This window comes from Demequina mangrovi, assembly GCF_000759715.1.
Taxonomy (GTDB): domain Bacteria; phylum Actinomycetota; class Actinomycetes; order Actinomycetales; family Demequinaceae; genus Demequina; species Demequina mangrovi.
Genome location: NZ_BBLU01000001.1, coordinates 57,014 through 171,385, shown reverse-complemented (window position 1 = coordinate 171,385; position 114,372 = coordinate 57,014). Strand labels below are relative to the sequence as shown.

Here is a 114,372-nt window from a genome sequence, read left to right as displayed (position 1 = left end):
TAGTCGAACTCGATGCCCTGGCCGATGCGGTTGGGGCCCGAGCCGAGGATGATGACGGCCTCGCGGTCGCGGGGCTGGACCTCGTTCTCGGCATCGTACGAGCTGTAGTGGTACGGCGTGCGGGCCTCGAACTCGGCGGCGCACGTGTCGACCGTCTTGAAGACCGGGAGCACGCCCATCGCCTTGCGGATCTGGAAGACCTCGTTGACCTTGAGACCGCGCAGGTCCGCGATCTGCTGGTCCGCGAGGCCGTGGCCCTTGGCCTCACGCAGGAGGTCGGCGTCGAGGCTCGGGGCGTTCCTGACCGTGGTGGCGACCTCGTTCATGAGGAGCATCTGGTCGAGGAACCACGGGTCGATCTTGCACGCGTCGAACACGCGCTCGAGCGTGATGGTGCCTGCCTCGACGGCGCGGAGGCACTGCTGGACCTGGATGAAGCGCTTCTCGGTGGGGACCTCGATCTGCTTGAGCAGATCCTCGAGCTCCTCCCCCGCCGGCACCGGGCCGTCCCAGTGGAAGTTCGCGCCCTTCTTGTCGATCGAGCGCAGCGCCTTGCCGAGCGCCTCGGTGAAGCTGCGGCCCAGGCTCATCGCCTCGCCCACCGACTTCATGGTGGTCGTGAGGACCGGATCCGCCGCCGGGAACTTCTCGAACGCGAAGCGGGGCACCTTCACCACGATGTAGTCGAGCGTGGGCTCGAAGCTCGCCGGGGTGGAGCCCGTGATGTCGTTGGGGATCTCGTCGAGCGAGTAGCCGATGGCGAGGCGGGCCGCGATCTTGGCGATCGGGAAGCCCGTGGCCTTCGACGCCAGCGCCGACGAGCGCGACACACGCGGGTTCATCTCGATGACGATGATGCGGCCCGTGTCGGGGTGGATGGCGAACTGGACGTTGCAGCCGCCGGTGTCGACGCCGACCTCGCGGATGATCGCGATGCCGATGTCGCGCATGCGCTGGTACTCGCGGTCGGTCAGCGTGAGCGCGGGGGCCACGGTGACGGAGTCGCCGGTGTGGACGCCCACGGGGTCGACGTTCTCGATCGAGCACACGACCACGACGTTGTCGTGCTTGTCGCGCATGAGTTCGAGCTCGAACTCCTTCCAGCCGAGGATCGACTCCTCGAGGAGCACCTCGGTGGTCGGCGAGTAGTGAAGCCCGGCACCGGCGATGCGGCGCAGGTCGGCCTCGTCGTACGCGAAGCCCGAGCCGAGTCCGCCCATGGTGAAGGACGGGCGCACCACGACCGGGTAGTTGAGCTGCTCCGCGGCCGCAAGGCACTCGTCCATGGTGTGGCAGATCACCGAGGCGGCGGAGTCCGCGCCGCAGCGCTCGACGACGCCCTTGAAGAGCTCACGGTTCTCGCCCAGGTGGATGGCCTCGAGGTTGGCGCCGATGAGCTCGACGTCGTACTTGTCGAGGATGCCTGCCTCGGCCGCGTCGATCGCGGCGTTCAGCGCGGTCTGGCCACCGAGGGTGGGCAGCAGGGCGTCGGGACGCTCCTTGGCGATGACGCGCTCGATCACCTCGGTGGTGATGGGCTCGACGTAGGTCGCGTCGGCGAACTCCGGGTCGGTCATGATCGTGGCCGGGTTGGAGTTGATGAGGATGACGCGGATGCCCTCGGACTCGAGGACGCGGCACGCCTGGGTGCCGGAGTAGTCGAACTCGCAGGCCTGGCCGATGACGATCGGGCCGGAGCCGATGACGAGGACGCTCTTGATGTCGTCGCGCTTAGGCATGCTGGCCCTTCATGAGGTCGAGGAAGCGGTCGAAGAGGTACGAGGCGTCGTGCGGACCGGCCGCGGCCTCGGGGTGGTACTGGACCGAGAACGCCGGGATGTCGACGCACTCGAGGCCCTCGACCACGTCGTCGTTGAGGCACACGTGGCTGACCTTGACGCGGCCGTAGCCCGCGGGGCTGTCGCTCTCGCCGTCGAGCGGCGCGTCCACGGCGAAACCGTGGTTGTGCGCGGTGACCTCGACCTTGCCGGTGGTGCGGTCCATCACGGGCTGGTTGATGCCGCGGTGGCCGAAGGCGAGCTTGTAGGTCCCGTAGCCGAGCGCGCGGCCGAGGATCTGGTTGCCGAAGCAGATGCCGAAGAACGGCACCTTCGCGTCGAGGACCTCGCGCAGCGTGGCGACGGTCGCATCGGCGGCGCCGGGATCACCGGGTCCGTTCGAGAAGAACACGCCGTCGGGGCTCATCCCGAGGATCTCCGCGGCGGGCATGCGCGAGGGCACCACCGTGACGCGGATGCCGCGCTGCGCCATCTGCTGCGGGGTCATGGACTTGATGCCGAGGTCGACCGCGACCACGTGGGCGACCTCGTCGCCGATCGCGGGGACCTCGTAGGGCTCGGTGACCGAGACCTCGTCGGCGAGGTGCGCGCCCTTCATCTGGGCGGACTCGCGCACCCGGGCCAGCAGCGCATCGTCCGACGCGAGGGCGTCGCCCGAGAAGATGCCGGCGCGCATCACGCCCGCGGTGCGGAGGATGCGGGTGAGCTGGCGGGTGTCGATGCCGGAGATGCCGACGACGCCCTGGGCGATCAGGTCCTCGTCGAGGCTGCGCTGCGCGCGCCAGTTGCTCGGCCGACGTGCGGGGTCGCGGACCACGTAGCCGGCGACCCAGTACCGCCGCGACTCGTCGTCCTCGTCGTTGACGCCGGTGTTGCCGATGTGCGGCGCCGTCATCACGACGATCTGCTTGTGATAGCTCGGGTCGGTGAGCGTCTCCTGGTAGCCGGTCATGCCGGTGTTGAAGACGATCTCGCCGAGCGTCTCGCCGGTCGCGCCGTAAGCGCGGCCCTCGAACGTCTGGCCGTCCTCGAGCACGAGGACGGCGCGGGTCGCATCGGTCACGCGAACGCTCCTTCGAAACGGGGGCTGAGGTGGGTGGGGACGCCGCGCAGCAGGGTGGCCACGGCGCGGCCCGGCAGCTCCATGCCACCGTACGGGGTGTTGGAGGCGCGCGAGGCCAGCTGGGCTCCGTCGACCGTCCAGGCGTGCTGCGGGTCGACGAGCGTGATGTTGGCGGGCTCGCCCTCGGCGAGGGGACGCCCGTGACGGTCGTCGACCTTGCCGATGCGGGCGGGGGTCTCGGACATGAGACGGGCCACGTCGCGCCAGGTCAGGGCGCCGGTGTCGACGAGCGCCTTCTGGACCACGCCGAGCGCGGTCTCGAGGCCGAGCATGCCGAACGAGGCCGCGGCCCACTCGCAGTCCTTGTCCTCGGCCGGGTGCGGCGCGTGGTCGGTCGCGATCACGTCGATGGTGCCGTCGGCGACCGCGGCGCGGAGCGCGTCGACGTCGGACTGCGTGCGCAGCGGCGGGTTGACCTTGAACAGCGGGTCGTAGGTGCGCGCCGACTCGTCGGTGAGCAGCAGGTGGTGCGGGGTCGCCTCGGCCGTGACGTTGATGCCGCGCGCCTTGGCCCAGCGGATGATCTCCACCGAGCCGGCGGTGCTGAGGTGCTGGACGTGCACGCGCGAGCCGACGTGCTCGGCGAGCAGCGCGTCGCGGGCGACGATCGACTCCTCGGCGACGGCCGGCCAGCCGGCGAGGCCGAGCTCCGCGGAGACCTCGCCCTCGTGCATCTGCGAGCCCTCGGTGAGGCGCAGGTCCTGCGCGTGCTGGACCACGGCGCCGTCGAAGGTCTTCACGTACTCGAGGGCGCGGCGCATGATGACCGGGTCGTAGACGCACACGCCGTCGTCGGAGAAGAGCCGCACCTGGGCCTTCGAGTGGGCCATCGCGCCCATCTCGGACAGGTGCTCGCCCTTGAGGCCGACGGTGACGGCGCCGACCGGGAACACGTCCGCCAGGCCGATCTCGCGGCCGCGGCTCCACACCTGCTCGACCACGCCGGCGGTGTCCGCGACGGGGTTGGTGTTGGCCATCGCGAAGACGGCGGTCCAGCCGCCGCGCGCAGCGGCGCGGGAGCCGGTCTCGATGGTCTCGGCGTCCTCGCGGCCGGGCTCGCGGAGGTGCGTGTGGAGGTCCACGAGGCCGGGGAGGGCGACGAGGCCCTCCGCGTCGATGACGGTCGCACCCTCGGGCGCCTCGATCGCGTCGGCGACCTTCGTGATGACGCCGTCCTCGATGAGGAGGCTGGCGGTGGTGTCGCCGTACAGCGACGCGTTCTCGATGACGATGGGGCGGCTCACTGGGCGCCCTCCTCTCCGGCAAGCAGCAGGTACAGGGCGGCCATGCGGACGGCGACTCCGTTCGCGACCTGCTCCACGATGACGGAGCGGTCCGAGTCGGCGGCCTCGGCCGAGATCTCGAGGCCCCGGTTCATGGGGCCGGGGTGCATGACGATGGCGTGGTCGGGCAAGCGGCGCATGCGGTCGCCGTCCAGTCCGAACAGGCGTGTGTACTCGGCGGGGCTCGGGAAGAACGCCGAGCCGCCTCCGGTCATGCGCTCGCGCTGGACGCGCAGCATCATGAGGGCATCGATGTCGTAGGCCTCGATGGCCTCGTCGAGCGTGTGCACCACGTCGCAGGGCCACGGCTCGATGCCCACCGGCACCAGCGTCGCGGGCGCCACGAGGACCACCTTCGCGCCGAGCGTGTGGAGCAGGTGCACGTTCGAGCGGGCGACGCGGCTGTGGAGCACGTCGCCGACGATCGCGACGGTGAGCCCCGCGAGGTCCGCGCCCGTCGGGTCGGAGACCAGGTGGCGGCGCATCGTGAACGCGTCGAGGAGCGACTGCGTGGGGTGCTGGTGCGTGCCGTCGCCCGCGTTGAGGACGCTGCCGTGCAGCCAGCCGCCGTGCGCGAGCTGGTAGGCGGCGCCGGAGGCCCAGTGGCGGACCACCACGGCGTCGGCGCCCATCGCCTGGAGCGTGAGGGCGGTGTCCTTGAGGGACTCGCCCTTGGACACCGAGCTGCCCTTGGCGGAGAAGTTGATGACGTCCGCGCTCAGGCGCTTGGCCGCGGCTTCGAACGAGATGCGCGTGCGGGTCGAGTCCTCGAAGAAGAGGTTGACCACCGTCTTGCCGCGCAGCGTCGGGAGCTTGCGCACCTCGCGCTCCTGCGTGGCGGCCATCTGGGCGGCGGTGTCGAGGATGAGGATCGCGTCGTCCCGCGAGAGGTCCTTGGTCGAGAGGAGGTGGCGCATCGTCACTCCCCCTTCCGCAGGATCACGGCGTCCTCGCCGTCGAGCTCCTCGACGTGGACGTCGACGCGCTCGGAGCGGGCGGTGGGGATGTTCTTGCCCACGAAGTCGGCACGGATGGGCAGCTCGCGGTGGCCGCGATCCACAAGGGTCGCGAGCTGGACGGCCCGCGGGCGGCCGAGGTCGCGGATCGCGTCGAGCGCGGCGCGGATGGTGCGGCCCGTGTGGAAGACGTCGTCCACCAGGACCACCACGGCATCGTCGATGCCGGCGTCCGGAACGGTCGTGGTGCCGATGGCCCGCGTCGGGTTCTTGAAGAGGTCGTCGCGGTACATCGTGATGTCGAGCGCGCCGGTGGCGACGTCGGCGTCGAAGCCGGGCTCGATCTCAGCGATGCGCTGCGCGAGACGATGCGCGAGCGGGAGGCCCCGGGACGGGATCCCGAGGAGCACCACGTCGAGGGCGCCGTCGTTGCGCTCCACGATCTCGTGGGCGATGCGTGTCAGGGCGCGCGAGATGTCCGCCGCCCCCATGATGGTGCCAGTCACCTGGCGACCCCCTTCCCCGCCTCACAGGACGGTCATTAAAGGATGTCTGGGTTGCGCGGATCAGCCTACCCGACCCGGGCGGCGCCCGAGGCCCGACCCGCGCATCGTCCCCGGACGCGCGAAGGGCCCGCACCGTGCGGTGCGGGCCCTTCGGGACGTGAGGCTGCTGCTCAGTCCTCGCGGTGCGTGAGCGCGGGGGCGTCGCGGCCGATCGCGCCCAGCACGCCGTTGACGAAGGACGGCGAGTCGTCGGTCGAGAGGTCGCCGGCCAGCGAGACGGCCTCGTCGATCGCGACGGCGAGGTCCACCTCGTCGTTGCACAGGATCTCCCACGCGCCGATCCGCAGCAGCGCGCGGTCGACCGCGGGCATGCGGGTGAGCTGCCACTCGGGCGACGCGTCCTGGATGATCGAGTTGAGCTCGACCCACCACTGGACCACGCCGCGCACGATCTGCTCGGCGTAGGGCGGCAGCGGCATCTCACGACCGGAGTCCTTGAGGCGCGCGTCGAGCACGTCGAGGACGTTCGACCCCTTCTGGTCGGCCTCGAACAGGATGTCCAGCGCGCGCTTGCGCGCCTTGGTGCGGGCGGCCACTAGTCGTTGACGCGGGACTGGTACTCGCCGGTCGAGGTGTTGACCTTGACCTTGGTGCCGGCCTCGAGGAAGAGCGGGACCTGGATCTCGCGGCCGGTCTCGAGCGTCGCGGGCTTGGTGCCGCCCGACGAGCGGTCGCCCTGTAGGCCGGGCTCGGTGTAGGTGACCTCGAGGACCACGGAGCCGGGGAGCTCGAGGAAGATCGGGTTGCCGTTGTGCGAGCCGATGACGGCCGACTCGTTCTCGAGCAGGAAGTCGGTGGCGTCGCCCATGACGGCCTCCGAGACGGGGATCTGGTCGAACGAGCTCGGGTCCATGAAGATGTAGGACGTGCCGTCGAAGTAGAGGTACTGCATGTCGCGGCGGTCGACGGTCTCGAACTCGACCTTGGCGCCGGCGTTGAAGGTCTTGTCGACCACCTTGCCGGTGAGCACGTTCTTCAGCTTGGTGCGGACGAAGGCGCCGCCCTTGCCGGGCTTCACGTGCTGGAACTCGATGACGGACCAGAGGTTGCCGTCGAGGTTGAGCACGGAGCCGTTCTTGATGTCGTTCGAAGTCGCCACAGGGGTGTCCTTACGCAGATGTCTGGGATGAAGTCCGCAGACGATTCTAGCCGACGCGCCGTGCCACGGCCTCGAGAGCCAGGCGGTACGAGTCGACGCCGAAGCCGGCGATGGTCCCGGAGGCCACCCCGCTGATGACGCTGGTGTGCCGGAACTCCTCGCGCGCGTGGGGGTTGGTGAGGTGCACCTCGACGAGGGTGAGACCCGCGGTGGACACGAGCGCGCATGCGTCGCGCAGCGCGTAGCTGTAGTGGGTGAAGGCCGCGGGGTTGAGCACCACGTGCGTCTGGGCGTCGACGCACTCGTGCATCCAGTGGACCAGGTCCGCCTCGTCGTCGGACTGGCGCACCTCGACCTCGAGCTGCAGGTCCGCGCCCCACTGGGTGACGAGCACCGCGAGCTCGTCGTGCGTGGTGCTGCCGTACTTCTCGGGCTCGCGCGTGCCGAGCCTGCGGAGGTTGGGACCGTTGACCACCAGGACGTTCATGGCGTCAGCGTAGCCGCGGACGTCGGACCGCACGCGTATCTGCCCTCGGCCAACCGCCACGCCGGTGTGTGTGCGGGGTGGTGAGACGCGGGATCCGTACCATCGGGCCATGCTCACGGCCCCCGTCATACGCCCGACCACCCGACACGCCGCGAGAGTCCCCACGTTGGCCGGGCTCGGTGCGGTGCTGTCCGTGGGTTCCCTCGCCGGCGCTCCTCCCGTGCTCGCGACCGTCGCCGTCGCCGCTGCCTGGTGGTTCACCTTGGCGCGGCGCTGGGGCGCTGCCCTCGCCTCCGGGGGCGTTCTGCTCCTCTGGGTGTCGGCGGCGTTCATGGTGGTGTCGTTCGGGCGCATCGTGCCCGGACCCCTAGGTCTTTCGGTGATCGGCGCGCATCTTCTCGCGGCGATCGGCGCGGCATGGGCCGACGCGAGGACTCCCGCGATTGCTCCCGCGCACGTGGGCCGACTGACGCTCTTCGCCGCGACGGCAGGACCCGTGGCATGGGTGCTCGGCACGACGCTCGCAACGTTCCTTCCACGCGGATCCGGCCTGTCGTGGGCTGCCCACATCGACTCGTCGCTCGATGTCTGGGAGATGCGCGCGAACACCCTGCGGGGCGGCACGGCTCTCGCTTCCTCGGGCAACCCCCGGCCGCTCGAGCACACGCTCGGGACCACGTTGCTGCCTCCGTTCCACACCGTCGACGGCTCAGGTCACGCGCTCGCGGAGGAGCTCTCGGCCCACGGAGCGTCCTGGAGCATCCTCGTCTGCGCCACTGCGTTCCTTGCGGGGTTGACCGCGGCGGCGTTCGTCGGGCGAGACAGCCGCTCGAATCGCGTGCCGGCCGTCGCTGCGGCCGTGACGTCGCTCGCGATGGTGAGTGTTGCTGTCACGGGTGCCGCGCTGCTGTTGGGTCAGATCAACGCGCACCTGGTCATCGCAGTGATTCTCGCGTCCCTGCTCGTCACGCTGCACAGGGCAGAGTCCCCAGCTGCGGCATGCGGACTGCTGCTGCTCGCGACGACCGCGCTGCTCGTGAGCTGGACCCCCTTCGCCGCGGTGCCGGGGACGATGCTGCTGCTCACCGCCGTGCGCTCGCGTGGTTCGCTCCGTGACGCCCCCCTCCGCGCAGTGGCGTGGCTCGGCGTCTCGGGTGTCGTCACCGCCTGGGCTGTCAGCAACTTCGCCGGCGAAGAGCTTGTGCGGGCCATGGCACGCACGGAGCAGCAGAACGAAGGCGTGGTTGCCGTCGTGGCCTACTCCGGCGCACTGAACCCGGTCTTCCTGCCTTTCAGCGTCGCGGTGATGGTCAGCCTCATCGGTCTTGGCGTGTGGTTCCTAGGGTCGCGCGCAGGTAGCGAGACCCGCTGGGAGGGCCAGACTGCGCTCGCCGCAGCTGCGGGCACGTTCATCGGGCTCGCCCCCATCGTCGCGACGGGCATCGATCTCACCGGCGAGCTCGGCTACTACCCGGCGAAGTACCTCTCGCTCGCCACCGTCGCGCTTGCGGTACCCGCCGCCGGTCTCGCTTCACGCGCCGCGCTCGTCCGCACCTCGCTCGCGCCGCGCATCGCGGGGTGGCTGGCGATCACCGCCATGGTCACGACCGCCGTCGTCTCCCCCGCCGCACGCGATTCCGGCTGGGTTCCGGTCACGGTGCCGCTCGCCACGGGAGCAGGTTTCGGAACGGCGCACCAGCTCGCCGACCGCGCGGTGGACTTCACCAGGGAAGACACGTTGGTCATCCCGTGGATGCTCGACGACGATTTCGACTTCGACGTCCAGTGGCTCATGTCCGTTGCGCTCCCGCCGGGCGCCGGTTTCTGGAACGACGCCGTGAGAGCCGCGCTGCGCTTGCACAAGGACGATTTCTCGGCTGAGGCCGCGTGCCGGATCGCGGAGGTCGAAGCGCGGTCGGTGGTGCTGGTGACGTCGGCGCCCGACCTGCGATCGGGTATCGCGTCCACGTGTCCGCTCGAGAACGTGACCGTCGATTATGCCGGCGAGTGATCGCTGATGGCCGCATAGGCGGCCTGGACGAGCGCAGGGTCAGGACCCTCGAGGCGAACCGGGTTCCCGATGCCGGCCAGGATCACGAACCGCAGCAGGTCGCCGCGAGTCTTCTTGTCACGCCTCATCGCCGTGAGCAGGGCATCCCAGCGATGGCCCGGGTAGCTCACCGGGAGCCCGAGCCCCGACAGGATCGCCCGGTGCCGCTCGACCTCGTCCTCCGAGAGCCTGCCCGCGAGGTGCGCGAGCTCGGCCGCAAAGACCATGCCCACCGACACGGCCGCGCCGTGGCGCCACTGGTAGCGCTCGGTGTACTCGATCGCGTGCCCGAAGGTGTGGCCGTAGTTGAGGATCTCCCGGAGGAACGACTCCTTGAGGTCGGCGGCCACCACGTCGGCCTTGACCTGGACCGCGCGCCCGATGAGCTCGGTGAGCACCGTGCGCGCCTCCTCGTCCAGGCCTGCGGTACTCCCGTGTCCGTCCGCGCGAGAACCGGTCTGCGCATCGTCCGCGCGCAGGAGCGCGAGGTTGTCCTCGACGATCCGCAGGATCTCCTCGTCCTTGATGAAACCGCACTTCACCACCTCGGCGAGACCCGCGACGATGTCATGGCGAGGAAGCGCGTCGAGGACGCGCGTGTCACACCACACCGAGAGCGGTTCGTGGAAGGCGCCCACGAGGTTCTTGCCCTCCGTGGTGTTGATGCCGGTCTTGCCACCCACGGCGGCGTCGACCATCGCGAGCAGCGTGGTGGGCACCTGGATCACGCCGACGCCGCGCAGCCAGGTCGCGGCGACGAAGCCGGCGAGGTCGGTGACGGCGCCGCCTCCCAGGCCGATGACGATGTCGCTGCGGGTGAAGTCCGACTTTCCGAGCACCTGCCAACAGAAGGCGAGGACCTCCGCAGTCTTGCCGGCCTCGGCGTCGGGCACCTCGGCGACGACGACGGTGAGCCCGCGCTCCTCGAGGAGCCGATGCAGCGCGTCGACCTGGGACCGCAACGGCGCCGCGGAGACGACGAGGACGCGCGCCGCGCTCTCCGGCACCGACGCCGCGACGTCCGGCAGCAGGTCCTGGCCCACGGTCACGGTGTACGGCGACGAGGTCGCGACGGGGATCTCGCGGGACACGGTCATGCCTGCTCCTTCACTGCTGCGGCGATGTGCGCGGCCACCTGCGCGGGCGTCACCTTGTCGGTCGAGACCGTCAGCGTGGCGAGCCGCTCGTAGACGGGACGGCGCTCGTCCATCAGCGCGACCCAGCGGGCGCGCGGGTTGCCCACGAGCAGCGGGCGGGAGGCGTTGAGCCCGACGCGCGGCGCCGCTGCGGCGAGGGAGACGTCGAGGAACACCACCGCTCCCCCGTCGCGCGTGTAGGACTCCAGCAGCTCCTGCGTCTCTGGCGCGAGCACCGCGCCGCCGCCGAGCGCGAGCACGCCGTCATGGTGCGCCACGGCCTCGGCGACCGCCTCACGTTCGAGGGCCCGGAACGCGGGCTCGCCGTCCTCAACGAAGATGTCCGCGATCGCCTTGCCTGCCCGTGACTCGATGTCGTCGTCGGTGTCGCGACGCTCGACGTGCCAGAGCGTCGCGAGCCTCGACGCGATGGTCGACTTGCCCGAACCGGGCGGGCCGATGAGGACCGCGCGAGGCGCCATCAGCGCAGGTGCTCCGGGATCGCCGCGACGTAGGACTCGATGTTGCGACGCACCTCCGCCACGGAGTCGCCGCCGAACTTCTCGAGCAGCGAATCCGCGAGGGTCAGCGCGACCATGGCCTGCGCGACGACCGCGGCCGGGGCGACGGCGCACACGTCGGACCGCTGGTGGATCGCCTTCGCCGCCTCGCCGGTGGCGGTGTCGATGGTATCGAGGGCACGGGGCACGGTGCTGATGGGCTTCATACCGGCGCGCACGCGCAGGGGCTCGCCGTTGGTCATCCCACCCTCGACCCCGCCGGCGCGGTTGGTGCGACGGGTGACGCCGCCATCGCGGTACTCGATCTCGTCGTGGGCCAGGGAGCCGCGCCGCGCCGCGGTGCGGAAGCCGTCACCCACCTCGACGCCCTTGATCGCCTGGATGCCCATGAGCGCGGCCGCGAGCCGCGCGTCGAGCCGGCGGTCCCAGTGGACGTGGCTGCCGAGCCCGACCGGCACGCCGTAGGCGACCACCTCGACCACGCCGCCGAGCGTGTCGCCCGCCTTCTGACAGTCGTCGATCTCCGCGAGCATCGCCGCGGAGGTCTCCGGGTGGAAGCAGCGGATCGGGTCCGCGTCGAGTTCCGGCGTGGAGCCCGAGGGCGGAAGCGGTGCGTCCTCCGGTACCGCCACGGGCCCCACCTGAACGGTGTGGGACACCAGCGTGATGCCGGCGGCCTGCTCGAGGAAGCTCTCCGCCACCTGGCCGAGCGCGACGCGAGCGGCGGTCTCGCGGGCGCTAGCACGCTCGAGCACCGGACGCGCATCGTCGAAGCCGTACTTGGTCATGCCCACGAGGTCGGCGTGACCGGGACGCGGCCGCGTGAGCGCCGCCGCGCGGGCGCCCGTGAGCTCCTCGGCGTCGACGGGGTCCGCCGACATCACCGTCTCCCACTTCGGCCACTCGGTGTTGCCCACCATGATCGCGACCGGTCCGCCCTGGGTGCGACCGTGGCGCACGCCGCCCAGGAACGTCACCTGGTCCTGCTCGAACTGCATACGCGCACCGCGACCCGCGCCAAGGCGTCGCCGCGCGAGCGCGGCCTGGATCTCGCTGCTCGTGATCTGGACATCCGCCGGCAGCCCCTCAAGGGTGCCGACCAGCGCGGGTCCGTGGGATTCTCCTGCGGTGAGCCATCGAAGCATGAGCGTCATTCTTCCATGAGCGGACGGTCGGTCCGGATCATGAGACGCGCGGAGGGGCCGCCCTGACGGACGGCCCCTCCATGTCCCGTGCCGCCCGTACCGAGCGGCGTTCAGATCAGCCTGCGAGCGGCTCCAGAGCGTTGGGAGCGCGGTCACCCGCGGCATAGGTCGGCGCCTCGCCGTCCTCGTCCGTCGGGTAGGACAGTTCCTCATCCACCAGCGAGAACACCAGGCCCGTCACGCTGACCGTCCACTGGTCGACCGCCAGGGCCGGACGACCCGGCTGCTCGTCGGTCTCCGACGCACGCTGGACGGTGAGACCGGTGACCGTGAAGAAGCGATCCTTCTGGTCGTACAGGCTGCGGAGGGCGTCAAGGATCGCACCGTGGTCGCCCTCGGTGGAGAATGCGACCGTCATGCCTTCCAGTCCGGTGAACGGCAGCTCCACCGTTCCCGCGGCGCCCGCAGCCGCCGTCTCAGAGCCTTCGCCCTCGCCGGCAGCGCCTTCCTCCGCCGGCGTCGACTCCGCATCTGCGGCTGACGCCTCCGAGTCGCCCTCGGCTGCGGTGTCGGACTCGTCCGCGAGCGTGGGGAGCGTCACCTCGGACAGGGCGAGAGGGTTGACTGTCGCCGCCTTCGCGACGGAGAGCTGCACCACCGGCAGACCCGCAGCCTCGAGATGCGACGTGACGAGGCGGATGACCTCCTCCGCCTCAGGGGTCGGAGGCATGTCCATCGCCACCTTCGCGATCTGGTCGCGCCAGTCGGGGACGTCCTTCTCCAGGGCCTGCATCTGCTGGATCTGAAGCTCGAGGAGGTCGTTCGCATCACGTGCGGCCTCTGCGGCGGCGGAGGCGTCCGACGCCTTGTCGATCTCGGGTGAGATCAGGAGGAACCATGCCAACGCTGCGATGACCACGGCGACGACCAGGCCGCCGAGGACCCACACCCCTGTGCTCTGCTTGGGCTTCATCACTCTCCCTCCCCGGTGATCGCCGCGAGAACCTCGGGGTCGACCTCGGTCTGCTCGGTCTGCGTGCGACCGGACAGCGCGTTGTAGGTGATCCGGACGCTTCCGGAGTAGTCGTAGACCGGCGCATCGGACTCCGCGTCGACGCCCAGCGCCTCCGAGTCGACCCACGCCCCGTGGAAGCCAGGGAGCGCATCGAGCGCCACGATGAGGTCGGCCGCCAGGTCTGACTCGGTCGCCTGTCCGGAGAAGGTCAGTTGCCCGAGGTCCTCCTGGGCGAACACCGTTCCGTCGCCTCCGACGCCTCCATAGGGCGATGCGGGGGTGATCTGCACCGACGACAGGCTGAGGTCGCCCGGGATGGTCGCCATGACCATCGCGACCTGGGACGCCCAATCGACGTCGGTCGCGCCCGCCCACGCACGCGCCATGATGGAGTTCTCGTAGTCGCTGGCGACGCCGTGCACGTAGTCGAAAGCGGCGAGCTCCGCCGTGAGCTCGGGACGCCGAGCCTCGGCGTCCGCCAGATCCTTCTCGGAGTCGACCCGGGCGGTGTACGCATAGAACCACGCGCCGCCGAGCGCGATGACGAACGCGATCAGCGCGAAGAGGATGAGCCCCTTGGCCCGCCCTTGGCTGCGCCGCTGCTCGATCTCGGGGGGCAGAAGGTTGACCTGTGGTGCGCTCGGCACCTTGACGGTCTCAGGAACTGGATTCACGACACCTCCCCGAAGGCGAGACCGACCGCGGTCGGCACCATGGATTCGAGTCCCGCAAGCGAGTCGCGCGACACCTTCTTGCCCGCCGACACGCGAGCGAATGCGTTGCCGTAGGTGACGCGCAACCGGCTCGCGCTGGCGAGCGCCTGGCCCAGACCGTGGGTGAGCGCCCCTCCTCCGGTGATCACCACCTGGTCGATCGCCGCGCCGGGGTTGCTGCTCGCGTAGTAGACGAAGGTGTTCCGGATCCCCTCGACGAGCGTGCGCAGCGCCGCTTCGACGCCGTCGCGCACATCCGGCGGCGCGCTGCCCAGCTGCTGCTTGAGCTGCTCCGCGTGAGCCACCTCGACCTTCGCGGCCGAGGTGATCGCGGTGGTGACGCTCTGTCCGCCGTCGGCGAGCATGCGCACCAGGCGCGGCGACCCGTTCGCGGCCACCACCACCGTCGTCGTGCGTGCGCCGATGTCGACGAACGCGACGACCTGGCCGGCCAGCGCATCGGTCATCTGCGCCCGCAGGAGAGCGAACGCGCCGAGGTCGACCTGCACGGGCCGCAGACCTGCGTTCTCCACCGCCAGCACGTTCTGCGCGACCAGTCCCTTCGGCGCCGCGACGAGGATCCCGCGGAGCAGCGATGCGTTGTCCGTGTCACGCTGACCGGTCGGATAGAAGTCGAGAAGCGCCTCGTCCGCGGACATCGGGAGCATCTCCTGGACCTGGAAGGGCAACGACGAGCGGAGCTGGCTCAGCGGCATCTCGGGAAGCTCGATCTCGCGTACCACCACCGCAGGGGTGCAGACGCCGACCACGACCTCCTTGGTGCTGAAGCCGCCGGAGTGGAAAGCCTTCTTGATGGCGGCGCCGACTGCCGAGACATCGACCACCTCCGCCTGCTGGACCGACCCGCTCGGCAGCGGTACGCGCGCGAACGCCGTCAGCGTTCCCTTGGCGCCCGCTGAGGGTCCCTTGCCGGCGAACTCGACCTCGGCCAGACGCACCTCGGTGCTGCCGATGTCGAGACCTATCCTCTTCACTGCCACGGCGCTACCTCTTCTCCAGCCATGTTTCCCTCCATATCGGCCATTACCCCCGCACTCTCAAGCACCCAGGGTCAGATCTATGTACGCGTCCCACAGCTGCGGGCCCGCAAGGATGCCGATCCACGCACCCCCGATGAGCCAGGGGCCGTACGCGAGCCTCACGTCGCTCACCTTGCGATGCCTCACGATCGCCGCGATTCCTGCCGCCCCCCCGAGCATCGGACCGAGAAACGCCCCCACTGCCAGGGCGTCCCAACCGATCGCGCCGAGGGCTAAGCCGAGCAGCACCGCCGTCTTGACGTCCCCGAAGCCCAGGCCCTTGGGATAGGCGAACCACATCGCGAAGTAGAAACCCCCGAGGGCGAGCGCGGCCAGTCCGGCCCGCGCCAGGATCCACCAGTCGCCCTGGCTCCCCGCCTCCGCCGCAACGGCGACCGCGACCACGGGGATCGCCGGAAGCACCAGCGAGTTCGGCAGGCGCTGCACATCGAGATCGATCACGACGAGGGCGACCGAGATGAGCGCCAGATAGAGCAGGCCGACGGTCGACCACGTCGCGCCGTGTACGAGCACCGTGACCGCGAATAGCGCCGACGTCACCAGCTCCACCGCCGGGTACCGCGCGGAGATGGGCTCGGCGCAGTACCCGCAACGTCGCCGCAGCCAGAGCCATGACAGCACGGGGATGTTGTCGTGCCACGCCAGCTGGTGACCACAACGCGGGCAACGGCTCCGATCGTGCGCCCAGCGCTCGCCGGCGGGGACGCGCGCGATGAGCACATTCGCGAAGGAACCGCACAGGAGCCCCAGCGCTGCGCCGGCGAGAACGAGCCACGTCACCGCCTACGATTCCTCGCGCTTGTTCACGATCTCGACGACGAAGCCCTCGTCGAGCGTCGCGGCTGAGACGAGCTCCACGCCGGGCACGCCGACATTCGTGTACTCGAATCCGGCGGCGGCGTGCACGTCCACGTCTCCCCCGTACACCTGACCGCGGAACTGCGACGAGTTGTGGAGGAACAGGTCTCCCGGTGTGTACCAGAAGGACTCGACGGGCGCGACGATGGACACCGGCGAGTGGGTGCGGATGGTGCCGGTGCCGTTCGAGTGGGGCACGATGGCCCAGAACTTGTGCGCGCCCCCGTCACCCGACTTGATCACGATGTTGTTGGTCGACGTGTACGACTTGAGGAAGATCACGGTATCGGCGTAGAGCTCGATCGTGATGTTGTTCTGGAGCTTGACGTCGCACGTGCGCAGGTCGTAGAGCGTCTTGGTGGCGGGCAGCACGATGGCAGGGTTCCCGCCGTTGTTGGAGAACTCGCAGTCGTCGGCCTTGTTGAGCTCGCCGTTCTTCGCGTCCGGCCACGAGGCCTTGACCGCGTTGATGAAGTCGGTCTTCGAAGCGACGGTGAATCCCTCGGAGATCCAGTCAGCCGGCACGTACTCGATCTCCGGCAGGCCCACAGGTGCCACGTCGCGGATGTTCGCCGCGCCGACGTTGTACTCGATGGTGCCGCCAGCGGTGACAGCCTGGGCCGTGCCGTGCGAGCCACCCACGAGGATGTCCTGACCGATCGAGAACGGCCGGTAGTTGTACAGGCTCCCAGAACGCACCGTGAGGTCGCCTCCGGCGGCCTCACCATCCGCCGGCGGCTGGTGGATCTTGAAGTCGTTCTGAACCCAGATGTCGCCCTCGACACGACAATTCGCGTTGCTGAAGGTGATCGAGCCCTGGGGCGAGATGAGCGAGCCGTTGAGCTGGGAGCCGTTCTGACACGTCCAGTCGCCGTCATCGATCCACACGTCCGCGGAGGATGCGAGCAGCGCGGGAGAGAGCGAGAACCCGGTACCGGTGTAGAGATCGCTCGCGGTGAAGATCGCGGCGTCCTCGGACAACGAGATGTGCGGCTCGAGATTGACCTCGGCCACCACCTTGCGCTCGGGGTCGACGCCGGGCACCGGGTTGACAGGGGTGGCGACCGCGGTGACCACCGCGTGGCTCGGAAGCCCGTCGATCACGTCGTCGGTGCATGCGGTGAGCGGTCCTGAGTCGTCGGAGTAGGCGATCGTCACGACCACCTCGGTCGCCGAGGCGCCATCACCGTAGGTGATCGGGCTGAAGCTCGGAGCCGAGCACGGAGAGGCGACCTCGAGCTCCGCGAGGGTCGCGTCGAGCGCCGCCTCCGCGGAGTGGACCTCGGCCGTCCGGGTACGGTCCCTACCGGAGTCGTTGACGGCGTAGATGGTCTGAGTGATGACGATGGTCGCCACCATCATGCCGATGAGCGCGATGCCCATGGCGGCCACGAGCGCGACGCCATCGTCCCTTCGCGTGTGCGCATACAGGATTCCGTGCATGACATGTCCTCTCATGGTGCCGGCACCGTGGAGCAGCTGGCGGCGGAGTAGCCGAAGACCGTGTTGCGTCCCGTGACGACCGTCGAGACCGCGACGGGCTTCGCATCGTCGCGGGCGCCCGGATCGAGCAGGCGAAGCGAGATGCGGATGTTCTGCGCCTCGGTGCCCGTGGGCAGGGAGCTGTCCACCCAGAACGGTGGCCAGGTCTCCGGGTCGTCGGGATCGGCGGCGGAGGCCGTGGGACCGATCACATTGTTCGCGACGGCGTGCCAGATGCTGACGTCAGGCACCAGCGGGTACGACGGATCCCAGGTCCGGTACTCGAGCGCCGCGTACCCGTCGCCGTCGTGATCGATCACGCGCCATTGCGCGCACTTGTAGTCGCCGTTCTCCTGCGTGTAGATGCGGAGCGAGTAGTTCGGTGCGACTCCCGATTCGTCGACGCCGTCGAGCGCCGGGTCCAAGATGAGGTTGCCCGACCGGACCTGTCGGTCGATCTGCGAGATGCCGAGGCGCGCCTGCTGCACCGCTTCGGTCTGGGCGATGTTGTCCTTCGCCTGGTACGTCAGGGTGATGAACAGCGACGTCACCATCGCCATGAGCATCGCGAAGACGACCATGCTGATGAGCAGCTCGACCAGCGTCATGCCCGCGTCGCCGCGTGCAGCGTCTGCCCTACGCATTCGCGGCCTCCTTGTATGAGGCCGTGCCCTGGCTTCCGTTGATCGTGGTGGACGTGCTGAGGATGTACGGGTCCGTGGCGCCGACGAGAGGCGTGATGAGGTAGTCGATCGCCACGATGACGACTCCGTTGGTGGCGTTCACCTCGCAGGCCTCGGTCTTGCAGGTCGCATCCGCCGCTCCCGCGATCGTCGTCGTCGCAGGCGTGACCGTGACGCTGCCGCGTGCGGTCACCTCGAACAGCGAGTTCGCGAAGGTGACCTCAGGAATCGACACGGAACCGCTGAAGTCCTCGTCGATGTCGGAAATGGTCGAGTACCCCGAGCCGTCCCAGTACTGAATCGACCCGCTGCGCTCGAGCACCGCAGCCGCAGCGGCTTGATTGGTGCCCCGCTCGACGCGAACCTCGTCGGAGTAGGACTCCACGATGACGAGGCCGGACGAGGCCGCCCCGGACCAGTCCCCGCCGTCGACCGCCCCGAGGACGATGTCGCCGAGCGAGCGCGTCGCCCCCGCAGAGATGCAGCCGGAACCTGTGAGCGGGGTGCAGCCCGTGCCCGCGCTGCCCGCGATGGCGCCTGAGAAGCGGCCGGACCACGCATCGGCCTTCGACGAGCCCGAGTCGTGCCTGATCCGCGAGATCGTGATCGCATCGCCTCCGGCGGACAGCGACATGTAGCCCGATGCTGACGAGGCCGCACCGAGGTGCGATGCCGCGCATGGCAGCCCGGCCGACAGGCTCACGCCTGTGACGCCGGTGGCGCAGGAGTCGGATACCGAGGCCTCGAGCGTGCCGGCCCGCGGCCAGTCGGATGCGCCGGTGAGCTTGAGGAAGCCCAGCGCCGAGGACTCGGTCCGCACCGTCGACGAGGACGTCGTCGTCACGTCGCTCGGGTTCGCCGGCGGAGCGTCGGTCGAGCTCAGGTCGTCGGACGCCTCGGTCTCGAATCCGCCGTAGCCGTCGACCCAGCCCTCGGCGTCCGGCTGAGTAGCGTCGTCATCGTCGTCGCGCCTCACTCCGCCGTACCGCATGAAGGCCTCGACCGTCGACACCTGCTGGCTCGACGATCGCGCGGTCGCGGAGGCGTTGCCGACCTCGAGCGTGTAGTAGTCGTTGCCCGGAAGGATCGGGCTGCGGTCGAGCGCGTCTGCCGTCGTCGCCGAAGCGGACATCACGACGTTCCCCGACGTCGCTCCGGCGGAGTACACCGCCTGGCATGCCGCGAGGAACGGCGCGTTGTTGAGGTCGCCGCAGCCGCCTGACGGCGCGTAGGCGGCGCTGTAGAGCACCGTGCGCTCGTCCGGATCCATGATGTCCTTGCCCCAGTCGACCACCACCACCAGTCCGACGGCGTCGTCAGTCCCCGCCGAGTCCTCGGTCACGTACGCCTTCACCCGGTAGACGGTGCCGTTCCCTGCGGTGTCCGCGTGGTCGGTGATGTGAGAGCCGGTGGAGTCGAAGAGCGGCGGCCACGGGCTCGTCGTGTCCTGATCGTTGAGGGCGTCAGCGACGATGAGCGGATGGGTGGTGCCCTCGACGGACAGGACCCCGGATGCGACGTCGGCGTCTCCGCCGTAGGCGCCGGCAGCGGCCATGTAGTTCGAGGCCATCCCTCGCTTGAGCACGTTCCACGGGATGGCCCGGAGCTGCTCGATGGCCTCGTTGCCGTACGCAGTCGCCTGCTCCCGGCGGCCGGCCTCGCTCGTGGAGACGAGCGCGCTGGTCTGAAGAGCGAGCAGGGAGAGGATCACGATCGCGATGACGAACATGGCGACGACCAGCTCGATCAGCGTGAAGCCTTCGTCACGCGGGTCCAGCAGGCGACGTCGCAGGCGCGTCAGCATGGAGCATCTCCCTCAGCAGCGGTGAATATGGGTGTACCGCTGGTGGCGGGGAGAGCCCCGCCACCAGCGGTGAGTCCTAGATCAGGAAGCCGGCGGGGTGCCACCGGCGGCGCAGCCACCCTCCTGGAGGCCGTCGGCGGCCGAGTAGGAGTAACCCTTCGACGCAGCGACGTCACCCTCGGGGTTGTAGACGGAGATGCACCAGTCGGTCGAGGTCGCGGTGCCCGAGACCGTCTCCCAGATCTTGACGTGGTTCGACGCGTTGCCGATCTTCTCGGCAGAAGCCGCGGCGGCACCGAGCTTGTACTCCTGGTTCGCGGCGTCGAGCGTCACGTACGGCGCGGCGGTTCCGTCGACGTACCACGTCGCGATCTCCTTGCCGAGCGTCGACACGTCGGCCTTGGCCGCCGAGTCCTCCGCCTTCGCGCGCTGCGAGAGGAAGATCGGGATGGCGACAGCCGCGAGGATGCCGATGATGATCATCACGACCAGGAGCTCGATGAGCGTGAAGCCCTCCGACTCCTTGGCCTTCTGAATGCGAGCGATCATGTCGCTTGCCTCACTTTCGTTTTCTCTTTGATGTGTCAAGAGCACCGGATGATGCCCCTCCTGCCCCGGTGAGCGCCTCAGACGCCCGCCGGGGAGAAGCCTGTTATTGGACGAGCTCGAAGACGGAGAAGATGGGCATGTACAGACCGATCACCATAAAGCCGATGAGGCCGCCGAGCACCGCGATCATGAGCGGCTCGATGAGAGACGTCAGCGCCTCCGTGGTCGCCTCGACCTCCTGGTCGTAGAAGTCCGCCACCTTGTCGAGCATGGTGTCGAGCGCTCCCGTGTCCTCACCGACCGCCATCATCTGAACGACCATCGGCGGGAAGACCTCGTGCTGCGCCAGAGGCTTGGCGAGAGAGTTGCCGGTGCGCACCGACTCGCGCACGTCCTTGGCCGCACGCTCGATCACGATGTTGCCGCTCGCCTGTCCCACGATGTCGAGGGCCTGCAGGATCGGCACACCGGAACGGATCATGGCGCCCAGGTTGCGCGTGAAGCGCGCGAGCGCGATCTTCTGCACGAGCATCCCGAACACCGGTGCCTTGAGGTAGAGCGGCTCGACCTTCTCGCGGAACTCGACCTTGTGCTTGTTCCGGTTCCAGAACGAGACGATCAGCGCGAGCACGATGATGAACGGGATGATCCCCACCTTCATCACATCCGACATGATGACGAGGATCTGGGTGAGGAACGGGAGCTCGCCTCCGAGGTTCGCGAACATCTCCGCGAAGACGGGGACGATGAAGAGCAGCATGCCGATCACCGCGAGGATCGCGATGATGAACACCACGACCGGGTAGGTCATCGCCGACTTCACCTTGCCGCGCAGCTTGACCTCGGACTCGAAGTTCGCGGCCACGGACTCGAGCACGTCGTCGAGGAAGCCGCCGACCTCGCCGGCACGGACCATGTTGATCATGAGCGGCGGAAAGGCCTTCTCGTGCTTCGACAGCGATGCGGAGAAGGAGGAGCCCGACTCGACGTCGTTGCGGACCTCCTGAAGCACCCGCGCCAGCGCGGGGTTCTCGGTCTGCTCAGCGAGGATGCTGAGCGCGCGTAGCAGCGACAGGCCCGAGGCGATCATCGTCGCGAGCTGGCGCGACATGATCGCGACGTCCTTGAGCTTGATGCGATCGGTGATGCCCGGGATCTTGATCTCGGCCTGGAGCCCGCCCGTCTTCACCTCGGTGATGGCGACCGGCGCGAGGCCCATCTCCTTGAGACGATGCGCGACGGCGCCCTCGGAGGGCGCCTCGATGGTGCCCTTCTGGATCTTGCCCTGGCCGTCGCGGACGGCGTAGTCGAACTTCTTGACGTCGGTGGCCGCCATCAGTGCTGCTCCCCGTTCGCGCCGGTACGCCCGCACAGCCGGTTGAAGTCCTCGTAGTGGTGGCACAGCTCGAGGCCGCCCTCGTACGAGATACGGCCGCTGCGCACCAGCTCGGCGAGGTGCTGATCCATCGTGTGCATGCCCTGGCGCGAGCCCGACTGCATCATCGAGTAGATCTGGTGGGTCTTGCCCTCGCGGATGAGGTTGCGGATCGCCGGCGTGGCGATCATCACCTCGGTCGCGACCGCGCGGCCGGGGCCGTCCGCGCGCTTGGCGAGCGCCTGGCAGACCACTCCCTGGATCGCGGTCGCGAGCTGCGTGCGCACCTGGCCCTGCTGCTCCGACGGGAAGACGTCGATGATGCGGTCGATGGTCTGGGCGGCGTCCTGCGTGTGGAGCGTCGCGAACACGAGGTGGCCGGTCTCGGCGGCGGTCAGCGCCACGGAGATGGTCTCGAGGTCGCGCATCTCGCCGACGAGGATGACGTCCGGGTCCTGACGCAGCACGTGCTTGAGCGCGTTCTGGAACGAGTGCGTGTCCGCACCCACCTCGCGCTGGTTGACGAGCGACTTCTTGTGCTTGTGCAGAAACTCGATCGGGTCCTCGACGGTCATGATGTGCGCCGCACGGTTGCGGTTGACCAGGTCGATGAGCGACGCCAGCGTGGTCGACTTGCCCGAGCCGGTCGGGCCCGTGACCAGCACCAGGCCACGGTGCTTGCCGGCGAGGTTCCCCACAGACGGCGGGACGCCGAGGGCCTCGAGCGCCTTGATCTCGTAGGGGATCACGCGGAAGGCCGCGCCCAGCGAGTCGCGCTGCTGGTAGAGGTTGACGCGGAAGCGGCCCTCCCCCACGAGCGCGTACGAGAAGTCGAGCTCGAGGTGCTCCTCGAAGGTCTCGCGCTGCTTCTGCGTGAGGATCGAGTAGAGCGAGCGCTGAATGCTGTCCGAGGTCTGGCGCTCCATGCCCGGGATGGGGGTCAGGCCGCCGTCGAGGCGGACCATCGGCGGAGCGCCGGTGGTGATGTGAAGGTCGGAGGCGCCCAGACGCATCATCTCGCGCAGCGCGACCTGGAGGTCGAGGTCCGAGTCCTCGCGCTGGCTCGACATGCCGATGCGGTTGCCGCCGGCGGGCGTCGCCTGACGCACCACGGTGGCCGCGGGCTGCGCGGCCGCGGCAGGAGCCGGCGCGGCGGCCGGGGGCGCCGGCGCGAAGGACTGCTGGCCATAGGCGGTTGGCGCGGCCGATGCGGGGCCGCCCGGAGCGAAGCCCTGGGCCGGAGCCTGCGGGGCGGTCGGCTGCGGAGCCGGCGCCTGCGGCTGGAAGGACGTCGGCGCGGCGCCCGGGACCGGCTGACCGGTGGGCGGTGCGGGCTGCGAGCCGTCGAGGCCGGTACCGCGCCGCTCAGAGAGGAACGGGGCGCGGGCCGGCTGCTGCGCACCGCCGTGCAGCGCGACCGGAGCCTGCGGCTGCTGCGCCGCCTGCTGCGGCGCGGGCCAGCTCGGGCGGTCCTGAGTCGATCCGTCCATGGGTCCCTCCCCCTCGATGGCTCCGGAGACTACCGGCGCCATGTGTCATATCGGAATATTTCACCTGGTGCTTTAACTGGAGTTCAGAAGGTTCCCCGCACGGCCTGTGAGTTATTTCACAACGCGGAGAAGCTCCTCGACCGAGGTAGAACCGTCCATGACCTTGGCCCAGCCGTCCTCGATGAGCGTCTGCATCCCCGCCGCGCGGGCCTCCAGAGCGATCTCCGCCGAGGACGCGCGGGCCACCGCGAGGCGCTCGATCTCCTCGTTGACCGGCATGATCTCGTGCAGCGCGAGGCGCCCGCGGTAACCGGTCTGCGAGCAGCTCGAGCAGCCCACCGGACGCATGAGCGTCGGCACGCTCGAGCCCTCCCACGAGAAGCGCTCGAGCTCGGCGTCGCCGGGCGTGTACTCCTCCTTGCACTTCGGGCACAGCCGGCGCGCGAGTCGCTGGGCGACCACGCAGTCGACGGCCGAGCCCACGAGGAACGGCTCGATGTCCATCTCCGTGAGTCGCGTGATGGCGGAGGGGGCGTCGTTGGTGTGGAGCGTCGACAGCACGAGGTGACCGGTGAGCGCCGCCTCGATCGCGATCTGCGCGGTCTCGCCGTCACGGATCTCACCGAGGAGCACCACGTCGGGGTCGGCTCGGAGGATCGAGCGCAGCGCGCCCGCGAACGTGAGGCCCGCCTTGGGGTTCACCTGCACCTGGTTGATGCCGGGGATGCGGTACTCGACCGGGTCCTCGACCGTGATGACGTTGATCTCGGGACGCGAGACCTGGTTGAGGGTCGCGTACAGCGTGGTCGACTTGCCCGATCCGGTGGGGCCCGTGACGAGGATCATGCCGTACGGCTTGGTGTACGACTCCCGGTAGAGCTCCTGGTTGGCCTCGCGCAGACCCAGGTCCTCGAGGGCCATGGTGGCGGTCGAGTTGTCGAGGATTCGCATGACGATCTTCTCGCCCCACACGGTGGGCAGGCACGCGACGCGGAGGTCGACCTTGCGGCCCTGGTGGGTGACGGACAGACGGCCGTCCTGAGGCTTGCGGCGCTCGGCGATGTCCATGTCCGCCATGATCTTGATGCGCGAGATCATGCCGTTCTGCGTCGACTTGGGCGCACGCTGCATCTCGTGCAGCACGCCGTCGATGCGGTAGCGCACGCGCACATCCGCCTCGGCGGGCTCGATGTGGATGTCGGAGGCGCGGTCCTGGATGGCCTGCGTGATGAGCAGGTTGACGAAGCGCACGATGGGCGCGTCGTCCTCGATGACCGAGCCCATCTCGGAGAGGTCGACCGCGTCGGACTCGTCGCCGATCTCGCCCTGGAGGTTCTGCAGCTCGGCGTCGGAGCGGCAGTACCGGTCGATCGCGGCCTGCAGATCATCGTGCGCCGCGACCACGGGCACCACGCGCCTGCGCGTGATGGTGCCGATGTCGTCGACGGCGACCACGTTGCCGGGGTTCGACATCGCGACCTTGATCATGCCGTCGGCGACCGCGAGCGGCAGCGCGTGGTGACGACGGCACACGGCCTCGGGCACCATCGCGACCGCCGAGCGGTCGACCGGGAAGTCGGCGAGCTCCACGAACTCCATGCCGACCTGGAGTGCGAGAGCGCGCACCAGCTGGCCCTCGGTGATGTAGCCCATCTCGACGAGCGTGCGGCCGAGCGACTGGCCCCGCTGCTGCTGTGCGTCGATCGCCTCGACCAGCTGATCCTCGGTCAGGATCCCATCTTCGAGCAGGATGCTCCCCAGCTGCTTCATCCGAGCTCCCTCCGCGCGCGAACAGTCGTGCGAACCTACCATCGACATCCGACGCGGAAAGTTAAGTGTTACGAATGCAACACCGTGTCGAGCGCGGCCGCCATGGCCTCGACCGGAGCGGGCCGTCCCGTCATGAGGCGCACCTGCTCCCCCGCCTGGTGCAGCAGCATCCGCTCGCCGCCGATGCGGGCCCCACCGCGCGCGGACCACGCCGCGCCGAGTGGGGTCACCAGCGGGTCGTACACCGCGTCCAGCAGCGCGGCGCCCTCCCGCACCTCGGTCAGCGTCGGCGCGAGCGTGGCGCCCGCGTCGGCCGGCACCGTCGACACGACCGCGTCGACGTCGCGCGCCACCGCGGCGACGTCCTCGAGCGCGATGAAGCGCGGTCGGACGCCCATCTTGGTGGCGGCGCGCAGCAGACCGCCTGCGCGACCGCGGTTGCGCACAGCGACGTAGGGCGCCTCGACGCCCATGCCGCCCAGCGCCGCCATCGCCGATGTCGCGGTCGCTCCCCCGCCGACGATCAGCCCCGACGCGGCGCGCGAGACCCCGGCCTCGCGGAACGCGGCCTGGATCCCCCACACGTCGGTGTTGGCGCCGGTGAGCTGGCGCACGCCGCCCAGGTCCTGGATCAGCACCGTGTTGATCGCGCCGACCAGCTTCGCCATGGACTCGACGAAGTCCATGAGCGGCAGCGCCTCGACCTTCAGCGGCATGGTGAGCGACAGCCCGACCCACGCACCGTCGAGCCCGTCGAGGAACCCCCCGAGCCCGCCGGAGCCGACATCGTGGGCGTCGTACTCCCAGTCGAGACCGAGCTCCCGGTACGCGGCCCGGTGCAGCACCGGCGACAGCGAGTGCGCGATCGGGTGTCCGAGGACTCCCGCGCGGCGCGGCCCGCTCACCTCAGGAGTCGTCGGAGTCGGAGTTCGCCGCCACCCAGTCGAGCAGCTCCTGCTTGTAGCCCAGGAACTCGGTGTAGTCGGCCGCGTACTTGGTCTCGCCCGTCTCGAGGTTGACCGTCACGAAGTAGAGGTAGTCCGTCTCGGCCGGGCTCACCGCCGCCGCGATCGACGCCTCACCCGGGCCGGCGATCGGCGTCGGCGGCAGGCCGGTGTTGTCGTACGTGTTGTACGGCGAGTCGACGGCGAGCTCGTCGGAGCTCGCGAACGCGCCCTCCGACTTGGTCACGTACTTGACGGTCGAGTCGAGCTGCAGCGGCATGTCGATGTCGAGACGGTTGTAGATCACCGACGCGATGAGCGGCCTGTCCTCGTCGAGCTTCGCCTCGCGCTCGATCATCGACGCGACGGTGAGCACCGTCTGGCGGTCCTCCGCGGCGACGTCGTACTTGTCGAGCACCGTGATGGTCTGCTCGATCATCCGCGAGAGGACCTCCTGCGGCGTCACGCCCGGGTCGAACTGGTACGTCGACGGGAACAGCCAGCCCTCGAGGTTGCCGTCGGCCTCCTCGGGCAGGCCGAGCGCATCGGTGTTCTCCATCGCGGCCGCGACCTCGTCCTGCGTGGCGCCGGTCAGGTTCGCGATCTGCTGCGTGTAGTAGTCGAGCGTCTTGCCCTCGATGATGGTGATGGAGCGCACGTCGCGGTTCGCCGGGTCGAGAAGCGCCTCGAGCGCGTACTCGGCCTTCATCTCCTTGTGCATGAAGTAGTAGCCGGGCTTGACGGACGAGGCGTCGGGGTTGTCTCCCCACGCCACGAGGAACGCCTGGGTCGAGGCCACCACGCCGGCGTCGTAGAGCGTCGACGCGATGTCCGAGCCGGTCGCGCCGTCCTCGACGATGACCTGGATGTTGCCCTGGCCGGCGCCCTCGTAGTCGAGCACCTCGGTCGACGTCGTCTCGAGGCTCTGCACGAAGTTGAGCGCGACGGAGCCGCCGAGCGCGAACACCACGAGCGCGACTGCGGTCGCGATCAGCGTGAAACGCCGGCGCGCGGCACGGCGCTTGCTGCGCTGAAGGCGGCGCAGGTCCAGCGAGGTCGTCGTCGTCGCCTCGGCCTCGAAAAGGTCAGTCATCATTCCCCTTGCGCGGAACCTCGATCGTCACCGATCCGAGGTTACCGTTCCTGTCAACATCCAAGGCGTTCTCGAGGATCACCACGGCAGCCGCCTGGTCGATGACCTGGCGCTGCTTCTTGGCGTTCCGGCCCGCGCTGCGCATCGCCTGCGAGGCGGTGGCGGTCGAGAAGCGCTCGTCGATCAAACGAACGCTCGCGGAGGTCAGTTCCGCGAGCCGCGCCGCGAACGCTCGTGCGTCCTCGGCGCTGGTGCCCTCCTGGCCGGAGAGCTTGCGCGGCAGGCCGACGAAGATCGTGACCGCACCGCGCTCCACAGCAATTCTCGCGACGGCCTCGACGTCCCCGTCGCCCCGCTGCACGGTGTCGACGGGGAACGCCATGAGGCCGTCGGGGTCGGACGCCGCCACGCCGATGCGGACGGTGCCGACGTCGACCCCGAGGCGCGCGCCCTTAAGCACGCGCCGCCACGGTCGCGGTGACGGCCTCGAGGGCCGCCGGGATCTGCGTCGCATCCTGGCCGCCACCCTGCGCGAGGTCCGGCTTGCCGCCGCCTCCGCCACCCAGGATGGACGATGCGGCCTTGACGAGGTCGCCCGCGCGCAGGCCGGCGTCGCGCGCCGGCGCGTTGGTGGCGATCACGATCTGCGGGCGGCCGTTGATCTCCGCCGCGATGGCGACGACGGCCGGAGCCGACTCGCCGAGGCGCGCGCGCACATCGGTGACGACGCTGCGGAGGTCGTCCGCATCGGCGGCGTTCTCCGACACGTGCGTGACCACGCGGATGCCCGACACGTCGACCGCCTTGTCCACCAGCCCCGCAGCCACCTGCTGCATCGCCTGCTGGCGGTAGCCCGCGAGCTGCTTCTCCGCCTCGGCGAGGCGCTCGAGCACCTTCTCGACGCGGCCCTTGAGCTCGCCCGGCTGCACCTTGAGGGTCGAGGTGAGCTCGGACACGAGCGCACGCTCGGCGGCGAGCTTCTGGAAGGCCTCGATGCCCACGAAGGCCTCGATGCGGCGGGAGCCCGAGCCCACGGAGGACTCGGTCGATAGCGCGACGAGCCCGACCTGGCTCGAGTGCTCGACGTGCGTGCCGCCGCAGAGCTCGCGCGACCAGGGGCCGCCGATCTCGATGACGCGGACCGTCTCGTCGTACGTCTCGCCGAAGAGCGCGACGGCGCCCCACTCCTTGGCCTCGGGCAGCGTCATGTGCTGAGCCGTGACGCCGAGGTCCGCGCGGATCGCCCGGTTGGTGACCTCCTCGATCTCGGAGCGGGTCTCGACGGACAGCGCCGAGGGCCACGAGAAGTCGAGGCGCAGGTAGCCGGGCTTGTTGTACGAGCCGGACTGGAGGGCGTCGGGACCGAGCACCTCGCGCAGCGCGGCGTGCAGCAGGTGCGTGCCGGAGTGCGCCTGGCGGGCGCCGATGCGCCACTCGGGGTCGACCTCGGCCGAGACCTGGTCGCCCTGAGCGACCTCGCCCTCGACCACGGTGCAGGTGTGCACGATGAGGCCCTTGACCGGACGCTGGACGTCGATGACCTCGAGCGTGCCGTGCGCCGAGCGGATCACACCCGAGTCGGCCTCCTGGCCACCGGACTCCGCGTAGAACGGGGTCTGCGGGAGGACCACCTCGACGGTCTCGCCCTGCTGCGCGACCGGCACGGACACGCCGTCCTTGATGAGCGCGGTGATCTCGGTGGCGGTGGTGAGCTCCTGGTAGGCACGGAACTCGGTGAGTCCCTCGGCCTCCTTGATCCCGTTGTAGACGCCCACGTCCGCGTGGCCGCCCTTCTTGGCCTTCGCGTCGGCGCGGGCGCGCTCCTTCTGCTCCTTCATGAGCTCGCGGAACTTCGCCTCGTCGACCTGGATGCCCTGCTCGGCGGCCATCTCGAGGGTGATGTCGATCGGGAAGCCGTAGGTGTCGTGGAGCGTGAACGCGTCCGTGCCGGACAGCGCCTTGTCGCCCGCCTTCTTCACCTGAGCGACGGCCGTGTCGAAGATCGTGGTGCCGGCGACGAGGGTGCGACGGAACGCGTCCTCCTCGTTGTACGCGATCGCCTCGATCTTGGCGCGGTTCGCCGCGAGCTCGGGGTAGGTGGCGCTCATCGCGTCGATGGACGCGGGCAGCAGCTCGGGCATGGTGCGCTCGTCGACACCGAGGAGCTTCATCGCACGCACGGAGCGGCGCAGCAGGCGGCGCAGCACGAAGCCGCGGCCCTCGTTGCCGGGGGTGACGCCGTCGCCGATGAGCATGAGCGCGGAGCGGACGTGGTCGCCGACCACGCGCATGCGAACGTCGTCGTCGCCGCCGGCACCGTAGGTCTTGCCGGAGAGCTCCTGGGCCTTCGCGATGACCGGGAAGACCTCGTCGGTCTCGTACATGTTCGCGACGCCCTGCTTGAGGTACGCGATGCGCTCGAGCCCGGCGCCGGTGTCGATCGCCTTCTGGTCGAGCTCCCGGATGAGCGGGTAGTCCTTGCCGGCGCCCTCGCCGCGCAGGTACTGGTCGAACACGAGGTTCCAGATCTCGAGGTAACGGTCGCCGCCCGGGTCGACGGTGCCGCCCACGGCCTCGGGGCCGAACTCGGGGCCGCGGTCGTAGTGCCACTCGGCGCACGGTCCCGCGGGACCCGGCTGGCCGGTGTCCCAGAAGTTCTCCTCACGGGTGAGGCGGACGATGCGCGACTCGTCGACGCCGACGTTCTTGAGGTGCGAGATCGCCTCCGCGTCCTCGTTCCACACCGTCACCCAGAAGCGCTCGGGGTCGAAGCCCAGGTTGCCCTCCGCCTCGGGTCCCGTGAGGAACTCGTAGGCGTAGTTGATGGCGCCTTCCTTGAAGTAGTCGCCGAACGAGAAGTTGCCCAGCATCTGGAAGAAGGTGCCGTGGCGGGTGGTCTTGCCGACCTCCTCGATGTCCTTGGTGCGGATGCACTTCTGGACCGAGGCGATGCGAGGGTGCGGGGAGGTGTCGGTCCCGATGATGTACGGGATGAACGGCACCATGCCGGCGACGGTGAACAGCAGCGAGGGATCGGGCGACACGAGCGAGGCGCTCGGTGCGATGTGGTGGTCGTTCTTCGCGAAGTAGTCGACCCACCGCTTGGCGATCTCAGAGGTCTGCATGCTTGGTTCTCAGTCCTTCTCGTGTCCGGGACGCGGGGCGCGATGCGCGCCTGGTCCACCCTGCATCGTGCAGAAAAGCCGCGGTGCACCACCCCGGAGGGCGGCGCACCGCGGCCACTGCTGGTGGGCCCGCGAGGGCCTCACCGGTGCGCTTTAGCGAGCGTAGTACTCGACGACCAGCTGCACGTCGCAGGTCACGGGGACCTCGGCGCGCTTCGGGCGGCGGACCAGCGTGGCGGTGAGCTTCTCAAGCGTGACGTTGAGGTACTCGGGCACCTGGGGCAGCACGTCGCGGTGAGCACCGGCGGCGGCGGCCATGTAGGGCTCCATGGTGACGGCCTTGGGCTTGACCTGGATGGTCTGGCCCGGCTTCACGCGGAACGAGGGGCGGTCGACGATCTTGCCGTCCACGAGGATGTGGCGGTGCAGAACCGACTGACGGGCCTGGAGGATCGTGCGGGCGAAGCCGGCACGGAGCACCAGGGCGTCGAGACGCATCTCGAGAAGCTCGACGAAGTTCTCACCGGTCAGACCGGTCTCCTTCTTGGCCTCGGCGTAGGTCGAGGTCATCTGCTTCTCGCGAAGGCCGTACTGCGCGCGAAGACGCTGCTTCTCGCGCAGACGCACGGCGTAGTCGCTCTCCTTGCGGCGGGCGGTGCGGCCGTGCTCGCCCGGGGGGTACGGGCGCTTCTCGAAGTGCTTGACGGCCTTCGGGGTCAGGGCGATCCCGAGGCTGCGCGACAGGCGGACCTGGCGACGTGCCTTCTGAACAGAGGTCATGATTTCCTTCACAGCTCCCGGCGCGCGCGGATGCGCACCGGAAAATGATCGTATGTGCTGAGTTCGCGGCGACAGCAGCCAACCGTCCGCGAGGGCTCATCAACTATACCAGGCCGTCGCCTTCCGCCGAAGAGGCGATCCGCGGTCGAGCTCGGCGTGTCGCGGCGTCGCGGTGGTAGACCTGTGTCGATCGGCCCCGACGATCACGACAGGAGCATCTCATGTCCTTCCAGGCGTACCTCGACGCGGTCGAGACGAAGACCGGCCTCACCCCGGGGCAGCTGCTCGACATCGCGACAGCCAAGGGCTACGGCCCCGGCACCAAGGCCGCGCCGATCCTCGCGTGGCTCAAGGACGACTACGGCCTGGGCCGCGGCCACGGCATGGCGATGGTCCACGTCATCACCAAGGGCGACCGGATCGCCGCGACCCATGTCGACTCCGGAGGCACGCACTCCGATCCCAAGGATCGTCTCTGGCTCGACGGCAAGGACTCGAAGCCAGAGGGCTACTGACCGCGGCCGAGCATCCCCCGGATGGTCCGCAGCCGCTCGGTGAGGGTGCGCTCGTAGCCGTGCTCGGTCGGCTCGTAATAACGCGAGCCGCGCAGCGTCTCGGGGAGGTACTCCTGGGCGGCGACGCCGTGCGGCGCATCGTGCGCGTACAGGTACGTGGTCCCGTGCCCCAGGCGTTCCGCTCCCGCGTAGTGCGCATCGCGCAGGTGCTCCGGCACCACGCCGGCCTTGCCGGCGCGCACGTCGGCGATGGCCGCGTCGATGGCCCGGTACGCGCGGTTGGACTTGGGCGCGCTCGCCAGGTAGGTGGTGGCCTCCGCGAGGACGATGCGCCCCTCGGGCATCCCGATGAAGCTCACCGCCTCGGCGGCGGCCTGGGCGATCACGAGGCCCTGGGGGTCCGCCATGCCGATGTCCTCGGCCGCGAGGATCACGAGCCTGCGCGCGATGAAGCGGGGGTCCTCCCCCGCGACCACCATGCGTGCGAGGTAGTGCAGCGCCGCGTCGACGTCGGAGCCGCGCACCGACTTGATGAAGGCGCTGATGACGTCGTAGTGCTGGTCGCCCGACTTGTCGTACGCGACGAGCGCGGCGTCCATCGTGGCCTCGGCTAGCGCGGAGGTGATGACGCCGCCGGGGCCCGCCGCCTGCGCGATCGACTCGAGCAGCGTGAGCGCCTTGCGCGCGTCGGCGCCCGCGACGCGGAGGATGTGGTCGCGCGCCTCGTCCTCGAGCGTGACCGAGCCGCCGAGCCCACGGTCCTCCTCGACCGCGCGTGCGAGCAGCGTCGCGATGTCGGTCGAGGCGAGCGGCTGGAGCACCAGCAGGAGCGACCGGGACAGCAGCGGGCCGACCACCGAGAACGACGGGTTCTCGGTGGTCGCGCCGACGAGCGTGACCCACCGGTTCTCGACGGCCGGGAGCAGCGCGTCCTGCTGGCTGCGCGTGAAGCGGTGGATCTCGTCGATGAAGAGCACCGTCTCGCGCTCCCCCGTCGCGATGCGCCGCTTGGAGTCCTCGACCACCGCCCGCACGTCCTTGACGCCCGCGGTCACCGCGGACAGCTCGACGAACCGTCGGTTGCCCGCGACCAGGTACGCGAGCGTGGTCTTGCCGGTGCCTGGCGGCCCCCAGAGGACCACCGAGGTCGCCGGCGCGGACTCGCCGATGAGGCGCCTCAGCGGCGACGCCTCGGTCAGCAGATGCTGCTGACCGACGACCTCGTCGAGGGCGCGCGGCCGCATCCGCACCGCGAGCGGCGCGTTGCCGAGCGTCTCCGGCACGCCGGAGGCGTCGGTACGCGCCGCATCGAACAGATCCACGGGGACAGCGTAGGCGCTGGTTCAGACGCCGGGCGTCGCCCGGCGCGTCAGCGGGTCGCCCAGGCGTAGTCCCACGGGTCGTACACCGCGTTGACGTCGACGAGCGCACGCTTGCGGTAGAAGACGCCGCGCGTGAGCGAGCCGGTGCCGGAGGTCGTGTTGCCCTCGACGAGCCAGACGTAGTCGCCGGAGACGTGGTCCACCGTGCCGGTGTGGGTGGGCCCCTCGTAGGGGTACCAGTCGAGCAGCACCACGTCGCCGCGCTTCAGCTCGCTTGCCCGGGGCGTGGTGTCGAGCACGCCGGCCTTGCGGAGATCGGCGACGTAGTCCTTGAACCGGTCGCGCTTGGGCACGCCGGCCGCATAGCCGATCCTGTCGAAGGACCAGGAGACGAAGACCGAGCACCAGGCGTTGTTGCCGCCGATCCAGTCGTTGAACTTGTTGGTGCGCCACGCCGGCTCCCGGTAGCCGACCTGGGAGTGCTGGAGCGCGAGCAGCGCCTCACGATCGAAGTATCCGCCGACGCTGACCTTCTTCCGGAACGTCCACGCGTAGGTGTCGCCGAACTTGATCAGCCACCACCCGTTGCGACGGATGTTCTGGAAGATGCCCTTGGTTCCCGCGGGGACCGTCGCCTTGACGCGGTAGTTCTTGCCCGGGCCCGAGCGGAGCTGGAGGTCGTCCTCGACCGTCCACACGCGGGTCGGGTCGGGCGTCGGCTTGTAGGCCGTGAGGAACCTCCACGGCGTCCAACCCTTGACTCCGCCGATCTCGACCTCGATCCAGCCGGAGCGGCCCCGACCCGTCGCGGTGACGCGGGCACGCTTGTAGCCGATCGCGACCTCGCGGGTCGAGGTGGCCGGACCGGCGCGGAACTTGCGCTCCTCAACCTTGACCCAGAGCGACGTGCCGGCCGGCACGTTCTGCGAGGTGATCTCACGGCCCAGGAGGGCCGTCGAGACTCCGGCTGCCGGAAGCGTCGTGCCGGAGGCGACCGCGGTCGCGGCCGTCGCGGGCGGAGCGAGCACCAGCGCCGCGGCGGCGACGAGGACTGCTGCGATGGCGCGGCCTGTGCGCGCGTGCGTGATGGGGACTGTCATGCGGATCTCCGATCGGCGGGTTGGCCCTCAGATGGCGGTCGACTCGTATTCGATCAGCCCGCTCGGCACCTGTGTCGCAGCCCCTCGCCACGCCTCGCATCCAGCGGACGCGAGCAGAGTAGCAAAGACCTTGGTCCCGACCTGCTCACCGCCCCGACCCCGGAAGCTCGCCGTCATCGGCGCATGCGGGCTCGTACGCTGGCCCCATGGGGGGCTTCGCTCGGTTGGGGCGGCTCATCGCCCGCGCGCCCGGCACCGTGGTGCTGCTCGCGGTGCTCGGCACCGTCGGGCTCTACGCGCTCGCCACGCTCGGGGTGAACGGCGAGGGCCTGTTCCAGCGCGTCTCCACCGGTCCGCCCCTGGTCGAGGGCAGCGAGTCGTGGGAGGTCTACCAGGCCTTCTCCCGCACCGCGGACGATGCGGAGGGCCCGGGTCTGACCTCGTACGTCCAGGACGTCGCCCTGGACGATGCGGCGGTCGCGGCCGCCGTCGAGGACGCCGCGACGCGGATCGCCGCGATCGACCCGGTGAGCGCGGTGGTCTCGCCGTTCGGCGCGGTGCCCGGCCCCGCATTCGACCCGTCCGCGGCGCAGGCGGGTGCCAGCCGCGATCTCGCGAACGAGCTGATCGACGTCCACGGCACCGGATTCCTCATCGATGTGACCTTCGCCACGTTCGGCGACGAGGACCCCCTCGCGACCCACGAGGAGATCGTGGCCATCGTCGACGAGGCGGTGGCAGGCATGCGCGCCACCCAGCCCGACGCCCACGTGCAGTCGTACTCCGACCCGCTGGTCTTCGACGACTTCACCGTGCAGCTCGAGGAGGACCTCGTCACGGGCGAGCTCATCGCGCTGCCCGCCGCGCTGGTGGTGATGGTCTTCGTCTTCGGCGGGTTCCTCGCGGCGGCGACGCCGCTCACCGGCGCGATCGCCTCGATCGCGGGCGGGCTCGCGGTGCTGTACGGGTTCTCGTTCCTGCTCGACCTCGATCAGAGCGCGGTCAACGTGGTGACGGTGCTGGGCATCGGGCTCTCGATCGACTACGGCCTGCTCATCGTGTCGCGCTTCCGGGAGGAGCTCCACCGCATCGGCGGCGATCCGCGGGACGCCCGCGCGGAGGCGCTCGCGCACGCGATGGCCACCGCCGGGCGGACGGTCGCGTTCTCCGGCGTGGTCGTGGCGATCTCGGTGGGCGGGATGGTGCTCTTCGATCCCGAGCTCATGAAGGGCTTCGGCGGCGCCGCGCTCGGCGTGGTGACCACCGCGATGATCGCGGCGCTCACCATCGTGCCCGCGGTGCTCTTCCTGCTCGCCCCGCGCATCACCAGGCCGGGCCTGCCGTCGCGCATCCCCGGGCTGCGCCGGATCATGGCGGCGACATCCAACGTCGATCGCGAGGAGGGGGCCTTCTCGCGCCTCGCCGGGTGGGGTCAGAGGCGCCCGTGGCTCGTGGTGATCGGGGCGACGGCGCTGCTGCTCACGCTCGCCTCCCCTGTGCTCGGCCTCACGCTCAAGAACTCGGACATCGAGGCGCTGCCCGTCGGCAACGAGCGCCGCGACTACTACGACGCCTTCCGCGAGGGCTTCCCCGACCTCACCGAGCCCGCCGTCTGGGCGCACACCACCGAGGACCCGGGTGCCCTCGACTCCTGGCTCGCCGCCGCGGCCGAGGTCCCGCATGTCGTCACGGTCGAGGAGCCGGTCCTGCGCGGCGGCGACACCTTCGTCGGGATCCGCGTCGACAGCCCCGATCCCACGGGCGCGGAGGCCGTCGCGGCCGTGGAGGGCGTGCGCACGATCGACGCCCCGGTCGAGGTCGACGTCGGCGGCGCGGCCGCGACCGAGATCGACTTCGTCGACGCCATCGTCGAGGGCGCGCTCATCGCGGGCGGCGTGGTGGTCGCCGCGACCTTCGTGCTGCTGTTCCTCATGACCGGCTCGCTCCTGGTGCCGGTGAAGACGCTGGTGATCAACTCGCTGTCGCTGCTCGCGACCCTCGGCGTGGTGATGTGGATCTTCGGCGAGGGCCATCTCGAAGGGGTGCTCGGGTACGCGTCCATCGGCGGCATCGACACGTACGTCGCGGTGATCATCGTGGCGTTCGGGTTCGGGCTCGCGATGGACTACGAGGTCTTCCTGCTGTCCCGGGTCAAGGAGTACTACGACGCGGGCGAGGACAACGACGCCGCGGTGCGGAAGGGGCTGCAGCGCTCGGGCCGGATCATCACCTCGGCCGCCGCGGTCATCGTGCTGGTCTTCCTCGGCTTCGCACTCGGCGACCTGCTCATGATCAAGGAGGTGGGCGTGGGCCTGGCCTTCGCGGTGCTGCTGGACGCGACCGTGGTCCGGATGCTCCTAGTGCCCGCCACCATGACCCTGCTGGGCGACTGGAACTGGTGGGCGCCGGGCCCGCTCAGACGCCTGCACGACCGCATCGGCCTGCGGCACTGAGCGCGCGTGCTCAGCTGAGCGTGCGGCCGATCTCGACCAGGCGGTCGAGCACCGCGCTCACCGCGCGTCGCTCGACACGGTCCTGCCGTCCGATCGCGACGATGCGGCGCACCGCCCCGACGCCCGTGAGCGGCACGAGCCGGTAGGCCGGCGACGGCGGGGTCGAGAACCGCGGGAGCAGCGCGAGCCCGAGGCCGCGGCTCACCAGCGACTCGACGAGCCGGTTGTCGCGTATCTCGACGATGCGCTCGATCGCGGTCCCGGTCTCCCGCTCGATCGACTCGAGCACCGTGGCGAACGGGTACCCGCGCGGCACGGCGATCCAGCGGTACCCGGCCACCTCGACCGGAGCGAGCACGTCGTGCGCCGCGAGCGGATGGTCCGCCGGGACCGCGACGTCGATCGGCTCCCGCGCGACCACGCGCGAGAACAGGCCCTCCGCCCCCGTCGGGACGTCCGCGCTGAGGCTGTGGGCGATGACAAGGTCGTGATCGAGCGTCCGGCCCGCGTAGTCAGCCTCGGCCAGGTCGAAGTCCTCGAGCACGATGCTCAGCCGCGTCCCGACCAGCCGCGCCATGAGCGACGGCAGCAGCGCCGCACCGGCGCTCGGCAGCGTGCCGATCCGGACGACGCCGCTCGGCTCTCCCCTGCCCGCGTCGAGGGCGGCCTCGACGCGCGCGAGCGATGCGAGCACATCGTCCGCGCCGTCGGCGAGGATCTCGCCGGCCCAGGTGAGCCGCAGCCCTCGCGACACCGGCTCGACGAGCGCGACCCCCAGCTCGCGCTCGGCGGTGCGCAGCTGCTGCGACAGGGCCGAGGGCGTGCGGAAGGTCGCCGCGGCGACGGCGCCGAGCGTGCCGCGCTCGCGCAGCTCGCGGAGCAGCTCGAGGTGCCGAATCTCCATGAAGGCACCCTACACATTCACTTCACGACAATTCGCTGGTGCTGAACGTTCTGGCGGCATGAGACTGGCGCCATGCCCCTCCGTCATCTCGCGCTCGCCGTGCTCGTCGCCGTGATCTGGGGCGTCAACTTCGTCGCGATCCGCGCCTCGCTCGACGTGTTCCCCCCGCTGCTCCTCGTGGCGCTGCGCTTCGCGATCATCGCGATCCCTACCGTGCTCCTGGTGCCGCGCCCCCAGGTCCCGCTGCGCTGGCTGCTCGGCTACGGCCTCGGCTTCGGGACCATGCAGTTCCTCTTCCTCTACCTCGGCATGCACGCGGGCTTCCCCACCGGGCTGTCGTCGCTGGTCCTGCAGGCCTCGGCACCCTTCACGGTGGTTCTCGGCGCCGTGCTGCTGCGCGAGCGGCTCGGCGCCCGTCGCATCGTGGGCGTGACCGCGGCGGTCGCGGGGCTCGCCGTCGTGGGCATGAGCTACGGCGCCTCGGCCCCGGTCGGACCGTTCCTGCTGGTGCTGCTCGGCGCGCTCGGGTGGGCGCTGGGCAACCTCGCGAGCCGGCAGGCGCGCGCCGAGAAGCCGCTCCACCTGGTGCTGTGGATGTCCGTGGTCCCGCCGCTGCCGATGCTCGCGCTGTCGCTGACGATCGAAGGACCCGCCGCGATCGGCGAGGCGTTCGCCTCGTCCGCCTCCATCGCCGCGATCCCCGCCTGGCTGGGGCTCGCCTACACGATCGTGCTGGGCACGCTCGTCGGCTCCGGGATCTGGGTATGGCTGATGGCGCGCCATCCCGCCTCGACGGTCGCACCGTTCTCGATGCTGGTGCCCGTCGTGGGGATCGCGACCGCCTGGGTGGCGCTGGGCGAGCGTCCGGGCCTCGGCGAGCTCGCGGGAGGCGTGCTCGTCATCGGCGGGGTCCTGTGGGCGTCCCGCACGCCGCGCCGGCGCATCGTCCCGGCGCCGCCGCCCCCGATGCGCCTCTCCACACGCTGAGCCCACGAATCGCAGATTCCGCTGCCACCTGCGTCGCGAAGCCCGACGTGGCTGCCCGCAGTTGCAGATCCTGTGTGGACGGCGGTCACGCCGGACAGGTCGGTCGCGCAGGAAATGGCGGCGGGAACGCGAAAGGGCGGGACCCCCGTGGGGATCCCGCCCTCGTTCAGCGTTGCGGTGCGGCGGAGGCTCAGGCCTCGGCGGGCTCCTCGTCCTCGGGGACGAAGTCGACGCCGGCCTCGGCACGCTGCTCCGGCGTGATGGGCGCGGGCGCCGCGGTCAGGGGGTCGTAGCCGCCGCCGGACTTCGGGAACGCGATGACGTCGCGGATCGAGTCGGCCTTGGCGAGCAGCGCGGTGACGCGGTCCCAGCCGAGCGCGATGCCGCCGTGCGGCGGGGCGCCGAACTGGAACGCGTCGAGCAGGAAGCCGAACTTCTCCTGCGCCTCCTCGGCGCCGATGCCCATGACGGTGAAGACACGCTGCTGGACGTCCTGGCGGTGGATACGGATCGAGCCGCCGCCGATCTCGTTGCCGTTGCAGACGATGTCGTACGCGTACGCCGTCGCCGGGCCCGGGTCGGTGTCGAACGTGTCCATGAACTCCGGCTTGGGGCTCGTGAACGCGTGGTGCACGGCGGTCCAGGCCGAGGAGCCCAGGGCGACGTCGTCATCGTCCACGTCGACCGGCTTGAACAGCGGGGCGTCGACCACCCAGCAGAACTCGAAGCGGTCCTCGTCGATGAGGCCGACGCGCTTGGCGATCTCGCCGCGCGCCGCGCCGAGCAGCGCACGCGAGGCGCCCGTCTTGCCGGCCGCGAAGAAGACGCAGTCGCCGGGGTTGGCCCCGACCTTCTCCGCGAGGCCCGCGAGCTCGGACTCGGACAGGTTCTTCGCGACCGGGCCGGTGAGGGTGCCGTCCTCCTGGACCAGCACGTACGCGAGGCCCTTGGCGCCGCGCTGCTTGGCCCACTCCTGCCACGCGTCGAGCACCTTGCGGGGCTGCGAGGCGCCGCCGGGCATGACGACCGCGCCGACGTACTCCGCCTGGAACACGCGGAACGGCGTCTCCTTGAAGTACTCGGTGAGCTCGGTGAGCTCGAGGCCGAAGCGCAGGTCGGGCTTGTCCGAGCCGAAGCGCGCCATCGCGTCCGCGTAGGTGAGGCGCGGGATCGGCAGCGAGACCTCGTAGCCGATGAGCGACCACAGCTCCTTGACGAGCTCCTCGCCCAGGGCGATGACGTCGTCCTGGTCGACGAAGCTCATCTCGATGTCGAGCTGCGTGAACTCGGGCTGGCGGTCCGCGCGGAAGTCCTCATCGCGGTAGCAGCGCGCGATCTGGTAGTAGCGCTCCATGCCCGACACCATGAGCAGCTGCTTGAACAGCTGCGGCGACTGCGGGAGCGCGTACCAGGAGCCGGGCGACAGGCGAGCGGGTACCAGGAAGTCGCGGGCGCCCTCCGGGGTCGAGCGCGTGAGGGTCGGGGTCTCGATCTCGAGGAAGTCGTGACGCTCGAGCACGCGGCGAGCGGCCTTGTTGACCTCGGAGCGCAGCACGATGTTCGCGCGCGGCTGCGGGCGGCGCAGGTCGAGGTAGCGGTGCTTGAGGCGCGCCTCCTCGCCCACGTTGACGTGCTCGTCGATCGGGAACGGCGTGGGGGCCGACTCGTTGAGGATGGTCACGTCCTGGACGTCGACCTCGATCTCGCCCGAGGCCATGTTCGGGTTCGCCGAGCCCTCGGGGCGCAGGCGCACCTCGCCGGTCACCTGGATGACGTACTCGGTCCGGAGCGCGTGCGCGACCTCCTCGCGGATGACGATCTGCGCGAGGCCCGAGGCGTCGCGCAGATCGATGAACGCCACGCCGCCGTGATCGCGGCGGCGGCCCACCCAGCCGGCGAGGGTGACGGTGGCGCCGGCGTCGGCGGCGCGCAGGTTTCCAGCAAGATGCGTGCGGAGCAAGTCAAGGCCTTTCTCTCGCGCGTGTGCCGCGCGATAGGTGTGAAGAGCGGGTATCAGTCTAGCCGCGGACGATGCGCGGGTTCAGGTCCTCGGTCGGGGGCGCCCACGCATCGGCGTCGGCGGGCGTCTGCTCGCCCGAGCGGATGTCCTTGACCTCGCCGTCGAGCGACGTGCCGTCGCCGGCGTCGGGGAACCACACGAACGGGATGCCGCGGCGGTCCGCGTACTGGATCTGCTTGCCGAACTTCGCCGCGTTCGGGGACACCTCGGTCGGGATGCCGCGGGCGCGGAGGCGGTCCGCGATGGCGGACGACGCGGCACGGTGCTCCTCGTCCGTGACGGCGACGAGCACGGCCTGCGGGACCGCGCGGCTCGCGGTCGCGAGGCCGGCGCCCAGCATCCGGCTCACGAGGCGGCTCACGCCGATGGACATGCCCACGCCGGGGAACCCGCCGCCGGCGATGAGCGAGTCGTAGCGCCCGCCCGAGCAGATGGAGCCTAGGTCCTCGTGGCCCTCGAGGAGGGTCTCGTAGACGGCACCCGTGTAGTAGTCGAGGCCGCGCGCGATCCGGAGATCCGCGATCGCGCACTCGGGCACCGCGGCGTTGACGGCGTCGACCAGCACCGCGAGCGACCGGGCGCCCGCCTCGAACTGCGCGCGCGCCTCGTCCGCGCCCTCGACGATCGGACTGTGGTCCCACAGCGCCTCGACCAGGTCCACGAACGAGCTGTCCGGGGTCTGGATCGCGGCGAGCTCGAGGATCGCGTGGATGGCCTCGGCGCTCACGCCCTTGCCGTGGAGCTCCTCGGTGACGCCCTCGGGGCCGATCTTGTCGAGCTTGTCGACGCTGCGCAGCGCCCCGGCGACGTCGACGATGCCGACGCCGCGGTAGAAGCCCTCGACGAGGCCGCGGTTGTTGAGGTGCATGCGCGCGGGCGGCAGCGGCAGCGCGGCGAGGGCGCGCGCCATCACGATCGCGACCTCGGCCTCGAGGTGCTCGGGCAGCCTGTCGCGGCCCACGACGTCGATGTCCGCCTGGTAGAACTCGCGGAAGCGGCCCTCCTGCGGGCGCTCGCCGCGCCAGACCTTCTGGATCTGGAAGCGGCGGAACGGGAACTGAAGACGACCCTGGTTCTCCTCGACGTAGCGCGCGAACGGCACCGTGAGGTCGAAGTGGAGGCCCAGCTTGGCCTCGCGGCCCGCCTGCTCGTCCGCGTTGAGGCGGCCGATCGCGTAGATCTCCTTCGAGGCGTCCGAGTCGCCCGCGAGGCGCTCGACGGGCTCGACCACGCGGGTCTCGATCTCGCCGAAGCCATGGAGCGAGAACACGTCACGGAGCGTTGCGATGACGTGCGCCTCGACGAGGCGCTCCTGGGGTGTCCATTCGGGGAAGCCGGAGAGAGGTTGCACGCGTGCCATGCGGCCATTCTTCCCCATCGCCCCGCCCTAGACTGACCTGGCACATCACCCGTACGGAGAAGGCTCGATGACGACCAAGAAGCAGGCGAAGGCTCAGGCCCTCAAGCGACAGCAGGCATACGAGGAGCGGATCGCCGCGAAGCGCCGCAAGCGGGAGCACGGCATCCGCGTGACCGCGATCGTCGTCATCGCCGCGCTGGTCCTCGGTGGCGGGCTCGCGGTGCTCCTGGTCGCGCTGAACAACGACGGCGGGAGCGATGCCGCCGCCTCCACGGAGGAGAGCACGTCCGAGGCGACCTCCGGCTCGGACATGGACGTCGACGTCGTCTCCGGCTGGGCGGCCTCCGCCGAGCCGCCGGACCCCTCGTACGCCGAGGACCGCACGTGGACCGCGACCCTCGCGACCAGCCAGGGCGACCTGGTGGCCGAGCTCGACGGTGCCGCCGCGCCGCAGGCGGTCGCGAGCTTCGTCGCGCTGGCCGAGGAGGGCTACTTCGACGGGACCGAGTGCCACCGCCTCACCACCGCGGGCATCTACGTGCTCCAGTGCGGGGACCCGACCGCGACCGGCACCGGCGGCCCGAACTACCGCTACGGCCCGATCGAGAACGCTCCCGAGGACGACGTCTACCCGGCGGGCACCATCGCGATGGCCCGCGTGGGCGGCGACGGCGAGTCGATGGGCAGCCAGTTCTTCATTGTCTACGAGGACTCCACCATCCCCTCCGACTCCGCCGGCGGGTACACCGTGCTCGGACAGCTCGTTGACGGGACCGATAAGGTGGTGGCTGTTGCCGACGCAGGCACCATCACCGGGGACACCGACGGTCGCCCGGCCAAGTCCGTCATCGTGAACGAGGTATCCGTCTCATGACCGAGTCGTCCGACGCTTCGGCGCCGCACACCGAGGCCCCCGCGGCCGAGTCCCAGCCCACCCCCGAGACCCCCGTCGAGGAGAGCGCGCCGGCCGCCGAGGCCGCGCCCGCGCCGAAGCCGGCCAAGGCCCCGCGTCCGCGCGCGCCCAAGCCCGGCTCCTTCAAGGCGCCCTCCCCCGCCGCCGTGGCGAAGCAGGCCACCCATCCGGTGGTCGCCGTGCCCGTCGCGGCCGAGGTGCCCACCGAGCGCTTCGAGGAGGCGCTCGCGCACGGCCTGGTCGAGGACGGCAAGGCGTACGTCATCGTCGCCGAGGAGCGGGTCGAGGTCGGCGAGGCCGCCGACGACGACGCGCTGCACGCCTACGCTCACGCGTTCTTCGAGCTGGAGGCCTCGGTCGAGCGCTTCCACGCCCGCCTGTCCTCCGCCGAGCTGTCCCCCAAGGACATCGACGAGTCCGTGGCCGCCATCGAGGCGATCCTCACGCCGCCCAGCGTGGTCGGCGACCTCGACACGCTCGGCGAGCGCTTCGCCGCCGTCAAGGCCGAGGCCGACGAGGTCCGCACCCGCATCCAGGAGGAGCGCCGCGTCGCCCGCGAGGCCGCGGTCGCTGCCCGCGAGGAGATCGTCGTGACCGCCGAGGCGCTCGCGGCCAAGCCCGAGGACCAGGTGCACTGGAAGAACGACACCGCGACCCTGCGCGGCCTGCTCGACCAGTGGAAGGAGGCGCAGCGCAGCGGCGCGCGCATCCCCAAGGACGTCGAGCGCGCGATGTGGGCGCGCTTCACGCACGCCCGCTCCGCCTTCGAGAAGGCCCGCAAGCACCACTTCGCGGAGCTCGACCGGTCCAACGCGGACGTCGCCTCCCGCAAGGAGGCGCTGGTCGCGCAGGCCGAGGAGCTGTCCCGGACCACCGACTGGGATCGCGGGGCCCGGGGCTTCCGCGACCTCATGAACGACTGGCGCACCGCGGGTCGCGGCCGCCGCACCGTGGACGATGCGCTGTGGAAGAGGTTCCAGGCCGCCCAGGACGCGTTCTTCGAGGCGCGTCGCGGGGCCGCGGACGCCGAGGACGAGGCCCTGTCGGGCAACGTCGAGGCCAAGGAGGCCGCGGTCGTCGAGGCCGAGGCGCTGCTGCCCATCAAGGACCTCGCCGCGGTCAAGCAGGCGCTCCACCCGATCCAGGACCGCTTCGAGGCCGCCGGACGCGTGCCTCGCGCGGACATCGCCCGCCTGTCAAAGCGTATGGCGGTGGTCGAGAAGGCCGTGCGCGACGCCGAGGACGCCGAGTGGAACTCGCGCAACCCCGAGCTCGAGGCGCGCGCCACCGGCGCCGCAGCTCAGCTGCTCTCGGCCATCACCGCCCTCGAGGAGGAGATCGCCGAGGCGAAGGCCAAGGGTAGGAGCACCGCGAAGCTGGAGGAGTCGCTCGACGCGCGCAAGGCCTGGCTCAAGCAGATCCAGGCGCTGTAGCCCCGCTCTCCGGACGCCCCGTCACCCCTCAGGGTGGCGGGGCGTCCGTGCATCCCTGCAGTGTCCACAGGGGCTCCCGCGCCGCGCGCAGCCGCGGCACGCTGACGTGATGATCCTCGTGCATCCGGACACGACCGGCCCGCTCGCCTATGTGCGGCTGGTGCGCGACGGCACCGTTGCTGCCGTGACCCGAGAGGCGGCCCGACCGACGGACGTCCCGGACTCCCCCGGGCTGCGCGCGCTCGGCGCCGCGCCCCGCGTGCCCGCGCACACGGTCCTCACCGGCACGGCCGCCCTCTGGGTGCACGGGTGGCGCGATGCGCCGCCCTCGACGTGGCACGCCGTCGGCGCGCGCGGCCTGTACCGCCCGCCGGGCTGCCTGGTGGAGCTGCACTCGGGGGCGACGGCGCGGAGCGGGGCCCGCATCGGCCCGGTGCGGATCGCGCCTCCGCCCCGCGCCTGCCTCGATGCGCTGCGCTGGGAGGACCCGGGACATGCCCTCGCGTCGGTCTTGAGCGGGCTCGTCACCGGCCGCATCGCGCCCGCCGAGCTCGCGCACGCGTTCGGCGAGGAGTCGCCCGCGGGCACGGGCTACAGCAGGCTCAGGTCGCTCCTCGCGGCTGTCACGGACGCTTCGCGCCGGTGACCCTGCGGGCGTCGTACACGCCGTCGATGCGGCGCACCGCGCTGAGGATCGCTCCCAGGTGCGACGGGTCCGCCATCTCGAACTGGAAGCTCGACATCGCCACCCGCTCGCGCGTGGTGGACACGTTCGCGGACAGGATGTTGACGTGGTGGTCGGAGAGCACCTGAGTGACGTCCGAGAGCAGCCGGTTGCGGTCGAGCGCCTCGACCTCGATCTGCACGAGGAAGGTGCCGGCGTTCTGGCCGGTCCACTCGACGTCGATGAGGCGCTCGTTCTGCGCCCGGAGCTGCGCGAGGTTCTCACAGTCGGCGCGGTGCACCGACACGCCGGAGCCGCGCGTCACGAAGCCCTGGATCGGGTCCCCCGGCACCGGCGTGCAGCAGCGCGCGAGCTTGACGACCACGTCGGTGAGCCCGTGCACCGCGACGCCGGGATCCCCGCGGCGCGCGGAGGTCCGCTTCGCCGGCAGGCCGGGACGGGTGATCTCGGTGAGGTCCTCGTCGGCGCCCTCCTGGCCGCCCACGGCCTCGACCATGCGGGTGACGACGTCGGCGGCCTGCTCCTTGTGCTCGCCGATCGCGGCGTAGAGCGAGTCGACGTCCTCGTAGTGCATCTCCTTCGCGAGGGCGAGGAGGGTGGGCCGGCTCATGAGGCGCTGCATCGGCAGCTGCTGGCGCCGGATCGCGCGCGCGAGCATGTCGCGGCCGGTCTCGATCGACTCCTCGCGCCGCTCGCGCGTGAACCACTGACGGATCTTGTTGCGCGCGCGGGTGGATTCGACGAACTCGAGCCAGTCGCGCTTGGGGTGCGCGTTCTCGTCGGAGGTGGTGAGCACCTCGACCGTGTCGCCGTTCTCGAGCGTCGAGTCGAGCGGCACGAGGCGGCCGTTGACCTTCGCGCCGATGGTCTTGTGCCCCACCTCGGTGTGGACGGCGTACGCGAAGTCGACCGGCGTGGCGCCCTGCGGCAGCGAGAGGAGCTTGCCGCGCGGGGTGAAGACGTAGACCTCGGCGCGCGAGATCTCGCCGCGGAGGCTGTCGAGGAACTCGGTCGGGTCGGCGGTCTCCTGCTGCCAGTCGGCGATCTGACGCAGCCAGCCCATGTCGCCCTGGTTGCCCTGCGACTGGTCGCCGGTCTTCGCGTTCTCCTTGTAGCGCCAGTGCGCCGCGAGGCCGTACTCGGCGCGACGGTGCATGTCGTACGTGCGGATCTGCAGCTCGACGGGCTTGCCCGTGGGACCGATCACCGTGGTGTGCAGCGACTGGTAGAGGTTGAACTTGGGCATCGCGATGTAGTCCTTGAACCGGCCCGGGACGGGCTGGTAGCGCGCGTGCATCGCGCCGAGGACCGCGTAGCAGTCGCGCACCGTCTCGACGAGGATGCGGATGCCCACCAGGTCGTAGATGTCGTTGAGGTCGCGGCCCCGGACGATCATCTTCTGGTACACGGAGTAATAGTGCTTGGGGCGGCCGGTGATCTCGGCCTTGATGCGCATGCCGCGCAGGTCCTTCTCGATCTCGGCCCGCACCTGCGCGAGGTACTTCTCGCGCTCGGGCGCCCGGTCGGTGACGACGTCGACGATCTCCTGGTAGATCTTCGGGTAGAGCGTCTGGAAGCTGAGGTCCTCGAGCTCCCACTTGATCGCGTTGAGGCCCATGCGGTGCGCGAGGGGCGCGTAGATCTCGAGCGTCTCCTGCGCCTTCTTACGCGCCGACTCCGGCGAGACGTGCTTCCAGGTGCGGGCGTTGTGGAGCCGGTCGCAGAGCTTGAGCAGCAGGACGCGGATGTCCTTGGCCATCGCGACGACCATCTTGCGGACCGTCTCCGCCTGCGCGGCGTCTCCGTACTTGACCTTGTCGAGCTTGGTGACGCCGTCGACGATCATCGCGACCTCGCCGCCGAACTCCGCCTCCATCCGCTCGAGCGGGTAGTCGGTGTCCTCGACCACGTCGTGGAGCAGCGCCGCCGCGATCACGGAGTCGGGCATGCCCAGGTCGGCGATGATCTGCGCGACCGCGATCGGGTGCGTGATGTACGGCTCGCCGCTCTTGCGCTTCTGGCCCCGGTGAGCCTCCTCGGCGACCTTGTAGGCGCGCTCGATCAGGCCGGTGCGCCCGCGCGGGTACATCCGCCGGTACGTGTCGAGCACGCCGTCGATCGCGCTCGCCTCGCGGCTCCCCCGCCGGAGGAACCCGAGCCCGAGCGTCCCGGTCGAGGGACGAGTCTCCGTCACGCATACCTCCGAGGCTGGGTAGAGCGACAGTCTATCCGCGCGCGCCGGTTCCCGATGTCATCCCTGGTAGCACGAAGGGGACGAGGCGCGGGTGGTTTTCCGCGCATCGTCCCCTTCGAGAAGGTTGCGATCAGCCCTTGCGCTTCTTGCGCTTCGGCTGGGCCGCGGTGCCCTGGTGACGGCCCTTGTCGACGGCGCCGACGCGCACCTCGCCGTCCTCGCTGATCGCGACGTCGGACTCGCCGGCCGCGCGCAGCTCGAGCACCTTCGCGGTGTGGGCGGAGATGCGCTCCTCGTTGTCGCGCAGCGCGACCTCGACGGGCGTCGCGACGAAGATCGACGAGTACGTGCCGACCGCCATGCCGACGAACAGCGCGAGCGAGATGTCGATGAGCGTGCCCGCGCCGAGCAGGAACGTGCCGATGAAGAGGATCGCGCTCACGGGCAGCAGCGCGACCACCGAGGTGTTGATCGAACGGACCAGCGTCTGGTTGAGGCCCAGGTTCGCGAGCTCGTCGTACGTGTAGCGGTGCTGCGACGTGAGGTTCGCGGTGTTCTCTCGGATCTTGTCGAACACCACCACCGTGTCGTACAGCGAGTAGCCGAGGATCGTGAGGAATCCGATGACCGAGGCGGGCGAGACCTCGATGCCGGTGGCCGCGTAGACGCCGACCGTGATGATGAGGTCGTGAGCGAGCGCGACGAGCGCGGCCGCGGACATGCGCCACGCGCGGAAGTACAGCGCCATGACGATCGACACGAGGACGAGGAAGACCACGAGCGACTTGACCGCCGCCTTGCCGACCGACGCGCCCCAGGTCGGGCCGATCTGCGTGAAGCTGACCTGCGCCTCGGGGACGTCGTAGGCCTCGGCGAGCTGCGTGGTGATCTCCCGCGCGGTCTGCTGCGCGGTGTCCTCGTCGAGGACGCCGATCTGGATGCGCACGTCGTTGTCGCCGAGGATGGTCACCCGGGCGGTCTCGTCCGGAGCGAGCTCCGCGACAACCGCACGGGCCTCCTCGGGCTCCGTGATCGCGGTGTCGGTCACGCGGAACTCGGTGCCGCCCGTGAAGTCGATGCCCATGTTGAGGCCCTTGGTGAAGAGCATGAGCAGCGACAGCGCCACGAGCACGCCCGACACGAGGAACCAGCGCTTGCGCTGCTGGACGATCGGGTAGGTCTTCTCACCCGAGTGGAGCTTGTTGCCCCACTGCGCCAGATTGAGCTTCATCGGTTGTCCTCCCCCTCGGGGCGCGCGTCGACGGTCTCGGACGGCTCGTCGGCCGCCTCCGTCCCGCCTGCCGCGGCGGCGGCAGCAGCCGCCTTGCGCTCCGCGAGCGTCGGCTGGTCGAGGCGCGCGACGCGACCCCGGCCCTTGTACATCGTGTCGCGGCCCAGCTGGCGCGGGTCGAGGCCCGACCACTTGTGGCCGTGGGCGAAGAACGGCATCTTCGCCATGAGCATGAGCACCGGGTGCGTGAAGAGGAACACGACCAGGATGTCGACCAGCGTGGTCAGGCCGAGCGTGAACGCGAAGCCTCGCACGCCGCCCACCGCGAGGATGTAGAGCACCACCGCGGCGAGGATGTTGATCGCGTCCGAGGCCAGGATGGTCCGGCGCGCGCGGCGCCAGCCGTGGTCGATGGCCGCCTGGAGGCTGCGTCCCTCGCGGAGCTCGTCGCGGACGCGCTCGAAGTAGACGATGAACGAGTCGGCGGTGACACCGATCGCCACGATCAGACCGGCCACGCCGGCGAGCGACAGGCGGTAGCCGATGGTCCACGACAGCAGCGCGATGAGCGAGTACGTCACGCCGCCCGCGATCACGAGCGAGCCCACCGTCACCAGCCCGAGCGCGCGGTACTGGATGAGCGAGTAGATCACCACGAGCACGAGGCCGATGAGGCCGGCGATGAGGCCCTTCTGGAGCTGGTCGGCGCCGAGCGTCGCGGAGATCTGCTGCTCCGACTGGACCTCGAGGGTCATGGGCAGGGCGCCGAACTTGAGCTGGTTCGCGAGCTGCGCGGCGGACTCCTGCGTGAAGGATCCGGTGATGGAGGCCTGGCCGCCGGTGATGGTGGTCGAGACCGAGGGCGCGGAGATCACGACGCCGTCGAGCACCATCGCGAACTGGTTGCGCGGCTCCTCGAGGTCCTTGATGCGGCCGGTGGTCTCGGCGAACTTGTCGCCGCCGTCGTCGGTGAGGTCGAGGCGGACCTCGTAACGGCCGGTGAGGCTGCCCTGCGAGTTGTACTCGGGGCCCGAGGTCGCGGTCGCGACGTCGGTGCCGTCCATCTCGACCGGGCCGACGATGTACTTGACCAGGCCGGTCTCGTCGCAGACCGCGTCCGCGAGGGCCGGGTCGCCCGGCGTGACGCCGGAGAGGTTCGCGGGGTCGGTGCAGTCGAGCGCGTCGAACTTGGCCTGGACGTCGTCGGTGATCCACTCGAGCGACGAGGGGTCGGTGCCCTCGGCGGGCGCCTCGGAAGCGGCGGACGCGTCGGCGGTGGCGCTCGCCTCGGCCGACGGCTCCGCGGAGGCCTCATCGGCGGGCTCGGCGGTCTCCGAGGTGCTCGGCTCGGCCGATGCGCTGGGCTCCGCGGACGCGTCGTCGGTCGCCTCGTCCGTCGCCGTGGCGGAAGCCTCGTCCGTGGACTCGGTGGTCGCCGTCGGGTCGTAGCTGACCGTCAGCACCGGGCGGAACTGCAGCTGCGCGCTCTGGGTGACCAGCGCCACGGTCTCCTCGGACGGGTTGCCGGGGAGCGCGACGACGATGTTCTCGCCCTGCGTGCTGATCTCGGCCTCGGCGACGCCGGAGCCGTCGATACGACGGCGGATGATCTCGACCGCCTGGTCGAGGTCGGCCTGATCGATCGTCTCGGAGCTGCCCTCCGCGAGCACGGGCGTGAGGACGATCTCACGTCCGCCCGCGAGGTCGAGCGCGAGGCTGGGGGTCATCGACGCCCCGCCCGTCACCACACCGACGGCCAGCAGTCCATAGAGGCCGACGACGATCGCGCCCAGCCAGGTCAGCGCACGACGCGCCTCGTTCTTCACACGTGCCACAGGAATCCTCACGGTCTCGGCTCGCTTGAGCCCCGAGCGATTCTAGGGGCGCGCGGCCACCGAGTCGAACACGGCACGCAGCGTCAGTCGAACAGACGTCCGCCCGCCTCGCCTCCGATGGCGTCCGCGGGGGGCGTGAGGCCGAGGTGGAGCCAGGCGTCGGCGGTCGCGATCCGGCCCCGCGGGGTGCGCGACATGAAGCCCTCGCGCACCAGGAACGGCTCCGCGACGGTCTCGACCGTCTCGGTCTCCTCCCCGACCGTCACGGCCAGCGTCGACAGGCCCACGGGGCCGCCGGCGAAGCGCGTGCACAGCGCCTTGAGCACCGCGCGGTCGAGGCGGTCGAGCCCGCGCTCGTCCACCTCGTAGACGGTGAGCGCCTCGCGTGCCGCATCGAGGTCCGCGCGCCCGTTCCCGTGTACCTCGGCCCAGTCGCGCACGCGCCGGAGCAGGCGGTTCGCGATGCGGGGCGTGCCGCGGGAGCGCGAGGCGATCTCGTGCGCGGCGTCGTGCGCGATCGAGACGCCGAGGCGTCCCGCGGAGCGCACGACGATGGCCTTGAGCTCGTCGTCCTCGTAGAAGTCGAGGTGGCCCGTGAAACCGAAGCGGTCGCGCAGCGGCGCGGGCAGCAGACCCGCACGGGTGGTCGCGCCCACGACCGTGAACGGCGGCAGGCTCAGCGGGATCGAGGTCGCACCCGCGCCCTTGCCCACGACCACGTCGACGCGGAAGTCCTCCATCGCGAGGTAGAGCATCTCCTCGGCGGGTCGCGCGAGCCGGTGGATCTCGTCGAGGAACAGCACGTCGCCCTCGTCCAGCGAGGACAGGATCGCCGCGAGGTCGCCTGCGTGCTGGATGGCCGGCCCGGAGGTCAGCCGCAGCGTCGATCCCAGCTCCTGCGCGATGATCATCGCGAGGGTGGTCTTGCCGAGGCCCGGGGGACCCGAGAGCAGCACATGGTCGGGAGGCGTGCCGCGGCCCGTCGCGGCGCTCAGCACGAGCGAGAGCTGCTCGCGCACCACCCGCTGGCCGACGAACTCGTCGAGGTTGGACGGTCGCAGCGCGGCCTCGTTGGACCGCTCGATCGCGTCCGCGTCGGGGCTCACCACCCGGGCCTCGTCATCCACGCGTGCCTCCCAGGTGCTTGAGCGCGGCCCTCAGGGTCGCGCCGGTGTCGCCCGGGGCGACCGGCTCCTCTGCGACCGCGTCGACCGCGGCCTGCGCCTGCTTGGCCGGGTAGCCGAGCCCGACGAGCGCCTCGACCACCTCGCCGCGCGCATCGGCCGCCGGAGCGCCCGGGGCGTCCTCGGGCAGCACCAGCTTGCCGCCGAGCTCGAGCAGCAGCCGCGACGCGACCTTGGGGCCGATGCCGGGCACCTTGGTGAGCGCCTTCTGGTCTCCCGCGGCGACCGCGCCGGCGAGCGCCTCGGGCGAGTGGACCGCGAGCATCGCGAGGGCGAGCTTGGCACCCACGCCCTGCACGCTCTGGAGCTGCTCGAACGTGTCGCGCTCCCCCGCCGTGAGGAAGCCGAAGAGCGTCATGGAGTCCTCGCGCACCACCATGTGCGTGTGCAGCGTGGCGTCCTGGCCGACGCGCAGCTCCGCGAGGGCGGCGGGCGTGGCCAGCACGCGATAGCCGACGCCGGCGACGTCGAGGATGAGCGCTGTCGCTCCCGCATGGGCGACGCTCCCCCTGAGCTGTGCGATCACGCCGAACCCCTTTCGAACACCTGTGCGAACAGGCTAGCCGATGGGTGCGACGGTCCGGCTCAACCGCGCCGCCGCGCCGCCTTCTCCGCCTCGGCCCAGCGCCGCTGCGCCGGCGTGGTCGCAGCCGAACCGGTCGGGGCCGCGCCCCCGCGCCACGCATGGGCGATGGCGATCGCGAGGGCGTCCGCCGCATCGGCCGGTCTGGGCGCCTCGGACAGTCCCAGCAGCCGCGTCACCATGAACGTCACCTGCGCCTTGTCGGCGCGGCCGTTGCCGGTGACCGCGGCCTTGACCTCGGACGGCGTGTAGAGGGACAGCGGAAGCCCGCGGCGCTCGGCCGCGAGCATGATGACGCCCGAGACCTGGGCCGTGCCCATGATCGTCGAGACGTCGGAGCGCGCGAAGATGCGCTCCATCGCGACGGCCTCGGGCTGATGCTCGTCGAGCATCGCCTCGAGGACCGTCGCGATCTGAGCGAGACGCGCGGGGGTCTCGAGCGTGGACGGCGACGTCGCGACGCGCACGTCGAGCATCGTCACCCGGCGCGAGGCGCCGGACTCGACCACGCCGAGACCGCATCGGGTGAGGCCGGGATCGACCCCCAGGATGCGCATCGTCCCCCCGCCGTCTCTCCGGCTTACGCCTGAGCGGCCTCGAGCACCTCGTCGGACGCGTCGAAGTTCGCGTAGACGTTCTGGACGTCGTCCGAGTCCTCGAGGGCGTCGATGAGCTTGAGCATCTTCTTGGCGCCCTCGACCTCGAGCTCGACCTTCATCGACGGCATGAACGTCGCCTCGGCGCTGTCGTAGTCGATGCCCGCCTCCTGCAGCGCGGAGCGCACGGCGACGAAGTCGGTGGCCTCGGAGATGATCTCGAACACGTCGCCGAGGTCGTTGATCTCCTCCGCGCCGGCCTCGAGGGTCGCCTCCATGAGCGCGTCCTCGGTGACGTCGCCCTCCTTGGAGACGATCACCTGGCCCTTGCGCGAGAACAGGTAGGACACCGAGCCCGGGTCCGCGAGCGTGCCGCCGTTGCGGGTGAGGCCGATGCGCACCTCGGTGGCCGCGCGGTTGCGGTTGTCGGTGAGGCACTCGATGAGGATCGCGACGCCGTTGGGGCCGTAGCCCTCGTACATGATCGTCTCGTAGTTGACGCCGTCCGCGTCCTCACCGGAACCGCGCTTGACGGCGCGGTCGATGTTGTCGTTCGGGACGGACGACTTCTTGGCCTTCTGGATCGCGTCGAACAGCGTCGGGTTGCCCGCGGGATCGCCGCCGCCCACGCGCGCCGCGACCTCGATGTTCTTGATGAGCTTGGCGAACAGCTTGCCGCGCTTGGCGTCGATCGCGGCCTTCTTGTGCTTGGTCGTCGCCCACTTGGAATGCCCGGACACGTGTGCTCCTCGTCGAATGGCGGTCTGGAATCCCGTCCAGTGTAGTGCCAGCGGTGAGGGACGATGCGGCGCCTGGCCGTGCGCGCGCGGGCTCTGGCGGTGCCGCGGGCGGTCGCGCTAGCGTGCCCGCATGGTCACCCGGCGCGCGGCGCTCCCGATGGCGGTGGCGCTGCTGCTCGCGGCGTGCGCACCGTCCGAGCCCACCGAGGTGCGCGGGCCCGTGGCGATCATCGGCTGGTCGAACGCCGGCAACGAGCAGATCGTCGATGTCGACACCTGCAACGGCGACCCGGTGGCCGAGGTGGTCGAGACCGACACGACGGTCACGATCACCGTCACGTCGACCAGGCGTGACCCGGGCGATGCCTGCCTGGACATCGTGCGCGTCGAACTCGACGCAGACCTGGGCGACCGCCAGGTGATCGACGGGGTCACCGGTGAGGAGCCGCCCGGCATCGAGGGCTGAGCGGCCACCCCGGCCGGGCCCGTGCACGCTGTGAGGTGCTCAGTGCTCGAAATCGCCCGGAACGGGCAGCCAGCACCTCACAGCGCGCCGCGGCGCGTGGAGCGCGGGAAGCGCCGGGGCGGAGACTGCTCAGACGAGGTCGAGCAGCAGGCGGTGGACGCGGTCGTCGTGGACGGCGCCGGGCGCCGCGATCTCGGGGTGGAAGCTCGTCGCGATCGCGTTGCCGTGACGCACGGCCACGGGGTGACGCTCTCCGTCCGGTCCGGTCGCGGTCGCGAGGACCTCGACCGCCGGGGCGCAGGCCTCGACCCAGGGCGCGCGGATGAAGGTCGCGTGCATCGCCGAGCCGTCGGGCTCCCACACCAGCTCGGTCTCGGCGGAGTCGACCTGGCGGCCGAAGGCGTTGCGGCGGACGGTCATTGGGATCGCGGCGAGGCTCTGCTGCCCGTCGATGCCGCCCACCAGATCCGTGGCGAGCATGATCATGCCCGCGCACGAGCCCATCACCGGCATCCCGTCGTGGATGCGCGCCTTCAGCGGCTCGAAGAGGTCGAACGCCCGCAGCAGCTTGTCGATGGTGGTGGACTCGCCGCCGGGGATGATGAGCGCGTCGACCGCCTCGAGCTCCGCGAGCCGTCGCACGCCGACCGCGGTCGCGCCCACGCGCGTCGCCGCGGCGAGGTGCTCGCGCACGTCGCCCTGCAGTGCCAGCACACCCACGGTGCTCATTCGTCCACCTCTCCTAGATCCCTCGTCACGCCGTCCCATTCGAGGAACCACGTCCAGCTCTCGCGCAGCGGCGCGGGGAACACCTCGATGGGCGACTCCCGCAGCTCGGTCTGGGTGAGCCAGGCCACCTCGTCGATGGTCTCGACCTCGATCGCGGTCCACTCCTCGGCGGTCCGCGCGCGCGTCTCCGCGTGCGAGAGCAGCCCCACGTAGATCTCCTCGAACTGCGTGTACGGCCGCGAGGCGAAGTCGAACAGCGCGGTCCTGCGCCACACGGGTCCCACCAGCTCGTGGGTCTCGAGGACGTGGCCCGTCTCCTCGGCCAGCTCGCGCACCGCCGCGGCGCGCATCGTCTCCCCGCCCTCGAGCCCGCCTCCCGGCGTGAACCAGAAGTAGCGCCCGGTGTCATGGGGGTCGTGCCCCCTCACCATGAGGAGGCGCGGCTCGTCGCCCGCGTGGGAGACGAGCAGCACGCGGGCGCCGCGACGGTGGATGCGATCCTCCGACGCGGCGCCCATACGTGCGGTGCTCAGCCCTGGCTTACCAGCCGCGCTCGGCGAGGCGGTGCGGCTCGGGGATCTCGTCCACGTTGATGCCGACCATGGCCTCGCCCAGCCCGCGCGACACGTCCGCGATGACCGACGGGTCGTCGTAGAAGGTGGTCGCCTTGACGATCGCCTTGGCGCGCGTCGCCGGGTCGCCCGACTTGAAGATGCCGGAGCCGACGAACACGCCCTCGGCGCCCAGCTGCATCATCATCGCGGCGTCGGCCGGGGTGGCGATGCCGCCCGCGGTGAAGAGCACGACCGGCAGCTTGCCGGTCTTCGCGATCTCCTGGACCAGGGGCAGCGGCGCCTGGAGCTCCTTGGCGGCCACGTAGAGCTCGTCCTCGGGCATCGCGGTGAGCGCCTTGATCTCGGCGCGGATCTTGCGCATGTGCGTGGTCGCGTTCGAGACGTCGCCGGTGCCGGCCTCGCCCTTCGAGCGGATCATCGCCGCACCCTCGGAGATGCGGCGCAGCGCCTCGCCCAGGTTGGTGGCGCCGCACACGAACGGCACGGTGTAGTTCCACTTGTCGATGTGGTGCGTGTAGTCGGCCGGGGTGAGCACCTCGGACTCGTCGATGTAGTCGACGCCGAGGCTCTCGAGGACCTGCGCCTCGACGAAGTGGCCGATGCGGGCCTTCGCCATGACGGGGATCGAGACGGCCTCGATGATGCCCTGGATCATGTCCGGGTCGGACATGCGCGACACGCCGCCCTGCGCGCGGATGTCGGCGGGCACGCGCTCGAGGGCCATGACGGCGACCGCGCCGGCGTCCTCGGCGATCTTCGCCTGCTCAGGGGTGACCACGTCCATGATGACGCCGCCCTTGAGCATCTCGGCCATGCCGCGCTTCACAAGGTCGGTCCCTACCTGGGGCTTCGTGGTCTCTTCGATGGTGCTCATGGAGATGTGACGTCCTTCGTCGGATGGGGATGGAACTCGGCGTCCATCCTAATGGCGTCGCGGTACGTCTCCTCGACGCGAGGCGCGACATTGGACCAGTCGAAGGCGGCCGCGCATTCGCGTCCGCGCTCCGCCAGGAGCTCGCGTGCGGCCGGGTCGTCGAGCAGCGCGTTCACCTTCTCAGCGAGCGCGGCGGCGTCCCCCACGGCATGGTGCGCGGCCGCGTTGCCGCCGTCCGCCATGGTCGACACGTCCATGAAGGCCTGGAGGTCGGAGGCGACCACGGCCGCGCCGGCCGCCATCGCCTCGACCAGGACGATGCCGAAGCTCTCGCCGCCCAGGTTGGGCGCGCAGTAGATGTCGACCGAGGCCATGAAGCTCGCCTTCTGGTCCTCGTCGAGCTCGCCGACCACCTCGGCGCCCGCGCGCGCAGCCTTCGCGGCGATGTGGTCGGGGAAACGCCCGGCGACCAGGAAGCGGGCGTGGGGATGACGCGCGCGGATCGCGGGGATCGCGGAGAGCAGCGTCTCGAGGCCCTTGCGGGGCTCGTCGAGCCGGCCGAGGATGCCGATGGTCGGCGCACCCTCGCGGCCCTCCCAGCGCGGGTCCGGCTGCGCGTTGACGTAATGCGAGGTGTCGACGCCGTTGGGGATGATGTGCGTGGCCTGGACGCGCAGGTGGTCGCGGATGGTCGCGGCGGCCGAGGGCGACACCGCGATGCGGGCGTCGAGCTCCTCGTAGCCGGGCTTGATCCACGGCTTGCCCAGGCGCATCGCGAGCGACTCGGACTGCGAGGAGTGGAACGTCGCGACGGTCGGGCCGATGCGCGCCCACATCGCGATGACGCTGAGCGACGGCGCACCGGGCTCGTGCAGGTGGACCACGTCGAAGTGCCCGAGCTTGAGCCACTCCCGCACGCGGCTCGCGGCCATGAGGCCGAACGTGAGGCGCGCGGTCGAGCCGTTGTAGCGGATGGGCACCGAGCGTCCCGCGCTCGAGACGTACGCGGGCACGGGGGTGTCCTCGGCGGCGGGCGCGAGGACCGAGACGTCGTGCCCGCGCGCCATCAGCGCCTTGGCGAGGTCGAGCACGTGGAGCTGGACGCCGCCGGGTCGGTCGAGCGAGTAGGGGCAGACGATGCCGATCCTCAACTCGTGGTCTCCGTCCACCCGAACCGCTGCAGCATGTGCCAGTCCTCGGGGTGCTCCGCGATCTCCGTTGCGAGGAACTGTACCCAGGCGCGCGTGAGGTGCCCCACGCGGTCGTCGCTCGGCGCGTCCGCGGGGTCGGTGACGGGACCGAACGAGAGCACCACGCCCCAGCGCGAGCGCGCGGCCCAGCGGCGGCGGCCGTGGAGCCGCTCGTAGTGCACGAAGACCGGGATGAGCACGTTGCCCGTCGTGGCGGACAGCGCGGCGGGGCCCGGCGCGACCTTGACGCCGTGACCCCACATGTCGACCTCGACACCGGAGCCCGATAGGTCGCGGTCGGCGAGCAGGCACGTGATGCCGTCCTCGGACCGTCCGAGGCGGATGAGCTCGCGGAACGTGGTGCTGCCCTCGTGCCCGAGCACCGTCATGCCGATCTTCTCGCGCAGCGCGACGAACTCGTCGAAGACCTCGCGCGGCTTGAGGATCTCCGCGACGGTGATGACGCGCGCGATGTGCCGGCACGCGTACGCGCCGACGAGGTCCCAGTTGCCCGAGTGGGACAGGGCGAGCACCGCGCGGCCGTCGGCGGCGATGCGGTCGCGCGCGCCGTAGGGGTCCGCGACGCGCACGCGGGCGTCCACGACCTTGTCGGACATGCGCCCGAGCTCGAAGGTCTCGGCGTAGTAGCGCGCGGTCGAGGCCATGCCCTTGCGCGAGAGGCTCCTGAGCGCGTCGCCCTCGAGCCCGGTGACCCGATGGAGGTTGTCCTCGAGCCGGCGGGCGGGCTTGGCGTGCCGGGCCCACTGGAGCATCGTGCCCGACCAGATGAGCCCGCGCGTGAGCGACCGCGGGACGTACCGCGAGGCGCGGAACGCGAAGAGGAAGGCGTTCATTCGTGCGGGTACGGCTGGGGCTGACCGTCGAGGCGGGCGTTCCACTCGGGGTGCTGGCGCGCCTGGCGCACCACCGCCCAGATGCGCTGGCCCACGGTGATCGCGGCGAGCACGGTGAGGATCCACAGCGCGGCCGTCAGCACCCACAGCGGGAACAGGCCGAGCCCGTAGAAGCCGACCGCCACGAGGGAGATCACCAGGCGGTCGGAGCGCTCGGCGAGGCCGAAGTTCGCGGCGACGCCCATGCCCTCGGCCTTGGCGCGGGCGTACGGCACCAGCGAACCGATCGCGAGGCACAGCAGCGCGCCGAGGGCCGTGAAGCGGTCGATGTCGATGAAGACCCACGCGAGCGTGCCGAAGATCGCGGCGTCCGCCACGCGGTCCAGCGTCGAGTCGAGGAACGCCCCCAGCCGCGAGCTCTTGCCGCCCAAGCGCGCCATGGTGCCGTCGAGCATGTCGGTCACCACGAAGAACGTGATGAAGAGCGTGCCCCAGAAGAACCAGATGCCGCCGTGCGGGTAGAACAGCACCGCGCCGAGCACGACACCGACGGTGCCGAGCACCGTCATGACGTTGGGGTGGATCCCCCGGGCGAGCAGGAGGCGCGCGGGCGCCTGCCACAGGGCGGCCATGTAGGGCCGGAGCCTGCCGAGCATCTAGTGGTCCTCTCTCCAGGCGTCGCTGACGCGTCGCCATGTGTCGTCGAGCAGCTGGGGCACCGCCTTGGTCTGCGCGATGATCGGCAGGAAGTTGGTGTCCCCCTCCCAGCGCGGCACCACGTGCTGGTGGAGGTGGCCCGAGATGCCGGCTCCCCCGACGTTGCCCTGGTTCATGCCGATGTTGAAGCCCTGCGGCCCGCTGACCTTGCGCAGCACGTGCATGGCGCGCTGCGTGAGGGCCGACATCTCGTCCCGCTCCGCGTCCGTCGCGTCGGTGTACCAGGCAATATGCCGGTACGGGCAGACCATGAGGTGCCCCGGGTTGTACGGGTACAGGTTGAGCACCACGTAGCAGTGCTCGCCCCGGTGCACCACGAGGTGCTCACGGTCGTCCGACTCCACCTTCTTGCACAGCGGGCAGCCCTTCGGCTCCCCCGCCGGCTTCTCGCCCTCGACGTACGCGAGACGATGCGGGGTCCACAGACGCTCGAAGCCGTCCGGGACCCCTCCCATCGTCTCCGCGTCGAAGGCCTCCGGCATCGTCAGACCTGCGCCTTGGTGCGCACGGCCTCGACGATGCGGCGCACGGCCTCGTCGACCGGCACCTGGTTGTCCTGGCTGCCGTCGCGGTAGCGGAACGACACCGCGTTCGCGTCCGCATCGTCGCCGCCGGCGATGAGCACGAACGGCACCTTCTCCTTGGAGGCGGTGCGGATCTTCTTGGGGAAGCGCTCGTCGGAGTCGTCGAGCTCGACGCGGACGCCCTCCGCCTTGAGCTTCGCGCACACCTCGGCGAGGTAGTCGTTGAAGGGCTCGGCGACCGGGATCGCACGGACCTGGACCGGCGCGAGCCACACGGGGAACTGGCCCGCGTAGTGCTCGGTGAGGATCGCGAAGAAGCGCTCGATCGAGCCGAACAGGGCACGGTGGATCATCACGGGGCGCTGACGCGAGCCGTCGGGCGCGGTGTACTCGAGCTCGAAGCGCTCGGGCAGGTTGAAGTCGAGCTGGATGGTCGACATCTGCCAGGTGCGGCCGATCGCGTCGCGGGTCTGGACCGAGATCTTCGGGCCGTAGAACGCGGCGCCGCCCGGGTCCGGGACCAGCTCGAGGCCCGAGCCCACGGCGACCTCGCGCAGCGTCTCGGTCGCCTCCTCCCAGACCTCGTCGGAGCCGACGAACTTCTCGGGGTTCTTGGTGGAGAGCTCGAGGTAGAAGTCCTCGAGGCCGTAGTCCTTGAGCAGGCCGAGCACGAACTCGAGGGTCTTGGTGAGCTCGTCCTTCATCTGCTCGCGGGTGCAGTAGATGTGGGCGTCGTCCTGCGTGAAGCCGCGGGCGCGCGTCATGCCGTGGACCACGCCGGACTTCTCGTAGCGGTACACCGTCCCGAACTCGAACAGGCGCAGCGGCAGCTCGCGGTACGAGCGCCCGCGGGAGTCGAAGACCAGGTTGTGCATCGGGCAGTTCATGGGCTTGAGGTAGTAGTCCTGGCCCTGCTTGGTGACGTTGCCGTCCGCGTCGCGCTCCTCGTCGAGGTGCATCGCGGGGTACATGCCGTCCTTGTACCAGTCGAGGTGACCGGAGACCTCGAAGAGCTTCCCCTTGGTCGCGTGGGGCGTGTAGACGAACTCGTAGCCCTCCTCGATGTGGCGGCGACGCGAGTACTCCTCCATCTCCATGCGGACGATGCCGCCCTTGGGGTGGAAGACCGCGAGGCCCGAGCCGATCTCGTCGGGGAAGGAGAAGAGGTCCATCTCGGCGCCGAGCTTGCGGTGGTCGCGGCGCTCGGCCTCGGCCAGGCGCTCCTTGTACGCGACCAGCTCCTCCTTGGTGGGCCAGGCGGTGCCGTAGACGCGCTGGAGCTGCGGGTTCTTCTCCGAGCCCTTCCAGTACGCGGCGGCCGAGCGCATGAGCGACCAGCCGTTCTGGAGGACGCGGGTCGACGGCACGTGCGGGCCCCGGCACAGGTCGCCCCACGCGCGCTCGCCGCCCCGGCGGACGTTGTCGTAGATGGTGATGTCGCCCTCGCCGATCTCCACCGACGCGCCCTCGGCGCCCTCGGTGTCGTGCGTGAGCAGCTCGCACTTGAAGGGCTCGTGCGCGAGCTCGGCGAGCGCCTCCTCGCGGGTCACCTCGCGGCGCACGAACAGCTGCCCCTCCTTGACGATGCGCTGCATCGCCTTCTCGAGCTTCTTGAGGTCCTCGGGGGTGAAGGGCGTCTCGACGTCGAAGTCGTAGTAGAAGCCGTTCTCGATGGGCGGGCCGACGCCGAGCTTGGCGTCAGGGTTGACCTGCTGCACGGCCTGCGCAAGCACGTGCGCGGTCGAGTGGCGCAGCACCATCAGACCGTCGGGGTCGGAGACCGGCACGGCCTCCACGCTCGCACCGGCGGGCACCTCGCGGGCGAGGTCCCACAGGGCGCCGTCGACGCGCATGACGACGACGTCCTTGCGGTCCGCGAACAGGTCGGTGCCCGTCGTGCCCGCCTCGAGCTCTCGCTCGACGCCGTCGATGGTCGCATTCACGCTGGGCACAGGTCACTCCTTGGACGTTCGGTTGTACGGGACGATGCTACCGAGAGTCGGCCCTCCCCCGTCACCGCGCTACAGCCCCTGGCCGCCGTCCCACAGCCGCTCCGACGCGCCGGAGACGAGGTTCGCGACGGACATCGCCTGCGCGTCCGTGAGGGAGGCGACGTAGTCGATGATCCCGCGCCCGGTCGCGTACCGCCGCAGCGTGGCGGCGTCGGTGGTGGGCAGCAGCTCGGGCGTGCGGTCGCGGACGGCCAGGTAGTCCTCGGCCGCGAGCTCGACCAGGTCGAGCAGACGCCGCGGGGCGCGACGCACCTCGTCGTCGTCGTCGAGCCACGCCGCGAAGCTGGTGACCAGGCGTTCGATCACGCTGGCCTGGCCCCGCTGATACACCGCGAGGTCGGGACGATGCAGCACGAACCTCTCCTGGAGGAACTTCAGCACCGCGACGTCGTGGAAGGCGGCGGCGTCGAGGCTCACGTGGCCCGAGCGGATGTCGGGGTCGCGCGTCACCACGATCGAATGCTGGAGGCGCGCGATCCACCCGGACATGAAGACCGCGAGCGCGCGGTCCGCGGCGAGCGAGCCGTCGTACGGAACGGACAGCAGCCCGTCGACCACCTCGTCGGCGACGCGGGCCACCGACTCGCCGAAGGCCTCCTCCCCCGCGATCCACGGATCGTGGCTCACCAGGCGGCGGCGCAGCAGCTCGAGCCCGTGGCCCGGTGTGCGTCGTGCGTGGTGCAGGCTCTCGATGGGCACCTCGGCCAGCGCCGCCCTGTCGCGGATCCAGGTGCGGAACTCCGCCGAGACCGCGGCCTGGTTGAGCAGGTCCGCCCGGTAGAAGTCGTCGAGGTCGTGCAGCGAGTACGCGATGTCGTCGGCGATGTCCATGACCGAGCACTCGACGGTCTGCTGGCGTCGCGCGATCTCGGGGTAGGCCCGCCGCGCGTCCAGCATGTCGTCGAGATCGAGCGTGTACGCCGAGAATTTGCGCGCGCCCTCGCCGGGCCGTCGCGGCGCGAGCCCGCGCGGCGTAGCGGCGCCCGCGCGCCACCCCTCTCCCTGCTCCCGGGTCCACGGGTACTTCAGCACCGCCGCCCGCACGGCCGAGGTGAGGTTGAGCCCCGCACCCGCGCGGTCGTACTCGTCGAGGCGCGTGAGGATGCGGAAGGTCTGCGCGTTGCCCTCGAAGCCCTCCTCGAGCCCGAAGCGCTCGCGCGCGAGCCGGTCGAGGGTCTGCTCGCCGAGGTGTCCGAACGGAGGGTGGCCGAGGTCGTGGGCCGCGGCGGCGGCCTGCACCACCACCGCGTCGCATCCGCCCAGGTCGCGCACCAGGGCGCCGCGCTCGCCCCAGTCGCCCGCGAGGGACACGGCGATCGCGCGCGCCACCGCGGTGACCTTCACCGAGTGCGTGAGCCGGTTGTGCACCGCGAGGCCGGCTCCCGACTGCGAGATCACCTGAGTGACGGCGGACAGCCGCGAGAAGTACGGCGAGAAGCGGATGCGCTCGAGGTCGACGCGGTACTCGGGGCGGTACTCGACCTGCTGGAACTCGTCGAGCTCCTCCGGCACGGCGCGCGCGACGCGGGGGTCGGGCACCGCGGGCACGCCCGCAGGATCGGTGTGCTCGCGCGTTCCTGCCATCCGGGCCTCCCGTGAATCCTTCAGGGCACCGTAGCGACGCGCGGGCCCACGGCGCCAGCGGTCACACGGCGCGCCCTGTCAACGGGTGCGTGGACCGGACCACGTAGCGGGCCTCGCCCCCGGAGACGCTCTGGATCACCTGCAGCGCCTCCGCGGCCCACGGCACCGCGAGCGGAGGATGGTGCAGGGCCTGTTCCACCGCGGCCGCACGGAGGTGATGGCTCGCGCGCGCCACGGTGATGTGCCCGGTGAAGGGGCGCTCCCTCGCAGCGACACCCGCCTCCGCGAGCGCATCGTCCACGGCGGCCGCGATGCGTTCGGCGCCCTCGACGGGGATCGCGACCACTCGCGCCGTGAGGGGCGCGGCCATGGCGCCCACGAGGAGCCGCAGGGCGCCGGACGATGCCGCGGCGCGGGCGACGGCCCGCGTCACCGCGGCCTCCGCATCGGTCTCGCCGATGAAGCGCAGCGTGAGGTGCCGCTCGATGCGTGGCGTCCAGCGATCGAGGCCCGCCTCGCGGGCGCGGCCGCGCATCGTCGCGCCGAGCGCCTCGTCCAGGGCGTCGTCGACGGCATCGGGGGTCATGATCCCCACGAAGAGCCTCACGCCTCACCGTACGACGAAGGCGCCGCCCCGTGCCCGGGGCGGCGCCTCTCGAGGGACCGGTCAGTCCTTGTTGTGGTCCTTGGCCCACTGCTCGGCCTTGGCGGCCGGCACGTCTGCGGAGTCCGGCGTGTGCTCGCGCACCTTCTCGCCGGCCTTCTTGATCGTGTCGTCGGACGGCAGCGCGTCCTCGGCCTTCTTCTTCAGCTCGTCCATGCCCATGTCGGGGTCCTTTCGTCGCTGATCGGTGGACCCTGGGGCAACGGGTCCGGAGGCCCCGGATATTCCGAGAACCCGCATCGACCCTGGTAGACCCGTTCAGCCGGCGACGTCGGCCGACGACCCCGCGGCGCTCTACGCTTCACCGCGCGGATCGGCGGGCGCGTCCGTCGCGCGCCAGTTCGCGCCCACGACGACCGGCACCAGGATCATGTCGAGCAGCGCGACCGCGCCGAGGGGCGGCAACGAGGGCGCGACCGCTGCGCCCGCGACCAGGAGCGCGGCACCGACGATCCGCACGCGCCAGCGCGTCATGCCCGCGCCGAGGACGTAGGCCGCCTGCGCCGCGAGGAAGAGCGCCGGCCCCGCGAGCAGCAACGCGCCTCCGGCTCCCGCCCGCGCCGCATCCACCTCGGCCACCACGAGGTCGGCTCCCGCCGCGAGCATGATGAGGCCCGCCATGACGAAGAGCAGCACCACGATGCCGCGATGGACCGCACCGATGGGATCCCGCGTGTCATGCGCCTCGGCGACCACCAGCTCCTCGGCGCCCCCGAAGTACGAGTACCAGAGGCACACCACCGCGACGAACGCCCCCACCACCCCCGCGACGACCATCGGCTCGGGTCCCGCGTCCGCGATCGCGCCGCCGATCCCCAGGATGGTCTCGCCCAGCAGGATGAGCAGGAACAGCCGCATCCGTTCGAACATGTGCGGGGCGTCGTAGTCGACCACCGTGGGCGCGAGCACATGGCCGGGGATCGGGTGGGCGGTGAACACCCCGATGAGGTCGATGACCGCCGCGGCCACCCACCACCACAGACGCGCCTCGGGATCGACCGCTGCTCCCCCGAGCCACAGCGGCGCCGAGAGCGCGATCCACACGAGCATGTGCCGGCTGTGACTGCGGAAGAACGTCTGCCCCTCCCGCACCGCGGACAGCGCGCTCGGCACCGCACCCGCGAGCACCAGCGGCACCGCGAAGAGCCAGGCGCCGTCCTCGAACGCGACACCGATGGCGCCGTTCATCACGAGCGCGAGACCCATGACGAGGATCGTCACCGCGCGTGTCGATCGGCGTTCGACATCGCGCAGCGTGAGGTGGAAGGACGTGAAGGTCCATACGGAGTAGACCGCGACGAGCATCACCGCGGTCTCGGCGCCCTCCCGCCAACCGAGGTGCGCCACCAGGTGATGGGTCAGCTGGATCATCGCCAGCACGAAGGCGAGGTCGAACAGCAGCTCGACCGGCGAGACCTCGCGGCGCGGCGCCGCAGTGACGTTCTCGCTCATCGCCCTCCCCCGGACAGCGTCTCGCCTCCGATCATGACCCAGCAGCGGGCATCCTGCCAGGGTCGATGGCCGGTACGCCGCAGTGGGATCTCACCGTGAGCGACGCGTGGGGCCCCGGACATGATCGGCTGCGGTCAGGCGCGGGGGTCGAGCATGACCGCGAGCGCCTCCTCGTACGGGGGCACGCCCGCGCGGGAGACGGCGCCGCACAAGCAGAAAGGCCGCCCGGACGAACCGGACGGCCTCTCGCAACCGTGGGCGATACTGGGATCGAACCAGTGACCTCTTCCGTGTGAAGGAAGCGCGCTACCCCTGCGCCAATCGCCCGTCTTCAGTTGTGCTCCGCGTTGCGGTGCGGAGACAACTATAGCGGTTGTTTGGGCTGCCTCGGACCAGGGTCGGCGTCGAGCCCGGCGCGCGCCTCGAAGACCGCGCTCAGCCGCGCGAGCAGCGGACCGTGCTCGAGCGTGGTGCGGTCGAGCGAGGCGAGCGGCTGGATGCGGCGCGTCGAGGACGTGACGGCCGCGAAGGCGTCGCCCGCGACGACCTCGTCGAGGACGCTCATCTCGAGCTCGCCGGGGGCCGCGGCACGGATCGGGATCCCCTCCTCGGCGCCCCACTCGAGCGCGAGCCCGCGGGTGATGCCCGGCAGGCAGCCCGAGGCGAGCGGCGGGGTGAGGATCTCGCCGCCACGCTCGATGAGGATGTTGGAGGTCGCCCCCTCGCACAGGTGGCCGTGCGTGTTGGCGAGGATCGCCTCGTCGGCGCCGCGCGAGCGCGCGAACTCCATGATCACCACGTTCTCGGCGTAGGACGTGGTCTTCACGCCCGCGATCGCCGAGCGCTCGTTGCGACGCCACGGCACCCGCACCGCATGGCAGGAGGTGGGCGGCGCCGAGTCGCTCGCGGTGACGACGATGGTGTGCGGTCCGCCGCCGCGCTTGAGCGGCGCGGGTCCCGTCCCGGAGGACACGGTGATGCGCAGCCTCCGCAGCCCGGTGCCGGCCGCCAGCACCTCGCCGACCGCCTCGCGCACGGCGTCCTCGTCGATCTCCGCCATGCCCATGCGCGCGGCCGAGTACGCGAGCCTCTTGAGGTGCCGGCGCAGCGCAAACGCGCGCCCGCCCTTGACCTCGAGGGTCTCGAAGACCCCGTCCCCGACAGTCCACCCGTGGTCCCCTGCGGCGACGATCGGATCGTCCTCCGCACGCAGGAGCCCCCCAGCCCACACCAGCGTTGTCATGCCGTCATTGTGGGGGTCGAGGCAAGGCCGATCAAGCGACGCGCCTTGAGCTCGGTCTCCGCCCACTCCCCATACGGGTCAGACCCCCATGTAATGCCCGCGCCGGTGCCGAATCGCAGCAGTCCGCCCTGGTCCGGGACCCATTGGAAGGTGCGGATCCCGACCGCGAGCTCGGCCCGCCGGGCATCGGCGTCGATCCAGCCGATGCCGCCGCAGTAGGCGCCTCGCGGGACCGGCTCGTCGCGCCCGATGATCCGCAGCGCGGAGGACTTCGGCGCCCCGCTCACCGAGCCCGGCGGGAAGGTCCCGTCGAGGAGAGCGGGCCACATCCGCGGGGTCCAGTCGTGATCGGGTGCGAGGGTCGCCTCCACCGTCGACTGCAGGTGGACCAGCCCGGGGTGCTCGTGGAGGCCCAGGAACTCGGGCACCGTCACCGAGCCCGGCACCGCGACGTGCGACACGTCGTTGCGGATGAGATCGGTGATCATGACGTTCTCGGACTCGTCCTTGGGCAGCATCGGCTCCCCCGGCGCGGCCGTGCCCTTGATCGGGCTCGACTCGACGCGCGCGCCGTCGACTCCCAGGTACAGCTCGGGCGAGGCGGAGACCACCCACGCTCCGGGCCAGGCGTCGGTGCGCGGGATCACGATCCTCGACGCGTACCTCGCGGGGTTCCCGGTCGCGAGACGATGCGCGAGGGCCACGGCGTCGGGGCCCGGCGCGGGCGCCGGGAGCGGCGCCTCGAGCATGCGGCACAGGTTCGCCTGATAGACGTCGCCCTCGCGGATGTCGTTCCGGATGCGACGCACGCCCGCCGTGTAGCCCGCCTCGTCGAGCGAGGTCGACCAGGACGATGCCGCGGGGCCGTGCCACTCGCGCTCGGGCGAGGCCTCGGGCACGGGAGCCGCGTCCGCATCGTCCCTCTCGACGCGCGCCATGCGCCAGGCGTCGAGCGTCCCCTCGAAGGTCGCCACCACCACCCAGAAGCCACCCTCGGCGACGCGCGCGCCGTCGCGGGCGAGGTCGGCGTGCTCGACCGGCTCCCACGCACGTACGCCGCGGAACGCCGCGCTGCCCGCTCGACGCGGATCGTCCTCCCACTGCATGGCGTCAACGCTAGCGCCGCGACACGCCCGGACGGCGCCACCTGGAGGCGAGCGCGCTCCCGTTGAGGGCCCGCACGGCGCCACGCCCGGAGACACGCGCAGCCGGGAGCCGATTTGGTTTCGCGCGCCGATATCCGCTAAGGTCTATCTCTCGTCAGGGCAACAGCCCAGACATGCGGACGTGGCTCAGTTGGTAGAGCATCACCTTGCCAAGGTGAGGGTCGCGGGTTCGAGTCCCGTCGTCCGCTCGGAGCGTCGCAGCCCTAGGTTGCGGCACTACGGTGGAGTGGCCGAGAGGCGAGGCAGCGGCCTGCAAAGCCGTATACGTGGGTTCGAATCCCATCTCCACCTCGGGCGATTGGCGCAGCGGTAGCGCGCTTCCCTGACACGGAAGAGGTCACTGGTTCGATCCCAGTATCGCCCACCACGAGGTTCCTTCGGGTCCCTCACAAGTCCGAGGCTTCTGCCCCGGCAACGCGGACGTGGCTCAGTTGGTAGAGCATCACCTTGCCAAGGTGAGGGTCGCGGGTTCGAGTCCCGTCGTCCGCTCCAAGGATCGCCGGTCTCCCCCACGGGAGCCGGCGATCGCTCCGTCTGGAGAGACGGGCGATTGGCGCAGCGGTAGCGCGCTTCCCTGACACGGAAGAGGTCACTGGTTCGATCCCAGTATCGCCCACCATCACGAAGGCCCCCGGGAGATCCCGGGGGCCTTCGTGCATCTCGACAGCGATCAGACCGCTGCGGTCTCCTTCACCGCCAGCGAGCCTCCGCGGCTCCGGATGACGTCCGCGTACCACCCGAAGGACTTCTTCCGGTGACGCGTGAGCGTGCCCGATCCATCGTCGGCGCGGTCGACGTAGATGAAGCCGTACCTCTTGGACATCTGCGCGGTCGAAGCCGAGACCAGGTCGATCGGACCCCACATCGTGTACCCGAGCACGTCGACGCCGTCCTCGAGGGCTTCCGCGACCTGCAGCAGGTGATCGTTGAGGTAGTCGATGCGGTAGTCGTCCTCCACCGTCAGCTCGCCGTCCACCTCGATCAGACGATCCTTCGCACCGAGCCCGTTCTCCACGATGAACAGCGGCTTCTGCCAGCGGTCCCAGAACTGGTTGAGGACCACGCGCAACCCCTGGGGGTCGATCTGCCATCCCCACTCGGACTCGCGCAGCGTCGGGTTGCGCACCCCTCCCATGATGTTGCCCGCGCCTGCGAGCGCCTCGGGATCGGCGCTCTGACACAGCGACATGTAGTACGAGAAGGAGACGAAGTCGACCGTGTGGCGCAGGTCCTCGAGATCCTGCGCGGTGATGTCGAGCGAGATGCCCTTGTCGCGGAAGAACCTCTTCGCGTAGCCGGGATACTCGCCGCGCACATGGACGTCGGAGAACATGAGGTTGGCGTGATCCGCATCCATGACGGCGACCACGTCGTCCGGGTTCGGGGTGAGCGGGTACAGCGGCATCGCGATCACCATGCAGCCCACCTTGATCGAGGGATCGATCTCATGAGCGGCCCGGGTGACACGGGCCGACGCGACGAGCTCGTGGTGGATCGCCTGGTAGAGATCCTGCTCGGACAGCTCGCTCTTGGGCGTGTTGATGCCCCCGGATCCGAACGGGATGTGCAGCACCGAGTTGATCTCGTTGAACGTCAGCCAGTGCTTCACCCGGTGGCCGTAGCGCTCGAAGCACGTGCGGGCGTAGCGCTCGTAGAACCCGATCAGGTCCCGGTTCACCCAGCCGTCGTACTTCTCCGCGAGGTGCAGCGGGGTCTCGTAGTGCGACAGCGTCACCAGCGGCTCGATGCCGTACCGCTCGAGCTCGTCGAGCACGCGGTCGTAGAACGCGAGGCCCTCCTCGTTGGGGACGTCCTCGTCGCCGAGAGGGAAGATGCGGCTCCACGCGATGGAGAAGCGGAAGACCGTGAAGCCCATCTCCGCGAACAGCGCGATGTCCTCGGCGTAGCGATGGTAGAAGTCGATCGCCTCGAGCTTGAGGTTGTCGGCGGTCGGGCCCGCGACTCGATCGCACATGATGCCCTGCGGCGTCACGTCCTGGATCGACAACCCCTTGCCACCCTCGGCATAGGCGCCTTCGATCTGGTTCGCGGCGGTGGCTCCGCCCCACAGGAAGGTCTCGGGGAAGCGTGCGTGGGTCATGATGGGTCCTCTCTCTGGATGGTCAGGTATGCGGGTCCGCGTCACGTGCGATGGCGCGGCGACGGGTCAGGAGCGCGACGCCACGACGGCGGCGACGGTCGCGTGGAGCTCCTCGAGCCCGGCGGAGGGCGCCACATGCAGCTCGCCGGCGCTGCGGATGGCGATGCTCACTCCCGGCAGCGCGCGGATGGCGTCGAGGTCCGCGAGCGCCGGGTCGACGAGGCGCAGCCGCAGCCGCACCAGGCACCGGCCGGCGGAGACGATGTTGTCCACTCCCCCGGCGAGCCCGATCACCGCCGAGGCGAGGACCGTCTGCTCAACGGCCACGGCAGCCTGCGACCGCGCGGATCGACGTGGTGAGCCGGATCACGTGGATCGCCAGGTAGAGCACCTCGCCGGTGCGAACCTCCCACCCGTATCGCGCGCCGATATGCGCGGCGAGACGTTGGGCGACCGCGTACTCGCGCGGCTGCGTCGTCTCGATCGCCCGCGCCAGCTCCGGAGTCTCGTCGTCACGATGCACGCCCGAACGCCCTCGTGCGTAGAGGTAGCGCAGGTGCGTGACGAAGCGCGCGACGGCGTTCTCATCCTCATCGACACCCTCGCCGTACTCGTCGCGGATGATCTCGAGGATCTGGGCCAGCATCGTGGTCATGTCGACGGTCGCCTGGATGTCGCGCGCGCCCAGCTGAGCGTTGACGAAGTGGAGCGCGAGCGGCACCGCCTCGATCTCCGGCAGCACGACGCCGCGGTCCCGCTCGACCGTGGCCAGCGCGCGCCGGGCGAAGGCGACCTCGCTGGGGTACAGCGACATCACCTCCCACTTCAGCGGGTAGTCGGTGAGACCCGCACCCTCGGCCGCGCGACGGAGCGCGAAGCTGATGTGGTCGGCGAGGGGCACGAGCACGTGGTCGGTGACGTGAGCGCCCAGCTCCCGGCGGGCGTCCTCGACGATCCGCGCGGTGAGATCGATGTCCGCGGCCGGGATCTCGTCGATCAGCGCAGCGATGCGCTCGGGAGGCGCCGCCTCGCTCGGAACGAACCGTCGCTCGATGAGCGACTCGTCCACCATGTCGCCCCGCGAGGCCTGGAAGCCCACCCCGCGGCCGAACACGACGAGCTCGCACCCTGCGTCGTCCACTCCGAGGACGACGGAGTTGTTGAAGACCTTCGCGATCCGCATCGATCACTCCTGTGTTTCGGCGGGCCGCCCGCCAGGACGACCCTACGGCAACGGATGCCGGAAATCGGCATCCCCTGCCCGGGTGCCGGTCGTGCGGGGAGCCTGCCCCGCACGACCGGCCTGGGTTGAGGTCAGCGCACGACGGTGAGCAGGTCGCCGGCTCCGGCGACCGCACCCTCCGCGCTCACGGTGACCGAGTGGCCCTCGGGCGCCTTGGTCACGACCACGATGGTCGTGGTGTCGTAGCCCACGGCGACGAGCGCAGCGAGGTCGACCTCGACCAGGGTCTGGCCGCGTGAGACCGACTCCCCCTGCGTCACCTTGGGGGCGAAGTGCGTGCCGCCGAGCCTCACGGTGTCGATGCCCACGTGCACGAGGACCTCGACGCCGTTGGCTGCGCGGATCCCGAACGCGTGCGGCATCACCGACACGACCTCGCCGTCGATGGGCGATGCGATGGTGCCGTCCGTCGGAAGGACGCCCGCGCCGCTGCCGAGCGCGCCCGAGGAGAACACCTTGTCGTTGACCTCGGCGAGCGGGATGACGGTACCGGCCACCGGTGCCGCGACGACGACGCCATCGGCGTCGATGGCCGCGGAAGGCTCGTCCTCGGAGGCGGGAAGATCCTTGAAGCCGAGGATCATCGTGAGCGAGAACGCGATGAGCATCGCGAGCCCGGTGCCGATGAGCTGGAGGGTGAAGTTGCCGATGTTGATCGTCGACACGACGGTGAGAGCGGACGGCAGCACGAAGCCCTCGGCCGCGGAGCCTCCGATCGCCGCGATGGCGCCGCCGACCGCGCCACCGATCACGCCGTAGATGAACGGCTTCTTGAGCCGCAGCGTCACACCGTAGATCGCGGGCTCGGTGATGCCGGCGACGATGCCCGAGAGCGAGGCGGGACCGGCCACGCCCTTGAGGTCCTTGTTCTTGGTCTTGAGGAACACCGCGAACGCGGCGGCGCCCTGGGCCGCGACAGCAGCGAACAGCGGACCGGTGAGGAGCGAGTAGCCGACGGTGGTGAGGCCCACCATGAAGAGCGGGAGCAGCGCCCAGTGAAGGCCGAAGATCACGAACACCTGCCAGCCGGCGCCGAGCAGCGCGCCGCCGACCGCGGGGCTGAGCGCCCACAGGTTATCGACCACCCACGCGAGGCCGTCACCCAGCCAGGCGGACAGCGGGCCGACGACGAGGAAGGTGAAAGGCACCACCGCGCCGATGACGAGCATCGGGTTGACGAAGTTCTTGATCGCCTCGGGCATGACGCGGTCGAGGAGCCGCTCGAGCTTCGACTGCACGTAGACCGCGAAGATCGCGGGGATCACGGCCGACAGGTATGCGGGCATGAGCACGGGGATGCCGAAGAACGTCAGCTCGCCGCCGCCGTCGGCGAAGGCCTTGAGCGTGACGTCGACGCCCTCGGCGTTGGCGATCACCGCGATGGTCTCGGAGTACAGCAGCGCGCCGACGATCGCGATGGCGGACCACTGGTTCGCCTTGAACTTCTTGGCCGCGGTCACCGCGAGGAACAGCGGGAGGAACTGGAACGTCGCGTCCGATGCGGCATAGAAGATCGCGTAGGTCGAGGTGTCGCCGAAGGCCGGCGAGATGGTCGTCGCGACGGCGAGAGCGGCCTTGATGAGACCGGTGCCGGCGAGGACCCACAGGAACGGCGTGAAGATGCTGGTGACGAGGTCGATGAGGCGTGCCATGAAGCCGCCCGTCGCCGGCGCGTCGCCCACCGAGATGCCCTCGTGACGGATCACGGCCTGGTACACCTCACCGACGGTGTTGCCGATGACGACCTGGAACTGACCGCCGGACTCCATCACGGTGATGACTCCGCGGGTGGCCTCGACCTTCGCCTTGTCGGCCTTGTCGCGGTCGACCAGCTGGAAGCGCAGCCGTGTTGCGCAGTGCGTCACGGACTTGACGTTGCCAGCACCTCCGATCGCCGCGAGGACCGCGTCGGCGATCACCTCGTGCTTGGTTGCTGTTGCCATGATTCCTCCTTGAATCGCTGGCGGGTCTCGCCTCCCGAGACGCAAAAAGACCCGGGATCTCGAGGGACGACGCCGTCTGCGCCGACAGCGCGCTGCATCTCTCGAGACCCGGGTCTTGCCTGCGGAAGTCACAATCCCGTGTGTTCGATCGCGGTCCTTTCCGCGATGAGCCGCAACGTAGCACCGCCCATGCGCCGGGTGCAACTGGCCACTTGTCAATTACCGGGTTGCGATCATCGGGACGCGGGGCTATGGTCGCCTCACTGACGGATTGTGACCGGTTCATCGGGCAAGACCTGGCCAGCGGCGAGACGCCGCGCCAGGTCTTTTCTGCTCTCCGGGGGCGATCACCGACATCGAGGCAAGGAAGCTCCGACATGCTGCAGCGACGCACCATCATCGCCAACCCCACCGGGCTGCACGCCCGCCCCGCCGCGCTGTTCGCGCAGAAGGCCGCGACCGCCGGCTCGACGATCACGATCGCCCGCGACGGCGAGGCGCCGATCGATGCCGCGTCGATCCTGTCGGTCATGAGCCTGGGCCTCGCGCACGGCGACACCGTCATGCTCGAGGCGGACGAGTCCGCCGCGGCCGTCCTCGACGCGCTCGTCGAGCTGCTCGAGACCAACCTCGACGCGGTGCCCGCGTGAGCGCGCCCGCCCTGTCCGCGGCGCTCACCGGCATCGGCGTGGGCCGCGGCTCGGCCGTCGCGCCGGTCGCGTTCGTCCGGCCTGCCCCGCCGGTCCCGGCCGCTGAGGTCGCCGTCGAGGGCGACACCGCACGCCTCGAGGCGGCCTTCGCGTTCGTGGCGGCCGCGCTCCACGAGCGCGCGGCCCGCGCGGAGGGCGACCTCGCCGCCGTGCTCTCCGCGACGGCGCTGATGGCGGGCGACACGGCGCTCACCGCGGAGGCGGTGAGCCGCGTGCGGAACGGCACGGGTCCGGCCACCGCCGTCGCCGAGGCGGTGGCGGGCTTCGCCACGATGTTCGAGGCCGCCGGCGGCTACCTCGCGGAGCGCGTCACCGACCTGCACTCGGTGCGCGACCGCGTGATCGCGCACCTGCTGGGCGCGCCCGAGCCGGGACTCGCGCTGACGGAGCGCTCGGTGGTCGCGGCCGAGGACCTCTCCCCTGCCGACACGGCGACGCTCGACCTCGAGCTGGTCGCCGGCATCGTCACCGAGCTGGGCGGACCCACGGGTCACACCGCGATCATCGCGGGCCAGCTGGGGATCCCGTGCCTCGTGCGGGTCGCGGGAGTCCTCGACCTGCGCCCCGGCACGACGGTCGCGATCGATGCGGCCGCCGGCACGGTCACGGTCGAGCCCGACGAGGCTCTCGTGGCGATGCTCGAGGAGCGCGCCGCGCGTGACACCGCGATCGCCGGCGACACCGCGCCCGGCGGCACCAGCGACGGACGGCCGGTCCCTCTGCTCGCCAACATCGGTACGCCGGCCGACATCGACCGCGCGATCGCGGCTCATGCCGAGGGCGTCGGCCTGTTCCGCACCGAGGTCCTGTTCCTCGAGGCGACGGAGCCGCCCACCGTGGACGACCAGGCCACGGTCTATGCGGACGCGGTGGCGCGCCTGGGCGAGAGGAAGCTGGTGGTCCGCACGCTCGACGCGGGCGCGGACAAGCCGCTCGCCTTCGCGACCCAGCCCGACGAGGAGAACCCCGCGCTCGGCGTGCGCGGCTACCGGCTCGCACGCACCCTGCCCGACCTGGTCGACACGCAGCTGGCGGCGCTGGGCAGCACCGCGACTCCCGGGACCTGGGTGATGGCCCCGATGGTCGCCACCCCGGCCGAGGCACGCGACTTCGCGTCCCGCGCTCGGGCGGCGGGCGCCACGACCGTCGGGGTGATGATCGAGGTGCCTGCCGCAGCGCTCCGCGCGGAGTCGATCCTCCGCGAGGTCGACTTCGTGTCGCTCGGCACCAACGATCTGGCGCAGTACACGATGGCGACCGATCGCCTCCGCGGCGAGCTCGCCGACCTGCTCGACCCCTGGCAGCCGGCCGTCCTCGAGCTGGTCGCCGCCACTGCGCGCGCCGGACGCGCGCTCGACAAGCCCGTGGGCGTCTGCGGAGAATCGGCGGCTGACCCTGTGATGGCGCTCGTGCTGGTCGGGATGGGTGTGACGAGCCTCTCGATGTCGCCCGGCTCCCTCGCAGCGGTCCGCTTCGCCCTGCGGTCGCACTCGTCCGCGCGCTGCGAGGAGATCGCGGCGGCGGCGCTCGCACAGGACGATGCGGCGGCCGCGCGCGCGGCGGCCCTCGCGCTCACCTCGACGGCGTTCCGAGAGGGGCTCGGGTTGTAGGCGCCCGGTCAGGACGCCGCCCCGCCAGTCCGCGCGTACGGTGGAGAGAGGGCGCCGACGCCCGCGGCGCCCGGACGAGGAGGCTGCGATGTCACGCGAGGAACGGCTCCGGAACGCGGCGGTGGCGGCGACCGGCGACGAGCAGATCACCCATGTCGCGGAGTTCATGCCCGAGTCTGCGCTCGACGACCCGATCTGGAACACCCACGCCGACCGCCGCGTCGCCCTGGATGACGACGGCGCGCCCGAGACCGCGGCCGCAGGCGCCGACCTGGGTGCGGATCTCGCGGCGCATCACGCCCACCTTCCCCCGCACGTCTGCCTGGCGGTGACACCCACCCGCCTGCACGTGCTCGGGCTGCCGCACGGCTTCTTCGCGGCCCACCCCGAGGAGGCCTACCTCATGGGGACCTTCGAGCGCGCATCCATCGAGGTGGCGGCCAAGGGTCGGCTCATCGACGTCGCGGTCACGCTCACCGATCGCGACTCGGGAGCGGTGATGGAGCTCGCGGCGGATCGCTGGTCGGGCTACCACCCCACCACCGTGATCGAGCTCCTCCGGACCACCGCGGCGCCGGCGGCCGATGCGGCCGACGACCCGAGCGCGGACCAGCCCCAGGCCTAGGACGGGTCGAGAGGCACGTACCGCTCCCCCGCCTCGACCGCAGCCGCGAGCGTGTTGCCCGGCCCCGGCAGCGGGCACACCCAGTCCGACGAGTACGCGCACGAGGGCTGGAACGCGAAGTTGAGGTCGACCACGAGAGCGTCCGGCGTGCCGCCGAGATCCGCGCCCTTGACCGTGTCCAGCACGTAGCGCCCTCCCCCGTAGCTCCGCGGCGAGGAGTCCCGCAGCGGCAGGAAGATGCCGCCGCCGTAGCTGTCGAGCCACCACACGTCGAGGCCACCGAGGCCCGGGAGCTCGACGCGCCCGATCCTCGCGAAGGGCACCACGCCATCGGTCGCCGTGGGCACCTCGCGGCGCTCGGGCTCGGCGTCGACCACGGGCGCCTCGAAGCGCAGCTCCGGCACGTAGGGCGCCACCTCGGGAGTGAACGATGCGCGCGCCGCCTCGGGCACGGGGCTCGCGGGGTGGTCGCGCAGCAGCGCCGCCCGGCCCTCGACCCAGGAACGATGCGCCGCCGCAGACTGAGGCTCCGCCCGCACCGCGGCGTAGAGGTCGGCGACGCGCCGGCGCCAGTCGCGGATCTCCCAGGATGAGATCACGCGGAGAGGCCGATGATGGCGCGGATCCCGTCCGCGAGGTCGCGGGCGACCTGGTCGGGCTCGCCGTCGAGGTAGCCGGCGACCAGCGCGCCGTCGCGGAGCATCATCACTTGCGACGCACCCGTCGCAGCCCCGGCGGCGTCGAGACCGGCCCCCTCGAGCCACGCCGCGATCGCCTCGGTCATGAGGCCGCGGAACTCGGCCACGAGCGCGCGCACAGGGTGGTCCGGATCGGGGTACTCCGCCGCGGCGTTGATGAAGGGGCACCCACGGAAGTGCGGGCGGCACATCTGGTCGGTGAGCGCGGCCGCGATCTCCTCCAACCCGAGGTCCTCCCCCGCCGCGGTCGCGAGCAGGCCCCTCACGGAGTCGAGCTCGCGGGCGAGGTAGGCGACCACCACATCGTCCTTGGTCGGGAAGTGACGGTAGAAGGTGACCTTGGAGAATCCGGCGTCCGCAAGGATGCGGTCGGCGCTGACGGCGCGGATGCCGTGCTCGGCGAACAGCGCCGTGGCGGCGTCGACGATCGCCTCGCGCACGGCCGGGCCCCGAAGTCCGGGCCGGTGGTCCGCGGTGGCGGTCATGGGGGCTCCCTCGGTGTGCTGTCGCGAACGTCGCGCGTCTCCTCGATCATGCCGTACGCCCGCCGCGGAGCGTCGGACCCTCGCCCTCCCCCGCAGCGCAACCCTGTGTCATGATGTAGACGTACTAGTAACTCTACAGCAGGAGGACGGACATGACCGAGCCCGCCGACACCACCGTCGACACCCCCCTCACCGCCGACATCGACATCACCCCCGGCGAGGGAGCGCACCCCGATGTGGCCCCCAAGCGCCCCAAGGCCTTCTACACCGCCGAGGCCACCGCGACCGGCGACGGCCGCAACGGCCGGGTCGCGACGAGCGACGGGCTGCTCGACCTGGACCTCGTCATGCCGAACCCCCTGACCAAGCCGAAGAAGACCAACCCCGAGCAGCTCTTCGCCTCGGGCTTCGCGGCATGCTTCAACTCGGCCTTCCAGGGCGCGGCCAAGCTGCTCAAGGTCAAGCTCGAGGCGTCGGAGGTGACGGCGCGCGTGGGCATCGGCCCGGTGGCCCTCAACCGCTTCGGCCTGGGCGTCCGCCTCCACGTCACCGCGACCGGCATCGACCAGGCCACGGCGGAGGCCGTCGCGGAGAAGGCGGAGCTCATGTGCCCGTACTCGAACGCGACCCGCGGCAACATCCCGGTCCAGATCGAGGTCACCGTCAAGTAAAGACCGCGCCAAGGGAATGCCCGGCCCTTCGGGGTGCGTCTGTCATGATGGACGCACCCCGAGGAGGCTGAATTTCTCTATGGCAGACGGCACGCACGAACGCACGAGGAGACGGAAGAGGCAGGGGCACCGCGCAGGCGCAGCGGTACCCGTATCGACCTATCGCCTGCAGCTGAGCGCGGACTTCACGTTCGCGGACGCCGGTGAGCGGCTCGACTACTTCGCCTCGCTGGGGGTCACTCACCTCTACCTCTCCCCGGTGCTCACGGCCGCCCCGGGCTCGACGCACTTCTACGACGTGGTCGACCACTCGCGGATCTCCGACGTGCTCGGCGGCGAGGACGGGCTGCGGGACCTGTCATGGAAGGCCGGCGAGCACGGCATCGGCCTCATCGCCGATGTGGTGCCCAACCACATGGCCGTGCCGACGCCCGCGTTCCACAACAAGGCGCTGTGGGACGTGCTCGAGCATGGGCACGAGTCGCTGTTCTCGCACTGGTTCGACGTCGACTGGGAGTCCGGCGAGCCGGTGCTCATGCCGGTGCTGGGCCAGCGCATCGGCACCATCCTCGCGGCGGGCGAGCTCACGGTCGACCACATGGTGGTCCCGGGCTTCGAGGACCGCGGCGAGGTGCCGGTGCTCCGCTACTGGGATCACGTGTTCCCGGTGCGCGCGGGCACGGAGCACCTGCCGCTCGCATCGCTCGTCGAGGAGCAGCACTACCGCCTCGCGTACTGGCGGGTCGCGAACGAAGAGCTCAACTACCGCCGCTTCTTCGACGTCGGCTCGCTCGTGGCGGTGCGCGTCGAGGACGAGGACGTCTTCGACGCCACGCACGCGCGCATCGTATCGCTGGTGAAGGACGGCACGCTCGAGGGCCTGCGCATCGACCACCCGGACGGCCTCGCCGATCCCGAGGGCTACGTCGCCCGCCTGTCCGAGGCGACCGACGGCGCATGGATCGTCGTCGAGAAGATCCTCGAGGACGAGGAGCGCCTCCCCACCACCTGGAAGTGCGCCGGCACCACCGGCTACGACGCCTCGTGGCGCGTCGGGGCGCTGCTGCGCGACCCGTCGGGTGCCGCACCGCTCGCCGGCACCCTGCACCGCGTGGCCGGGGACGCGATGGGCGAGCTGCCCGACCTCATCGACTCCGCCAAGCGCGAGATCGTCAAGGAGTCGCTGTCGAGCGAGGTGCACCGCCTCGCCACGATCGCGCACGCGGTCTGCACGGCGGACGTGCGCCTCCGCGACCACACCTGGCGGGCGCTCTACGACTGCCTGCGGACGATGCTCGTCACCTTCGACCGCTACCGCGCCTACGTCATCGCGGACGTCGCGCCTCGGCCCGACTCGCTCGACACGATCGATCACGCCGCGGAGCGCGCACGGCGCCTGCTCGACCCCGAGCGTCACGAGACGCTCGACGTGGTCGTGGACCTGCTCAAGGGCGCCGAGGTCGGCTCGGCGGGCCGCACCACGGACGCGAAGCGCCGCGAGCTGGTGACGCGCTTCCAGCAGGCGTGCGGCGCGGTCATGGCCAAGGGCGTCGAGGACACCGCCTACTACCGCTGGACGCACCTGCTGCCGCTGTGCGAGGTCGGCTCCCCCGCCGGCCGTTTCGCGATGCCCCCGGCGGCCTTCCACGCGTGGGCTCAGGAGCAGCAGAAGCTGTTCCCCCACGCGATGACCTGCCTCTCGACCCACGACACCAAGCGGTCCGAGGACGTGCGCGCGCGGCTGGGCGTGCTGTCGGAGGCGGCAGACCAGTGGGACGAGCTGGTCCAGCAGCTCCGCACGATGACGCTTGAGATGCGCCCCGCGGAGCTCGACGGGCGCACGGAGAACCTCTGGTGGCAGACGCTCGTCGGCACGTCCGACGAGGACGGCGTCATGGAGTGGGACCGCCTCGAGGGCTACCTCATCAAGGCGATGCGCGAGGCGAAGTCGCACACCACGTGGACCTCGATCAACGAGACCTACGAGTCGCAGGTGCTGTGGTTCGCGCAGGCGACCCATGCCGACCCGGAGGTGCGCGAGGCGCTCGCGGCCTGGCATCGTGCCACCGCCACGGGCACCCGCGGCGCGATCCTCGGCCAGAAGCTGCTGCAGCTCACCATCCCCGGCGTGCCCGACGTCTACCAGGGCACGGAGACGCTGGCGCCTAGCCTCGTCGACCCGGACAACCGACGCCCGGTCGACTTCGCGCTGCGCGACGAGATGCTCACGCGCCTGCTCGGCGGCGCACGTCCGCGCGGGCTCGTCGAGGAGAAGCTGCTCGTCACCGCGGCCGCGCTGCGGCTGCGACGCGACCACCCGGACGCCTTCACCGGCGACCAGGCGGGCTACGTGCCGCTGCCGGCATCGTCGGGCCACGCCGTGGTGTTCGCTCGCACGGCGGGTGAGGAGCCGGTGGCCGTCACGGTGGCGACCCGTGCCGCGCTCGAGCTCGAGCACCTGGGCGGCTGGGGCGAGCACACGGTGCAGCTTCCCGAGGGAGAATGGCGTGACGTCATCGGCCGCCAGACGTTCGAGGGAGGGTCCGTGCCGCTCGCGCAGCTGCTCAAGAACCACCCGGTCGCGCTCCTGGAGCGGGCATGACGGCGCAGGCGCGGGTGTGGGCGCCCCGCGCGTCCCGGGTCGAGATCCTCGTGGGGCCGCCCGACGAGGCCGTGGTCGACGTCATGCATCCGGCCGAGGACGGCTGGTGGGAGGGCCCCGCGCTCGCGGACGGCACCGACTACGCGTACTCGGTCGACGGGGCCGGGCCGTTCCCCGACCCGCGCAGCGCGTGGCAGCCGTACGGCGTGCACGGGCCGTCGCGTACCTTCGACGCCTCGGCCCATGCGTGGGACGACGGCGCTTGGGCCGGGCTCTCGGCGCTCGGCGCAGTGACCTACGAGCTCCACGTCGGCACCTTCACGCCCCGCGGCACGCTCGACGCGATCGACGACCGTCAGCTGCGGGACCTCCGCACGCGCGGCGTCGAGATGGTCGAGCTCATGCCACTGGCGGCGTTCCCGGGCTCGCGGGGCTGGGGCTACGACGGCGTGGCGCTGTACTCGGTGCACGACGCCTACGGCGGGCCGGCGGCGCTGCAGCGCTTCGTCGATCGCGCGCATCGTCACGGGCTCGGCGTGTGCCTCGACATGGTCTACAACCACCTCGGTCCCGACGGGAACTACCTCGCGCAGTTCGGCCCGTACTTCACGGACGCGCACGAGACGCCGTGGGGCTGGGCGGTCAACCTCGACCAGGACGATGCGGTCGGGATGCGCACCTTCATCGTCGACAACGCGCTGCGCTGGTTCGAGGACTTCCACGTCGACGCACTGCGGCTCGACGCGGTCCATGCGCTCGTCGACGACTCCGCGCGCCACATCCTGGCGGAGCTCTCCGATGCGACCGCGGTGGCGGCGGTGCGTCTGGGCCGGCCGCTGTCGCTGGTCGCGGAGTCCGACCTCAACGACGCCGTCATGGTGACGCCCACGTCCGAGGGCGGGCTCGGCATGACCGCGCAGTGGGCGGACGATGTCCACCACGCGCTCCATGCCTACCTCACCGGGGAGACGCATGGGTACTACGGGGACTTCGGGAGCATCGAGGCGCTCGACAAGGTCTACCGCAGCGTGTTCGTGCACGACGGCGGGTTCTCGACCTTCCGCGGCAAGGACTGGGGCGCGCCCGTGCCCGCCTCGATCGATCGTCGGCGGTTCGTGGTCTTCGCCTCGAACCACGACCAGGTGGGCAACCGAGCGCTGGGCGATCGCCCGGCGTCGCGGCTCTCCCCCGGCGCGCAGGCGGCCTCGCTCGCCCTGGTGCTGCTGTCTCCCTTCACGCCGATGCTGTTCATGGGCGAGGAGTACGGCGAGACCAGGCCGTTCATGTTCTTCACGGATCACGACGAACCCCTGGGCTCCGCGGTCTCCGAGGGGCGCATGCACGAGTTCGCCGGCCACGGCTGGGAGGACCTCTACGGCGGCGAGGTGTCGGTGCCTGACCCCCAGGACCGGCAGACCTTCCTGCGCTCGAAGCTCGGTTCGGGCGTCGCTGCGGGCTCTACGGCGAACGCGCGGATCGAGGAGTGGGTGGCCGCGTTGATGTCGGCGCGGTCGCTGACGCTCGAGGACGGGGTGTGGGCGCGGTTCCCGGCCGGCGCGTCCGAGTCCGCTCCGCGCCAGCTGACCATGTCCGGCCCCGTGGTGGTGCACGCCAATCTCTCGGATTCGCCGATGCGGGTCGAGGGCGGCGCTCCCCTGGCGGTCTTCGGCACCGTCACCGCGGTCGAGGGCGGTCTGGAGCTGGCGCCGGACGCGGTCGTGCTCGTCGACTCGGCCACTCTGTGACACCACGGCCCACCCAGGACACAGCGCACCCAGGCGCGTCTCGCCGATGATTCTCGCCGCCTCGCCCGCGCCCGCTGCACCCTGACGTCTGGCGTGGGCACGCCGCTGCGGCGCTCACCGGGTGGATGGCGCTTCGGGGCGGGGTGGTCAGACGGGTACGGGTTCGCGGTGGTCGCGAAGTTGTTCGTGTGCCGGTTCGGCTGCCCGTGTGAGTTCTCGCGGCGGTTCTTGGCGTCCGATATCGACGTGGAGGGCTGCTCGTCCGCCTTGTCGGGGTGTGCGGGTGGGGTCGATAGTGCGGGGCGGGGTGAACCACACCGCGGTGGGGGTGGCTTTGACCGTCCAGCCGTCGTCGTGGATGCGGTGATGACACCTCGTGCAGAGCAGGACGCCGTTGGCGAGGTCTGAACGGCCGCCGCGGCTCCATTCTTGGATGTGGTGGGCGTCGCACCACGACACGGGTGCATGGCAGAAGGCGCAGCCGCCGTCACGTTCGGCCAGCGCGATCCGCTGCGCCGGCGTGAAGTACCTCCGCGCGTAACCCACATCCAGTGCTTGTGACCCTGCACCGAGGACGACCGGGAGGAGTTTCGCGTCGACAGCCATGCGGCGCAACTGTCCCGCGCTCATCGGAGTCGAGATCGCGTCGCACGAGCCCAGTCCGAGTCCGGTACGCATCCCCTGCTCGTCCAAGCGCACGACCACCTGGGTCGACACTCCGCTGCCGGGGGCCTCGCAGCGCATCCCGTGGCGGGCCAGTCCGACGAGCGCGTCGGCGCGGATCCGTCCGGCCTCGCCGGGCTCGGCCGGCCCGAGGCCTTCGTTGCGACGCCGGGCGAACGCGTCCCTGACTTGCGCGTCGAGCCAGGTCTTGATCACCGCCCCCGACGCAGGATCCAGGACTCCGCCCAGGGCGATCATGCCGTCGGCCCGCTCAGACACGCTCACGTACCTGTCGGCGCGTTGACGCTTCTCCCGCGCCTCCCACCGGTCCAGGTCCCACCGTGCGGTGACATCCAGGCAGGCCTTGCGCAGATCCGCCAGCGACAACCGCTTGGCTTTCGCCACCAGCCGTGCTTCAAGTCGCTCGTCGGCGCCCTCGAGACGATCCAGGGTGTCCTTGAGCAATGCCGCCTGCGCCGCCGACAACACCCCGGACCGCAGCGCGGCCGCGATCCGCGCCCAGCGCACCGCCACACATTTCTCGCCCGGCCCAGCGGTTGCATCGTCACTAGAAAGGAGCTCGCCGGCGGCGATGAGGTCACGTGCGTCCTTCGCCGAGCTGCCGGTGGTCTGCGCGACCATCCCGACCGCGTTGCGATGCCCATGCCGGCGCGCCATCCCACCCCCGACGCCATCGGAACGCTGCGCGACCGCACCGGCCAGCAACGCTCCCCGCACGTCGACCAGGCGTCGGATCCGCGCCCACGACTCCTGGCGGGCGGCGACGTCGGCCTCGCTCAGCCCCGCCAGCACGCCAGGCTCAGCAGGCACGAGCACGTCCAATGCTCGCTCCACCACCGCTGCAGCCTCACCGATCTCCATGACCACCAGTCAACCACCCGGGTCTGACACTCAACCCCGGATATCACCCCAGGCACATGTGGAAATCCAGACCATTTTCAAGCCTGGGGACATCACCGCGTGACGTGTGGGGCAATGGCGGTGAGGACACACGAGGTCCTCCTTGGCAGTGTCTCGTCAATGTACCCACGGGCGCCGGCGGCCCTGTGGGTGTCGCGCCGCGACAAGGCGCTGCGCGCGCCACCCGCAGCGCCACCGCTCCGCCCCCGAGGGACTAGAGGACGGGCATCGACCCGAGACCTCCAGCATCGCGGCTCCACGCGCCCCGTCAACCCGCTGCCTCGCATTGGGCCGAGGAAGGTGCTCCCGCACCTGCGCGGGCCGAGCCCGCGGCCGGTGCGGGTGGACCGGGCGCACTCCACCGCAGAGGCCTCCGGTATCGAATCGAAGCCCGAGTCTGGCGCGAGTCCCGTGGGCAGGCGTGACAGTGCCGTACGTGGCTGGGTTGGTCCCCCGAGTTATGTTGCTACTTCAAGTGAAGAGCGTGCTACGCGGTCATGCGACTCGCTGCTCGTAGAGTGTCGCCATGACCGCGAGATCACGCCTCCGCTTGCCGGGCTCACCCGCAATGCGTGAAGCGTTCGGCTGCCCCACCGGGATCCCCTGGAGGTAGCCATGCGAACGGGCAAGATCGACCCGAGCGTCGGCGGGGGCCGTTACGTCGACGTCGATCAGGACGAAGTCGACTCCAGTCTCATCGACCGGATCAGCACGGCTGGCGCGACAAACGTCATCGTGCGCGGAACCTTCGGTCGACGCAATCGCGCCTCGGCCCTTGCCTGGCTGGAGCAAGTGCCGCCATTCAATGCGTTGGACATCTACTCGCCGAACATCCCGACGATCCCGCACCAAGTGCTCGCCAATTTGACGAGCCTTGGCCTGGTCGGGCGCCTCATAGAACCGCTTGACTTCTCCGCCGCACGGCGATTGTCCGTCATCGGTGTGCGACGTGCTTCAGACTTGGCAGACGCTCTCACATCGTGCCGGCTCACCTCGATCCGCGTCGAGCGCTGGACAGATGACGACCTGCTACAGCTCGCCCCCGCCGTCGACCTGGAATGCCTCACAATCCGAGGAGTCGGCCAAGATCTCGAGGAATCGTGACTACCCGACCTGCCTAAGCTCACAGAGTTGAACCTGTGGAACGTCGTGCCCGCTGACTTCGCACCGCTCAGCAGCGCACCGAGTCTCGAGAACTTCAGTTGGCTCGAACCGTCGAGATCGCCGGATGCGACGCTAGACCTCGCGCCCTTCGCGAAACTTGAGAGGCTTCGCCACCTGCATCTGGGAACGAGCCTGCATATCGAGAATGTGAGCGAGTTGCGGCGGTTGTCGGGACTCGAATCGGTAGTACTGACACACGCTCAATACGACCTGGACGCGGCGGCAGGGCTTCCACTGGTCGGACGGTAGTTCAGCGACAGGGCGTCCGCCTGCCCGCCGCAAGTAGGTGCACTGCCGAATACTCTCCAGCGCGTAGCAGCAGGCCCAAGCGTGCTGAGCATTCTCATCTTTGCCAGGCGTGATCTTCGCGCCCCCACCAGTAGTCTCGTCGCATGTACCCAGAGGATCCCGTCACCAGCGATGCGCTCCGCGCAAGCGTGACCCTGCGCTTCGACACGCTCGCCCGACGGCTCGCGCTGCCCCTCGGAGCGACGGTGGACCTCGTCGAGAGCGAGGACTTCTCTGTCCTCAAGATCACGCCTGCCAACGACGATGCGCTGGCGATTGACGTTGTCTTTGACAACCTCATTGACTTCGCAGCGGGGTCGATCGGCGGGCGCTGGGAAGCCGACTACACCGACGAGATGGTCGAAGATCTTGAGGACCTCCTGCATGCGATCGTCGCCGGACACGTGAGCGAGGTGGCAGCGCCGGGCCGATCGCGCGTAGAAGTCACCATCGCGAGCGGTGAGGTCGTCTCCGAAACGGGCTACGAAGGATGCCTGACGAGTCTCACGCCCATGCCGGGATGGACAAAGTGGGGCCGTCGCCTCCAGTACGGGCCCTACAGGCCCTCTATCTAGTCGGTCTCGCGGAACGCGTGTAAACACACGCAAGCGTGATGAGCGTTTCCATCCTCAGAGACGCGCCCAGGACTTCATGATGCCTGCTACGGTCCGACAAGATCGCTAGTGTCTCGTTGTACTGGGCTCCGAAACGCTCGAACAGACTGGGGTGATCATGCGCTGGGGATGGGCTGCTGTCGCGATCGGCTCGCTTGTCGGCGGGTTCACTGCTTTCACCCGACTCTCGGCGTACGTATGCCTCCTAGAAATAACGCCGAGCGGCGAGCCCCCGCATTGTGGCCTAGCGCTTGAAGACATGGTGGGCATGGCGTTCGTGGTGGGGGCAACTCTCGCGCTGTGCGGCTACTCGGTCTCTCGCGCAGTACGCAAGACGCCCTAGCGCGTTGGCGCACCCGGCGCGTGTAAACACGCGCAGTCCTACTGCTCCGCGCGCAGGGGATGTGTTCGCGAGTGGCTCCCTTGGGAAGCCCCGTCTCGCAGCACGCGCACCAGTGCACGTCAGCCGTCGAGGCGACAGCGAAGCGCGGCGACCACCACCTCCGCATCGGGGACATCGGCGAGGCCCGACCACGTCGCGTAGACCCGGCAGGCGAGGCGCTCGACGCGGGGCCCCTCCGGCAGCAGGTCCGCGCCGTCGACCACGATCGTCGGCGAGCCGCGGAAGTCGAGGCCTCGCGCGTCCGCCTCGGATGCGACCACCAGCTCACCCACCGGCACCTCCGGGTGCCCGACGGTATCGAGCGCGGCTCGCACCAAGGACACCGCGCGGGAACGCCCCACGCAGCCCTCGATGACGAGCACGTCGACCTGCACAGCTCCACCCTCGCACGCCGCACGGACGGATCACCGGCCTGGCGACCAAGAACGGCACCCGCGCCAGAGCGAGCCGAGGCCACCCCACGTTCCGCCCATACCCCGGCGAACCTCGCAATCGAGGACGCCCGGGACCCAGAAACCCCGCGCGTCCCCTGGCGCGCCGGCCGAGACAGGACCAAGATGCAGGCATGACACCCGAATGTGTGACCCATGTCACATGGGACGATGCGGCCCGTCGCGCTCTCGAGCAGCGCCTCACCCAGGTGGACGCCGAGCACCAGGAGGAGGCCCTCCGCCTCGCCGGCCTGGCGCTCCACCTGTGCACCGAGCACGACGATCACGCAGACGAGGCTCGCCGCCTTCTCGAGCGCGCCGTCACCGTCCCCGGCGCCGAGCCGCATCCGGGCGCGCGCGAGGCCCTCGCGCAGATCGCGGCCGCGCGCGGCGACGTCGCCACCGCGATCTACCGCTTCCGTGAGCTGCTCGCCGAGCACCCCGACGGCGAGGGGACCCTGGGCGGCGTCGAGGTCGCCCTCGCGGAGCTCCTGCTCGACCGTCGCGGCGAGGGCGACGTCGACGAGGCCGTCGAGCTCCTCTCGACCTGGCGCCGCCGCCGACCGCTCACGCTCGACACCCTGCTCTTCCGCTGGCACGTCGCGCTCATCCGCAGCGCCGAGGCAGTCGGCGACGATCGCACCGCACGCACGGCCGCGACCACCGCGCTCAATCTCGCCGAGAGCGCCCGCAAGCTCAGCTTCCACCCCGACTTCCACCCCATCGACACGGACCGGTCGACGATGCAGTGGCTCAAGGCCCTCGCTGCCTGAAGCCGTCCCGCCTGGCGCGCGGCGAGCACCAGCACGCTCCCGCGCTACCCTGCCGAGATGACGAGCGACCTGCCCTCGACCATCGCGGCGCCGGTCGAGCACACGCTCGAGATCAAGAAGTCCGTGTTCCTCACCCATCTCGCCCCCGTGGCGTCGATGGAGGAGGCCGATGCGATCATCGCCCGCATCCGCAAGGAGCGTTGGGACGCCCGTCACCACTGCGTCGCCATGGTCCTCGGCACCCACGCCGACCGTCAGCGCTCCAGCGACGACGGCGAGCCCGCCGGCACCGCCGGGGTGCCGATGCTCGAGGTCCTGCGTCGTCGCGAGGTCACCGACGTCGTGGCGATCGTGAGCCGCTGGTTCGGCGGGGTCCTCCTGGGCGCCGGAGGGCTGGTCCGCGCCTACACGCACGCGGTCGCGGAGACGCTCGACATCGCAGAGACCGTGCAACGCAGGCACCTCACCGCGGTGACGCTCGACGTGCCGCATGCCGAGGCGGGCCGGGTGCTGGCCTTCTGCCACACCTGGATCGGGGCGCACGAGGGCACCCTCGACGAGCCCGAGTACGCCGCGGAGGCGCGGCTCACCCTCCACGTCCCGCCCGAGGCGCTCCCCACCTTCGACGCCGACCTGGCGGCCGCCACCGCGGGCGCGATCGTCCCGCGCCACGGCGAGACCGCCGTGGTCGACATCACGAGCTGAGCGCTCCTACGTGTTGAGGAACTCGAAGAGGTCGTAGATCAGGAAGGCCGGCCACACGAGCGCCTGGAACAGCGCGCCCACGTGCTCCCAGAACCCGTCGGCCTGCTGCCAGAACCACACCCCCGAGCCGATCATGGCAAGGAAGTATCCTCCGCCACCCGCCGCCGCAGCGCTGTTGTTGCTCGCCATCGCACACCCCCGAAGAATGTCCCCCTCGACCGGTCTACCAGGCCCGGCGCCCTCGCGCCAGGGGGATGCGCCGCCTAGGGTGAGGACAAGGACGCGGCAAGGGAGACGAGGCGACGATGAGCGGTTGGCTGGCACGCCCGTCCGGCGTGCTGAGGGTCGGCGAGGACTTCGACCTGGGCGCCCTCGACGCGCGCTCCACCCCGGGTTTCGGAGGCGACCGCGCCGCCGGCGAGGCGGCGATGGCCACGCTCGGCGCGAGGCTCGCGGTGCTCCAGGAGATGCTCTTCGCCGAGGCCCGCTCGGGCAGCGACCGCGCCCTGGTGCTGGTCCTCCAGGGCATGGACACGTCAGGCAAGGGCGGCATCTCGCGCCACGTGCTCGGCATGGTCGATCCGCAAGGCGTCCAGGTGCGCTCCTTCGGTCCGCCGACCGCCGAGGAGCGCCGCCACCACTACCTGTGGCGCGTGCGGCGCTCGCTCCCCCGCCCCGGGCACATCGGAGTGTTCGACCGCTCGCACTACGAGGACGTGCTCGTCGCACGGGTCGAGGGCCTCGTCGACGGCGCCCCCTGGACACGGCGCTACGCCGAGATCAACCGCTTCGAGCGCCAGACCAAGGAGTCCGGCATCACCGTGGTGAAGTGCGCGCTCATGATCTCGCCCGACGAGCAGCTCGCCCGCCTCGCCAACCGGCTGAGGCGCCCCGACCGGTTCTGGAAGTACGACCCGAGCGACCTCGACGCGCGCGCCAAGTGGGACGACTACATGGACGCGTACCAGGACGTCTTCGATCACACGTCAACGCCGTCGATCCCCTGGCACGTGGTCCCGGCGGACCGGAAGTGGTACGCGCGGCTCGCCGTCACCCAGCTCCTGGTCGACACGCTCGAGGACATGAACCTCGGGTGGCCGCCCGCGACGTTCGACGTCGCCGCGGAGCGTGCCCGGCTCGGGGCGCTCCTGCCGGCCCAGCAGGGGGACGATGCGCCGCCCGAGACGCGCGGCAAGAGCGCCAAGACGAGCAAGAAGGCGAAGGCCAAGAAGAAGCGCTGAAGTCGTCGCGCGTCAGACCGGCCGCGTGTGCTCCAGCGCCGCGTGCGCCATCGACTCGAGGCGCGAGAGGCACCGCAGGTACTTCTTCCGGTAGCCGCCCCGCAGCATCTCGGCCGTGAACACGGAGTCCAGCGGCGCCCCCGCGGCCGCGATCACGGCGTCGCGGTCGTAGAGGCGGTCGACCAGCGCGACGACGCGCAGCGCCTGGTTCTGGTCCTCCAGCGGCGCGACGTCGGTGAGCGCGAGGGCGGCCACACCGTCCACGTACGCGCCGTAGCGCGAGGGATGCACCTGGGTGAGGTCCGCGAGGAGCGCAGGCCACGAGGCGAGCGCGGCGCGGGGTGAACCCGCGAGCGTCGCGACAACAGCCTCCGTCGCCGGCTCGGGGAACGCCAGCGACCCGCGATGCCGGTAGTCGGGCCCGTCGATCCGCACCGTGGTGAACACCCGGGCGACGGCCTGGATCTCGCGCTGGAAGTCGTCGGCGGCGAAGCGCCCCTCCCCCAGCGCATCGGGAAGCGTGTTGGACGTCGCGGCGACGCACACGCCCGCGTCCGTGAGCTCACGCATGAGCCGCGCCATGATGAGCGTGTCGCCCGGATCGTCGAGCTCGAACTCGTCGATGCACACCACCGCGAATCCGGACAGCGCCTCACGCGCCGCGATGAAGCCGAGCGCGCCGACCAGGTTGGTGAACTCGACGAACGTTCCGAAGACGGCGCGCGACGGCCCGAGCGCGTGCGCAAGCGAGGCGAGCAGGTGCGTCTTGCCCACCCCGAAGCCTCCGTCGAGGTAGAGCCCGACTCCGGGGCCCTTGCGCGACCGGAACCGCTTCAGGTGCGGCGCCGCGAAGTCCCGCACCGCGGCGAGCGCCTCGGCCTGGGACGGGTGCTCGGGATCCGGTGCGTACGAGTCGAACGAGGCGCGCCCGAAGTGCGGCGGCGGCACGAGGCCCGCGATGAGGTCCTCGGGCGCGACGACGGGCCTGCGCCCGATCAGCTCGATGCTCATGACCGGCCCCGACCGCGCATCGTGCCGCCGCACGCCGCCGCGAACGCGAACGGGGCGCCGGCAGCCGCCGACGCCCCGTCCGTGCTGCTCACAGCGTTCAGGCCTCGACCTCGGTGCGGTCGCCCGACCACAGCGTGTGGAACGTGCCGTCGACGTCCACGCGCTTGTAGGTGTGGGCGCCGAAGAAGTCGCGCTGGCCCTGGATCAGCGCGGCGGGCAGACGCTCCGCGCGCAGCGAGTCGTAGTACGCGAGCGACGACGAGAAGGCCGGGGCCGGCACGCCGGTCAGGGCCGCCTGCGCGACCACGCGACGCCAGGCGCCCACGCCGCCCGCGATCTCGTCCGCGAAGTACGGGTCGACCAGCAGCGTCGGCAGGTCCGCGTCGCGCTCGAAGGCCTCGGTGATGCGGTCGAGGAAGCGGGCGCGGATGATGCAGCCCTCGCGCCAGATCTTCGCCATGTCGCCGAGCGTGATGTCCCAGCCGAACTCCTCGGAGGCGGCGCGGATCTGATCGAAGCCCTGCGCGTACGCGACCACCTTCGAGGCGTACAGCGCGAGGCGCACGTCCTCGATGAAGCCCTCGCGGTTGTTGATGTGGAAGTCGCCGGTCGACGCGGTGAGCACGTCGCGCGCGGCGGCGCGCTGCTTCACCTGGGACGAGATCGCACGGGCGAAGGTCGCCTCGGCGATGCCGGTGACCGGGACGCCCAGGTCGAGCGCGGACTTCACGGTCCAGCGGCCGGTGCCCTTCTGCCCCGCCTCGTCCTTGATGACGTCGACCAGCGCCTTGCCGGTGCGCGCGTCGGTCTGACGCAGCACCTCGGCGGTGATCTCGATGAGGAACGACTCGAGGTCGCCCTGGTTCCACTCGGCGAAGATGTCCGCGATCTCGGCAGGCTCAAGGTCGAGGCCCGTGCGCAGCAGGTCGTAGGCCTCGCCGATGAGCTGCATGTCGGCGTACTCGATGCCGTTGTGCACCATCTTGACGAAGTGGCCGGCGCCGTCGGGGCCGATGTGCGTGCAGCACGGGGTGCCGTCCTCCGCCTTGGCCGCGATCTTCTCGAGGATCGGGCCGAGCGTGACGTAGGACTCCGCGGGGCCGCCGGGCATGATCGACGGGCCGAGCAGCGCGCCCTCCTCGCCGCCGGACACGCCCGAGCCCACGAAGTGGAAGCCCTTCGCGGCGAGGTCCTTCTCGCGGCGCATGGTGTCCGTGTAGAGCGCGTTGCCCGCGTCGACGATGATGTCGCCCTGCTCGAGCAGCCCGGTGAGCTGGTCGATCACAGCGTCGGTGGGGCCGCCGGCCTGCACCATGATGACGACGGTGCGGGGCTTCTGGAGCGACGCGACGAAGTCCTCGAGCGTCTCCGAACCGATGAAGTCGCCCTCGTCGCCGTGGTCCTCGAGCAACGAGTGCATCTTCTGCGGCGAGCGGTTGTGCACCGCCACCGTGAAGCCGTTGCGTGCGAAGTTGCGGGCCAGGTTGCGACCCATGACCGCAAGTCCGGTCACACCGATCTGAGCGAGCGCCATCGTCCATCCTTCTCGTCCGGGGATACCCGCCCCAGCCTAGACGGTCGCCGTGCGCGTGGCGTACGTCGTGCCTGGCGGAGCCGGGCTTAGGCTCCGAGACATGGCCAGCGATCTCGACGCGGCGCCGCCGGACTTCCGAGCGGCGCTGCTCTCGCTGCGCGACGCACCCACGCACCCCTCGGTGCGCCTCACCGAGGTGCCGGCCCCGCACCGCATCGCCCCCTACGCGGCCGCGATCAGCGGCGAGGTCGACGGCATCGAGGCGTCGGGCCGCTTCGTGATCCTCCACGACCCCGCTGGACAGGCGGCGTGGGACGGGACGATGCGCATCGTCGCCCTGGTGAAGGCCGTCGCCGATCCCGAGGTGGGACGCGACGATCTGTGGGGCGAGGTCGCCTGGTCGTGGCTCACGGAGGCCCTCGACGGTGCGCCTCACCGCGCGCGCGGCGGTACGGTGACCAAGGTGACCTCCGAGTCGTTCGGCGAGCTGGCCGATCGTCCAGGCGAGGTCTCGATCGAGCTGCGGGCGTCGTGGACGCCCACCACCACCGATCTGGCCCCGCACATCGCGGCGTGGACGGATCTCATGGCGGCATGCGCAGGGGTACCCCCGACTCCCCACGGCGTGCGCACGCTGCCGGGAAGGACCCTGTGACCGAGCCGACCACCGCATCGTCCGTCGAGGCCGATGCGCCGCCCGCCATCCCCCTCACCGAGCCCGAGGGCGGCGTGCCCCCGATCATCGACACCCCCGAGGCGCTCGCCGAGGCATGCGCGGCCTTCGCGGCAGGCACCGGCCCGGTGGCCGCCGATGCGGAGCGCGCGTCGGGCTTCCGCTACGGACAGGGCACGTACCTCGCGCAGTTCAAGCGCAAGGGCGCCGGGATCGCGCTCATCGACACCGCCGCGCTTCCCGACCTCTCGAGCTTCGGCGAGGCGCTCGGGGACGCCGAGTGGGTGTTCCACGCCGCGAGCCAGGACCTGCCCGGCATGCGCGAGCTCGGGATGACCCCGGCCAAGGTCTTCGACACCGAGCTGGGCGCGCGCATCCTCGGCTGGCCCAAGGTGGGGCTCGCCGCCGTGGTCGAGCGCGAGCTCGGCTTCGCGCTCGCGAAGGAGCACTCGGCTCAGGACTGGTCGACGCGTCCCCTCCCGCACGACTGGCTGGTGTACGCCGCGCTCGACGTCGAGGTGCTCCTCGACCTGCGCGAGCGTCTGGGCGCGCACCTCGAGGCCGCGGGCAAGCTCGAGTGGGCCGAGCAGGAGTTCGAGGCGGTCCGCCTCGCTCCCCCGCCGGAGCCGCGCGAGGAGCCGTGGCGCCGCACGTCCGGATGCCACCAGGTGCGCGATCAGCGCGGCCTCGCGATCGTGCGCTCGCTGTGGGAGGCGCGCGACAAGGAGGCCCGCCGCCGCGACATCTCGCCGGGCCGCGTGCTGCGTGATCAGGCGATCGTCGCCGCCGCGATGGCGAAGCCGCTGTCGCTCGACGCGCTGCTCGGGGTCCGCGAGTTCCAGTCGAAGGGCACCAAGCGTCGCGCGCCGCAGTGGTACTCCGCGATCGAGAAGGCGATGGCGCTCACGGAGCGCGAGCTGCCCAACCGGCGCGCGCCGCAGGGCGACGGTCCGCCGCAGCAGCGCGTGTGGAAGGACAAGCGGCCCGAGGCCTTCGCCCGGCTCACCGCCGCCCGCGAGCGGGTCGCGACGCTGGTGGAGACGCATGAGGTCCCCGCCGAGAACCTGCTCCAGCCCGACGCGCTGCGCCGGACCTGCTGGGAGTACGACGGCGGCGGCGAGGCGTGGATCCGCACGTTCCTCGCGTCGCGCGGTGCGCGGGCGTGGCAGATCGACCTGCTCTCCCCCGAGCTCGCGGCGGCGTTCGCCGCACCCGCCGAATCCGCTCCCACCGAGCCCTCGCCGGAGAGCTGACCCGCACCGAGGCTACGCGGCGACCCCGGCGCCCTCCCCGAGCACGATGATCTCGCCGAGCCCCACCAGCGCCAGGCGGTCACCGAACGTTCCCACCGAGTATCGCGAGGCGTCGTACTCGTAGGTCCACCGCTCGGCGAGGTCCGCGAGGTCGATCGCGACGACGCTCCCCTCGCTCACCGCGTACAGCATCGATTCCGCCGCCAGGACGTCGACGGCCTCCAGCGGGATCGACGCGACCGCCTCGCCCGACTCCAGCGCGACCTTGGCGAGCCTCTCGCCGTCGTACGCGTAGACGAAGCCGTCCTCCACCGCCATCGCCCAGCCGTGGTCCGCATCGACCTCGTCGCCCCACAGCGGAGTCCCGGTGTCGAGGTCGATGAGCCGGCGGTTCTCCCCGAGGCGGTCGTCGCCCGCGTCGGCCACGACCAGGTACCCGTCGCGGAGCCCGACGTAGTAAGCCTCGAGCGGCGCGTCCCACAGGTCCTCGCCGTCCGGGCCGATGCGCATGAAGCTCCCGGCCCCGCTCTCCTGGTAGGCGCCCGCGAGGACAGCGCCGGAGACCTCCAGCACGTGCGTCGCCTCCGCCAGGCGCGCCGAGAATCCCACCGGCTCGCCCGTCTCGAGGTCGAGGCCCGCCAGGCCGTCGGTGCGGACGTCGAGGAACGTCGGATGCACCACGAGCGTCGCGGCACCGTCGACACGCGCCTCCCAGATCGGGCCGAAGCCGAGGTCTGCCAGGTCGTACGCCTGCACGGCAGAGTCGTCGCCCGACGCGCCCGCCGCGACGAAGGCCAGGCCCTCGCCGACCGCGACGCTCAGCTCCCCTCCGGGCAGCACCACCGACTCGAGCACCTCGCCGGTGCCGCGCGCGAGCGAGACGAGCGTGCTCGAGACACGTCCGTCGCCGTCCGTCACGGTGATGACCGTCGCGACGGGCGCGTCGGCGCCGACGTCGTAGCCCACGATGTCGGCACGGGCATCGTCGACCACCACGCTGAGGTCCGTCTCCCAGACGGTGTCGCCTGAGGCGGCGTCGACCATGCGGAGCGACGGCGAGAAGCCCGCGCCGACCGGCTCGACCAGCCGATGCGCGCCGTAGCCGGCGCCGTTCCATGCGTCGTTGAAGCCGTCGATCCGGCCGCCGTCCACCGTCGGATCCGCCGAGAGGAACGAGCCGGACCCGGGCCAGTAGTCGTCGAAGCTGGGCGAGTCGGCCTCGTCCGTGAGGCCGCTGCCCAGCCACGACTCGAGGTCCTCGACCAGCGCGAGGCCCGCGGCGTAGCCCTCGTCGTACTGCGCGTCGTAGTCCTCCGACCACTCGACCGCCGGGTTCCAGAACGGCTCGGTGACGTGGTCGGCCTCGAAGCGCGCATGGTCGAAGGCTGAGGCGACGAGCACGACGCCGTCTCCCGCCCCGGTGATGACCGGCGCGGACGCGTAGCCCGAGGTGTCGCCGAACGTCGGGTCGAACGTCCACGCCTCGGTCGGGTTCGCCGCGATGTCGGCGAGCCGAGCATCGGCCTCCACGGCGGCCGCCTCGCCCCCACGGAGGGAAGCGAGGGCCGCGGCGGCGCCGAAGCCCAGCAGCCCGAGCGCGCAGGCGGCGAGCACGACGAGTCCGCGCCTGCGCCAGCGGGAGTCCGGGATCGGCGGCTCGGCGCCCGCGTCCGCCATCCCGGCGAGCGGCTCCACCGGCTCGGTCGCGAGCGGACCCTCGGACGTGCCGTCGGAGAGGATCCTCCACCGCACGTACGAGCCGTCGTCGCGACGGCGATGGTAGATCTGCGAGCCGTCCGGCTGCGCGACGTAGAAGCCGTAGGTGCCGTCAGCGAGCCGCTGGTGGTAGATGTCGACGCCGTCGGGGCGGGTCTCGCGGAAGCCGGAGGAGCCCGCAGGCCGGTGGATCGCGTCGTCCACGGTCATCCTCGTGCGCTCCTCGCCGGGCTGGAGCCGGACGGACTCCCCGCCCCGGCTCGCCCTCGATGCTGCGCACCCTAGCGACCTCCGAGGGTCGCGCACAACGGGTGATCGGAGCGTCGCCCCTGGTGCGCTCCCCTTTCACGGGGGAACGCGAGGAATGTCCTCGCTAGTCGCGGGTGAGGCGCGCGATCGCATCGTCGGCGATCGCCGACGGATCCAGGCCGAGGTCGTCGACCAGCTGCGCTCGCGAGGCGTGCTGGAGGAACTCGCGTGGCACCCCGTGGTGGGACCAGGTCGCGGCCACGCCCTGGAGCCGCGCGTACGCGGCCCACTCCTGCCCGATGCCCGCGTCGGTGAGCCCGTCCTCGACCGTCACCACCAGCTCGGCGCCCGACACGAGCTCCGCGAGGCCCTCAGGCACGGGATGGACCCACGTCGCCGTCGCGGCGAGCGTGTCGATCCCCTCGGCGGCCAGCTTGCCGGCCGCGGCGACGGCGGTCGCGGCCATCGAGCCGATGCCGATCACCACCACGCGCGGCGCGTCGCCGTGCTCGGCGAGCAGGTCGATGGTCCCCACGGTCCGGAGGGCCGGCAGCGGTTCGCCCACGGCTCCCTTGGGGTAGCGCACCACGGTCGGCGCGTCGTCGACCTCGATCGCGTCGCGGAAGGCCTGACGGAGCGTCTGCTCGTCGCGCGGCGCCGCCAGCTGGAGGCCCGGCACGTGACGCAGCAGCGCCATGTCCCACATGCCGTTGTGGCTCGGGCCGTCGTCGCCGGTGATGCCGGCGCGGTCGAGCATGAAGGTCACGCCTGCGCGGTGGAGCGCCACATCCATGAGCACCTGGTCGAAGGCGCGGTTCAGGAACGTCGCGTACACGGCGACCACGGGGTGCAGGCCGGCGTACGCGAGCCCGGCGGCGCTGGTGACGGCGTGCTGCTCCGCGATGCCGACGTCGATCACCCGGTCGGGGTGCGCATCGGCGAAGGGCTGCAGCCCGACGGGAGCGAGCATGGCCGCCGTGAGCGCGACCACGTCGGGCCGCTCCTCGGCGACCGCGAGGATCTCGTCCGCGAAGACCGAGGTCCATCCGAACCGCGACGGCTCGATCGGCAGCCCGGTCTCGGGGTGGATCCTGCCGACCGCGTGGAAGCGGTCCGCCACGTCCTGCTCGGCCGGCGAGTACCCCCGGCCCTTCTCGGTGAGCACGTGCACGATGACCGGCTCGCCGAACTCATGCGCCTGGCGCAGGGCCCGCTCGACCTGGCGCTGATCGTGGCCGTCGATGGGCCCGATGTACTTGAGGCCGAGGTCGGAGAACACGCCGTCGTCGGTGAGCAGGCCCTTGAGCGCACGCTTGCCGTGCTGGACGGTCTGGTACATGAGGCTGCGGAGCGGGCCGCGGTTCTCGAAGGTCCGCTTGCCCCAGCCGAGGAAGTTCTCGTAGCGGCGATCGGTGCGGATGCCGTCGAGCTTGCGTGCGAGCCCGCCGATGGTCGGCGCGTACGAGCGGCCGTTGTCGTTCATGACCACCACGACCCGGTCGCGCGAGGCGCCGAGCGAGTTGAGCGCCTCCCAGGCCATGCCGCCCGTGAGCGCGCCGTCGCCGATCACGGCGACCGTGGTGCGCGCCGTCTCGCCGCGCAGCGTGTGGCCGCGCGCGATCCCCGCCGCCCACGAGAGCGCGGTCGAGGCGTGGGAGTTCTCGACGATGTCGTGGACGCTCTCCTGGCGGTCCGGGTAGCCCGACAGGCCCCCGCGCCGACGCAGGGTCGAGAAGTCCTTGCGGCCCGTGAGCAGCTTGTGGACGTACGCCTGGTGACCGGTGTCGAACACGATCGAGTCGTGGGGCGAGTGGAACACGCGGTGGATGCCGAGCGTGAGCTCGACCACGCCAAGGTTGGGACCCAGGTGACCGCCGGTGCGCGAGACGTTGTCGACCAGGAAGTCGCGGATCTCGGCCGACAGCTCCGTCAGCTCCTCGTAGGTCAGCTCGCGGAGATCCCGCGGCGACCCGATGCGCTCCAGCACCCGTTGCTCCTCACTGCCGTTGACGTTCAACTGTACGGCCTCGGCGCCGAGACCAAAGCGGCGGCCCCGCCCGGCGGATGCCGGACGGGGCCGCATGGCCCGGGGCCCCTTACGAGACCAGCGACCGCAGCACGTACTGCAGGATGCCGCCGTTGCGGAAGTAGTCCGCCTCTCCGGGGGTGTCGATGCGCACCACGGCGTCGAAGCTCACCACGCTGCCGTCGGCCTTCGTCGCGGTCACGGTGAGCGACTTCGGGTGCTCGCCGGCCGAGAAGGCCGCGACGCCCGCGATGTCGAAGGTCTCGGTGCCGTCGAGGCCCAGCGACGCGGCGCTCTCCCCAGCCGGGAACTGGAGCGGCAGCACGCCCATGCCGATGAGGTTCGAGCGGTGGATGCGCTCGAAGCTCTCGGTGATGACCGCGCGCACGCCCAGCAGGCGCGTGCCCTTCGCCGCCCAGTCGCGCGACGAGCCCGAGCCGTACTCCTTGCCCGCGAGCACCACGAGCGGCACGCCGGCCTCCTGGTACGCGACCGAGGCGTCGTAGATCGTGGTCTGCTCGCCCGTGAGGTGGTTCTTGGTGAAGCCTCCCTCGACCACCGAGCCGTCCTCCTTCTGCAGGAGCAGGTTCTTGAGGCGGATGTTGGCGAACGTGCCGCGGATCATGACCTCGTGGTTGCCGCGGCGCGAGCCGTAGCTGTTGAAGTCGCGGCGCTCGACGCCGTGCTCGGCGAGGTAGACGCCCGCCGGGCTGTCCGCCTTGATCGAGCCGGCCGGCGAGATGTGGTCCGTGGTGACCGAGTCGCCCAGCAGCGCGAGGACGCGGGCGCCGGCGATGTCCTGGACCGGCTCCGGCTCCATCCCCATGCCCTCGAAGTACGGGGGCTTGCGCACGTAGGTCGAGTCGTCGGCCCACTCGAAGGTCTTGCCGGCGGGCGTCGGCAGGTTCTGCCAGCGCGAGTCGCCCGCGAACACGTCCGCGTAGTCCTTCTCGAACATCTCCTGCGTGATGGACGAGCCGACGATCGCCTCGACCTCGGCCGCGTCGGGCCAGATGTCGCGCAGGTACACGTCGTTGCCCTCGGAGTCCGTGCCCAGCGGGTCGGTCTCGAAGTCGTGGTCCATCGTGCCGGCGAGCGCGTACGCGATGACCAGCGGCGGTGACGCGAGGTAGTTCATCTTCACGTCGGGGTTGATGCGCCCCTCGAAGTTGCGGTTGCCCGACAGCACCGAGACGACCGCGAGGTCGTTCTCGTTGACCACGTCGGACACCTCCTGCGGCAGCGGGCCCGAGTTGCCGATGCACGTGGTGCAGCCGTAGCCCACCAGGTGGAACCCGAGGGCCTCGAGGTCGGGCCACAGGCCGGCCTTCTCGTAGTAGTCGGTCACGACCTGCGAGCCGGGCGCCATCGAGGTCTTGACCCACGGCTTGGCCGTGAGGCCGCGCGTGTTGGCGTTGCGGGCGAGCAGCGCGGCCGCGAGCATCACCGACGGGTTCGACGTGTTGGTGCACGAGGTGATCGAGGCGATCACCACGGCGCCGTGGTCGAGCGCGGTCTCGGTGCCGTCCGCGAGCGTGAGCGGCGCGTGCTTGTGCGGGCGCGTCTTGACGGCGGTGGACGAGGCGTGGGCCGGGGCGTCCTCCTCGCCCGCGTGCGCCTCGGCGGCGATCGGGTCGGAGGCCGGGAAGGTCTCCTCGACCGACTCGTCGAGGCCGTGCATCTCCTCGTGCTGCGCGTAGTCGAGGATCGAGCGGCCGAACGACGCCTTGGCGTCGGTGAGCTCGATGCGGTCCTGCGGGCGCTTCGGGCCGGCGATCGACGGCACCACGGTCGACAGGTCGAGCTCGAGGTACTCGGAGTACGCGGCCTCGCGCGACGGGTCGTGCCAGAGGCCCTGCTCCTTGCAGTACGCCTCGACCAGGGCGACCTGGTCCGCGGAGCGGCCCGTGAGGCGCAGGTAGTCGACGGTGACGTCGTCGATCGGGAAGATCGCGGCGGTCGAGCCGAACTCGGGGCTCATGTTGCCGATGGTCGCGCGGTTCGCGAGCGGCACCGCGCCGACGCCCTCGCCGTAGAACTCGACGAACTTGCCCACCACGCCGTGCTTGCGCAGCATCTCGGTGATGGTGAGCACCACGTCCGTCGCGGTCGCACCGGCCGGGATCTCGCCCGTGAGCTTGAAGCCCACGACCTTGGGGATGAGCATCGACACGGGCTGGCCCAGCATGGCCGCCTCGGCCTCGATGCCGCCGACGCCCCAGCCGAGCACGCCCAGGCCGTTGATCATCGTCGTGTGCGAGTCGGTGCCGACGCACGAGTCCGGGTACGCCTGGACGGCGCCGTCCGCGTCGCGCGTCATCACGCCGCGGGCCAGGTACTCGAGGTTGACCTGGTGGACGATGCCGGTGCCCGGCGGGACCACCTTGAAGTTGTCGAAGGCCGTCTGGCCCCAGCGCAGGAACTGGTAGCGCTCGCGGTTGCGCTCGTACTCGAGGTCGGTGTTGCGCTCGAGCGCGTCCTTGCGGCCGAAGATGTCGATGACCACCGAGTGGTCGATCACCATCTCGGCGGGCGCGAGCGGGTTGATGACGGTCGGGTCGCCGCCGAGGGCGCTCACGGCCTCGCGCATCGTCGCGAGGTCCACCACGCAGGGCACGCCGGTGAAGTCCTGCATCACCACGCGGGCCGGGGTGAACTGGATCTCCGTGTCGGGGTCGGCGGTGGGCTCCCACGCGGCGAGCGCCTTGACGTGCTCGGCGGTGATGTTCGCGCCGTCCTCGGTGCGCAGCAGCGCCTCCGCGAGGATCTTCAGCGAGTACGGCAGGCGCTCGAGCCCCGGGACCGCGTCGAGTCGGTAGATCTCGTACTGCTTGTCGCCGACGTCCAGCGTCGACCTGGATCCAAGGGTGTTCGCGCTCATGCGTCTCCTCCGTGGTTCGGGGTGTCCCAGCTTCGGGTCTGCGGTCATCCTATCGGGGCGGATGCCAGCAAGGATCGCGCCTCGATCAGGAGCGCACGAACGTCGCGACCGTCTCGATGTGGTGCGTCATCGGGAACAGGTCAAGGCCCTGCGCCTCCTCGAGCACGTAGCCGTGCGCCGCGAGCAGCGCGGTGTCGCGGGCCAGCGCCACCGGGTCGCACGCCACGTAGATCAGGCGTGACGCCCCCACCTTGGCGAGCACGTCGATGGTCTTGCCCCCCGCACCCGAGCGAGGCGGATCGAGCACCACGGCATCGGCCGTCACTCCCGTCGCGTCGAGGAAGGCGCGCGTGTCGGCGTGGACGATGCTCGCGGACGGGACATCGTGCGCGTTGCGACGGGCGTCGCGCGAGGCCCGCGCATCGGACTCGACCGAGGTGACGGAGCGGCCCGAGGAGGCGAGCGGGACGGTGAACAGGCCCGCGCCGGCGTAGAGGTCGAGCACGGTCTCGGCGTCGCCGATGCGCGACAGCACGGCGTCCACGAGCACCGCGGGCGCGGCGCGGTGCACCTGCCAGAAGCCCTCGACGTCCACCTGGAAGCTCCACTCGCCCTGCGGGGTGGTCACGCTCTCGCGCACGCGGCGCGGCGCGTTGTCGCGGCGGTCCGGCCGCCCGCCCTTCCACGGGGTGCCGTCGACGACCAGTCGCGGCTCCTCCCCCGCCGGGGCGACGCCCTGGATGTGCGACGCGGCCGGGAACCGCGTGCCGAGCACCAGCTCCTCGAGGGCGGGCGCTGCGATGGGGAGCGAGTCGAGCGCCTTGACCGCGCGCGAGCGGTGGACGTGCATCGCGGCGCGGCCGTCCGGTCCCGCGACCACGGTCACACGCGTGCGGTAGCCGAGCCCCCCGCGCTCGTCGTCGCCGGGCGCGGCCGCGACCTCCCCGGGGAAGTCCATGTCGGCGAAGCGCGTGAAGGCCTCGCGGAGCACGTCGTGCTTCCAACGACGCTGCGCCGGCAGAGACACGTGCGCGAGCTCGCCGCCTCCGACGCCGCCGGGGCCGGCATCGGGCCACGCGCTCGCGACCCGGTCGGGCGACGCCTCGAGGATCTCGACCGCGTCCGCGCGCCAGAGCCGCGCATCGTCCCCCGCCTCGGTGAGGCGCGCGCGCACCACCTCGCCGGGAAGCGTATGGCGTACGAACACCACGCGGCCCTCGTGGCGTGCGACGCAGTGGCCTCCGTGGGCGACCGCGCCGATCTCCAGGGTGAGCAGATCACGCACGGGTGGCTCCTTCCTCGGCGCGCGGCAGCTCGCGTGTGAAGGCGTCGCTGTCGAGCACCGCGAGCGACGACGACAGGTGCCACGGCACCGCCGACACCACCACGCGCGGCACCGACAGCAGCTTCGCCCGCAGGCGCATCGTCGCCCGGTTGTGCAGGAATCTCTCCCACCAGCGTCCCACGATGTACTCGGGGACGTAGACCACGACCATGTCGCGGGGCGACTCGCGGTGGATCGACTGGACATGGTCCAGCACGGGCGCGACGAGGTCGCGGTACGGCGAGTCGAGGATCACCAGAGGCACCCCGAGGCCCAGCTCGCCCCAGCGCCGCTGCAGCTCATGGGTCGCGGCGGGATCCACCTGCACGGCGACCGCCTCGAGAGTGGAATGCCGCGCCGCCTTCGCATAGGCGATGGCGCGCAGCGCTGGACGGTGCAGCTGCGCGACCAGGACGATGCCGTGGGTCGCGCTCGGGCGCGCCGAGGCGCGGTCGTCGGGCTGGATCGCGAGCTGCTGCTTGACGTTCGCGTAGTGCCGGTGGATGCCGCGCATGAGGAACACGAGCGCGGTGACGAGCGCGAGCGCGAACCACGCGCCGGCGCCGAAGTTGAAGACCGCGACCACCAGCCACACGCACGCGGCGACCACCGCGGCCGCGGCGTGCAGCACGCGCGTCCCCTTCATCCGCATCCGGGTGCGCCCGCTCGGCTCGAGCGCGATGCGCAGGCTCTGGAAGCGCACCATCGCGACCTGGCTCAGCACGATCGCCGCGAAGGCGCCGATGAGGTACATGTGCACCAGCTGCTCGAGGCGCGCGCCGGTGACGATGACGACGGCCGCGGACGAGGCCGCGACCCACAGCACTCCGCCGCGCAGCACCAGGCGGTCGCTCTGCTGGGAAAGCTGCCGGGGCAGGTACGAGTCGCTCGCGAGCAGCGACGTGAGGCCGGCGAAGCGGCGGAACACCGCGGACGCCGCGGCGTAGAGGATCGCGACGGATGGCACCGCGACCAGCCAGACCAGCCAGGTCGACTCGAAGATGCGGTCCGCGGTCTGGAGCAGCACCGGCCCCGACGCCCAGCCCGAGACGCGGTAGCGCCACACCATGACGACCACCGCGGTGAAGGCCACGGCTCCCGTGAGCACGGCGAGGATGAGCGTGCGCCCGGCCCGTTCACCCCGCGGCTCGGCGTGAGCGGGACCCGACGACGCCAGGTGCTCGATGCCGGTGAGCATGACCGCACCCGAGGCGATCGCGCCCGCGAACGCGACCGCGGTCGACCAGGTGGGCGTGGGCGGGGTGGTGTTGAGCGGTGCGATCTCGTCGCGCGTGGCGCCGACGACGAGCTGGAGCAGGATCACCCCGAGGAAGCCGAACCACACCACGAGCATGAGGTGCGCGCGCTCGCGGATGCCGCGCAGGTTCGCGAGCGTCATGATGAGGATCGCGCCCACCGCGACCGACGTGTGCGCGTCGCCCACCGCAGGGATGACGAAGGCCACGAACTGCGCGATGGCCGCCACCGACACCGCGACCGTGAAGACGTAGTCGACCAGCAGCGAGGCTCCCGTGACGATCGCCGCATCGGGGCCGAGCTTGTCGTGGACGAGCCCGTAGTCGCCGCGCTCGTCGGGACGCTTGCGGACGTTGGAGCGGTACGCGAAGCCCAGCAGCAGCATGATCGCGACGACGCCCATGGCCATGAGCGGCAGGGTCGACTGCACGCCGCCCTTGCGCAGCGCATCGACCACCGCGTCGGGCGCGTACGTCACCGTCGACAGGAGGCTGGCCCCGAACACCGGAAGCGCGAGACGGCTGCGCAGTTGAGCGCGCTGGATCCGTCCCGTCGCGATCGGCCGCCCGAACACCAGCAGTTTCAGCGTCCCCAGAAACCTTTGCACGTCGCACCATCCTAGGCTCAAGGGGTATACCGTGGGTTGCCGTGCACATCGTGATCATGGGTTGTGGCCGTACAGGAGCGACGCTGGCGACCGAGTTCGAGGCCCGTGGCCACACCGTCGCGGTCATCGACCAGTCGGGCGACGCGTTCCGCCGGCTGCCCGCGGACTTCGCCGGTCAGCGCATCACCGGCATCGGCTTCGACCGCGACACGCTCGTGTCCGCGGGCGTCGAGGACGCCTACGCCTTCGCGGCCGTGTCCGACGGCGACAACTCCAACATCCTCGCCGCGCGCGTGGTGCGGGAGACGTACGGGATCGACAACGTGGTGGCCCGCATCGCCGACTACGGCCGCGCCGAGGTCTACCGCAGGCTCGGCATCCCGACGGTCGCGCCGGTCCCCTGGACCGTCGCGCAGATCGTCTCGCGACTGCTGCCCGGCGGCTCCGATGCGCTGTATCACGACCCGAGCGCGGGCGTGAGCCTCAGCCGCCTCCCGATCGACACCGGGTGGGTGGGCCGGCGCTACGCCGAGCTCGAGCAGCGTGCGCAGGCGCGCGTCGCGTACCTCGTGCGCTTCGGCGAGGCGCTGCTGCCCGACGCCGACACGCTGGTCCAGGAGGGCGACGAGGCGTACTTCACGATGCTCCCCGGCGCGGGCGCCACCCCGGCGCGCACGACCGGACGTTCCCCGGAGGTGTCCCGATGAAGGTGATGATCGCGGGCGCAGGCTCGGTGGGGCGCTCGATCGCGCGCGACCTGCTCGAGCACGGCCACGAGGTGCTGCTGGTCGACTCCAACCCCGCCGCGATGCGCGTCGCGCAGGTCGCGGAGGCCGAGTGGATGCTCGCGGACGTGTGCGAGATGTCCGCGCTGCGCGACGCGCAGGCCGAGACGATGGACGTGGTGGTCGCCGCGACCGGCGACGACAAGGCGAACCTCGTGGTGTCGTTCCTCGCCAAGACCGAGTTCGGCGTCCCGCGCACCGTGGCCCGCGTCAACAACCCGCGCAACGAGTGGATGTACGACGCGCAGTGGGGCGTGGACGTCGCCGTCTCGACCCCGCGCATCATGACCGCGATGGTCGAGGAGGCGGTGGCGGTCGGCGACCTCGTGCGCGTCTTCACGTTCCGTCAGTCGGGCGCCGCGATGGTCGAGGTGACCCTGCCCGCCTCGTCACCGGTGGTGGGGGTGCTCCTGCGAGAGATCCAGTGGCCCGTCGACATCGTGCTCGCGTGCATCATCCGTGGCGACCGCACCATCGCGCCGACGCCGGACGACACCCTCGAGGCTCACGACGAGCTGCTGTTCATCGTGTCGTCGGAGGCGGATCCTGAGGCGCTCGAGCAGGTGCTGCGTCGCGGGACAGCAGCCATACGCCCCACAGCGTGAGGGCGAAGAGCGGCACGCCCATCGCGAGCTTGACCGTGCCGAGCACCGCGAGCTGATCCGCGAGCAGGAGCGGCAGCTGCACCGCGAGGCGCAGCGCGAACATCGCGGCCAGCACGCCCGAGGCGAGCTGGTACCGGCGTCGCTCCGAGGGGTGCTCGCGCCACGCCGTCCCGTCTCCCCTGATGAGGCCCATGACGATGCCGACCGCGGGCCAGCCCACGAGCATGGAGATGAGGATGCCGGCGAGGTAGGCGGCGTTCACCCACATGCCCGGCTCGAAGTAGCCCGCGGCGTCGCCTGAGCGCCACGCCCAGATCGCGCCGATCGCGACGCCCGCCGCACCGGCCAGCGCCTGCGTGACGGGAGTCCGCTGGATCAGGCGCACGCCCACGAGCACCACCATGACGCCCGCGGCGGCGAGCACCGGGACCCGGAAGCCTCCCCAGACGAGGTACGCGACCACGAAGACGATGCCGGGCAGCGAGGACTCGACGAACCCTCGCCAGCCGCCGATCGCGGCGTGCAGGTCGAAGGTGTCGCCGCTCAGCAGCCGGGCGGCCTTGCCCTCCGGCACGGGTCGCTCGCTCACGAGGCCGCGACGAGCTCGTAGCGGGGGTTGTAGAGGCGCGGGAGCGACTCGGTCGCGCACACCCGCCCCTCGAGCCGCAGGTCGACCCCGGGCGCGATGCCGGGCACGTCGCGGCGGCCCATGAAGACCGCGTCGATCCTCCCCGTGCCGTCCTCGAGACGCACGGTGAAGGCGGGCGGGGCGTCGCTCGGCTCGACCTGGATCGCCACGACGCGGCCGGCCACGCGGGCGAGCCCGCGCGGCGCCACGTCGGCGATCGAGGAGATCGCGACCTCGTCGGTCACGAGGTGCCCGTCGAGCCGAAGCCGCCCTCGCCGCGGTGCGAGCCGGGCAGGGACTCGACCCCGACGAACGCCGCGTGCTCGACGCGCTGGATCACCAGCTGGGCGATCCGGTCGCCCTTCGCGAACGACACGGTGGCGTGCGGGTCGGTGTTGAGCAGGGTCACGGCCACCTCGCCGCGGTAGCCCGCGTCGACGGTCCCCGGCGCGTTGACCACGGTGATGCCGTGGCGCGAGGCGAGGCCCGAGCGCGGGTGGACGAAGGCGGCGTAGCCGTCCGGAAGGGCGATCATGAGCCCGGTGGGGACGGTGGCGCGCTCGCCCGGGGCGAGCGTCACGTCGATGCGCGTGGTGATGTCCGCGCCCGCGTCACCCGGATGGGAGTAGCGCGGGAGCGGGACGTCGGGCTCCGTCGTGCTGACGAGGATCTCGAGGTCGGCCATGCGTCAGGCCGCGCACTCCGAGCAGATCGGCTGATCGTTCTTGAAGCTCGCGAGCTGGCTGCGGTGGTGCACAAGGAAGCACGACATGCAGGTGAACTCGTCCTGCTGGGCAGGCAGCACGCGGACCGAGAGCTCCTCGCCGGAGAGGTCGGCACCGGGGAGCTCGAAGCCCTCTGCGGCCTCGGTCTCGTCCTCGTCGACCACGCCCGACGTCTTGTCCGCCCGACGAGCCTTGAGCTCCTCGATCGAGTCGGCCGAGATCTCGTCGTCGGTCTTGCGCGGTGCGTCGTAATCCGTTGCCATGCGGCTGTAGCCCCTTCCACGTTGCCTGTGGCTGTCTAATGCCCAGCGAGCACCTTTTGTTCCCGCGCGGCTGACGCATTCTGCACCATTCAGCAGAAGAATGCGACCCGTACGGAAGCCCTACGCTGGGAACGGGCGCAGCCCCGCCTCCACCAGGGCGTCATGCAGGCCGTCCCAGGCGCCCGGCATCGCCGCGATGACGACGTCGGTGTCCGGGGCTTCGCCGTCCATCCCCGCCACGCGGACGCCCGCCTCGGAGGCGATGAGCGCCGCGGCCGCGAAGTCCCACGGCTGCAGGCCCTGCTCGTAGTACGCGTCGACCACGCCCGCCGCGACGTGGCACAGGTCCACGGACGCCGAGCCGAGCCGGCGGATGTCGCGCACCTGCGGCAGCAGGCGCGCCACGACCTCGCCCTGGAGCGCCCTCCGTTCGGCGATGTACTGGAAGCCGGTCGCGACCAGGGTGCGGTCGAGCGGCGGCGCGTCCGCGCGCGACAGGCGCTCCCCGTCGCGCCACGCGCCCTCCCCGCGGGCCGCGGTCCACAGCGTCCCGGAGCCGTCGCTCACCGCGCCGGCCTCGATGGTCCACCGATGCGGCTCGGGCGGTCCGCTCACGGCGGCGACGGAGACCGAGTAGTGCGGGATCCCGTAGAGGTAGTTGACCGTGCCGTCGATCGGGTCGAGCACCCACGTGATCCCCGACGTGCCGATCACATCGTCGCCCTCCTCGCCCAGGATGCCGTCCTCGGGCCGCAGCTCAGCGAGCCGCTGCCGGAGGAGGGTCTCCGCGGCGAGGTCCATCTGGGTCACGATGTCGACGTCCGAGGACTTGGTGGAGGCCACCCGGGCCGTGGCCCGACCGTCGACGATGAGCCGCCCCACCTCCGTCGCGAGGGCGGAGGCGACGTCCAGCAGGGCTGCGGGTGAGGTCATGGGGCCATCGTAGGAGCGCCCGTATGCACGGGCGGCGACGGATCCGCGCAATCCGCGTGAACCGGGGTGTCGCAGCCGTCCCGCGCATCGGCCGTGGCACCCTGATCCCATGATGCGCCTCACCCTCGTGGGTCCCTCCGAGGACGGTCTCCACCTCGTCGTGGAGGCCGAGTCGGGCGACCGCTTCGAGCTCCCGCTGTCGGACGAGCTGCGCCACGCGGTCCGGTACACCAGACCGGCCGCCACCACCGCCGCGCCCGCGGCCGAGGAGTCCGACGCCCCGACGCTGTCGCCGCGCGAGATCCAGCAGCGCATCCGTTCGGGCCTCACCGCCGCGGAGCTCTCCGAGCTCACCGGGGCCTCGCTCTCGTCGATCGAGAAGTACGAGGGCCCCGTGGTCGCCGAGCGCCGCTACATCGCCGATCTCGCGCGTGAGACGCGCATCGGCCGCGACCCGAGCGCCCCGCAGCTGGGCGACCTCGTGACCGACCGCCTCGCCGCGCGCGGCGTGGACCCCGAGTCCGTCGTGTGGGACGCGTGGCGCGAGGTCGACGAGCCGTGGCGCGTGGCCGCCGACTACCGGGTGTCCGGCCGCAGCGTGCGCGCCCTGTGGACCTTCGATCACACCGCCCGCACCCTCACCGGTGAGGACGAGGAGGCCCGCTGGCTCTCCGAGACGGAGCTGCTCGACGTGCCGATCCCCCGCCGCCACCTCAGCGCGGTGCGGGACTCCGAGAAGGACGCCGCTCGCCCGCTGCAGGCGACGCGTCCGCCGGCCCCGACCGAGCCGGTCCCCCTGGTCGACCAGGACGAGGCCGCTGTCGAGAGCGAGGCCGGCGAGGCCGAGGCGCCCCCGGCGGTCGAGCCCTCGCACACCGAGCTGCTGCTCGACGACCTGGACCTGCGCCGCGGCACGCGCGAGGCCGCGCCGGATCCTGAGGACGACGAGGACGACGACGAGGCCTTCGAGGGCTTCGGTCCGGCGCGCGCACGGCAGGCCGAGACCGGCTTCGGGCATCCGTCCGGTCGCGCCCGCGGCGCCGATGCGACGCCCGCACCCGCCCCCGTGACGGAGCCGAAGGCGCAGGAGCCCGCGGATCGCCGCACGTCGAAGCGTGGCCGCGCCTCGGTCCCGAGCTGGGACGAGATCGTGTTCGGCGCGAAGAACGACCAGGCCTGAGCCTCGGTCCTCCCCCACCCCGCCTGCACCCGAAGTGGTAGGTGAGTGTCGGTTCTGGCAGGTTTCCGCACCGCAGCGGTAGCTGACTGTCGGGTCTCGATTCCCGGGTGGGCGAGGCGCGTTCGCTGCCGAGGCGGCGGGAGGGGCTCCGCCAGGCGCCCTCAGGCGAGCGACGCGACCCTCATCTACCGCTGCGACGTAGGGATCTCTCGATTGCGACCCTCACCTACCACTTCGGCGGTTCGGGCCCTGAAGCCTCGGAACCGCTTGAGCTCAGCCGTCGTGGGCGACCAGGAGCGGGATCTCCAGCTCCTCGCGCGTGAGCGAGCCGTGCACCCCGATGAGCGCGATCGCCTCGGGGCGCTGCGTGCGCGAGTCCACCACCGTGGCGCGTCCGGCCATCGCGACCACCACGTCGCCGATGCGGTCCTCGACGTGCCCCGCGACGGGACCGAAGAGCCCGAGCCCGGCGGCCTCGGAGCGCAGCAGCACCGCGGCGTGATCGCCGAGGACTCCGCGCCACCGCTCGGCGACCGCCGGCGCGGCCCCGGCATCGTCCATGTGCAGGTGGAGCATGCGCGGCTCCCCCGCCACCAGGCGGACGTCGCGCGCGAGCTCCGGCTCGGCGCCGATGTCCCAGCGCGGCGCACCGGTGACGTCGACCATGCCGTGGTCGGCCGTCACCACCATCGCGGCGTGGCGCGGCAGGCGCGCGCGCAGGCGACGCAGCTCCTGGTCGGCGTCCTCGAGCGCGGCGATCCACTCGTCCGACTGCCAGCCGTGCTTGTGACCCGCGCGGTCGATGTCGCCCCAGTACAGGTACGTGAGCCCGGGAGTGCGCGCGCGGCGGATCGCCTCGTCGACGCGCTCCGCGAGCCGCGACCTGCCGACGAACTCGCCGCCGGCGAGGGCCGCGCGCGTGAGGCCGGAGCCCTCGAAGCGCGCCTTGCCCAGCGTCGCCACGGGGAGCCCGCCGTCATGCGCCGCGGCGAGCAGCGAGGGCTCGCGCTGCCACTGCTCGGGATGGTCGGCGCCCTCCCACGAGACGAGGTTCGCGGCCTCGCCCGTGCGGGGGTTGTGAGCGGTGTAGCCCGTCATGCCGGTCGCGCCGGACGCGCGGCCCGTGCCGAACAGCGCGAGCGACGTCGCGGTGGTCGTCGGGAAGCCCGCGGTGATCACCGCGCTCTCGGTAGTGCGCAGGAACGGCGCATGGCCCTTCCGCGCGTCGAGCTGGTGGTGGCCCAGCCCGTCGAGCAGCACCACCACGATGTGCTCGACCTGCGGGATGCCGAGCCGCACCCGGTCCGCCTCCGCGTCGCGCGCCGCGACCGCATCGGCCGCGCCGACCGCCGCGAGAGCGCCGGGAAGCACCGCGCCCAGCTCCATCCCCCCGTAGTCGGGGACGGAGAGCCGGGCGGCGTCCAGGCGCTCGACGGGTCTCACCCGCGGGCCCCGATCGCCCCCTGGAGCACGCCCGCGAAGACCTGCAGCGCGCGGATCGAGTCCTCGCCGTCGGCGATGAGGCTCACGCGCACGAGGATGTCGTCAGAGGTGAGGGTGCCGGTGTAGCCGTGGTCGGCCTCGCAGCTCTGATCGCCGCAGGTCGCCGGCTCGAGATCGAGCCGCGAGTGGACCGAGCCGCCGACCGCGAGCACCAGCTCGCTCGGCAGGTCGCCCTCCGAGAAGTGCTCGGGCTCGTGGACCACGTGCGTCATCGCGGTGTTGCGGATCGCGCTCAGCGCGGTGGCCTCCACCGTCGCCGAGGCCTCGTGTCCGCCCTCCGCGCCGTGCCCGGCGCCGTCGTCCATGTGGACGCGGAGCAGCCGGGTCGCGGTGATGACGAGCACCGTCATGTGGCGACGCACCTCGCGGTCGTCGAAGGTGGTCTCCGCGTGCACGAAGTGCGCGAGCACGTTCTCGGCACCGATCGCGGAGCGGAGCACGGAGGTGGCGAGCGCCGGGTAGTAGCCCGCGATGCGTACCGCCTGGTCGAGGGTCTGTGACATGGCCGCTATTGTCTCACCTTCGGAGGGGGTGTCCCACGGGCCTCGCGCACGATGCGGCCTCCCTCCCCGCGAGCCTGTGCTCCGCTGCCGCGAGGACGCGAGACAATACCGGCTGGACCTTGACCCCGACCCCTATGCGAGGTGACTGATGACCGACGCGCCCGACGCGCAGATCGTCGACATCGACGTGAGCGCCGAGATGGAGGCGTCGTTCCTCGAGTACGCGTACTCGGTGATCTACTCCCGTGCCCTCCCCGACGCCCGCGACGGGCTCAAGCCCGTGCAGCGTCGCATCGTCTACATGATGCAGGACATGGGTCTGCGCCCCGAGCGCGCGTACGTGAAGTCGGCCCGCGTGGTCGGCGAGGTCATGGGAAAGCTGCACCCCCACGGCGACAGCGCGATCTACGACGCGCTGGTCCGCATGGCGCAGTCGTGGTCGCTGCGCCTGCCGCTGGTCGACGGTCACGGCAACTTCGGCTCGCTCGACGACGGCCCGGCGGCCTCGCGCTACACCGAGTGCCGCCTCGCGCCCGCGTCGATGGTGATGACGGAGAACCTCGACGAGGACGTCGTCGACTTCGTTCCCAACTACGACAACAAGCTCACGCAGCCGGCCGTGCTGCCGGCCGCGGTGCCCAACCTGCTGGTCAACGGCGCCGCGGGCATCGCGGTGGGCATGGCGACCAACATGGCGCCGCACAACCTCATCGAGGTCGTCTCCGCCGCACGCCACCTGCTGATGAACCCGCAGGCCTCGCTCGAGGAGCTCATGCGCTTCGTGCCCGGCCCGGACCTGCCCAGCGGCGGCAAGATCGTCGGCCTCGACGGCGTCAAGGAGGCCTACGCCTCCGGCCGCGGCAAGTTCGTCACGCGCGCCACCACGCGCATCGAGAAGGTCACCCCGCGCCGCCAGGGCATCATCGTGACCGAGCTGCCGTACATGGTCGGCCCCGAGAAGGTCATCGAGAAGATCAAGGACGGCGTCTCCAACAAGAAGCTCGACGGGATCTCCGCGGTCACGGACCTCACCGACCGCCACCACGGCCTGCGCCTCGTCATCGAGATCAAGAACGGCTTCAACCCCGAGGCCGTGCTCGAGAAGCTGTACAAGGTGACGCCGCTCGAGGAGTCCTTCTCGATCAACAACGTCGCGCTCGTCGAGGGCGAGCCGCGCACCCTGGGCCTCAAGGAACTGCTCCAGGTGTGGGTCGGCCACCGCCTCGAGGTGGTGCGTCGCCGGTCCGCCTTCCGCCTCAAGGCCCGTCAGGACCGCCTGCACCTGGTCGACGGCCTCCTCATCGCGATCCTCGACATCGACGAGGTCATCCAGATCATCCGCGCCGCGGACGATGCGTCGGTCGCCAGGGAGCGCCTGCGCACCGCCTTCGACCTGTCGGAGATCCAGGCCGAGTACATCCTCGAGCTGCGCCTGCGCCGCCTCACCAAGTTCTCGCGCCTCGAGCTCGAGAACGAGAAGTCCCAGCTGCTCGCGGAGATCGCCGAGCTCGAGGAGATCCTCGGCTCCGAGACCGTGCTCAAGGGCGTGGTGAGCCGTGAGATGGAGGCCGCCGCGGCCCAGTACGGCACCCCGCGCCGCACGATCCTGCTGGCCGACGGCGGCGCTCTCGCGCCCGCGGCCGTCCTTCCCGGGACCAAGGCCAAGGCCCCCGCGATGTCCCTCGAGATCGAGGACACGCCCTGCTACGCGATGCTCTCGACCACGGGGCTCATCGCCCGCACGGCCGAGGACGAGGCTCCGGCGCGCGAGGGCAGGCGCTCGGCGCACGACTCGCTCCGCAGCGTGGTGCACGCCTCCGCACGCGCCGACGTGGGCATCGTCACCAACCGCGGCCGCCTGATCCGTGTCTCGCTTCTCGACGTGCCGTCGCTCGCCCCCAGCGCCGAGCCGCCGTCGCTCGGCGGCGGCACCCCCGTCGCGGAGCTCGTCGAGCTCGCCAAGGGCGAGGAGGTCGTGGGCCTCGTGCCCCTCGACGGCTCGACGCCCCTCGCGCTCGGCACCGCGCAGGGCGTGGTGAAGCGCGTCAAGGCCGACGACATCCCGAACAAGGACGAGTGGGAGATCGTCACGCTCGCCGACGGCGACGCCGTGATGGGCGCCGGCGCCGCCGCGGACGGGGACGACCTCGTCTTCCTCACATCCGACGCGAGCATGCTCCACTTCGACGCCAAGAACGTCCGGCCCCAGGGCCGCGCGGGCGGCGGCATGGCGGGCATCAAGCTCGCCGCAGGCGCGCGCGTGATCTTCTTCGGCATCGTCCGCGCGGGCACCGAGGGCGCGGTCGCGACCATCGCCGGCCCGTCCGACGGCCTTCCCGGCGTCGCCGCGGGCTCGGCGAAGTGGACACCCCTGTCGGAATTCCCTGCCAAGGGGCGCGCGACCGGCGGCGTGCGCGCGCACCGCTTCCTCAAGGGCGAGGACACCCTCCTCCTCGCGTGGACCGGTCCCACTCCCCCGCGTGCCTCCACCACGGCCGGCCAGCCGGTCGACCTTCCCGAGGAGCCCGGCAAGCGTGACGGCTCGGGCATCGCGATGCCCACGCCCGTCGGCGGGATCGGGTGACGGAGCTCGTCCTTCGCACGGACGCCGCCGTCACGGCGGCGCAGTACGTCGAGGCCGTGCGCCTCACCGCGATCGCGTCGCGGATGCCGCTCGACTCGCCCGAGGTGATCGAGGCCGCGCTCGCGGCGAGCGACATCCTGGTCACGGCATGGGACGGCGACCGCCTCGTGGGCTTCCTGCGGGCCGTCACCGACTTCCAGCTCATCTGCTACCTGCAGGAGCTGGGCGTCGTGGAGGGCTACCAGGGCGCCGGCGTCGGGCTCGAGCTGCAGCGCCTCATGCGCGGCATGCTTGGGCCCCGCTGCAAGGTGCGCGTCTCGGAGGCGCCGTCGGCCGCCGGGTACTACGCCCGGGTCGGTTACCGTCGGCACGACCGGTCCTGGGAGCTCCTCCCCGGCGAGCCGCTCGGCTGACGGTCCGGCTGCCCGCTCCGCGCTCGCCGATCAGTCGACGGGCTCGGCGGCGCGGGTCCCCGCGCTCGACCGCAAGCGCACGGCGTCTCCGACCAGCAGCACGTCCCCGCGGAAGAACCGCAGCAGCCACAGCACCGCGTCCACGTTCGCGTCGCGCTGGAGACGCGCCGGCGCTCCCGGCTCGGCGCGCGTCGAGCGGCGCCCGATGACGTCGAGCACCGAGTGCACCGCGAGGGTGTACTGGCCGCGCAGCACCGTCTCGAGGGGATTGGCGACCTTGCGGTAGCGGACCTTGACCCCGCGCTGCCCCGCCTCGACGTCGGCCTTGTGGCCCACCTCGGCGGTGCGGCGGACGTACAGGCCCTTCTTGGGCAGGATGCGCGCCACGTCGACCCCACGGCGCATCGCGATCTCGAGCGCGAAGGCGAGCCCGTAGCCCGACGCCTCGCCCGTGTTGGAGAAGACCGCGACATCGCCCGCGACCTCGTGGTCGCGCATCACCAGCACCGCGACCGTCGGATGGCCCGCGTCCGCGGCGTCGATCGCGCCGTTGACCGCGAGGTGCAGGAAGCGCCTTCGCCGCGGGGGCGGCGGCACCGCGAGCAGCACGCAGTCGAGCTCCGCCGCGCGGACGATGGCCTCCCGCACCTCGCCTCGCACGAGTCCGCCGTCCACGATCTCGAGCTCGGGCGCGATCTCCTGGAAGCGCTCGGTGGCGTCGAAGAGCGCGTCCCTCGACAGCAGCACCAGCACCGATGCGGCGTCCGCGAGACGCGCGGCCGCCCGGTCGGTGAGACGGTGCGCGTCCAGCACCGCGATCGGGCGGGTGGTCTCGATCACCTCACGCATGCATCCCTCATCCCTTGTCGAAGGCCCACTGACGGTCCGTGAACAGCTTGGCGATCACCAGCCCGACCATGATCGACAGCACGATGAGCACCACCTGCAGCACCGAGCCGACCGTGTCGGTGTAGTCGCCCTCGTTGAGGCTCACCACGGAGTGGAAGGCCAGCACGCCGGGGATCATCACCAGCACCGCGGGCACCTGGAGCGTGATGATCGGCGAGCCGG

The 114,372-nt window shown here is 70.9% G+C and carries 104 protein-coding genes and 6 tRNA genes (2 of these 110 only partly in view); 31 read left to right on the top strand and 79 right to left on the bottom strand.

Annotated features, from left to right (window positions below; all coding sequences use genetic code 11):
* The 8 genes from carB to aroQ form a co-directional block, all read right to left on the bottom strand.
* A protein-coding gene (carB, locus tag TR42_RS00795; protein WP_042212112.1) for a carbamoyl-phosphate synthase large subunit crosses the window boundary here: on the bottom strand, nt 1-1,739 show its 5' portion. 1,558 nt of this gene lie to the left of the window's left edge; the window shows 1,739 of its 3,297 coding nt (coding positions 1-1,739); the start codon lies at nt 1,737-1,739; the stop codon falls past the left edge of the window.
* Nucleotides 1,732-2,862, bottom strand: a complete 1,131-nt coding sequence (gene carA / locus TR42_RS00790) for a glutamine-hydrolyzing carbamoyl-phosphate synthase small subunit (RefSeq protein ID WP_042212110.1) — start codon at nt 2,860-2,862, stop codon at nt 1,732-1,734. The genes carB and carA overlap by 8 nt, the downstream gene beginning before the upstream one ends.
* Nucleotides 2,859-4,166 carry a dihydroorotase gene (locus TR42_RS00785; RefSeq protein WP_042212109.1) on the bottom strand — a complete coding sequence of 436 codons (1,308 nt, stop codon included), beginning with the start codon at nt 4,164-4,166 and terminating at the stop codon, nt 2,859-2,861. The genes carA and TR42_RS00785 overlap by 4 nt, the downstream gene beginning before the upstream one ends.
* Complete coding sequence (locus TR42_RS00780) at nt 4,163-5,122, bottom strand: aspartate carbamoyltransferase catalytic subunit (RefSeq protein WP_042212107.1); 960 nt, start codon at nt 5,120-5,122, stop codon at nt 4,163-4,165. Before TR42_RS00780 ends, TR42_RS00785 begins: the two co-directional genes overlap by 4 nt.
* 2 nt (nt 5,123-5,124) lie before the next feature.
* Entirely contained in the window at nt 5,125-5,652 is a 528-nt protein-coding gene (pyrR, locus tag TR42_RS00775) for a bifunctional pyr operon transcriptional regulator/uracil phosphoribosyltransferase PyrR (RefSeq protein WP_042212105.1), read from the bottom strand.
* Nucleotides 5,653-5,837: 185 nt separating this feature from the next.
* A complete protein-coding gene (gene nusB, locus TR42_RS00770; protein ID WP_042212103.1) occupies nt 5,838-6,263 on the bottom strand; it encodes a transcription antitermination factor NusB in 426 nt (141 codons plus the stop codon).
* Nucleotides 6,263-6,826 (bottom strand): elongation factor P, encoded by a 564-nt coding sequence (efp, locus tag TR42_RS00765; protein ID WP_042212101.1) that lies wholly within the window; start codon nt 6,824-6,826, stop codon nt 6,263-6,265. Before efp ends, nusB begins: the two co-directional genes overlap by 1 nt.
* 46 nt (nt 6,827-6,872) lie before the next feature.
* Complete coding sequence (gene aroQ / locus TR42_RS00760) at nt 6,873-7,313, bottom strand: type II 3-dehydroquinate dehydratase (protein WP_042212100.1); 441 nt, start codon at nt 7,311-7,313, stop codon at nt 6,873-6,875.
* 109 nt (nt 7,314-7,422) lie between these two features.
* Here aroQ and TR42_RS00755 point away from each other — a divergent pair, with 109 nt between their 5' ends.
* The gene (locus tag TR42_RS00755) at nt 7,423-9,324 is read left to right on the top strand and encodes a hypothetical protein (protein ID WP_042212098.1); all 1,902 of its coding nucleotides are present in this window, start codon (nt 7,423-7,425) and stop codon (nt 9,322-9,324) included.
* Here the strand turns inward: TR42_RS00755 and aroB are convergent.
* From aroB to rpsD, 19 genes are all read right to left on the bottom strand, one after another.
* A complete protein-coding gene (gene aroB / locus TR42_RS00750; RefSeq protein ID WP_042212097.1) occupies nt 9,309-10,460 on the bottom strand; it encodes a 3-dehydroquinate synthase in 1,152 nt (383 codons plus the stop codon). The two genes, TR42_RS00755 and aroB, sit on opposite strands and share 16 nt — an antisense overlap.
* On the bottom strand, nt 10,457-10,981 hold the full coding sequence (locus TR42_RS00745) for a shikimate kinase (protein ID WP_042212095.1): 525 nt from the start codon (nt 10,979-10,981) through the stop codon (nt 10,457-10,459). Before TR42_RS00745 ends, aroB begins: the two co-directional genes overlap by 4 nt.
* Complete coding sequence (gene aroC / locus TR42_RS00740) at nt 10,981-12,165, bottom strand: chorismate synthase (protein WP_042212094.1); 1,185 nt, start codon at nt 12,163-12,165, stop codon at nt 10,981-10,983. Before aroC ends, TR42_RS00745 begins: the two co-directional genes overlap by 1 nt.
* Before the next feature lie 115 nt (nt 12,166-12,280).
* The gene (locus tag TR42_RS00735) at nt 12,281-13,138 is read right to left on the bottom strand and encodes a hypothetical protein (RefSeq protein WP_042212092.1); all 858 of its coding nucleotides are present in this window, start codon (nt 13,136-13,138) and stop codon (nt 12,281-12,283) included.
* Nucleotides 13,138-13,854, bottom strand: a complete 717-nt coding sequence (locus TR42_RS00730) for a PilN family protein (RefSeq protein WP_143058861.1) — start codon at nt 13,852-13,854, stop codon at nt 13,138-13,140. Before TR42_RS00730 ends, TR42_RS00735 begins: the two co-directional genes overlap by 1 nt.
* Complete coding sequence (gene pilM, locus TR42_RS00725; RefSeq protein WP_042212089.1) at nt 13,851-14,894, bottom strand: type IV pilus assembly protein PilM; 1,044 nt, start codon at nt 14,892-14,894, stop codon at nt 13,851-13,853. The genes TR42_RS00730 and pilM overlap by 4 nt, the downstream gene beginning before the upstream one ends.
* A gap of 57 nt (nt 14,895-14,951) precedes the next feature.
* Nucleotides 14,952-15,734, bottom strand: a complete 783-nt coding sequence (locus tag TR42_RS00720; protein ID WP_042212088.1) for a prepilin peptidase — start codon at nt 15,732-15,734, stop codon at nt 14,952-14,954.
* Nucleotides 15,735-15,737: 3 nt separating this feature from the next.
* Entirely contained in the window at nt 15,738-17,255 is a 1,518-nt protein-coding gene (locus tag TR42_RS00715) for a hypothetical protein (RefSeq protein ID WP_074789066.1), read from the bottom strand.
* A gap of 11 nt (nt 17,256-17,266) precedes the next feature.
* On the bottom strand, nt 17,267-17,938 hold the full coding sequence (locus TR42_RS00710) for a PilW family protein (protein WP_074789072.1): 672 nt from the start codon (nt 17,936-17,938) through the stop codon (nt 17,267-17,269).
* Nucleotides 17,931-19,781 (bottom strand): type IV pilus modification PilV family protein, encoded by a 1,851-nt coding sequence (locus tag TR42_RS00705; protein ID WP_042212081.1) that lies wholly within the window; start codon nt 19,779-19,781, stop codon nt 17,931-17,933. The genes TR42_RS00710 and TR42_RS00705 overlap by 8 nt, the downstream gene beginning before the upstream one ends.
* An 81-nt stretch (nt 19,782-19,862) precedes the next feature.
* Entirely contained in the window at nt 19,863-20,330 is a 468-nt protein-coding gene (locus tag TR42_RS00700) for a type II secretion system protein (protein WP_042212079.1), read from the bottom strand.
* A gap of 103 nt (nt 20,331-20,433) precedes the next feature.
* A complete protein-coding gene (locus tag TR42_RS00695) occupies nt 20,434-21,666 on the bottom strand; it encodes a type II secretion system F family protein (protein ID WP_174435450.1) in 1,233 nt (410 codons plus the stop codon).
* Nucleotides 21,666-23,195, bottom strand: a complete 1,530-nt coding sequence (locus tag TR42_RS00690) for a type IV pilus twitching motility protein PilT (RefSeq protein ID WP_081953091.1) — start codon at nt 23,193-23,195, stop codon at nt 21,666-21,668. The genes TR42_RS00695 and TR42_RS00690 overlap by 1 nt, the downstream gene beginning before the upstream one ends.
* A 111-nt stretch (nt 23,196-23,306) precedes the next feature.
* A complete protein-coding gene (locus TR42_RS00685; protein WP_042212077.1) occupies nt 23,307-24,965 on the bottom strand; it encodes a GspE/PulE family protein in 1,659 nt (552 codons plus the stop codon).
* A gap of 68 nt (nt 24,966-25,033) precedes the next feature.
* Nucleotides 25,034-25,870 carry a shikimate dehydrogenase gene (locus TR42_RS00680; RefSeq protein WP_042212076.1) on the bottom strand — a complete coding sequence of 279 codons (837 nt, stop codon included), beginning with the start codon at nt 25,868-25,870 and terminating at the stop codon, nt 25,034-25,036.
* A 1-nt stretch (nt 25,871) separates the two neighbouring features.
* Nucleotides 25,872-27,002 carry an endolytic transglycosylase MltG gene (gene mltG, locus TR42_RS00675; protein ID WP_042212467.1) on the bottom strand — a complete coding sequence of 377 codons (1,131 nt, stop codon included), beginning with the start codon at nt 27,000-27,002 and terminating at the stop codon, nt 25,872-25,874.
* Nucleotides 26,995-27,462 carry a Holliday junction resolvase RuvX gene (ruvX, locus tag TR42_RS00670; RefSeq protein ID WP_042212073.1) on the bottom strand — a complete coding sequence of 156 codons (468 nt, stop codon included), beginning with the start codon at nt 27,460-27,462 and terminating at the stop codon, nt 26,995-26,997. The genes mltG and ruvX overlap by 8 nt, the downstream gene beginning before the upstream one ends.
* Complete coding sequence (gene alaS, locus TR42_RS00665) at nt 27,455-30,127, bottom strand: alanine--tRNA ligase (protein ID WP_042212072.1); 2,673 nt, start codon at nt 30,125-30,127, stop codon at nt 27,455-27,457. The genes ruvX and alaS overlap by 8 nt, the downstream gene beginning before the upstream one ends.
* A gap of 153 nt (nt 30,128-30,280) precedes the next feature.
* Nucleotides 30,281-30,907 carry a 30S ribosomal protein S4 gene (rpsD, locus tag TR42_RS00660; RefSeq protein WP_042212070.1) on the bottom strand — a complete coding sequence of 209 codons (627 nt, stop codon included), beginning with the start codon at nt 30,905-30,907 and terminating at the stop codon, nt 30,281-30,283.
* 221 nt (nt 30,908-31,128) lie between these two features.
* On the opposite strand from rpsD, the gene TR42_RS00655 reads away from it, so the two are divergent.
* Nucleotides 31,129-31,422 (top strand): DUF4287 domain-containing protein, encoded by a 294-nt coding sequence (locus TR42_RS00655; RefSeq protein WP_042212068.1) that lies wholly within the window; start codon nt 31,129-31,131, stop codon nt 31,420-31,422.
* On the opposite strand, the gene TR42_RS00650 is transcribed toward TR42_RS00655, so the two are convergent.
* Nucleotides 31,416-32,744 carry a replication-associated recombination protein A gene (locus TR42_RS00650; RefSeq protein WP_042212066.1) on the bottom strand — a complete coding sequence of 443 codons (1,329 nt, stop codon included), beginning with the start codon at nt 32,742-32,744 and terminating at the stop codon, nt 31,416-31,418. The genes TR42_RS00655 and TR42_RS00650 overlap by 7 nt on opposite strands.
* A gap of 47 nt (nt 32,745-32,791) precedes the next feature.
* Complete coding sequence (locus TR42_RS00645; RefSeq protein ID WP_042212065.1) at nt 32,792-33,844, bottom strand: SH3 domain-containing protein; 1,053 nt, start codon at nt 33,842-33,844, stop codon at nt 32,792-32,794.
* A gap of 206 nt (nt 33,845-34,050) precedes the next feature.
* On the opposite strand from TR42_RS00645, the gene TR42_RS00640 reads away from it, so the two are divergent.
* On the top strand, nt 34,051-36,297 hold the full coding sequence (locus TR42_RS00640; protein ID WP_042212063.1) for an MMPL family transporter: 2,247 nt from the start codon (nt 34,051-34,053) through the stop codon (nt 36,295-36,297).
* A 10-nt stretch (nt 36,298-36,307) separates the two neighbouring features.
* Here TR42_RS00640 and TR42_RS00635 read toward each other — a convergent pair whose 3' ends face one another.
* Complete coding sequence (locus TR42_RS00635) at nt 36,308-37,201, bottom strand: LysR family transcriptional regulator (protein WP_042212061.1); 894 nt, start codon at nt 37,199-37,201, stop codon at nt 36,308-36,310.
* Between the two features lie 72 nt (nt 37,202-37,273).
* Here TR42_RS00635 and TR42_RS00630 point away from each other — a divergent pair, with 72 nt between their 5' ends.
* On the top strand, nt 37,274-38,188 hold the full coding sequence (locus TR42_RS00630; RefSeq protein ID WP_042212059.1) for an EamA family transporter: 915 nt from the start codon (nt 37,274-37,276) through the stop codon (nt 38,186-38,188).
* A 190-nt stretch (nt 38,189-38,378) separates the two neighbouring features.
* On the opposite strand, the gene aspS is transcribed toward TR42_RS00630, so the two are convergent.
* Complete coding sequence (aspS, locus tag TR42_RS00625; RefSeq protein ID WP_042212058.1) at nt 38,379-40,148, bottom strand: aspartate--tRNA ligase; 1,770 nt, start codon at nt 40,146-40,148, stop codon at nt 38,379-38,381.
* 58 nt (nt 40,149-40,206) lie between these two features.
* Nucleotides 40,207-41,568, bottom strand: a complete 1,362-nt coding sequence (hisS, locus tag TR42_RS00620; protein ID WP_042212055.1) for a histidine--tRNA ligase — start codon at nt 41,566-41,568, stop codon at nt 40,207-40,209.
* 67 nt (nt 41,569-41,635) lie between these two features.
* On the opposite strand from hisS, the gene TR42_RS00615 reads away from it, so the two are divergent.
* The 3 genes from TR42_RS00615 (at nt 41,636) to TR42_RS00605 (ending at nt 44,560) form a co-directional block, all read left to right on the top strand.
* Nucleotides 41,636-42,442 carry a peptidylprolyl isomerase gene (locus TR42_RS00615; protein WP_042212053.1) on the top strand — a complete coding sequence of 269 codons (807 nt, stop codon included), beginning with the start codon at nt 41,636-41,638 and terminating at the stop codon, nt 42,440-42,442.
* Nucleotides 42,439-43,914: a DUF349 domain-containing protein gene (locus TR42_RS00610; RefSeq protein ID WP_042212051.1), complete on the top strand. Its 1,476-nt coding sequence runs from the start codon at nt 42,439-42,441 to the stop codon at nt 43,912-43,914. The genes TR42_RS00615 and TR42_RS00610 overlap by 4 nt, the downstream gene beginning before the upstream one ends.
* A gap of 109 nt (nt 43,915-44,023) precedes the next feature.
* Nucleotides 44,024-44,560: a hypothetical protein gene (locus TR42_RS00605; RefSeq protein WP_042212049.1), complete on the top strand. Its 537-nt coding sequence runs from the start codon at nt 44,024-44,026 to the stop codon at nt 44,558-44,560.
* Here TR42_RS00605 and TR42_RS00600 read toward each other — a convergent pair.
* The 7 genes from TR42_RS00600 to TR42_RS00570 form a co-directional block, all read right to left on the bottom strand.
* Entirely contained in the window at nt 44,538-46,793 is a 2,256-nt protein-coding gene (locus TR42_RS00600) for a RelA/SpoT family protein (RefSeq protein ID WP_042212047.1), read from the bottom strand. The two genes, TR42_RS00605 and TR42_RS00600, sit on opposite strands and share 23 nt — an antisense overlap.
* 130 nt (nt 46,794-46,923) lie before the next feature.
* Nucleotides 46,924-48,024 carry a protein translocase subunit SecF gene (gene secF, locus TR42_RS00595; protein ID WP_042212046.1) on the bottom strand — a complete coding sequence of 367 codons (1,101 nt, stop codon included), beginning with the start codon at nt 48,022-48,024 and terminating at the stop codon, nt 46,924-46,926.
* Nucleotides 48,021-49,859 (bottom strand): protein translocase subunit SecD, encoded by a 1,839-nt coding sequence (gene secD / locus TR42_RS00590; protein ID WP_236623287.1) that lies wholly within the window; start codon nt 49,857-49,859, stop codon nt 48,021-48,023. Before secD ends, secF begins: the two co-directional genes overlap by 4 nt.
* 83 nt (nt 49,860-49,942) lie before the next feature.
* The gene (gene ruvB / locus TR42_RS00585) at nt 49,943-50,986 is read right to left on the bottom strand and encodes a Holliday junction branch migration DNA helicase RuvB (protein ID WP_042212044.1); all 1,044 of its coding nucleotides are present in this window, start codon (nt 50,984-50,986) and stop codon (nt 49,943-49,945) included.
* Entirely contained in the window at nt 50,979-51,569 is a 591-nt protein-coding gene (gene ruvA / locus TR42_RS00580) for a Holliday junction branch migration protein RuvA (RefSeq protein ID WP_042212042.1), read from the bottom strand. The genes ruvB and ruvA overlap by 8 nt, the downstream gene beginning before the upstream one ends.
* Nucleotides 51,570-51,628: 59 nt before the next feature.
* Nucleotides 51,629-52,183: a crossover junction endodeoxyribonuclease RuvC gene (gene ruvC / locus TR42_RS00575; protein WP_042212040.1), complete on the bottom strand. Its 555-nt coding sequence runs from the start codon at nt 52,181-52,183 to the stop codon at nt 51,629-51,631.
* 23 nt (nt 52,184-52,206) lie between these two features.
* The gene (locus tag TR42_RS00570; RefSeq protein WP_042212038.1) at nt 52,207-52,962 is read right to left on the bottom strand and encodes a YebC/PmpR family DNA-binding transcriptional regulator; all 756 of its coding nucleotides are present in this window, start codon (nt 52,960-52,962) and stop codon (nt 52,207-52,209) included.
* A gap of 130 nt (nt 52,963-53,092) precedes the next feature.
* Between TR42_RS00570 and TR42_RS00565 the strand changes: the two genes are divergently transcribed.
* On the top strand, nt 53,093-53,428 hold the full coding sequence (locus TR42_RS00565) for a hypothetical protein (RefSeq protein WP_042212036.1): 336 nt from the start codon (nt 53,093-53,095) through the stop codon (nt 53,426-53,428).
* Between the two features lie 129 nt (nt 53,429-53,557).
* Here the strand turns inward: TR42_RS00565 and pdxT are convergent, their stop codons facing one another.
* The 15 genes from pdxT to TR42_RS00495 form a co-directional block, all read right to left on the bottom strand.
* A complete protein-coding gene (gene pdxT / locus TR42_RS00560) occupies nt 53,558-54,157 on the bottom strand; it encodes a pyridoxal 5'-phosphate synthase glutaminase subunit PdxT (protein WP_042212035.1) in 600 nt (199 codons plus the stop codon).
* Nucleotides 54,154-54,675, bottom strand: coding sequence for an NUDIX hydrolase (locus TR42_RS00555; RefSeq protein ID WP_042212033.1), 522 nt, complete (start codon nt 54,673-54,675; stop codon nt 54,154-54,156). The genes pdxT and TR42_RS00555 overlap by 4 nt, the downstream gene beginning before the upstream one ends.
* A 22-nt stretch (nt 54,676-54,697) precedes the next feature.
* Nucleotides 54,698-55,606, bottom strand: coding sequence for a pyridoxal 5'-phosphate synthase lyase subunit PdxS (gene pdxS / locus TR42_RS00550; RefSeq protein ID WP_042212031.1), 909 nt, complete (start codon nt 55,604-55,606; stop codon nt 54,698-54,700).
* Entirely contained in the window at nt 55,603-56,757 is a 1,155-nt protein-coding gene (locus TR42_RS00545; protein WP_042212463.1) for a glycosyltransferase family 4 protein, read from the bottom strand. The genes pdxS and TR42_RS00545 overlap by 4 nt, the downstream gene beginning before the upstream one ends.
* Nucleotides 56,754-57,650: a phosphatidylinositol mannoside acyltransferase gene (locus TR42_RS00540; RefSeq protein ID WP_042212030.1), complete on the bottom strand. Its 897-nt coding sequence runs from the start codon at nt 57,648-57,650 to the stop codon at nt 56,754-56,756. The genes TR42_RS00545 and TR42_RS00540 overlap by 4 nt, the downstream gene beginning before the upstream one ends.
* Entirely contained in the window at nt 57,647-58,306 is a 660-nt protein-coding gene (gene pgsA, locus TR42_RS00535) for a phosphatidylinositol phosphate synthase (RefSeq protein WP_042212028.1), read from the bottom strand. The genes TR42_RS00540 and pgsA overlap by 4 nt, the downstream gene beginning before the upstream one ends.
* The gene (locus tag TR42_RS00530) at nt 58,307-58,849 is read right to left on the bottom strand and encodes an HIT family protein (protein WP_042212026.1); all 543 of its coding nucleotides are present in this window, start codon (nt 58,847-58,849) and stop codon (nt 58,307-58,309) included.
* A 2-nt stretch (nt 58,850-58,851) separates the two neighbouring features.
* Nucleotides 58,852-60,843 (bottom strand): threonine--tRNA ligase, encoded by a 1,992-nt coding sequence (thrS, locus tag TR42_RS00525; RefSeq protein WP_042212024.1) that lies wholly within the window; start codon nt 60,841-60,843, stop codon nt 58,852-58,854.
* A 69-nt stretch (nt 60,844-60,912) separates the two neighbouring features.
* Complete coding sequence (locus TR42_RS00520) at nt 60,913-62,487, bottom strand: deoxyguanosinetriphosphate triphosphohydrolase family protein (RefSeq protein ID WP_081953089.1); 1,575 nt, start codon at nt 62,485-62,487, stop codon at nt 60,913-60,915.
* Nucleotides 62,488-62,548: 61 nt separating this feature from the next.
* A complete protein-coding gene (gene thpR, locus TR42_RS13950) occupies nt 62,549-63,094 on the bottom strand; it encodes an RNA 2',3'-cyclic phosphodiesterase (RefSeq protein ID WP_052405466.1) in 546 nt (181 codons plus the stop codon).
* Between the two features lie 60 nt (nt 63,095-63,154).
* Nucleotides 63,155-63,313: a hypothetical protein gene (locus tag TR42_RS14915; RefSeq protein ID WP_161786602.1), complete on the bottom strand. Its 159-nt coding sequence runs from the start codon at nt 63,311-63,313 to the stop codon at nt 63,155-63,157.
* A 132-nt stretch (nt 63,314-63,445) separates the two neighbouring features.
* Nucleotides 63,446-64,603: a low temperature requirement protein A gene (locus tag TR42_RS00510; RefSeq protein WP_042212022.1), complete on the bottom strand. Its 1,158-nt coding sequence runs from the start codon at nt 64,601-64,603 to the stop codon at nt 63,446-63,448.
* A 255-nt stretch (nt 64,604-64,858) separates the two neighbouring features.
* A tRNA-Val gene (locus TR42_RS00505) sits at nt 64,859-64,930 on the bottom strand.
* Between the two features lie 37 nt (nt 64,931-64,967).
* Nucleotides 64,968-65,846: an aminotransferase class IV gene (locus TR42_RS00500; protein WP_042212020.1), complete on the bottom strand. Its 879-nt coding sequence runs from the start codon at nt 65,844-65,846 to the stop codon at nt 64,968-64,970.
* Nucleotides 65,843-66,952: a chorismate-binding protein gene (locus TR42_RS00495; RefSeq protein WP_042212019.1), complete on the bottom strand. Its 1,110-nt coding sequence runs from the start codon at nt 66,950-66,952 to the stop codon at nt 65,843-65,845. The genes TR42_RS00500 and TR42_RS00495 overlap by 4 nt, the downstream gene beginning before the upstream one ends.
* A 175-nt stretch (nt 66,953-67,127) precedes the next feature.
* Between TR42_RS00495 and TR42_RS00490 the strand changes: the two genes are divergently transcribed.
* From TR42_RS00490 to TR42_RS00470, 5 genes are all read left to right on the top strand, one after another.
* Nucleotides 67,128-67,200, top strand: a tRNA-Gly gene (locus tag TR42_RS00490).
* Nucleotides 67,201-67,232: 32 nt separating this feature from the next.
* A tRNA-Cys gene (locus tag TR42_RS00485) sits at nt 67,233-67,303 on the top strand.
* 1 nt (nt 67,304) lies between these two features.
* Nucleotides 67,305-67,379, top strand: a tRNA-Val gene (locus TR42_RS00480).
* A 49-nt stretch (nt 67,380-67,428) separates the two neighbouring features.
* Nucleotides 67,429-67,504, top strand: a tRNA-Gly gene (locus tag TR42_RS00475).
* Between the two features lie 52 nt (nt 67,505-67,556).
* Nucleotides 67,557-67,631: transfer RNA gene (locus TR42_RS00470), tRNA-Val, on the top strand.
* Nucleotides 67,632-67,682: 51 nt separating this feature from the next.
* Here the strand turns inward: TR42_RS00470 and TR42_RS00465 are convergent.
* The 4 genes from TR42_RS00465 to TR42_RS00450 all read right to left on the bottom strand — a co-directional run bounded on the left by TR42_RS00465 (nt 67,683) and on the right by TR42_RS00450 (nt 72,299).
* Nucleotides 67,683-69,113 carry a glycoside hydrolase family 1 protein gene (locus TR42_RS00465; protein ID WP_042212017.1) on the bottom strand — a complete coding sequence of 477 codons (1,431 nt, stop codon included), beginning with the start codon at nt 69,111-69,113 and terminating at the stop codon, nt 67,683-67,685.
* Nucleotides 69,114-69,179: 66 nt separating this feature from the next.
* Nucleotides 69,180-69,440 (bottom strand): PTS transporter subunit EIIB, encoded by a 261-nt coding sequence (locus TR42_RS00460; protein WP_042212015.1) that lies wholly within the window; start codon nt 69,438-69,440, stop codon nt 69,180-69,182.
* Nucleotides 69,430-70,296, bottom strand: a complete 867-nt coding sequence (locus tag TR42_RS00455) for a PRD domain-containing protein (protein ID WP_042212013.1) — start codon at nt 70,294-70,296, stop codon at nt 69,430-69,432. Before TR42_RS00455 ends, TR42_RS00460 begins: the two co-directional genes overlap by 11 nt.
* Nucleotides 70,297-70,427: 131 nt before the next feature.
* A complete protein-coding gene (locus TR42_RS00450) occupies nt 70,428-72,299 on the bottom strand; it encodes a beta-glucoside-specific PTS transporter subunit IIABC (protein ID WP_042212011.1) in 1,872 nt (623 codons plus the stop codon).
* Between the two features lie 377 nt (nt 72,300-72,676).
* On the opposite strand from TR42_RS00450, the gene TR42_RS00445 reads away from it, so the two are divergent.
* The 3 genes from TR42_RS00445 to TR42_RS00435 all read left to right on the top strand — a co-directional run bounded on the left by TR42_RS00445 (nt 72,677) and on the right by TR42_RS00435 (nt 75,244).
* Nucleotides 72,677-72,949, top strand: a complete 273-nt coding sequence (locus TR42_RS00445) for an HPr family phosphocarrier protein (protein ID WP_042212010.1) — start codon at nt 72,677-72,679, stop codon at nt 72,947-72,949.
* Nucleotides 72,946-74,619, top strand: a complete 1,674-nt coding sequence (ptsP, locus tag TR42_RS00440; RefSeq protein WP_236623286.1) for a phosphoenolpyruvate--protein phosphotransferase — start codon at nt 72,946-72,948, stop codon at nt 74,617-74,619. The genes TR42_RS00445 and ptsP overlap by 4 nt, the downstream gene beginning before the upstream one ends.
* Nucleotides 74,620-74,707: 88 nt before the next feature.
* Nucleotides 74,708-75,244 carry a hypothetical protein gene (locus TR42_RS00435; RefSeq protein WP_042212008.1) on the top strand — a complete coding sequence of 179 codons (537 nt, stop codon included), beginning with the start codon at nt 74,708-74,710 and terminating at the stop codon, nt 75,242-75,244.
* Here the strand turns inward: TR42_RS00435 and TR42_RS00430 are convergent.
* Both TR42_RS00430 and TR42_RS00425 read right to left on the bottom strand, forming a co-directional pair.
* Nucleotides 75,241-75,843: a DUF1684 domain-containing protein gene (locus tag TR42_RS00430; protein WP_342341821.1), complete on the bottom strand. Its 603-nt coding sequence runs from the start codon at nt 75,841-75,843 to the stop codon at nt 75,241-75,243. The genes TR42_RS00435 and TR42_RS00430 overlap by 4 nt on opposite strands.
* Nucleotides 75,840-76,427 carry a TetR/AcrR family transcriptional regulator gene (locus tag TR42_RS00425; RefSeq protein ID WP_042212007.1) on the bottom strand — a complete coding sequence of 196 codons (588 nt, stop codon included), beginning with the start codon at nt 76,425-76,427 and terminating at the stop codon, nt 75,840-75,842. Before TR42_RS00425 ends, TR42_RS00430 begins: the two co-directional genes overlap by 4 nt.
* Nucleotides 76,428-76,579: 152 nt before the next feature.
* On the opposite strand from TR42_RS00425, the gene TR42_RS00420 reads away from it, so the two are divergent.
* The 3 genes from TR42_RS00420 (at nt 76,580) to treZ (ending at nt 81,445) form a co-directional block, all read left to right on the top strand.
* On the top strand, nt 76,580-77,098 hold the full coding sequence (locus TR42_RS00420) for an organic hydroperoxide resistance protein (RefSeq protein WP_081953088.1): 519 nt from the start codon (nt 76,580-76,582) through the stop codon (nt 77,096-77,098).
* Between the two features lie 79 nt (nt 77,099-77,177).
* Nucleotides 77,178-79,700 (top strand): malto-oligosyltrehalose synthase, encoded by a 2,523-nt coding sequence (treY, locus tag TR42_RS00415; RefSeq protein WP_042212006.1) that lies wholly within the window; start codon nt 77,178-77,180, stop codon nt 79,698-79,700.
* The gene (gene treZ, locus TR42_RS00410; protein ID WP_042212005.1) at nt 79,697-81,445 is read left to right on the top strand and encodes a malto-oligosyltrehalose trehalohydrolase; all 1,749 of its coding nucleotides are present in this window, start codon (nt 79,697-79,699) and stop codon (nt 81,443-81,445) included. The genes treY and treZ overlap by 4 nt, the downstream gene beginning before the upstream one ends.
* A gap of 147 nt (nt 81,446-81,592) precedes the next feature.
* On the opposite strand, the gene TR42_RS00405 is transcribed toward treZ, so the two are convergent.
* A complete protein-coding gene (locus TR42_RS00405; protein WP_081953087.1) occupies nt 81,593-82,990 on the bottom strand; it encodes an HNH endonuclease signature motif containing protein in 1,398 nt (465 codons plus the stop codon).
* 654 nt (nt 82,991-83,644) lie between these two features.
* Between TR42_RS00405 and TR42_RS00400 the strand changes: the two genes are divergently transcribed.
* Both TR42_RS00400 and TR42_RS00395 read left to right on the top strand, forming a co-directional pair.
* Complete coding sequence (locus TR42_RS00400; protein ID WP_042212002.1) at nt 83,645-84,133, top strand: hypothetical protein; 489 nt, start codon at nt 83,645-83,647, stop codon at nt 84,131-84,133.
* A gap of 452 nt (nt 84,134-84,585) precedes the next feature.
* Nucleotides 84,586-85,056 (top strand): hypothetical protein, encoded by a 471-nt coding sequence (locus TR42_RS00395; RefSeq protein ID WP_143058862.1) that lies wholly within the window; start codon nt 84,586-84,588, stop codon nt 85,054-85,056.
* 501 nt (nt 85,057-85,557) lie between these two features.
* Here TR42_RS00395 and TR42_RS00390 read toward each other — a convergent pair.
* Nucleotides 85,558-85,872, bottom strand: a complete 315-nt coding sequence (locus TR42_RS00390; protein WP_042211998.1) for a hypothetical protein — start codon at nt 85,870-85,872, stop codon at nt 85,558-85,560.
* 191 nt (nt 85,873-86,063) lie between these two features.
* Between TR42_RS00390 and TR42_RS00385 the strand changes: the two genes are divergently transcribed.
* Both TR42_RS00385 and TR42_RS00380 read left to right on the top strand, forming a co-directional pair.
* Nucleotides 86,064-86,702, top strand: a complete 639-nt coding sequence (locus tag TR42_RS00385) for a tetratricopeptide repeat protein (protein WP_143058863.1) — start codon at nt 86,064-86,066, stop codon at nt 86,700-86,702.
* Between the two features lie 57 nt (nt 86,703-86,759).
* Complete coding sequence (locus TR42_RS00380; RefSeq protein WP_042211994.1) at nt 86,760-87,407, top strand: IMPACT family protein; 648 nt, start codon at nt 86,760-86,762, stop codon at nt 87,405-87,407.
* 6 nt (nt 87,408-87,413) lie between these two features.
* On the opposite strand, the gene TR42_RS00375 is transcribed toward TR42_RS00380, so the two are convergent.
* Entirely contained in the window at nt 87,414-87,596 is a 183-nt protein-coding gene (locus tag TR42_RS00375; protein WP_042211992.1) for a hypothetical protein, read from the bottom strand.
* A gap of 116 nt (nt 87,597-87,712) precedes the next feature.
* Between TR42_RS00375 and TR42_RS00370 the strand changes: the two genes are divergently transcribed.
* The gene (locus TR42_RS00370; protein ID WP_042211990.1) at nt 87,713-88,648 is read left to right on the top strand and encodes a PPK2 family polyphosphate kinase; all 936 of its coding nucleotides are present in this window, start codon (nt 87,713-87,715) and stop codon (nt 88,646-88,648) included.
* A 12-nt stretch (nt 88,649-88,660) separates the two neighbouring features.
* Here TR42_RS00370 and zapE read toward each other — a convergent pair whose 3' ends face one another.
* Together zapE and gnd are read right to left on the bottom strand one after the other, a co-directional pair.
* Nucleotides 88,661-89,659: a cell division protein ZapE gene (gene zapE, locus TR42_RS00365; protein ID WP_042211989.1), complete on the bottom strand. Its 999-nt coding sequence runs from the start codon at nt 89,657-89,659 to the stop codon at nt 88,661-88,663.
* A 97-nt stretch (nt 89,660-89,756) separates the two neighbouring features.
* Entirely contained in the window at nt 89,757-91,193 is a 1,437-nt protein-coding gene (gnd, locus tag TR42_RS00360; protein WP_042211987.1) for an NADP-dependent phosphogluconate dehydrogenase, read from the bottom strand.
* Between the two features lie 100 nt (nt 91,194-91,293).
* On the opposite strand from gnd, the gene TR42_RS00355 reads away from it, so the two are divergent.
* Complete coding sequence (locus tag TR42_RS00355; protein ID WP_042211985.1) at nt 91,294-91,848, top strand: DUF3000 domain-containing protein; 555 nt, start codon at nt 91,294-91,296, stop codon at nt 91,846-91,848.
* Complete coding sequence (locus TR42_RS00350) at nt 91,845-93,119, top strand: HRDC domain-containing protein (RefSeq protein ID WP_042211984.1); 1,275 nt, start codon at nt 91,845-91,847, stop codon at nt 93,117-93,119. The genes TR42_RS00355 and TR42_RS00350 overlap by 4 nt, the downstream gene beginning before the upstream one ends.
* Nucleotides 93,120-93,131: 12 nt before the next feature.
* Here TR42_RS00350 and TR42_RS00345 read toward each other — a convergent pair whose 3' ends face one another.
* The 5 genes from TR42_RS00345 to TR42_RS15260 form a co-directional block, all read right to left on the bottom strand.
* Nucleotides 93,132-95,045, bottom strand: a complete 1,914-nt coding sequence (locus TR42_RS00345) for an outer membrane protein assembly factor BamB family protein (protein WP_042211982.1) — start codon at nt 95,043-95,045, stop codon at nt 93,132-93,134.
* 163 nt (nt 95,046-95,208) lie between these two features.
* The gene (gene dxs, locus TR42_RS00340) at nt 95,209-97,071 is read right to left on the bottom strand and encodes a 1-deoxy-D-xylulose-5-phosphate synthase (protein WP_042211981.1); all 1,863 of its coding nucleotides are present in this window, start codon (nt 97,069-97,071) and stop codon (nt 95,209-95,211) included.
* Nucleotides 97,072-97,180: 109 nt separating this feature from the next.
* Nucleotides 97,181-99,991, bottom strand: a complete 2,811-nt coding sequence (gene acnA / locus TR42_RS00335) for an aconitate hydratase AcnA (protein ID WP_042211979.1) — start codon at nt 99,989-99,991, stop codon at nt 97,181-97,183.
* Between the two features lie 85 nt (nt 99,992-100,076).
* Nucleotides 100,077-101,276, bottom strand: a complete 1,200-nt coding sequence (locus tag TR42_RS00330) for a class I SAM-dependent RNA methyltransferase (protein WP_042211977.1) — start codon at nt 101,274-101,276, stop codon at nt 100,077-100,079.
* Nucleotides 101,269-103,179, bottom strand: coding sequence for an APC family permease (locus tag TR42_RS15260; RefSeq protein ID WP_161786601.1), 1,911 nt, complete (start codon nt 103,177-103,179; stop codon nt 101,269-101,271). The genes TR42_RS00330 and TR42_RS15260 overlap by 8 nt, the downstream gene beginning before the upstream one ends.
* A 41-nt stretch (nt 103,180-103,220) precedes the next feature.
* Here TR42_RS15260 and TR42_RS00320 point away from each other — a divergent pair, with 41 nt between their 5' ends.
* A complete protein-coding gene (locus TR42_RS00320) occupies nt 103,221-103,886 on the top strand; it encodes a potassium channel family protein (RefSeq protein ID WP_042211973.1) in 666 nt (221 codons plus the stop codon).
* Nucleotides 103,883-104,569: a potassium channel family protein gene (locus tag TR42_RS00315; protein ID WP_042211971.1), complete on the top strand. Its 687-nt coding sequence runs from the start codon at nt 103,883-103,885 to the stop codon at nt 104,567-104,569. Before TR42_RS00320 ends, TR42_RS00315 begins: the two co-directional genes overlap by 4 nt.
* Here the strand turns inward: TR42_RS00315 and TR42_RS00310 are convergent.
* The 5 genes from TR42_RS00310 to TR42_RS00290 all read right to left on the bottom strand — a co-directional run bounded on the left by TR42_RS00310 (nt 104,487) and on the right by TR42_RS00290 (nt 107,118).
* Nucleotides 104,487-105,158 (bottom strand): DUF3159 domain-containing protein, encoded by a 672-nt coding sequence (locus TR42_RS00310; RefSeq protein ID WP_042211969.1) that lies wholly within the window; start codon nt 105,156-105,158, stop codon nt 104,487-104,489. The genes TR42_RS00315 and TR42_RS00310 overlap by 83 nt on opposite strands.
* Nucleotides 105,155-105,442, bottom strand: coding sequence for an OB-fold nucleic acid binding domain-containing protein (locus TR42_RS00305; RefSeq protein ID WP_052405463.1), 288 nt, complete (start codon nt 105,440-105,442; stop codon nt 105,155-105,157). Before TR42_RS00305 ends, TR42_RS00310 begins: the two co-directional genes overlap by 4 nt.
* On the bottom strand, nt 105,439-105,882 hold the full coding sequence (gene dut / locus TR42_RS00300) for a dUTP diphosphatase (protein ID WP_042211968.1): 444 nt from the start codon (nt 105,880-105,882) through the stop codon (nt 105,439-105,441). Before dut ends, TR42_RS00305 begins: the two co-directional genes overlap by 4 nt.
* A gap of 3 nt (nt 105,883-105,885) precedes the next feature.
* On the bottom strand, nt 105,886-106,185 hold the full coding sequence (locus tag TR42_RS00295) for a DUF4193 domain-containing protein (RefSeq protein WP_042211966.1): 300 nt from the start codon (nt 106,183-106,185) through the stop codon (nt 105,886-105,888).
* A gap of 120 nt (nt 106,186-106,305) precedes the next feature.
* Nucleotides 106,306-107,118: an inositol monophosphatase family protein gene (locus TR42_RS00290; RefSeq protein ID WP_042211964.1), complete on the bottom strand. Its 813-nt coding sequence runs from the start codon at nt 107,116-107,118 to the stop codon at nt 106,306-106,308.
* Between the two features lie 109 nt (nt 107,119-107,227).
* On the opposite strand from TR42_RS00290, the gene sepH reads away from it, so the two are divergent.
* On the top strand, nt 107,228-108,298 hold the full coding sequence (gene sepH / locus TR42_RS00285) for a septation protein SepH (RefSeq protein WP_042211963.1): 1,071 nt from the start codon (nt 107,228-107,230) through the stop codon (nt 108,296-108,298).
* Between the two features lie 273 nt (nt 108,299-108,571).
* On the opposite strand, the gene TR42_RS00280 is transcribed toward sepH, so the two are convergent.
* A complete protein-coding gene (locus tag TR42_RS00280; protein ID WP_052405462.1) occupies nt 108,572-109,741 on the bottom strand; it encodes an alkaline phosphatase family protein in 1,170 nt (389 codons plus the stop codon).
* Nucleotides 109,738-110,304: a DUF5998 family protein gene (locus tag TR42_RS00275; RefSeq protein WP_042211961.1), complete on the bottom strand. Its 567-nt coding sequence runs from the start codon at nt 110,302-110,304 to the stop codon at nt 109,738-109,740. Before TR42_RS00275 ends, TR42_RS00280 begins: the two co-directional genes overlap by 4 nt.
* Before the next feature lie 148 nt (nt 110,305-110,452).
* On the opposite strand from TR42_RS00275, the gene TR42_RS00270 reads away from it, so the two are divergent.
* Together TR42_RS00270 and TR42_RS00265 are read left to right on the top strand one after the other, a co-directional pair.
* Nucleotides 110,453-112,888, top strand: a complete 2,436-nt coding sequence (locus TR42_RS00270; protein ID WP_042211960.1) for a DNA gyrase/topoisomerase IV subunit A — start codon at nt 110,453-110,455, stop codon at nt 112,886-112,888.
* The gene (locus TR42_RS00265; RefSeq protein WP_042211958.1) at nt 112,885-113,301 is read left to right on the top strand and encodes a GNAT family N-acetyltransferase; all 417 of its coding nucleotides are present in this window, start codon (nt 112,885-112,887) and stop codon (nt 113,299-113,301) included. The genes TR42_RS00270 and TR42_RS00265 overlap by 4 nt, the downstream gene beginning before the upstream one ends.
* Nucleotides 113,302-113,331: 30 nt before the next feature.
* Here the strand turns inward: TR42_RS00265 and TR42_RS00260 are convergent, their stop codons facing one another.
* Nucleotides 113,332-114,150 (bottom strand): hypothetical protein, encoded by an 819-nt coding sequence (locus TR42_RS00260; protein WP_042211956.1) that lies wholly within the window; start codon nt 114,148-114,150, stop codon nt 113,332-113,334.
* Nucleotides 114,151-114,157: 7 nt separating this feature from the next.
* Nucleotides 114,158-114,372, bottom strand: the final stretch of a protein-coding gene (locus tag TR42_RS00255) for a threonine/serine exporter family protein (protein ID WP_042211955.1). The gene runs 1,072 nt beyond the window's last position; the window shows 215 of its 1,287 coding nt (coding positions 1,073-1,287); its start codon lies off the right edge, out of view; its stop codon occupies nt 114,158-114,160.

Coding starts and splice junctions, on each gene's coding strand:
- TR42_RS00745 (WP_042212095.1), bottom strand. CDS start 10,981: ATGGCGCCTCGCGCGGTCCTCATCGGCCCGCCCGGTTCGGGCAAGTCG.
- gnd (WP_042211987.1), bottom strand. CDS start 91,193: ATGGCGCTCGCTCAGATCGGTGTGACCGGACTTGCGGTCATGGGTCGC.
- pgsA (WP_042212028.1), bottom strand. CDS start 58,306: ATGCTCGGCAGGCTCCGGCCCTACATGGCCGCCCTGTGGCAGGCGCCC.
- TR42_RS00655 (WP_042212068.1), top strand. CDS start 31,129: ATGTCCTTCCAGGCGTACCTCGACGCGGTCGAGACGAAGACCGGCCTC.
- TR42_RS00635 (WP_042212061.1), bottom strand. CDS start 37,201: ATGGAGATTCGGCACCTCGAGCTGCTCCGCGAGCTGCGCGAGCGCGGC.
- aroC (WP_042212094.1), bottom strand. CDS start 12,165: ATGCTTCGATGGCTCACCGCAGGAGAATCCCACGGACCCGCGCTGGTC.
- ruvC (WP_042212040.1), bottom strand. CDS start 52,183: ATGCGCATCCTGGGGGTCGATCCCGGCCTCACCCGATGCGGTCTCGGC.
- TR42_RS00520 (WP_081953089.1), bottom strand. CDS start 62,487: ATGGCAGGAACGCGCGAGCACACCGATCCTGCGGGCGTGCCCGCGGTG.
- TR42_RS00450 (WP_042212011.1), bottom strand. CDS start 72,299: ATGGCAACAGCAACCAAGCACGAGGTGATCGCCGACGCGGTCCTCGCG.
- TR42_RS00685 (WP_042212077.1), bottom strand. CDS start 24,965: ATGAAGCAGCTGGGGAGCATCCTGCTCGAAGATGGGATCCTGACCGAG.
- secF (WP_042212046.1), bottom strand. CDS start 48,024: ATGAAGCTCAATCTGGCGCAGTGGGGCAACAAGCTCCACTCGGGTGAG.
- TR42_RS00445 (WP_042212010.1), top strand. CDS start 72,677: ATGCTGCAGCGACGCACCATCATCGCCAACCCCACCGGGCTGCACGCC.
- aroQ (WP_042212100.1), bottom strand. CDS start 7,313: ATGAACGTCCTGGTGGTCAACGGTCCCAACCTCCGCAGGCTCGGCACG.
- TR42_RS00380 (WP_042211994.1), top strand. CDS start 86,760: ATGACGAGCGACCTGCCCTCGACCATCGCGGCGCCGGTCGAGCACACG.
- treY (WP_042212006.1), top strand. CDS start 77,178: ATGGCAGACGGCACGCACGAACGCACGAGGAGACGGAAGAGGCAGGGG.
- TR42_RS00555 (WP_042212033.1), bottom strand. CDS start 54,675: ATGGGCGCCGCGTCGGAGGATCGCATCCACCGTCGCGGCGCCCGCGTG.
- rpsD (WP_042212070.1), bottom strand. CDS start 30,907: ATGACCTCTGTTCAGAAGGCACGTCGCCAGGTCCGCCTGTCGCGCAGC.
- TR42_RS00260 (WP_042211956.1), bottom strand. CDS start 114,150: ATGCGTGAGGTGATCGAGACCACCCGCCCGATCGCGGTGCTGGACGCG.
- TR42_RS00690 (WP_081953091.1), bottom strand. CDS start 23,195: ATGGACGGATCGACTCAGGACCGCCCGAGCTGGCCCGCGCCGCAGCAG.
- TR42_RS00420 (WP_081953088.1), top strand. CDS start 76,580: ATGACCGAGCCCGCCGACACCACCGTCGACACCCCCCTCACCGCCGAC.
- treZ (WP_042212005.1), top strand. CDS start 79,697: ATGACGGCGCAGGCGCGGGTGTGGGCGCCCCGCGCGTCCCGGGTCGAG.
- TR42_RS00540 (WP_042212030.1), bottom strand. CDS start 57,650: ATGAACGCCTTCCTCTTCGCGTTCCGCGCCTCGCGGTACGTCCCGCGG.
- alaS (WP_042212072.1), bottom strand. CDS start 30,127: ATGCAGACCTCTGAGATCGCCAAGCGGTGGGTCGACTACTTCGCGAAG.
- TR42_RS00705 (WP_042212081.1), bottom strand. CDS start 19,781: ATGCTGACGCGCCTGCGACGTCGCCTGCTGGACCCGCGTGACGAAGGC.
- TR42_RS00345 (WP_042211982.1), bottom strand. CDS start 95,045: ATGACCGTGGACGACGCGATCCACCGGCCTGCGGGCTCCTCCGGCTTC.
- TR42_RS00500 (WP_042212020.1), bottom strand. CDS start 65,846: ATGACAACGCTGGTGTGGGCTGGGGGGCTCCTGCGTGCGGAGGACGAT.
- dut (WP_042211968.1), bottom strand. CDS start 105,882: ATGGCCGACCTCGAGATCCTCGTCAGCACGACGGAGCCCGACGTCCCG.
- TR42_RS00315 (WP_042211971.1), top strand. CDS start 103,883: ATGAAGGTGATGATCGCGGGCGCAGGCTCGGTGGGGCGCTCGATCGCG.
- TR42_RS00645 (WP_042212065.1), bottom strand. CDS start 33,844: ATGACAGTCCCCATCACGCACGCGCGCACAGGCCGCGCCATCGCAGCA.
- TR42_RS00355 (WP_042211985.1), top strand. CDS start 91,294: ATGGCCAGCGATCTCGACGCGGCGCCGCCGGACTTCCGAGCGGCGCTG.
- TR42_RS00405 (WP_081953087.1), bottom strand. CDS start 82,990: ATGGAGATCGGTGAGGCTGCAGCGGTGGTGGAGCGAGCATTGGACGTG.
- acnA (WP_042211979.1), bottom strand. CDS start 99,991: ATGAGCGCGAACACCCTTGGATCCAGGTCGACGCTGGACGTCGGCGAC.
- TR42_RS00495 (WP_042212019.1), bottom strand. CDS start 66,952: ATGCAGTGGGAGGACGATCCGCGTCGAGCGGGCAGCGCGGCGTTCCGC.
- mltG (WP_042212467.1), bottom strand. CDS start 27,002: ATGACTGACCTTTTCGAGGCCGAGGCGACGACGACGACCTCGCTGGAC.
- TR42_RS00695 (WP_174435450.1), bottom strand. CDS start 21,666: ATGGCGGCCACCGACGTCAAGAAGTTCGACTACGCCGTCCGCGACGGC.
- TR42_RS00755 (WP_042212098.1), top strand. CDS start 7,423: ATGCTCACGGCCCCCGTCATACGCCCGACCACCCGACACGCCGCGAGA.
- pyrR (WP_042212105.1), bottom strand. CDS start 5,652: ATGGGGGCGGCGGACATCTCGCGCGCCCTGACACGCATCGCCCACGAG.
- TR42_RS00640 (WP_042212063.1), top strand. CDS start 34,051: ATGGGGGGCTTCGCTCGGTTGGGGCGGCTCATCGCCCGCGCGCCCGGC.
- TR42_RS00465 (WP_042212017.1), bottom strand. CDS start 69,113: ATGACCCACGCACGCTTCCCCGAGACCTTCCTGTGGGGCGGAGCCACC.
- TR42_RS00270 (WP_042211960.1), top strand. CDS start 110,453: ATGACCGACGCGCCCGACGCGCAGATCGTCGACATCGACGTGAGCGCC.
- TR42_RS00275 (WP_042211961.1), bottom strand. CDS start 110,304: ATGTCACAGACCCTCGACCAGGCGGTACGCATCGCGGGCTACTACCCG.
- TR42_RS00510 (WP_042212022.1), bottom strand. CDS start 64,603: ATGAGCGAGAACGTCACTGCGGCGCCGCGCCGCGAGGTCTCGCCGGTC.
- TR42_RS14915 (WP_161786602.1), bottom strand. CDS start 63,313: ATGGGCATGGACGAGCTGAAGAAGAAGGCCGAGGACGCGCTGCCGTCC.
- sepH (WP_042211963.1), top strand. CDS start 107,228: ATGATGCGCCTCACCCTCGTGGGTCCCTCCGAGGACGGTCTCCACCTC.
- TR42_RS00295 (WP_042211966.1), bottom strand. CDS start 106,185: ATGGCAACGGATTACGACGCACCGCGCAAGACCGACGACGAGATCTCG.
- TR42_RS00290 (WP_042211964.1), bottom strand. CDS start 107,118: ATGACCTCACCCGCAGCCCTGCTGGACGTCGCCTCCGCCCTCGCGACG.
- pdxT (WP_042212035.1), bottom strand. CDS start 54,157: ATGAGCACCGTGGGTGTGCTGGCACTGCAGGGCGACGTGCGCGAGCAC.
- TR42_RS00615 (WP_042212053.1), top strand. CDS start 41,636: ATGACGACCAAGAAGCAGGCGAAGGCTCAGGCCCTCAAGCGACAGCAG.
- TR42_RS00780 (WP_042212107.1), bottom strand. CDS start 5,122: ATGCGCCACCTCCTCTCGACCAAGGACCTCTCGCGGGACGACGCGATC.
- TR42_RS00715 (WP_074789066.1), bottom strand. CDS start 17,255: ATGCACGGAATCCTGTATGCGCACACGCGAAGGGACGATGGCGTCGCG.
- TR42_RS00605 (WP_042212049.1), top strand. CDS start 44,024: ATGATCCTCGTGCATCCGGACACGACCGGCCCGCTCGCCTATGTGCGG.
- pdxS (WP_042212031.1), bottom strand. CDS start 55,606: ATGAGCACCATCGAAGAGACCACGAAGCCCCAGGTAGGGACCGACCTT.
- TR42_RS00710 (WP_074789072.1), bottom strand. CDS start 17,938: ATGCGTAGGGCAGACGCTGCACGCGGCGACGCGGGCATGACGCTGGTC.
- TR42_RS00370 (WP_042211990.1), top strand. CDS start 87,713: ATGAGCGGTTGGCTGGCACGCCCGTCCGGCGTGCTGAGGGTCGGCGAG.
- TR42_RS00395 (WP_143058862.1), top strand. CDS start 84,586: ATGTACCCAGAGGATCCCGTCACCAGCGATGCGCTCCGCGCAAGCGTG.
- TR42_RS00425 (WP_042212007.1), bottom strand. CDS start 76,427: ATGACCGCCACCGCGGACCACCGGCCCGGACTTCGGGGCCCGGCCGTG.
- TR42_RS00530 (WP_042212026.1), bottom strand. CDS start 58,849: ATGCCGGAGGCCTTCGACGCGGAGACGATGGGAGGGGTCCCGGACGGC.
- TR42_RS00385 (WP_143058863.1), top strand. CDS start 86,064: ATGACACCCGAATGTGTGACCCATGTCACATGGGACGATGCGGCCCGT.
- aroB (WP_042212097.1), bottom strand. CDS start 10,460: ATGACCGTGTCCCGCGAGATCCCCGTCGCGACCTCGTCGCCGTACACC.
- TR42_RS00610 (WP_042212051.1), top strand. CDS start 42,439: ATGACCGAGTCGTCCGACGCTTCGGCGCCGCACACCGAGGCCCCCGCG.
- zapE (WP_042211989.1), bottom strand. CDS start 89,659: ATGAGCATCGAGCTGATCGGGCGCAGGCCCGTCGTCGCGCCCGAGGAC.
- TR42_RS00565 (WP_042212036.1), top strand. CDS start 53,093: ATGGTCACCCGGCGCGCGGCGCTCCCGATGGCGGTGGCGCTGCTGCTC.
- TR42_RS00375 (WP_042211992.1), bottom strand. CDS start 87,596: ATGGCGAGCAACAACAGCGCTGCGGCGGCGGGTGGCGGAGGATACTTC.
- TR42_RS00735 (WP_042212092.1), bottom strand. CDS start 13,138: ATGAAGCCCAAGCAGAGCACAGGGGTGTGGGTCCTCGGCGGCCTGGTC.
- TR42_RS00455 (WP_042212013.1), bottom strand. CDS start 70,296: ATGCGGATCGCGAAGGTCTTCAACAACTCCGTCGTCCTCGGAGTGGAC.
- hisS (WP_042212055.1), bottom strand. CDS start 41,568: ATGGCACGCGTGCAACCTCTCTCCGGCTTCCCCGAATGGACACCCCAG.
- TR42_RS00630 (WP_042212059.1), top strand. CDS start 37,274: ATGCCCCTCCGTCATCTCGCGCTCGCCGTGCTCGTCGCCGTGATCTGG.
- TR42_RS00700 (WP_042212079.1), bottom strand. CDS start 20,330: ATGATCGCTCGCATTCAGAAGGCCAAGGAGTCGGAGGGCTTCACGCTC.
- TR42_RS00435 (WP_042212008.1), top strand. CDS start 74,708: ATGTCACGCGAGGAACGGCTCCGGAACGCGGCGGTGGCGGCGACCGGC.
- TR42_RS00400 (WP_042212002.1), top strand. CDS start 83,645: ATGCGAACGGGCAAGATCGACCCGAGCGTCGGCGGGGGCCGTTACGTC.